This window comes from Propioniciclava sp. MC1683 (genome assembly GCF_014164675.1).
Classification (GTDB): Bacteria; Actinomycetota; Actinomycetes; order Propionibacteriales; family Propionibacteriaceae; genus Propioniciclava.
Window position 1 is genome coordinate 1 of the sequence record NZ_JACJFX010000006.1, and the last position, 115,343, is coordinate 115,343.

Consider the following 115,343-nt stretch of genomic DNA (forward strand, 5'->3'; position numbering starts at 1 on the left):
ACAGGCGCAACCAAGGACCCCGAAGTGGAAGGGCCGGGCAGACCGGCGGACCCGACACGCCCACCCCCGAGTGAAGCGTCAAAACGGAGGAAAGTCACCACCAAGAATCACGGCCGGTGGATCAGGGATCAGGTGATGGACTGGGCGACCGACGGGGGAACCATCCGCAGGCTTTATAACGACAACCTCAAGCGAGCCCAGATTCCGGTGCCTGACCTGGATGAACAGGAGCGAGTTGTCTCGGTGCTCGATGCCTTCGACGCACTGGTGAACGGCCTATCTGTTGGGTTACCTGCGGAGTTGACGGCACGGCGACAGCAGTATGAGTTCTACCGTGATCGTTTGCTCACGTTCGACGAGGTGGCGTCGTGACGCCGATCGATGGGTCGACCGTCGCCTATGAGGCGATCGCGTTGAGTGCCGAGTCGACGGTGGTGGCGGAGTTCATCCCGGAACCTGCCAAGCAAGACGGCTACCAGTCCGAGGGCGACCTGGAGCGGGCGTTCATCGCCTTGTTGGAGTAGCAGGCGTACGACTACCTGCTGTTGCGCTCGGAGGCAGAGCTGGTGGCGAACCTGCGGACGCAACTGGAGGCGTTGAACAAGCTCACGTTCTCGGATGGGGAGTGGCAGCGGTTCTTCACCCAGCAGGTCGCCTCGGCGAATGAGGGGATCGTCGAGAAGACCGCCAAGATCCAGACCGATCACGTCCAGGTGTTGAAGCGCGACGACGGGTCGTTCAAGAACATCTACCTTCTCGACAAGACCCACATCCACAACAACCGCCTGCAGGTCATCAACCAGTACGAGGTCCCAGCCGCGACTGCCGGCGCCGACGGCGTCCAGACAGGTGGTGTGCACGCGAACCGCTATGACGTGACGATCCTGGTGAACGGCCTGCCGTTGGTGCACGTGGAGTTGAAGCGGCGGGGGGTGGACATCCGGGAGGCGTTCAATCAGATCAACCGGTACGCCCGGGACAGCTTCTGGGCCGACTCTGGCCTGTTTGAGTACGTGCAGTTGTTCGTGATCAGCAACGGCACGTTGACGAAGTACTACTCCAACACGGTCCGCGACCAGCACCTGGCCGAGGCGTCCGGGAAGAGGAGCCGGCGGAAGACGTCGAACAGCTTCGAGTTCACCAGTTGGTGGGCGGACGCGAGCAACAAGCCGATCACCGACCTGGTCGGGTTCACGAAGACGTTCTTCGCCAAGCACACCTTGTTGAACATCCTGACCCGTTACTGCGTTTTCGACGCCGACCGCAAGCTGCTGGTGATGCGCCCGTACCAGATCGCGGCCACCGAGCAGATCCTGCGGCGCATCGAGACCGCCACCAACACCAAACGCCTGGGAACGATCGCCGCGGGCGGGTATGTGTGGCACACGACCGGGTCAGGTAAGACGCTGACCAGCTTCAAGACCGCCCAGCTGGCGACGAAGCTGCCCAGCATCGACAAGGTGCTGTTCGTCGTGGACCGCAAGGATCTCGACTACCAGACGATGCGCGAGTACGAACGCTTCGAGAAGGGCGCCGCCAACTCGAACACGTCGACACGGGTGCTGAAACGGCAACTGGAGGACCCGAACTCGCGAATCATCATCACCACGATCCAGAAGCTGGCCCGCTTCGTCGACCAGAACGCCAAGCACCAGATCTTCGCTGGGCACGTGGTCATCATCTTCGATGAGTGCCACCGCAGCCAGTTCGGTGACATGCACACCAAGATCACGAAGGCGTTCAAGAACTACCACCTGTTCGGGTTCACCGGGACGCCGATCTTCGCCGTGAACGCCGGGAGCAGTGGCACCCCTGGGTTGCGGACCACCGAGCAGGCGTTCGGCGACCGGCTGCACACCTACACGATCGTGGACGCCATCCGCGACGCCAACGTGCTGCCCTTCCGGATCGACTACATCAACACGATCAAGACCTCCGACGCGATCGCCGACAAGCAGGTATCCGCCATCGACACCGAGAAGGCCCTGCTGGCGCCCGAGCGCATCAGCCAAGTGGTGGCCTATGTGCGCGAGCACTTCGACCAGAAGACCAAGCGCAACAGCACCTACACCCTCGCCGGGAAGCGGCTGGCCGGGTTCAACTCGCTGTTCGCGACGGCATCCATCGAGGCCGCGAAGCGCTACTACAACGCCTTCACCTACCGCCAGGACGAACTGCCATCCGACCAGCAGCTGAAGGTGGGGTTGATCTACAGCTACGCCGCGAACGAGGCCGAACCCGACGGCCTGCTGGGCGAGGAGGAGTTCGAAACCTACGACTTGGACCAGAGCTCGCGGGAGTTCCTGGAGGACGCGATCCAGGACTACAACGACCTGTTCGGCACCAGCTATGACACGTCAGCCGACAAGTTCCAGAACTACTACAAGGACCTGTCGATGCGGTTGAAGAACCGCGAGCTCGACCTGGTGATCGTGGTCAACATGTTCCTCACCGGGTTCGACGCCACCACCCTGAACACGCTGTGGGTGGACAAGAACCTGCGCGCCCACGGGCTCATCCAGGCGTTCTCGCGAACGAACCGGATCCTGAACTCGGTTAAGACGTACGGCAACATCGTCAGCTTCCGGAACCTCGAGGACGAGACCAACGAAGCCCTGGCCTTGTTCGGCAACGCGGACGCCAAGGGCGTCGCGCTGCTGCGGCCGTACGGGGAGTACTTCGACGAGTACGCCGCCAAGGTCACCGAACTCCTGGACGGCTACCCGCCGGGGCAGGTGATCGTGGGCGAGGAGAACCAGAAGCAGTTCATCGCCCTGTTCGGGGCGATCCTCCGGCTGCGGAACATCCTGACCAGCTTCGACGACTTCGCCGGCAACGAGATCCTGACGCCGCGGCAGCTACAGGACTATCAGAGCGTCTACCTGAATCTCTATGCCGAGCGGCGCAAGGTCACCGTCGCGGACAAGGAGATGATCAACGACGACGTCGTCTTCGAGATCGAGCTGATCAAGCAGGTCGAGGTCAACGTCGACTACATCCTGATGCTCGTGCGCCAGTACCTGGAGCAGCATGGCGAGCCTGGCGACGTCGAGGTCCGCGCCACCATCGCTCGAGCCATCGACGCCAGCCCCAGCCTGCGCAACAAGAAGGACCTCATCGAGGCGTTCGTCGCCTCCCTGACCGTGGACGCCGACGTCGATCGTGAGTGGAAGGCCTTCGTCGCCGCCAGGCGCGCCCAAGACCTGGAACGCATCATCGCCGAGGAGAACCTCCGCCCTGACGAGACCCACGAGTTCGTTGCTCGCGCCTTCCGCGATGGCGCCGTCCCCACCGCTGGCACCGCTGTCACGGGAATCCTCCCCCCCGTGTCTCGGTTCGCCAAGGCCAACCACCACAGCCTCAAGAAGCAGAACGTCCTGGAAAAGCTGTCCGCGTTCCTCAGCCGGTACCTCGGCCTGTGAATCTCGCAGGCGGACTAATGGGGACGGCCGGCTAGGGTTGCCCTACTGGCGAGCCGCCCTCATCGCACGGGCTTCGGCCAGACGCCTCGACCGGGCGGGAGCTTGCCAGACCTCATTCAGGACTTCAGCCATCAGATTGAGGACCTCTTCCGCATCCTCTTGGGTCACGCGGTCCTCGAGGTCACCGTGGGCCGTACCGTTACCCACGTGCCTGATTTCGTGGGCCTGCTCTGCGACGGCCTTACGGATCAGACCCCCGTTCGCCATTCCCTCGATCTTGGCGGCCAGCGTCCCTGACGTGACTCCTTTCGCCTTCGCAGTGCTCTCGACCACCGCTCGCGCGAGCATGACCGCACCCCGGGGCGCGCCAGCGATTTGGCACGTCCAAGCCTCGGTGGCGGTCTGAGCGATCTCATTAGGCACATCTGGGTAGCTCACCTGATGGCCGACAGGAGGAGACCAACGTGCTTGCTCGTAGTCCGACGGCCCGTCGTCGCGGCCGGAGGTTCGCCATCGAGGATTGTTCGGGTCATACGACGTGTACCACGTCGCCACACTCACTCGGCCGCAGCCGTCGCACTCGAATGCAGCGTCGGCCACGTAGTTGTCGTCTCCGCCGAAGTACGGGAGGTCTGTGACCTTCACTTGCCCGAACAATGTCATGTGGCAGCGGTTCTTGCACCATCCACACGTGATCGCCGCCATCGTCTCCCTCGCCCTCCTACATCATGGTCTGGCCGTTGGTCGCCTCCGCGACATGCTCTACGCCCTTGGCTGACAGTCCACTGGCACGAGCACTGGCGAATCTACCTCTACGGGATCAAGGCGCCGGCTCCGCCGGCGCGCCGCTGCGGTCCGCTCCTCGCTGCGCTGCGGTGCGGTCCTCGCGGGGCCGCGGTGGTGCTGTCCTCGCGGGGCCGCGGTCGCGTCTAGGCCACGAGCCATGGACCGCGCCGAAAGGACCCGAGCAATGGTTTCCAAGGGCTTCGTCTACTGGGCCTGCCCAGAACCGCGCTCCCTCGGCACCCATGCGCCCCGAGTGTCGCCAGGGGGCCACCGCAGTCGATTCGTGTTCAGCTTGGCTAGAGTCGAGGCGGCTAGGTCAATACCGAGTGCATCGCTCAACGAAAGCAGAAACAGAAGAACGTCGGCCATCTCGTCGCCAATTTCTTGCATCTTCCCTACAGGAAGCTCGCTTGGGTCATCGGCCGTCACCCACTTGAAGTGCTCGAGCAACTCGGCCGCTTCTACAGTCAACGCAACTGCGAGATTCCGGGCGGAGTGAAATCGAACCCAATTCCGTTCAGCAACGAACTCTCGCTGGAGTGCCATCAGTTCATTGACGGTCACTCCTGCGGAGTGGGGAGCCTGGCGAGGATCGGACCTGCTCACTGAATCTCCCAAAGCGTGACCTCCTGGCGTCGCAAGTCTGACAGTTTGTGAATGGTGCTGCCAATTAGATCTACTGAGCAGTCTTCTGAAGCTGAGGGCATGTCTAGGCATGAGTGACCAACTACACGATCAGGAGCCACCTCCCGAATGCCTACAAACTTGAACCAAGCGGGGGCGCTTCTGGCGTTGTAGTAGGCGGGCGTCGCCCTAGGCTCAGGAGATGCCTCCAAGTAGTCCTGAAAGGCCAGGTCCGTGCACATGGCTGAGTAGATGCAGCCTTGGCCTGTGTCGTACAACAGAACTTCAAGAGGCCCGGCCGATATGGAGCTCCTTAAAGCTCCGAAGCGTTCCACTGGAACCGTCTCGTACGACCTGTATAGCCACCCCCACCATGTGAATTTGTGTTGGGCGATTGATTGTTGGTGAAGTCGAATCGTCTCGCCCAGTGGTCGTTCAATGTCGCGAAAGCGTAACACCAGCGTCCCAGTGGTACTCATGAGCGCGTCCTCATTCTGTAGATTGCGATTTCATGGAAGGCTTGGTTGTCAAATTCCAGCCCCCGAGATTCGATGAGCCACTGCAAATGGTCCGGATCCAAGTCCTCAATGTCAAACGGGACCCGGCGTGAAGTCTCCTGAACGACTTCCAAGTTCGCGTCGCCGGCAGCGGCAATCAACTCCGACTCCGCCAAGCGTGAGGTGACGACCACCAGCGATCCCCCAGGGCGCAAAAGGGCAGGGGCACTGCAGACCAGCTCGCGTATGAGTTCGGTGCCATGAGTCGCCAAGCGGGACGGAACGCCAGTGGCGGTGTGGCTCGTCGGTACGGGGATGTATGGGGGATTACAGAGGATAAGGTCGTACTGACGGGTCAGGCGCGCCGGTTGAAATGGAGCTGCGGTGAGGCAGACTCGGTCGGCCAATTCGGGTCCCGAGCAGCGCGCGTTACGCCTTACGTTCTGGGCTGTGCAAAGCACGGCTCTGGCGTCCATGTCGATGGCATCCAGTGCGACGAGAGGCGCAGCATCGCGAAACCCCGCGGCGCTCAGAAGTCCGTTCCCGCACCCGACTTCCAGGAGGTTGAACTCAGTTGCCGCTTGCGCCCCCTGGGCGACCCATTGATCGCGTACGAAGAGCCGCGAGTATATCCAGTCGCAGAGAAAGAGGGTGTCGATCGTGGGGCCGAAGACTCCTTGGTGCTCTCGACGGTCGACTAACACGACGACATTCCGGTGAGCCACGAGGCGGGCCGGACCGGAGAGGGCCAGCTTCACGAGATCGACCTGAGCCCGAGTGGTGGCGTAGCTCAATGCCTGAACAGGGTCCAGATATGCGTGCGGTTTCGGAATGGCAAGCCCGGATTTGAGTTCGATCCGCTCGCCCACGAATTCGAATCCGACAAGAACTGCCGACATCAAGAGGTCCGTATAGTACATCATGCAACCTCGTGGATGCCCTACGTGTGCTGGGGCTACGCGTGAGATCAAGTGCCTCAGGCGGTCGGCGAGCGCCAGGAATGTGGCTAGAGTCAAGCGTTCCCGTATGGGGACGGAGGGATCATGCGCCCGTGCGCGCACAAATCGTTCACCATGTTGAAACTGCTCGGTCAGCCACTTGGACATCGGAAGCTGGGCGCCATTGCGGTCAACCATTGAACCGAAGTCTTCTACAAAGGGGAGAAGGTCGCACACTTCAAGATCGGTCAGGTAGGAAACCCAACGCTGTGTATCCTGCGTGCTGCGGCAAGCGTCCCAAACCTGTCGGCGTGCTTCGAATCGAGGCTCCTGGTTCATGCGAGGCCGGCCATAATTGTCCCCGCCGCATTGGGGCCTGAATCTACACGGGTTTTGAAGAGCCCGCCGTATGCGGTGAACTCTCGTTCGTCAGCCTCAAGCCGCGCGCGGGCGGAGTCATCTAGGTCCCGCAGCGCCGAGCGATTGGCGCGGCGCCTTTCCAACTCATCTGAATCCGCGGTTAGAAGGATGACGCGGCAGTGATTTAGAACGGATCCCAGCAGCAGCGCAGTATAGGGTCGGGCAGTAACGCTGGCATTTGATTCGCGACCCCCAGCCGCTGCTAGGAACGGGTCGCGCGGCCACCCGTACCATTGCCCGCCGAACGCCATCGGAGCGCACAGGGTACCAGAGGTAACCTCATCCATGAACTGATTTGCAGGCAAGTGAGACATGCCTACCTCCTCGGCGGACACAAGGCGCGTCGTGTAAGTCACGATTATCGGGAGGCCGCACTCTAGGAGGCTCTGTTGAATCGTGGATTTGCCAACGCCGATTCGTCCCGTAAGCACGACAAGAGTCACGCTTCCTCCATGTTGTCGAACAAGGTTGGCTGAGATTCTGGAAGGATTCGCTGCAAGTCGGAGAATGTGTCGATGGAGTACTCTGGCGTGACGGTCGGCGCTTTTCGCAAGGCTCTAATTTGTGAGTCAGTCCAGTCTGTGACCCGCAGTAGTGTCTCAAGATCCTTGGCGCGCGTGTTAGACCCATATTTCGCCCAGACCGAGTGAAGTCCTAGCTGGGTCGCGGGTGCGATATCGTTTGAAAGAGAGTCCCCGACCACCCATGCAGGCTCCCCGAGCTTCGGATAGCGCTCGAGCACCAACTCGTAGGGAATGGTACTCGGCTTCAAATCGGCGTGCGAGACTGCCGCGTGCCACGGGAAGTCGATCGCAGATGATTCGGGCATTCGATGCCCCACCAAAGGGTCGTCCCTTCCCTTGGCACCCCATCCCTCCCAGCTGACGAGTCCGTCAAAGTAGGAGCGCAGTCCCATCCGCTCAATTCTGCGGTACGCCTGATAGGTGGGAGAGTTCGTGACAGCGACAACGCTGTACTGCTGCATGCGGATCCAGGCCAGCGTCGGTCGGACATCTTCGAATGGCCGCAGGCGTTTTCTCTTTACCGAGTTGAAAGCGCCGATCGCGGCATCGAGCACCTTCCTAAGAGCGTCAATCTCGAGGGCCCCGGTGGAGGGCAGTTCCTGAAGCGAGAATGAATACTCAATAGAGCGGTGTTTCTGGTGCACGACCTTCAACTCGCTGTACAGACGTTCCTCGGGGATCGCCAACTCCCTGGCCGCTACGTGAACCAGCGCCCTGAACGCAGACGCGTAATAACCGCTCCAGTCGAACAAAGTGTTGTCGACATCGCAGATCAGCAGCTTCACCGCGCGGACCCATGGTCTGACGCCGGCAGGCATGACAGGAGTTCGCGCCCTTCGCGAAACCTTAAGTGGCACGGCAGGAATGGCATGGCTGGAGGCACCTATCTTACGACCGAGGGTGACTGGAAGCTATCTGCCGCGCAGCCCCGACTCGTGTGGCGAGCAGAGCGGCGAGCTCAGCCTTGGTCCCCACCTGATACGCGGCTCGTTGTCCCTCTGCGCTGTGGACAGTGTAGTCCGCGGTTCTGAGTTGAGACTCTCTCTTGCTGGTGTCAGGCATCGTTGTCCTTCTTCCTCATCTGCGGTTCGTGATGACTCGGCACCGTACGTACCACTGTGTGAGTCGAGTACAGCACGCCACACTGACAATCGACGATGCAACCAGGACCCAGATCAGCGGTTCGCCCGTGAGCCCGACGGCCAAAGCTAGGGCGACCACGAGAGTGGTGATCGAGCTGGCAAGCAGTGTTGCACGAGCGCCACTCAGCATGCTGCTAAGAAGCCCGAGCTCGCCTTGATGGGCAAGGAACCCAGCCGCGAGTGCGGGGAGAGCAATGAACAGAGCCTGCCAAGCCGAGACTTGATCTCCATCGTCCGGCATGCAGCTCCGGGACGCCGCGACTGCCCAGGCGGCAAACGCACAAACGATCAGGGCATTCAGCGCTGAACTGACGAGTGCCGAGACGATGGGCCCATGCTGCGCTGGCGAGACGGTGATGCTCCCTACCGCCGCTGTGCCGGGAGACGATACGTTCGCCTGAAGGTGTCCAGTGCCCCCCACGACATTGCCGGCCCTTACCCCGACTCCCTCGAAGGGGTCTCTAACCTCCAGGGAGCACTCAGCGACTACAACCGTACTCGGAGGAGAGAATTGAAAATGATAGCTTTGCGCATCTCCTATCGAAGGCAGGTCGAAGCTGATGGTTCTCTCGTTTGGGGCGAACAGCCATGTGCTTATGCGACGTCTATATAGGCGTGCAGGCGTGGTTACGTAAGAGAACTTGGCGATTCTGCGTTGTGAGCCACAGCTCTTTTTGAACTGCATTTCAGCAAGAAGCACGAAGTTGGCTGCGAGGTCCGCGGCTAGCTTGACAAACACGGCATCGTCAGACAGTGCCACCAACGCAGGCGTTTTTGAGCGTCGAATATGATCAAGCACGGCCTCAGCCGCAGGCGCGGGGTCTAGGGCAATGTGGTAGAGTAGCTCGCGAATCTCAAATGGAATGCCATCCTCAGTCGATATGCCTAGAATGCCATGGGCAAGCACCAGGAGGGCTGAGTACGACAGAAATCCGTTCTCCTCGGTGCCTAATATAGGCAGGGCCGCGTTGTTCTCGTCGCGAACATCAAGGAGCGCGAGCGGCTCCTTCTTCAGCACAGCGAGGGGCACAATTATGCTGTCTTCAACGTTAGCTGTTGAGGGCAGTGGCTCGATTTCTGATTGAGGGGCCATTGGGGAGAAGTCGAGGCTGACTGATCGCCTCACCAAGCCGTCAACCGTGTAGGCAACCGACTCGACGCGACGGTGGATCCAAGCGTTCGGTTGAGTTAGAAGTAGCAGGAGCCGAGCCCCGCGGGTGAAGTCCGCCGAAGGAATCGCGGTCTTGCTTGCATCGCTCGCTGCCCCGTCCGAATCTACCATCACTTTCTCGATCGCCTCCTTCATGGCGCAGGCACGGGTTGTGACACTAAACACAGACTAGGCCACTCGATGCAACGCAGGCAGTTCATCTGGCCTTCACGCGCGTGCGCTGAGGGGGGTGTGCGCTCGGGCGCTCCGGCCCAGCAGGCCAGAGCCTGCAGCCCGGCTGCGACGCAATGAGCAGTCAGGACAAGCCGGGGACCCCTCCTTCGCCGTTGCCCCCTCATTGCCCCCGGGGTGCAACACATGCACGAGCATGGACAGCTCCACGGTTCAGGCCGCCTCCGTCTCCGGCCGCCACAAGGGCAGATGCCATTCGCAATGAGAAGGTCAGGGGTTCGAATCCCCTTAGCTCCACCACGAACCCTCGGCCATCAGACCGGGGGTTTCGTCGTTCCCGGCAGCCCCTACCCTTGGGCGCATGAACCTGTACTGGCGGATGCTCCTGCTGCGGCTGCGCTGGCTCCGAGCCCGGCGGTTGAGCATCTGGGACACCGCGCGCACCCCGTTCCGCGTGGTGCCCACCGACCTCGACCTGCTCCTGCACATGAACAACGGCAAGTACCTGACGCTCATGGACCTCGGGCGCATGGACCTCATGGTGCGCTCGGGCATGTGGGCGAAGCTGTCGGCGCGGGGCTGGTTCCCGGTGGTGGCCGGGCAGACGATCACCTACCGCAAGTCGCTGCGCCTGGGCCAGCGCTTCGACCTGTACACCCGCGTGCTCGGGTTCGACGACAAGTGGGGCTACGTGGAGCAGACGTTCTGCGTCGGCGAGACCGTGTACGCGCACGCGATCATCCGCAGCCGGTTCCTGAAGAAGACCGGCGGCTCGGTCGAGCACGACGAACTCGAGGAGCTGGTGGGCGAGTTCCCCGGCCACCTCGACGTGCCCGACTGGCTGCACGACTGGACGGCCTCGACCAAGATCGACACGACCACCTTCGACACGGCCGGGGCCGCCTGACTCCGGCGTGCCGCCTCAGTGGCGGTGCTGCTTCTTGAGCAGCTTCACGACCGTCTTGGCCACGCCGGCGGCGCTCATCGGGTTCTGGCCGGTCACGAGGCGGCCGTCCTCGACGACCTTCTCGGTCATGGGCAACAGCGCCTTGGTGTAGGTGGCGCCCTCGTCCTTCAGCGCCTTGTCCAGCCGGAACGGCACCACCTTGTCGCGCCCGGCCAGCTTCTCCTCGGCCCAGGAGAACCCGGTCACGCGGCAGCCCTCGAGCAGGGGCGAGCCGTCGGAAAGCCGAGCGCCGACGAAGGCGGCCGGCCCGTGGCACACCGCCGCGACGATGCCGCCGTCCTCGAGCGTGCTCACGAGCAGATCGCCGAGCGCCGGGTGGTGGGGGAAGTCGAACATGGTGCCGTGGCCGCCGGCCAGGTAGACGGCGTCCCAGTGCTCGTCGGCGACGTCCTCGACGCTGGGGGTGTCCTCCAGCAGGCCCATGAAGGCCGGGTCCTCGTAGCGCTTGTCGGTGCGGCCGAGCTTCAGGACCGGAGCGGCCAGACTCTCGGGGTCGAGGGGTACCAGCCCGCCGGAGACGCTGGCGATCGTGAGGTCGTGGCCGGCGTCGGCGAGCACGTCGTAGAAGTGGGTGAGCTCTCCCAGCCAGAGGCCCGTGCGGTAGCCGGCGAGCTCGTACGCCGGCGTGTTCGTGGCGATGATCAGGACGCGGGCGGGATGCTTCGTGCGGCCCATGGTGGCCCTCCTCGTGGTCGGTCGGGACCACTCTGCCACGGGGGCGGTGCCGGCGAAAGGCCTTGTCGCAGCGGTGAGGGGAGCCCTCGGGGTCCAGAACCCAAGCCCTCGGCGCGTCCCGGGTCCCCCCGGGTACCAGACGGCAACGACCGGGGGTGTGGGTGGCCACGGTTCGGCGTCCGCGCGCGGAAGTGGCAGAGTTGGCCCGTGGTCGAGACGAACGAGAAGAACGAGACGCCCTTCCGGTACACCGCCGCCATGGCTGCCGACATCGAGCAGCGCTGGCAGGACCGCTGGGAGTCCGAGCAGACCTTCCGTGCCCCGAACCCGGCCGGCCCACTGGCCGAGGCCGCGGCGTCCGGGGACCGCGAGAAGCTCTTCGTGCTCGACATGTTCCCCTACCCGTCGGGCGCGGGGCTGCACGTCGGCCACCCGCTGGGCTACATCGCCACCGACGTCTTCAGCCGCTACCAGCGGATGACGGGCAAGAACGTCCTGCACGCGCTGGGCTACGACGCGTTCGGCCTGCCCGCCGAGCAGTACGCGGTACAGACCGGCCAGCACCCGCGCGTGACCACCGAGGCCAACATCGCCACGTACCGCGCCCAGCTGCGCCGCCTGGGCCTGGCCCACGACGACCGTCGCTCGGTCGCGACCACCGACGTCGAGTTCTACCGCTGGACGCAGTGGATCTTCCTGCAGGTCTTCAACAGCTGGTACGACCCGGACGCCCCCGCCCGCGACGGCATCGGCACCGGCCGCGCCCGCCCGATCAGCGAGCTGGTCGAGGAGTTCGAGTCCGGACGCCGCGCCGTGCCGGGCGGTCGGGCCTGGGCGGACCTCGACGCGGTCGAGCAGCGCAGGCTGGTCGACGACCACCGGTTGGCGTACCTGTCCGAGGCGCCGGTCAACTGGTGCCCCGGCCTGGGCACCGTGCTGGCCAACGAGGAGGTCACGGCCGACGGCCGCTCCGACATCGGCAACTTCCCGGTGTTCAAGCGCCGCATGCGCCAGTGGATGATGCGGATCACCTCCTACGCAGACCGGCTGACCGACGACCTGGTGCGCCTGGACTGGCCCGAGCCGGTCAAGCTGATGCAGCGCAACTGGATCGGCCGCTCCTCGGGCGCTTCGGTGGTGTTCCCGGCCACGACCGTCGCCGGCGGCGAGGTGGGCATCGAGGTGTTCACGACCCGCCCCGACACCCTGTTCGGCGCGACCTTCATGGTCCTGGCGCCCGAGCACGACCTGGTCGACTCGTTCGTCCCGGACGCGTGGCCCGCGGGCACCCGCGAGGCCTGGACGGGCGGGTTCGCGACCCCGGCCGAGGCCGTGGCGTCCTACCGCGAGGCCGCGTCGCGCAAGACCGACGTCGAGCGCCAGGCCGAGGAGGGCAAGGAGAAGACCGGTGTGTTCACCGGCACCTTCGCGACCAACCCGGTCAACGGGCAGCCGATCCCGGTGTTCATCGCCGACTACGTGCTGATGGGCTACGGGACGGGCGCGATCATGGCCGTCCCCGCGCAGGACGAGCGCGACTGGGCCTTCGCCGAGCGCTTCGACATCGACATCGTGCGCACGGTGCAGCCGCCGGCCGACCACGACATGGACACCGCCTTCACCGGCGACGGCCCGGCCATGAACTCGGCCAACGACTCGGTGTCGCTGGACGGCCTGGGCGTCGCCGACGCCAAGGCGCGCATGATCGCCTGGCTCGAGGAGCAGGGCATCGGCAAGGGCGCCATCACCTACAAGCTGCGCGACTGGCTGTTCAGCCGGCAGCGCTACTGGGGCGAGCCGTTCCCGATCGTGTACGACGAGACCGGCCTGCCGATCGCGTTGCCCGAGTCGATGCTGCCGATCGAGCTGCCCGAGGTGAGCGACTACTCCCCGGTGAAGCTCGACCCGAACGACAACACCTCCGACCCGGTCCCGCCGCTGGCCAAGGCCACCGAGTGGGCGACCGTCGAGCTCGACCTGGGCGACGGCGTCCGGCCGTACCGGCGCGAGCTGAACGTCATGCCGCAGTGGGCCGGCTCGTGCTGGTACGAGCTGCGCTACCTCGACCCGACCAACGACGAGGCGTTCGTCGACCCCGAGGTCGAGGCCTACTGGATGGGCCCGCGCGCCGAGCCGGTGCTGGGGCGTCCGGCGTCGCTGCCGGCGGACGTGCCCGACCCGGGTGGCGTCGACCTGTACGTCGGCGGCGTGGAGCACGCGGTGCTGCACCTGCTGTACGCCCGCTTCTGGCACAAGGTGCTGTTCGACCTGGGCCACGTCAGCTCCTCCGAGCCGTTCCGCCGCCTGTTCAACCAGGGCTACATCCAGGCGTACGCGTTCCGCGACGACCGGGGCCAGCCGGTGCCGGCGGCCGAGGTGGTCGAGGTGCCGGCGTCCGACGGCTCGGGCGAGGTGCGCTACGAGTGGAAGGGCCAGCCGGTCACCCGCGAGTACGGGAAGATGGGCAAGTCGCTGAAGAACGTGACCACGCCCGACGAGATGTACGCGGCGTTCGGGGCGGACACGTTCCGGGTGTACGAGATGTCGATGGGTCCGCTGGACGTGTCGCGTCCGTGGGAGACCCGCGCGGCCGTCGGCTCGCAGCGGTTCCTGCAGCGGCTGTGGCGCCTGGTCGTCTCGGAATCGACCGGCGAGGTGACCGTGGTCGACGAGCCGGTCTCGGCCGAGGTCGCCACCGCGATCGCCCAGACGGTCGAGGGCGTGCGTGACGACTACGAGCACCTGCGCTTCAACACCGCGGTTTCGAAGCTGATCGCGCTGACCAACACCCTGACGCGCCTGGACGCCGTGCCGCGCGAGGCCGCCGAGGCCGTCGTGCTGATGACCGCGCCGGTCGCGCCGCACATCGCCGAGGAGCTGTGGGGCCGCCTGGGCCACGAGGGTTCGTTGGCGTTCGAGGCGTTCCCGGTGGCCGACGAGTCCCTGCTGGTGCAGGCGACCGTCACCTGCGTCGTGCAGGTGCAGGGCAAGGTGCGTGACCGCCTCGAGGTTCCCGCCGACATCAGCGACGCCGACCTGGAGGCGCTGGCCCTGGGTTCGGACCGCATCAAGGCGCTGCTGGAGGGCAAGACGGTGCGCAAGGTGATCGTCCGCGCGCCGAACCTGGTGAACATCGTCGCGGGCTGACCTCACCCCTCGGGAGGGTTCGCGCGGACCGGTTGCTGACTAGGGTGGATGGTTCCCACCTGATCGGAGGAACCATGCCCGTCCCCAGTTCGATCGACCGCCGGGTGCTGCGCACCTACCTCGCCGACCACCTCACCGGTGCGACGGCGTGGGGAGGCCCTGCGCCCCGGAGACGGCATCCACGAGGGCTGACCCGCGTGGCCTGGCTCACGCCAGGTCGACGTCCAGCCCGCTGCGCCCGCGGATGGGGGCCGCGAGCGCGTGCGGCAGGTCGTCCACGCCGACCCGCGACGCCGTTGCGCCGACCCCCTGCACCGCGGCCACCACGTCGAGCACCTGCGGCGTGCTGAAGTAGCGCGTGAACATCGCCGGTTCGGCCGCCGCGTGCTCCAGGGAGCCGAAGATGCCGCCGCCGTGGTCGTTGAGCACGACCACCTGGAGGTCGACCTCGGGTTCGTGGTCGCCACGGGCCAGCCCGCCGACGTCGTGCGCGAAGCTGAGGTCGCCGAGTACCACGCGGACCGGTTCGCCCAACCCGGTGGCCAGGCCGTGCGCGGTCGAGACCAGCCCGTCGATGCCGGCCAGCCCGCGGTTGGCGACCACCTTCGCGCCGCGCCGGCGCCCCGGGGCGATGGTGTCGAACGCCCGCACGGTGTTGGACGAGCCCAACAGGAGCCAGTCGTCGGTGTCCCACAGGGCCAGGGCGGCGCGCTGCATGGGGGTCGGGTCGAGGGTGACCGCGGCGTCGGCGTCCCGCCAGCGCTGGAGCCACGCGGTGTCGGACGCCATGGGCGGCTCGACCGCGATCGCCCCGGTGACGAGGGTGGCGGCGCCGGCGACGTCGGTCCAGCGGGCGGTGGGGGAGACCACGACCACCTCGACCTCGGCGCGCCCCAGCAGCCGCGAGATCGGCCGGCTCAGCGTGGGGTGCCCGAAGACGACCACGCGCTCGACGTCGTCGGCCAGGCCGTCGGCGAGCAGGCGCAGGTAGTGCACGATGGCGCCCTCGGTGCGGGCGCCCGAGGAGGGCTCGGCCAGCAGCGGCCAGTCGGCGTCGGCGGCCAGGCGGGCGGCGTTCGGTCCTGCCCCGTCACCGGCGACGGCGAGGGTGCGGCGTCCGGAGGGTAGGCGGTCGGCGTCCGGGCCGCCGGAAGGCAGGCTGTCGACGGCCGGAACACGGGCTGTCGGCGCTCCGCCGCCTCCCGATCGGGGGGTGACCCGCACGGGGGCGGGGAGGTCGCCCGGCGTCCACGGGCCGTCGGGGACCAGGGGCTCGGCGAACGACACGTTGAGGTGGACCGGACCCGGGTCGGTGGTCAGCGTGCCCAGCGCCGCGGCCACCAGCCGGGCGACGTGCCCGCGGGCGGCCGCCGGGTTGGCGCGGGCGGGCAGCTCGGCGACCGCGCGGGGGGCGTCGGCGTAGATGCCCGTCTGGACCGTCGTCTGGTTGGCGCCCGTGCGGTGCCACTCGTGCGGCCGGTCGGCGGTGATGACCACCAGGGGCAGCCCCGCGTGGGACGCCTCGAGCACGGCCGGGTGCAGGTTCGCCACCGCGGTGCCGGACGTGGTCACGACCGCGACGACCCGGGGCTCGCCCCGCAGCGCCCACGCGCGGGCGAGGCCGAGGGCGAAGAAGCCGGCGGTCCGCTCGTCGATGCGCACGTGCGTGCGCAGCCAGCCCGCCGCCTCGGCGTCGGCCAGGGCGTAGGCCAGCGGCGCCGAGCGCGACCCCGGCGCCACGACGACGTCGCGGACCCCGTGGGCGGCCAGCTGGGTGACCAGCGCGCGGGCCATCGCGGTGGAGCTCATGCCAGGACCTCCTGCAGGTCGATGCCGGCCAGGGCGGCCACCCGGTCGAGGCGGTCGCGCCAGGCGCGGTCGAGGTCGGGGGCGGCGGGGGTGAGGGCGTCCGGCACCGCCCGCCCCACGGGGAGCTCGCCGTCCACGGGGAGCAGCGGGGTGGCGGCCACGTCGGCGCGCAGCATCGCGACGGTGGCCAGCCCGGCGGCGTTGGTGCGGGGCAGGGCCGCGGCGAGGGCGACCCCGGCGGCGATCCCGACCGAGGACTCCAGGGCCGAGGACACGGTGACGGGCAGGCCGAGCTCCTCGGCGAGGGCCAGGCAGGCGCGGACGCCGCCGAGCGGCTGCACCTTCACCACGATCACGTCGGCAGCCTCGGCGCGCACGACGGCGTGGGGGTCGGAGGCGCGGCGGATCGACTCGTCGGCCGCGATCGGCACCGCCACCGCCCGGCGCACGCGGGCCAGGTCGTCGACGGCCGCGCAGGGCTGTTCGGCGTACTGCAGCCCACCGGCCGCGCGGTCGATCCGGGGGAGCGCGGCGACGGCCTCGTCGACCGACCAGGCCGCGTTGGCGTCCACGCGGATCGCCCCGGCCGGGCCGAGGGCGTCCCGCACGGCGGCGACCCGGTCGAGGTCGTCGGCCAGCGACTGGCCGGCCTGCGCGACCTTCACCTTCACGGTCGCGCAGCCGGACGCCCGCACGATCTCGGCGGCACGTTCGGGTCCCACGGCGGGCACGGTGGCGTTGACGGGCACGGAGGTGCGCACGGCGTCCGGGAAGGGCAGCGTGGCTGCCTCGACCGCGGCGCGCAGCCAGGGCACGCACTCGGCGTCGTCGTAGTCCCAGAAGGGGGAGAACTCGGCCCACCCGGCCGGACCACGCAGCAGGACGCCGTCGCGCACGTCCAGGTTGCGGAAGCGGTCGGCCAGCGGCGAGGACCAGGTGAGGATCACGGCCGGTCCACGGGGGAGAGGGCCTCGTACATGGGCAGGAACTTGCGCGCGGTCTCGGCGAGCTCGTCGTTGGGCACCGACCCGGCCACGATCCCGCCACCCGCGAACAGGCGGATGGTCGTGCCCTCCTCGTCCAGCTGGCCGCAGCGCAGGGCGATGACGAACTCGCCGTCGCCCGCGGCGTCCACCCAGCCGACCGGGCCGGCGTAGCGGCCGCGGTCGAAGCCCTCGAGCTCGGCGATGACGCCGAACGCCACGTCGGTCGGGGTGCCGCAGACCGCGGCGCTGGGATGCACGACCCCGGCGACCGCGAGGGCCGAGCGGGGCTCGCGCAGGGTGCCGGCGATGTCGGTGGCCAGATGCATGATGCGGGGCAGGCGCTTGACCTGCGAGTCGCGGGTGGCCACCTCGCCCACGGACGCCAACCGCTCGGCCACCGACCGGGCGGCGTAGGCGTGCTCGGCGTGGTCCTTGGCGGAGGCGGCCAGCCGCGTCGCGGTGACGTCGTCGGCGTGCACGTCGCCGGTCACCGGCGCCGACCCGGCCAGCACCTGCGAACGCACCCGGTTGCCGCGGACCGCGACCAGCATCTCGGGGGATGACCCGACCAGCCCGTCCACGTGGAAGGTCCAGCTGGCTGTGTTCGCGCGCTGCAGGCGGTCCAGCAGCGCGGGCAGGTCGAGGGGCTGGGGGGCCGTCGCGACGAGGTCGCGGGCCACAACGACCTTCTCGACCTCGCCGGCGCGGATCCGCTCGACGGCCGTGGCGACCGCGTTCCGGTAGCGCTGGCGGGTGAGGCGTCCGGGCAGGAGCTCGAGCTCCTCGAACTCGGGCGGGTCGGTGGGCTCGGGCAGGGCCTCGGGGGTGTCGCCCTGCCGGGTCACCTCGAGGGTGCCGTGCGACCAGCGGCCGAGCAGGGCGGGCACGACGAGCACCGAGGTCGCGGCGGAGTCGTCGGCGAACGCCACGGTGGTGAAGGCGACGGGGTTGCTCCCGGGGGGCCGGGTGGCGGCCCAGCGGTCGAACGCGGCGTCCAGCTCGGCGAAGCGGTCGGGGCCGGTGCTGACGGCCCGGAAGGCCTCGCCCCACCCGAGCGTCGCGGCCAGCCCGTCGCCGGCACCGGTCGCCCACACCAGCGGCGTCCCACGCCGGAGCGAGGTGGCGAACGGCTCGATGACGCGCACGGCGTCCGGTCCTGCTGTCACGAGGGTTCAGCCTACCGCCGTCGGTAGAGTGACCCACCATGGGCAACCCGTTCGACCCGACCCGCTGGCGCGCCGTCGAGGGCTTCGACTTCACCGACATCACCTACCACCGGGGCATCGACGCCGCAGGCACCGACCTGCCCGTCGTGCGGGTCGCGTTCGACCGCCCGGAGGTGCGCAACGCGTTCCGGCCGCACACGGTGGACGAGCTGTACCGCGCGCTCGACCACGCCCGGATGACCTCCGACGTGGGCACGGTGATCCTGACCGGCAACGGGCCCTCGCCCAAGGACGGCGGCTGGGCGTTCTGCTCCGGCGGCGACCAGCGGATCCGCGGGCGCGACGGCTACCGTTACGAGGTCGACGGGGCCGACGACGAGGCCGCCCCTGAGCAGCGGCGCGAGCAGATCGACCCTGCGCGCGCGGGGCGGCTGCACATCCTCGAGGTGCAGCGGCTGATCCGCACGATGCCGAAGGTCGTCATCTGCGTGGTGTCGGGCTGGGCCGCGGGCGGCGGTCACTCGCTCAACGTGGTGTGCGACCTGAGCATCGCCTCCCGGCAGGAGGCCCGGTTCATGCAGACCGACGCCAACGTCGGCTCGTTCGACGCCGGCTACGGCTCGGGCCTGCTGGCCCGGCAGATCGGGCAGAAGCGCGCCCGCGAGATCTTCTTCCTGGCCCGGGAGTACTCCGCCGAGGACGCCGAGCGCTGGGGCGTGGTCAACGAGGTCGCCGACCACGACCGGGTCGAGGAGCTCGCCCTGGAGTACGCCCGGATCATCGCGACCAAGAGCCCCCAGGCGATCCGGATGCTGAAATTCGCGTTCAACCTCGTCGACGACGGGCTGGCCGGCCAGCAGGTCTTCGCGGGCGAGGCCACCCGGCTGGCCTACATGACCGCCGAGGCCCAGGAGGGCCGCGACGCCTTCGTCGAGCGCCGCGACCCCGACTGGACCGGCTACCCGCACTACTTCTGACCGGCACCCACCGCAGATGACGGTTTCTCTCCACAGGATGCCGGGCGGCACGTCGGCCGCAGCGGTGGCGGCGCTCTACGACGCCATCCTCTGGAGGGAAACCGTCACGTCCGGCCCGGTCCTCCTGCCGGCGGCCACCGCGGGGGCGGCCGACGAGGCGCGGGCCCGCATCACCCAGCCCCTGGACGGCGTCGACGTCGTGATCGCCACCTCCGGGTCGACCGACGGCCGCGGCCACCTCGTGGGGTTGTCGATGGCGGCGCTGGTCGCCTCGGCCCGGGCCACGCTCGACCGCATCGGGGGGCCGGGCCAGTGGGTCACCTCGCTCCCGGTGCACGGGGTGGCCGGCCTGCAGGTGGTCACCCGCAGCGTGCTGGCCGGGGTGCGCCCGGTGGTCTACGCCCCCCGCCGCGGCTTCGACCCCGGCCTGTTCGCGGGTGCCGTCGCCTCCCTCGAGCCGGGCCGACGCCGCTACCTCTCCCTCGTGCCCACCCAGCTGCGCCGCGCCGTCGAGCTTGCCCCTGACGAGCTGGCGGCCTTCGACGCGATCCTCGTCGGCGGGGCCGCCCTGCCGCCCGACCTGGCCCGCCGGGCCGCGGCCGCCGGGGCCCGGATCATCACCACCTACGGCTCCACCGAGACCTCGGGGGGCTGCGTCTACGACGGCGTCCCGCTCGACGGGGTCGAGGTGCGCCTGGTCGACGGGCTGGTCCACGTGGCGGGCCCCCACTTGGCCACCCGCTACCTCGACGCCGATGTCCAACCCTTCGTCGAGCACGACGGACGCCGCTGGCTGACCACCCACGACCTGGGCGAGCTGGTGGGCGGGCGCCTCCGGATCCGGGGGCGGGCCGACGACGTGATCATCTCCGGCGGGGTCAACGTGAACCCCCACGACGTCGAGGACGCCCTCGCTGCGCTCCCCGGGGAGTGGGTCGTCGTCGGGGTCCCGGACCCCGAGTGGGGCCACCGGGTCATCGCCGTCACCACCGGTCACGCCGACGCCGAGGCCGTGCGCGCGTCCACCGCCCACCTGGTCGCGGCCGCCCGCCCCAAGGACGTCGTCCACGTCGATGCGCTGCCGCTGCGCCCCACCGGCAAGGTCGACCGGCGCGGCCTGCAAGCAGGGCTGGTGGCCCGGGGCATCCCCACCCCGGCTGACAGGCGCTAACGTAGGCACGTTCTGCTAGCCAGGGGGTCACCATCAGCAAGCGCGCCCACAGCGACGCCGACCGACGCAGGTCGCTGGTCGCCGGCACCGTCGGCAACCTCGTCGAGTGGTTCGACTGGTCCGTGTACGGCTTCTTCGTCCCCTACTTCGCGGCCAGCTTCTTCCCCGTCGAGGACCGCGCGGCCCGCATCCTGGCCGCCTTCGCGGTCTTCGCCGTCGGCTTCTTCTTCCGGCCCCTGGGCGGCGCGATCCTCGGTTCGTACGCCGACCGCCGCGGGCGCCGGGCCGGCATGACCCTCACCATCCTCCTGATGGCCGGCGCCAGCGCCCTCATCGCCGTGCTGCCCACCTACGCCCAGATCGGCGTCGCCGCACCCCTGCTGCTCAGCCTCGCGCGCTGCGTGCAGGGCTTCTCGGCCGGCGGCGAGTTCGGCACCTCCTCGGCGTTCCTGGTCGAGAACGCGCCCCCCGGACGCCGCGCCTGGGCGGGCTCGTGGCAGCAGGTCTCGGTCGGCGCGGGCACCTTGCTGGCCTCGCTGCTGGCCTCGGTCATGTTCTCGGTCGGCACCGAGGAGTTCCTCACGAACTGGGGCTGGCGCATCGCGTTCGGCATCGGCGCCGTGCTCGGCCTGCTGGGCCTGTGGCTGCGTATGGCGGTGCCCGACACCGAGGCCTTCACCCGCGTCAAGGACGCCGGCCGCGTCGCCCGTCGACCGCTCACCGAGGTGCTCCGCGAGCACCCGCGGGCCGCGCTCCGCGTCATCGGCCTCGTGGCCGCCGGCACCGCCCTGGTGCAGTTCTGGTTCGTCTCGCTGCCGTCGGTGCTGAACCTCAAGACCGGCGTCGAGATCAAGGACGCCCAGGTCGCGGCCATGCTCGGCCTGGCCCTGTTCACGATCCTGCAGCCCGTCTCGGGCCGCCTGTCCGACCGGTTCGGACGCCGTCCGCTGCTGCTGTTCTTCGCCATCGGCTCGGCGCTGACGTTCATCCCGCTCATGTCCACCGTGGGCCAGACCATGTCGAGCGTGCTCGTCGCGGTGTCGGTCAGCGCGGTCCTGCTGGCCGCCTACGCGGGCTCGCTGGCCGCGGTGATGGCCGAGCAGTTCCCGCCCGAGGTGCGCACCGCCGGCATCTCGCTCCCGTACGGGATCGCGGTCGCGGTCTTCGGCGGACTCGCCCCGGTGCTCGCCACGGCGACGGTGCAGGCGGGCCGGTTCTGGGTGTTCGAGTGCGTCATGGTGGCCCTGTGCATCGCCTCGGCGCTGGTCTACTGGCGCATGCGCGAGACCCGCGACGACCGGTGGCACAAGGCGCCCCGGCCGGCGGACGAGAGGGTCAGCGACCGGGCTTGAACCGGCGCAGGCGCGTGGAGTTCGTGACGACGAACACGCTGGACAGCGACATCGCGAAGCCGGCGATCAGCGGGTTGAGCAGGCCCAGTGCCGCCAGCGGGATCGCGGCGATGTTGTAGCCGAACGCCCAGACCAGGTTGCCCTTGATCGTGCGCAGCGTGCGCCGGGCCAGGGCGATCGCGTCGGGGATGACGCCGAGGTTGCGGCGGACGAGGATGATGTCGGCCGACTTCATCGCCACGTCGGTGCCCGACACCACGGCCAAGCCCAGGTTCGCCGAGGCGAGCGCCGCGGCGTCGTTGATGCCGTCGCCGACCATCGCCACGCGGCGGCCCTCGGCCTGCAGGCGTTCGATGACGGCCGACTTGTCGGTCGGCAGGACCTCGGCGATCACCTCGTCGACACCCACGGCCGCGCCGATGGCCTCGCCGGCCGCCCTGCGGTCGCCGGTGAGCAGCACGGTGCGCAGGCCCATCTCCTTCAGGCGGGCGACGGCCTCGGCCGCGGAGTCCTTGACCGTGTCGGCGACCTCGATCCGCCCGGCGACCTCGTCGCCCAGGGCGACCAGCACCGTGGTGCGCCCCCCCGCGGCGGCCGCGGCCACGGCGTCCGACAGGGCGGTGGGCACGGCGAGGCCCTCGTCGGCCATGAGCTCGGGGGTGCCGACCAGCACGCGCCGGCCGGCGACCGTGCCGACGATGCCGCGGCCGGGGATGGCGCGCACGTCGGTGGCGCGGGCGACGGGCACCTCGCGGGCGGCGGCGTGGTCGGTGACCGCGCGGGCGAGGGGGTGCTCCGACTGCTCCTCCACGGACGCCGCGGCCGACAGCACCGCGTCGGCCGGGTGGGCGTCCGAGCCGTGCACCGCCTCGACGGACATCTCGCCGGAGGTCAGGGTGCCGGTCTTGTCGAGCACGACGGTGTCGATGATGCCGGAGGCCTCGAGGGCGTCGGGGCCCTTGATCAGGATGCCGAGCTGGCCGCCGCGGCCGACGCCGACCATGAGGGCCGTCGGGGTGGCCAGGCCGAGGGCGCAGGGACACGCGATGATCAGCACCGACAACGCCGCCGAGAACGCGGCGCGGGGGCCACCGCCGGCCAGCAGCCAGGCGACCAGCGTGATCGCCGAGATGGCCAGCACGATCGGCACGAACCACGACACGACCTTGTCGACCATGGTCTGCACCGATGCCTTGCGGGCCTGGGCCTGCTCGGCGGTGGCCGCCATCTGGGCGAGCTGGGTGTGCGCGCCGACGCGGTCCGCGCGCACGATGAGCGCCCCGTTGGTGTTGATGGTGCCGCCCAGGACGGCGTCCCCCTCGGTGACCTCGCGGGGCACCGGCTCGCCGGTCATCATCGAGGTGTCGATCGCGGAGGAGCCCATCTCGACGGTGCCGTCGGTGGCGATCCGCTCGCCGGGGCGGACGCCGAAGCGGTCGCCGACCTTGAGCTCGCCGATGGGGATCACGACCTCGGCGCCGTCGCGGATGACGCGGACGGTGCTGGGCGCGAGGCGCCCGAGCGCCGAGAGCACCGACCGGGCCGAACGCTTCGAGCGGGCCTCCATGTAGCGGCCGCCCAGCAGGAAGGTCGTCACCGCGGCGGCGACCTCGAGGTAGAGCGTGTCGGCGCCGGCCGGGGCGATGCCGTAGCCGAGCCAGTAGCCGGTGGTGTCCTCGGCGCCGATGATGGTGGCCACCAGCGACCACGTGAACGCGGCGAGGATGCCGAGGCTGACGAGGGTGTCCATCGACGTGGTGCCGTGGCGCAGGTTGCGCCAGGCGGCCTTGTGGAAGGGCCAGGCACTCCAGAACACGACGGGCAGGGCGGTGACGAGCAGCACCCACTGCCAGCCCGGGAACCGCATCTGCGGCGCGAGGGCGAGCACGATCGCGACGTCGCCCAGCGGCACGGTGAGCAGGGCTGCGACGATCAGCCGGTTGCGCAGCATCTTCACGCGGTCGGCGTAGCCCTGGCCCTCCTCGCCCTCGACGACGGGGGCGGCGCCGTAGCCGGCCTTCTCGACGACATCGACGGCGTCGGGGGCGCGGTCGGGGGACAGCCCGAGGATCACCGCGCGCTCGGTGGCGTAGTTCACCGTCGCCCGCACGCCGGGCATCTTGTTGAGCTTCTTCTCGATGCGCGAGGCGCAGGCCGCGCAGGTCATGCCCGAGACGTCGAGCTCGACCCGCTGGTCCAGGCCGCTGGTGACCTCGGCCTCGGGGGAGGTGGTCATGATTCGAACCGCTTCAGGGTGGCCTCGCGGGCCCGCTTCTCGTCGCGGCGGGCGAGCTCGGCGAGCATGTCGTTGTAGGCGTCGAAGGAGTCGTCGGCGCCGGAGTCGACGGCCTCGTCGATCTCGTGGGCCTCCTTGTCGTCCTGGCGGAACCACTGGGCGGCCAGGGCGGCGATCACGACGAACAGCGGGATCTCGCCGAGGAACCATGACGCCTGCCCGGCGATGCTCTGGTCGGCCATCAGGGCCGCGTGGTCGGGCAGCCATGGCACCGAGATGGTCTCGTAGAACTCGGCGCCGATCAGGGTCTGCGCCTGCAGGATGCCGACCGCGAACACCGCGTGGAACGGCATGATCGAGATCACGAGGGCGAGCTTGAGCAGGTGCGGGAGCTGCTTGCCGGTGCGGTCGGCGCCGATGATGATCGTGAAGAAGAAGTAGCCGACCATCATGAACGCGATCAGCATCAGCTGGTGCGCCCAGTGGTACTTCATGAGCCACGAGAACGCGGGGGTGAAGTAGACCGCGAACAGGCTGCCGACGTAGGCCAGCCACGCGACGGGGGCGCTGGTGAGGAACTGCCAGAGGCGGTGGTCCTCGAGCGAGTCGAGCGCGTCACCGAGCGACACGTGGTGCTCACCGGGTGCGGACGCCTCGCGGATCAGGGCCAGCGGTGCCCCCAGCACGCCGAGCACGGGGACCAGCATGTTGACGGTCATGTGCACGACCATGTGCCAGCTGTAGGTGACCGTGGAGTACTCCCACAGGCCGGTGACGGCCAGGAACAGGGTGAGCAGCCAGGTGGCGATCCACGCGACCGTGCGCAGCACGGGCCAGTGGCGGCCGAGCTTGCGGGCGCGCAGCACCCCGACGAGGTAGGCGCCGATGGCGAACACGACGACCGCGACCCAGAGGGTGTTCGGACGCCCCGGCGTGACGAGGCGTTCGATCGTGGGACCGACGGTCACCTCGTAGCCGAGGTAGTTGACCATGATGCTCTGGGGCTCGAGGAAGCGCGGCGTCGGGATGTGGTTCTCGGCGGTCAGGCAGGTCAGGTAGGCGATGGCGAGCACGACGTCGCGACCGATGCTGCCGGCGGTGCGCCCGCCGACGAACTGGCGCACGACCCAGCTCACGGCGAACAGGCCGAGGATGACGAAGATCGCGATCGTCCACAGGCCGTACGGGGTGCTGGTCAGCGGCTGGCCGGACATCTGCTGCCACGCGACCACGGCGTGGCCGCCGGCGGTGACCAGGAGCAGGGGGAGGACCAGGCGCTGGTAGCGCATGGCGGAGGCCGGCGTCCCGACGAGCCAGGCGCCCAGCGCGGCCGTCATCAGCGGGATGGCGGTGAACGCGATGGCGACCATCGCGTCGGTGGCCCAGTCGTGGTTGTAGCCGACCGTGACGTTGCCGGTGACGCCGACGAACGCCAGCGCGATCACCCCGGCCACGAGGCCGATCAGGAAGCTCGCCCAGTGGCGGCTGGTATAGACCGCGGCCACCACGGCCGCGGCGACGAGGGCGGAGGCCAGCCACGCCAGCCCGGAGGGGGAGGCCCAGATGAACGTCCACCACGCCTGGGGCCGCATCGTCGTGCCGATCGGCACGCCGTTGACGTAGGCCGGGTTGGCGAATGTGTTGAGCAGCGAGGCCGCGAACCAGACCTGCCCGAGCCGGCCGGCCCACGGCAGCAGGTGCCGTGCCCGGTCGCTGATGGTGTGGTCGGTGCCGCGGGGCGTGAACCCGACGACGCCCGACAGGACGCCCAGGGTGCCCAGCGCGGCCAGGCGCGCGGTGAGGTCGCTGACCAGTGAGATCATGCCGGTGACGTCGTCGGCCTGGATGCGCGCCGGGAGCGGCGGGCGCACGGCGAGGTCGAGCCCGACCAGCCAGATCGCGACGTACGCGGCGACGGCGGCACCGATGATCGACAGGAGCACGACGGTGCTGCGCCGGCTCGGCGCGAGGGACGACGGGGACGTGGTGGTCACGAACTACCTCGGTGGTCTGGGTGACCCGGTGGTCGACCGGGGACTTCCCCGCGAGTCTAGTCCTCGGCACTCGAAGCGTCCGGGTCGATCCGCCCCTGCGATGCCCCGGCCCCGGCTACGCTCGGTGCCAACGACCGCAGGGAGGCTTCGCATGCAACTGGGACTGATCGGGCTGGGCAAGATGGGCGGCAACATGCGGGAGCGCCTGCGCCGCGGCGGCCACACCGTGATCGGGTACGACACCAACCCCGAGATCTCCGACGCCAAGGACCAGGCCGACCTGGTCGCGCAGCTGACCGACAGCCCGCGCGTGGTCTGGGTGATGGTCCCCGCCGGCAAGGTGACCGACGCCGTGATCGGTGAGCTCGGTGACCGCCTGTCCGAGGGCGACATCATCATCGACGGCGGCAACAGCAAGTGGACCCACGACCAGAAGCATGCCGACCAGCTGGCCGAGAAGGGCATCCGCTTCATCGACTGCGGTGTCTCGGGCGGCGTGTGGGGCCTGGAGAACGGCTACGCGCTCATGTGCGGCGGCTCCGAGGACGCCGTGGCCGATGTGATGCCGATCTTCGAGACCCTCAAGCCCGAGGGCGAGTTCGGCTTCGTGCACGCGGGCGAGGTCGGCGCCGGCCACTTCGCCAAGATGGTCCACAACGGCATCGAGTACGGCCTCATGCAGGCCTACGCCGAGGGCTGGGAGCTGCTCGAGGCGTCCGACATCGTCACCCACGTGCCCGACGTGTTCGAGAGCTGGCGCGAGGGCACCGTCATCCGCTCGTGGCTGCTCGACCTCATGGTCCGGGCGATGGACGCCGACCCGCACCTCGAGAAGATCGAGGGCTATGCCGCCGACTCGGGCGAGGGCCGCTGGACGGTGAACGCGGCCGTCGACCTGGGCGTCCCGGTGCCGACGATCTCGGCGGCCCTGTTCGCGCGCTTCGTCAGCCAGCAGGAGGACAGCCCGAGCATGCGGATGGTCGCGGCCATGCGCAACCAGTTCGGCGGCCACGCGGTGAAGTCGGGCGACGACGTGGACGCCGTGCCCCCGGCCCCGACGCAGGGTTCCACGCCCGGACAGGCCCAGGTCCAGCCGGGCGCCTGAGGCGAACGCCCGCCAGGATGTCGGCATGGCTCCCTGGTGGAGCCATGCCGTCGTCACGAGAAGGCCTGGCGGTGCTCGAGGATGCCGATCGCCTGCATCAGGGCGAACATCGTCACCGGCCCGACGAAGACGAAGCCGTGCTTCTTCAGCGCCTTCGACAGGGCGAGCGACTCGGGTGACTCCGTGGCGTCCGCCCCCGCGGTGGGGTCGTCGGGGCGGAAGGACCAGACGAGGTCGCCCAGGTCGACCCCGGCGTCCGTCATCGCGGTCGTCGCCCGCGCGTTGGTGATGGCCGCCTCGATCTTGCGGCGGTTGCGGACGATGCCCGGATCGGCCAGCAGGCGCTCGACGTCGGCCGCGGTGTAGCGCGCGACGACCTCGGGGTCGAACCCGTCGAACGCCGCCCGGAACCCCGGTCGCTTGCGCAGCACCACGGCCCACGACAGGCCCGACTGGAAGCCCTCGAGCACGATGCGCTCGTAGACGCCCGGGGTGTCGCGCACCGGGAACCCCCACTCGGTGTCGAAGTAGTCGCTCATCAGGGCCGACGCCTCGGCCCACGCGGGTCTGTTCATACCCGGATGTTAGGCAGCCCGTGTCACGCCGCGCGGGGGAGGCGTGCTCCTGCTGCGGGCGCCCCCGCGGTGGGAGACTGGGGGTCGAGCCAAGGAGGGGCCATGAAAGCGGTGTCGCTGCTGCAGGTCATCTACTCGTTCTTCCTGGGGCTGGTGGTCGTCGGGCTGGTCGCCATCGGCATCAACACGTTCCACCCGCAGCCCCGCTGGCCCGAGATGGCGTGGGACAAGTACCCGGGCGCCGAGCCCACCGCCGAGCAGATCGCCCAGCAGGAGGCGGCGACCCGCGCCGCCCAGGCGGCCCAGGAAGCGTGGTCGCTGAACACCAGCATCATCCTGCTCGTCTGCGCGACCCTGATCCTGCTGGTGTCGCTGTGGCGCCCGGCACGGATGGCCGTGATCTCGAACGGCCTGCTGCTCGGTGGCATCTTCACGATGATCTACGCCGTGGGCCAGTCGCTGGCGAGCAGTTCGGGCCAGGTGACGCGCTTCTTCGTCGCGCTGGCGGCCCTGGTGGTCACGGTGGGCGTGGGATACCTCACGTTCATCCGCCGCTCGGCGGAGGCCGAGTCGCTCCCGACCGGCAGCGTGCCGGTGGAAGGGGCCGAGGCCGGTGAGCTGGGCGAGCGCGTGGCCGTGCTCGAACGGCGTCTCGAGGCGCTGGGGCGGGCGCTGCGCGAGTGACGTCACCCTCCGTTCACCCGGGCGTTGTTGGGTTGCGCGGGTGAACCAGCTCGCCCGCCGCCTGACCCTCGTCGACGCCGTCGTGATCGGCCTCGGCTCGATGGTCGGGGCCGGCGTCTTCGCCGTCTGGGCGCCCGCCGCGGCCGCGGCCGGGGGCGGCCTCTTCATCGGCCTGGCCCTCGCGGCCCTCGTGGCCTACTGCAACGCGACCTCCTCGGCCCAGCTCGCCGCCGCCTACCCCACCTCGGGGGGCACCTACGTGTACGGACGCGAGGTGCTCGGCGACTGGTGGGGCTTCCTCGCCGGGTGGGGGTTCGTGATCGGCAAGACCGCCTCGGCGGCGGCGATGGCGCTGACGTTCGCGGCCTACCTGGTGCCGTCGGGCTGGTGGCAGCGCCCCCTCGCGGCGCTCGCCATGCTGGTGCTGGTCGCGGTCAACTACCACGGGGTCACGCGCACGGCCGCGCTCACCCGCCTCATCGTCTCGGTCGTGCTGGTCGTGCTCGTCTGGGCGGTCGTCACGACCTGGCTGGCGTGGACGCCCGGGGTCTGGGACGGCGTGGTGCTGTTCGAGGCCGGTCCGTACGGCGTCCTGCAGTCGGCGGGCCTGCTGTTCTTCGCGTTCGCCGGGTACGCGCGCATCGCCACGATGGGCGAGGAGGTCGTCGACCCCCGCCGGACCATCCCGCGCGCGATCCTGGTCGCGCTCGCCCTGGCCGTCGTCGTGTACGTGCTGGTCGGGGTCGGGGTGATCGGCGCGCTGGGGACCGGGGCGCTGGCGTCCAGCACCGCCCCGCTGGTGGACGCCGTCGGTGCCGGGGACGGCTCGTGGCAGACCTGGCTGGTGCGGGTGGGCGGCGCGGTCGCCTCGCTGGGGGCGCTGCTGGCGCTGGTCGCCGGCATCGGGCGCACCTCCCTGGCCATGGCCCGCAACGGCGACCTGCCGCGGCCGCTGGCGTCCGTGCACCCGCGCTACCAGGTGCCCCACGTGGCCGAGATCACGCTGGCCGTGGTCGTGTCCGTGCTGGTTCTCCTCGCCGACCTGCGCGGGGTGATCGGCTTCTCGAGCTTCGGCGTCCTGCTCTACTACTTCGTCGCGAACCTGGCGGCGTTCCGGCAGGACGACGGCCGGACGTTCCCGCGCTGGCTGCAGGCGCTCGGCATGGCCCTGTGCCTGCTGCTGGTGGTGACCCTGCCGTGTCAGTCGGTCGCCGTCGGCGTCGCGGTCTACGCGGTGGGCGTCGTGGGCCGGCTCGTCGCGCGGCGGTCGGCGGCGCGCAGCTGACCCCTGTACGCGAAATGTGCTCCTTGCGACTGGGGCACGTGGCGCCAGGTACAGGGAGCACATGTGGGGGACGGGGCGTCAGCCCCGGTGCGTGTGCGTCGGGCCCTCGTCGGGGTCGGCCTCGTAGGCGCCCGGGCGGTCGACGATCAGGACCGCGCCCTCGGCGTCGCGGCGCATCTCGGCCGGGGCCAGCCGGCGGGCCAGATGGTAGACGACGATGGTGACGATGGTGCCCAGGGCGATGCCGCCGAGGGAGAAGTCCTCGGACAGGACCAGCGACACGTTGCCGACGCCGATGATGATGCCGGCGGCGACCGGGACCAGGTTGAGCGGGTTGCCGAAGTCGACCCCGTTCTCCTTCCAGATCTTCGCGCCGAGCAGGCCGATCATGCCGTAGAGCACGACCGTGATGCCGCCGAGCACGCCACCGGGGGTGGCGGAGATGATCGCGCCGACTTTCGGCGAGAAGCCGAAGCCGATGGCGACCAGGGCGGCGACCACGTACGCGGCGGTCGAGTAGACGCGGGTGGCGGCCATGACGCCGATGTTCTCGGCGTAGGTGGTCGTCGGGCCGGCGCCCACGGCGGTGGCCAGCATCGAGGTGACGCCGTCGGCGCCGATCGCGCGCCCCATGTCCTGGTCGAGGTTGCCGCCGGTCATCTCGGCGACGGCCTTCACGTGGCCGGTGTTCTCGGCGATCAGCGCGATGGCGACGGGCAGGGCGACCAGGGCGAACGCCAGGTTGAAGGTGGGCAGGTGGAAGCCGACGACGTTGGTCGCGGTGGCGCCGAACTGCCAGTTGGCGAGGTCGGAGACCGGGGGCAGGCCGATCCACGGCGCCTTCTCGACCAGGGACCAGTCGACGCGCAGGTGGGGGCCGACGGTCCCGTCGGCCATCTGGGAGTTGATCGGGCCGAGCACGACGTCGAACACCCAGCTCACGATGTAGCCGATGATCAGCGAGAGGAAGATCGCGATGCGGCCGATGAACCCGCGGACGCCGACGCTCAGCACCACGACGACCAGCATGGTGATCAGGGCGACGCCCTGGTCCTGCGGCCAGTAGACGCCGGCCACGACGGGGGCGAGGTTGAACCCGATGAGCATGACGACGGCGCCGGTGACCACGGGCGGCAGCGCGCGGTGGATGACGCCGGCGCCCGCGAAGTGGATGATCACGCCCGCGATGAGCAGGGCCACACCGACCCAGAACATCGCGCCCGACACGTGGCTCGGGTTGCCGCCCGCGGCGTAGATCGCCGTCGCGACACCCACGAAGGACGCCGACGAGCCGAGGTAGGAGGGCACCCGGCCCTTCACGACCGCGAGGAAGATCAGCGTCGCGATGCCGGACATCATCACGGCGAGCTGGGGGTTGAGCCCCATCAGGATCGGGAACACGAACGTCGCGCCGAACATCGCGACCACGTGCTGGGCGCCGAGGCCGACGGTCTTGCCCCACGAGAGACGTTCGTCGGGGGCCACCACCGCCCCGGGCTTCAATGTGCCGTCACCGTGCAGCTTCCACAGGGCCATGGGCGGGAACCTCTCGCTGGGGGCCCGGACCGGCGTCCGGGCAAACGGCTGCACTGTACTGCGTGGTGCCCCCCTCGCGTCAGGAGGTCCAGCCGACGTCCTCCCAGTCGGTGGTCGCGTAGCCGGGTGCCCCGAGGTTCGCCAGGCCGTTGCGGACGGCGACGAACTGCGGCTCCTGGTACAGCGGGATCTCGACGACCTCCTGCCACGCCAGCCGGGCGAGCTGGCTGGCCTGGTCGGCGCGGCGCACCGGGTCGACCTCGCTGGCCACCCGGGCGACCAGCTCGGCGGCGGCGGGCACGGACGCCACGTCCTCGGGCAGCCGGGCCAGCGGGAACGCGTCGACCGGCACGGAGACGGGGGTGAGGTCCGCCTCCCCGGTGACGGCGCGCAGCCGGACGCCCACGGCGGCGAGCTGCCCCGCCAGCACCTCGAACTCGCCCTGGGCGAGGTCGTCGCCGATCGGCGTCCGGAATGTGAGAAGGAGGCGCTGCCCGTCCTTGGACCGGCTGCCCGGGCCCTCCACCCAGCCGGCCGCGTCCAGCGCCTCGGCGGCCCGGACGGGGTCGTTCGCGAGCCCGGTCGCCCGGGCCTGGTCGACGTACCCCGGCTGCGTCGGCAGCAGGAGGTTGCTCGACCACGTGCGGGGCGGCTCGTGCAGGTCGGCGAGGTCGCTCGCCCCCACCTCGGCGCGGTCGATCGCCATCAGGACCGCACGCCGCAGGGCCGCGTCGGCGAGCAGCCCCGCGCGGGAGACGTGGAGGCTGCGCCCGTGGGTGCCCGGCGCGGTGCGCAGGGTGGTGTCGGCGGCGGCGCGCGACTGCTGGAGGCGGTCGAGGGAGGTGCCCGTCTCCCACACGTCGAGCTCGTTGTGCTGGAACGCCGCCGCGACGGCCTCGGCCTGGACGGTGCGGAACATGATGGTGTCGAGCTTGGGCCGGTCCCCCCACCAGAGCGGGTTCCGCTCCAGGGTGACGAGGCCCTGCGCCTGGTCGACGTGGGCGACCAGGAAGGGGGCGGCGTAGTGGGCGTCGCGGTGGGACGCCCAGGCGAACGCGTCGGCGGAGGCCACCGTCGACGCGCGCAGGGGCCCGGGGACCAGCGGCTGGGCCCAGTCGGGGTCGACCCCGGCGTAGGTGACCACGACCTCGTACGCGGACGCCCCGGCCCGGACGTCGGTCACGCGGTCCCACCCGAGCGGGCCGACGGGGGCGACGCCCTCGACCTGGCCCGTGGACGCCCGCCAGGTCGCCACCCAGTCCTCGGCCGTGAGGGGGGCGGCGTCGCCCCAGACCGCCTCGGGGTTGAGGGTCAGGGTCACGACGGTGTGCCCCTCGTGGGAGACGGCCACGTCGGTGACGAAGTCGGGGTTCGGGGTGGCCCGGCCCGCGGCGTCCAGCGCCAGGTGCTCGGGCGTCAACGGGTCGAGGACGCGGCGGGCGTCGGCGTCCGCGTCGGGGTGGCGCGGGTTCCACTGGGTCGGTAGCGCGGCCAGCGGGAAGCGGAGCAGGCCGCCGTCGCGGAGGCGCTCGCGCGGCTGGGGGTTGGTGTCCTGGACCGCGTCGGCGGCCACGGGTGCCGGCGTGCTGGGGCTGGGGAGCGGCTGCGAGCCGGTGCAGCCGACGAGGAGGGCGGCCGCGAGCACGGCGAGGCGCGCTCTCGGGCGCGGCCTGCTCACGGATGGTCCTCCTGCGGCTCGGGGGTGTCGATCAGGTTCGATCACCCTAGCCCCGGGGTGGTCGCGGCCCGGCGCCGATCAGGTCACGATTCAGTGCAGGAGGATCACGATTGCGTCACCGCGCGTCGCGCTCAGATCCACGAGCGCAGCGCCATGCGCGCGAGCCACTCGCCGTTGGTGATCAACTGGTAGCTCAGCACCGGGTAGAGCCAGGCGAAGCAGGCCACGACCATGCCCACGGCGAGGCCCGCGATGATGGCGCCGACGCGACGCCCGGGCCCGCGGGCCTGCCCGATCACCAGGCCGAGGGCCAGGGCGAGCCCGATCGTGGTGAACGGGATGATCGTGATGGCGTAGAAGAAGAACACCGGGCGGTCGGCCGAGGCGAACCAGGGCAGGTAGGTGGCCAGCGCGGCGAGCACCGGGACGCCGAAGCGCCAGTCGCGCCCGGCCAGCCACCAGATCAGGCCGAGCAGGAGCGCGGCGGCGGCCAGCCACCACAGCACCGGGTTGCCCATGCCCGTGACCACGCGGACGCAGGTGTCGGCCGAGACGCACCCGTCGGTGCCGTTCTCGATGCCGCTGGTCGCGTCGAGGCTGATGGGCCGCAGCATGAGCAGCCAGCCGGCGGGGTGGGCGTCGTAGGGGTGCGTCTGCTCCTTGATGTAGTCGCCGGTGTGGAAGTTGAAGATGTCCTGGTGGTACTTCAGCAGCGAGGCGAGGCCCTCGCCGAAGGCGCCCACCAACGGGTGGTCAGGGTTTCTCGACCCCCAGTCGCGACCCCAGCCCCCCGATGTCGACAGCCACCCCGTCCACGAGGCGACGTAGACGACGAACGCCGTGACGACGATCGACACGAACGCCGGGATCCCCTCGCGCAGCAGCGCGGTCCAGGACCGGAACCCGGCCCCCGCGAGCCGGCGCGCGCCGACGTCCCACAGCACCGTGAGGATGCCGAACACGGCGACCACGTAGAGCGAGTTCCACTTCGTCGCGACGGCCAGGCCGAACAGGACGCCCGCCGTCCAGCGCCAGGGCCGCCACCAGAGCAGGGGACCGAAGCTGCCGCCCAGCGAGGTCAGCCCGCGCGCCTCCATCGCATCGGCGAGCCGGTGGCGGTGGTGGTCCCGGTCGGCGACGAGGGCGGCCACCCCGGCCACCAGGAAGGTGGCCTGGAAGATGTCGAGCAGCGCGATGCGACTCATCGTGAAGGCGAGGCCGTCGAAGGTGAGCATGATGCCGGCCATGGCGCCGACCATGAGCGAGCGCGACAGCCGGTGCGCCAGGCGGATCGTGGCGACCACCAGGAGGGCGCCGAACACCACCGCGGCGATGCGCCAGCCGAAGGGGTTCATGCCGAACGCCCACTCACCGGTCGCGATCAGCCACTTGCCGACCGGGGGATGGGCGATGAACGACCCCTTCGCCGTCAGGGCGGAGACGTCGCCGGCGGCCACCTGCGGGTTGACGACGTCGCCGCCGCCGACCCACTCGCCCTCGTAGCCGTGCTGCAGGAGCGACCACGCGTCCTTGGCGTAGTAGGTCTCGTCGAACATGATCCTGTCGGGCTGGTCGACCCCGACCAGGCGCACGGCGAAGGCCAGCAGCCCGATCACGAGCGTGACCGCCCAGCTCAGCGCCCAGTGCTCGCGGACGCCGTCGCGCAGCCGGTCGAGGGTGATGGGCACGGCGGTCGTCACCCGGCCATGGTAGCCACGCCATACTGGGCGGGTGACAGGAGTGCTCGTGCTGGCCGCCACGCCCATCGGCGACGTCGCCGACGCCAGCCCGGCCATGGTGGCGGCGCTGGTGGAGGCCGACGTCATCGCCGCCGAGGACACCCGTCGCCTCCGCGACCTCTGCCGCCGGCTCGGCGTCGAGACCACGGCGCGGGTCGTGTCCTACTTCGACGGCAACGAGGCCTCCCGCGTCGGGGTGCTCATGGACGCCCTCCGCGCGGGTGAGCGGGTGGTCGTGGCCACCGACGCCGGGATGCCGTCGGTCTCCGACCCCGGCTTCCGCGTCGTGCAGGCCGCCATCGCCGAGGGGATCCGCGTCACCGCCGTCCCGGGGCCCTCGGCCGTGTTGACCGCCCTGGCCGTCTCAGGGCTGCCCACCGACCGGTTCTGCTTCGAGGGCTTCGCCTCCCGCAAGGCGGGTGAGCGCTCCCGGGCGCTGGCCGCGCTGGCCCGGGAGGAGCGCACGATGGTGTTCTTCGAGGCCCCCCACCGCCTGGCTGACTTCCTCGCCGACGCGCGCGACGCGCTGGGCGCCGACCGCCCGGCCGCCGTGTGCCGCGAGCTCACCAAGACCTACGAGGAGGTCGTGCGCGGCACCCTCGCCGAGCTCGCCGAGTGGGCCACCGGCGAGGTGCGCGGTGAGATCACCGTCGTGGTGGCCGGCGCCACCGGCCCGGCAGGCAGCGTCGAGGACGCCGTCGCCGAGGTCCTCGCCCGGGTTGAGGCGGGGGAGCGGTTCAAGAGCGCGGTCGCCGAGGTGGCCGCGGCGTCCGGGCTGGCCAAGAACGAGCTGTACGAGGCGGCCCTGGCCGCCCGGAAGGAGCCCCGATGAGCGAGCCGGCCCCGGCCCCCGAGCCGCTGGGCACGCCCACCACCGACGCCCACACCCACCTCCGCACCACCGAGCGCAAGACCGGCCTGGCTGCCGCCGACGCGGTGGCGCGGGCCGCAGCCGTCGGCGTCCGGCGCCTGGTGGACGTCGGCTACGACGTGGCGAGCTCACAGGCGGCCGTGGCCGCGGCGGAGGCGTTCGCGGGGGTGGTCGCGACCGTGGCGATCCACCCGACGGACGCCGCCCAACTGGGCGACGACCTCGACGAGGCCCTGCGCGGCATCGAGGCCCTGCTCGGCACCACCGACCGGATCCGTGGGGTGGGGGAGACGGGCCTGGACTTCCACTGGATCGAGGACGAGGCGGGCCGCGCCCGGCAGCGCGACGCCTTCGCCGCGCACATCGGCTGGGCCAAGGAGCACGACCTGGCCCTGGTCATCCACGACCGGGACGCCCACTTCGAGGTCCTCGACGTGCTGGCCGCCGAGGGCTGGCCCGAGCGCGTCCAGATGCACTGCTTCTCCGGCGATGCCGACCACGCGCGGGCCTGCCTCGACCACGGGGCGTGGCTGTCGTTCCCCGGCACGGTGACGTTCAAGGCCAACGAGGCCCTGCGGGAGGCGGCCCGGATCACTCCGGCCGAGCGCCTGCTGGTCGAGACCGATGCGCCCTACCTCACGCCGGTGCCGGTGCGGGGGCGTCCGAACGCCAGCTACCTGCTGCCGCACACCGTGCGGTTCCTCGCCGACCTGCGGGGCGAGGACGTCGACGACCTGGCCGCCGTCCTCGACGCCAACGCGACCGCCCTGTTCGGCGACTGGGGAGGGACCCATGGCTGACGCGCTCCTCGACCCCCGCACGATCCGCGAGCTGGCGGCCGAGCTGGACCTGCGGCCCACCAAGCAGCGCGGGCAGAACTTCGTGCACGACGCCAACACGGTGCGCCGCATCGTGGCGGCGTCCGGGATCACGCCCGACGACGTCGTGCTCGAGATCGGGCCGGGGCTCGGCTCGCTGACCCTCGGGCTGCTCGAGCAGGCCGCGCACGTCCACGTCGTCGAGATCGAGTCGAGCCTGGCCCGGCGGCTGCCCCGCACGGTCGCCGAGCGGCTGCCGGCGGCGTCCGAACGGCTGACGGTCACCGAGGCCGATGCGCTCGACGTCACGGACCTGCCCGGCCCGCAGCCGACCGCGGTGGTGGCGAACCTGCCCTACAACGTGAGCGTGCCGGTGCTGCTGCACGTGCTCGCGCGGTGGGACTCGATCCGCACCGGGCTGGTCATGGTGCAGCTCGAGGTCGCCGACCGGCTCGTCGCGCCGCCGGGCAGCAAGGTCTACGGCGTGCCGAGCGTGAAGCTCGCCTGGTACGCGGACGCCGCGCGCGTCGGGACCGTGCCCCCCAAGGTCTTCTGGCCGGTGCCCAACGTGGACTCCGGGCTGGTGCGGATGACCCGGCGCGAACCGCCGGCGACCACCGCCACGCGGCAGCAGGTGTTCGCCGTCGTCGACGCGGCCTTCGCCCAGCGGCGCAAGATGCTCCGGGGTGCGCTGGCCGGGTTGTTCGGGTCGTCCGCGGCGGCGTCCGAGGCCCTCGAGGCGGCCGGCGTCGACCCGCAGGCGCGCGGCGAGGTCATCGACGTGGCGGCCTTCGCCCGGATCGCCGAACGGCTCCCCGGGGCCCCCGCCTGAGGGTTCGCGAAAGCCTTTCGCGGGCAGCGTCCGGCTGGTAGACAGGGGCGCATGAGCGCGAGCCAGGCGATGACGGACCAGGTCCGGGTGCGGGCACCCGGGAAGGTCAACCTCGCCCTGCGCGTGGGCGCTGTGCGGGAGGACGGCTACCACCCCCTCGCGACCGTGTTCCAGGCCCTGTCGATCTTCGACGAGCTCGGTGCCCACCCGGCCGCGCCGGGGCGGTACGGCATCCGGATCGCCGGCGACCAGGCCCACCTCGTGCCGGCCGACGACTCCAACCTCGCGGTGCGGGCGGCCCGGCTGCTGGCCGACCGGCACGGCGGCGAGGCGCGCTACGGCGTCGACCTGCAGATCCGCAAGACGATCCCCGTCACGGGCGGCATGGCCGGCGGGTCGGCGAACGCGGCGGCGGCGCTGGTCGCCTGCGCGGCGCTGTGGGGCATCGACATCAACCCCGACGAGATGCGCGAGCTCGGCGCCGAACTGGGCGCCGACGTGCCGTTCTGCCTGCTCGGCTCGACCGCGCTGGGCCACGGCCGCGGCGACGACCTCGTGCCGGTGCTGAGCCGCGGGGGCTACCACTGGGTGCTCGCGCTTCCCGATGTCGAGCTGTCGACCCCGGCGGTGTTCCGGCGCTTCGACGAGATGAACCCCGACGCCGACCCGACCCCGCCGCCGGTCCCGCCCGGCCTGCTCGAGGGGCTCGCCTCCGGGGACGTCCGCCGCGTGGCGGAGAACCTCGCCAACGACTTGGAACCGGCCGCCCTCTCCCTGCGGCCGCACCTGGCCGAGCTGCTGGACGCCGGCCGTGACGCCGGTGCTCTGGCCGGGATCGTGTCGGGCTCGGGCCCCACGTGCGCGTTCCTGACCGCCAACGAGGACGCCGCCGTGCGGCTGTCCGGGGTGCTGTCCGGCCTCGGGCTGTGCCGTCAGGTGCGCCGGGCGTGCGGCCCGGTGCCGGGGGCGCGCCAGGTCGCCTGAGCGGGCTCAGATCTCGAAGCCGCCCGCCTCGGGGGGCGCCTCGACCACGCGGAGGCTCGGCTGCGGGTGGAGCCGCTGCATGCCGTGCCAGGTCAGGTTCACCAGGTGGGCGGCGACCTGCGGCTTGGTCAGCGTCGTCTCCTCGCGGGACTCCACCCACCACTGGCCGGCCAGCGCGACCAGCCCGACCAGCATCTGCGAGTACAGGGGGGCGGTGCCCGGGTCGAAGCCGCGGCGCTGGAACTGCGCGGCCAGCAGGCCCTCGACCCGGCTGGCGATGCTGGACAGGATCGTCTGGAAGGTGCCGCCCTGCGAGTAGGGCGAGGAGTCGCGGCTGATGATGCGGAACCCGTCCGGCTCCTCCTCGATGTAGTCGAGCAGGGCCAGCGTGCCGAGCTCGATCAGCGAGCGCGGGTCGGTGTGGGGCCGGCTGATCGCGGCGTAGATCGCGTCGTGCAGACGGCGCACCTCGCGGTCGACGACGACGTCGTAGAGGCCCTCCTTGCCGCCGAAGTGCTCGTACACGACGGGCTTGCTGACCTCGGCGCGGGCGGCGATCTCCTCCACGCTCGTGCCGTCGAGCCCCTTGTCGGCGAAGAGCCCGCGGGCGACCTCGATCAGCTGCTCGCGGCGCTCGGCGCGCGTCATCCGCACGCGCCCGCGGCGGGCACGCGCGGTGGAGGTGTTGGCGGAGGTCACCGACCCAGTCTGTCGCGTGCGGGCGAAACGCGCCAATGGGCCGGCCGGCGCCGCGTGGCCTAGACTGGGCAGCCGGACGCCCACGGCGTCCGAACCCCGGTTGGTCTGTCGGCAGGGCCCGCCTGACTTTGAATCAGGACTAGCGACGAAGGTTCGACTCCTTCCCGGGGTGCTCACTCGGCCGCGTCGAGCCACGTCAGGGCGACCTTCTTGGTGGCCTCGAGGTCGGCGCCCTCGGCCGGCCGCACCTGGACCCGGGTACGCCACCGCTCCTGTGCGTGTGCGGATGCCCCATTCAACGGTTCGCGTTGCGGCTGGTGGCGCCCTCGTCGCCCGCGACACACGCGCTCAGGTCGGTGCCGGTCTCGGGCACGAGCAGGGCCTGGGCCGGCTTGTAGCGGGTCAGGTAGGCGTTGGTGACCGCCTGCCGGCTGGTCGTGTCGATGCCGGCCGCCTGGGCGGTGGGTGGCGTGCCCACCGGGGCCAAGGTCGCCAGCAGCCCCAGCGCGAGGGACGCCGCGAACAGCCTGACCGGACCGGCCTCGCGTCCCGGGGTGGTGATGGGCATGCGGGATCCTCCTTCATGGGTCGTGGCTCCATTCCTAGGGCCTCGGCGTAAACGCTGCGCAAACGGGGACGGCGGCGTCGGGCGGACCGGCCCGCGGCGCTGCGGTGCACTTAGGATGGCACCGAGTGCCGCCGAGAACGAGGAGTGGAGATGGCCGAGCAGGGCAGGGGCGTGGCGGGGGTGGTCGTGCTCGCGGCCGGCGCCGGCACACGGATGAAGTCGAAGACGTCCAAGCTCCTCCACCAGGTCGCCGGGCGCTCGATGCTGAGCCACGCGATCAGCGCAGCCGACGCGCTCACCCCGCAGAACCTGGTCGTGGTCGTCGGCCACCAGCGGGAACAGGTCGAGGAACACCTCACCGAGATCGCACCCCACGTCGTCACGGCGGTGCAGGAGAGCCAGAACGGCACGGGGGACGCCGTGCGCTGCGGCCTGGCCCCGCTCGCCGACGTCCGGGGCGAGGTCGTCGTGACCTACGGCGACGTCCCCCTGCTGACGGGGGAGACCCTCCTCGAACTCGTCGAGACCCACCGCCGCCACGGCGACGCCGTCACGCTCCTGACGGCCGTGCTCGACGACCCCACCGGCTACGGCCGCATCGTCCGCGACGACGACGGCGACCAGGTCGCCGCGATCGTCGAGCAGAAGGACTGCACCCCCGAGCAGGCCGGGATCGCCGAGATCAACGCGGGCATCTACGTCTTCGACGCCGACGTCCTGCGCGAGGGGCTGGCGTCCCTCACCACCGACAACGCGCAGGGCGAGCTCTACCTGACCGACGTCGTGAGGTTCGCCCGCGGTCGCGGCCTCAGCGTGCACTCCATGGTGCTGGCCGACCGCTGGCAGACCGAGGGCGTCAACGACCGCGTCCAGCTGGCCACCTTGAACAAGGAGTACAACCGCCGCCTCGTCGAGAAGTGGCAGCGGGCCGGCGTCACGATCGTCGACCCCGACACCACCTGGCTGCACGACACCGTCGACCTCGGGTCCGACGTGACCATCCTGCCCGGCACCAGCCTCGAGGGGGCGACCTCGGTGGCCAGCGGTGCCACCATCGGCCCCGACACCACCCTGCTCGACGTGGAGGTCGGCGCCGACGCCACGGTCGTCCGCAGCCACGTCGTGCTCGCCACGATCGGGGCCGGGGCGTCCGTCGGCCCGTACGCCTACCTGCGCCCCGGCACCGAGCTGGGCGCCGGCGGCAAGATCGGCACCTTCGTCGAGACCAAGAACGCCCGGTTCGGGCCGGGGGCCAAGGCGTCCCACCTCTCCTACGTCGGGGACGCCGAGGTGGGCGAGGGCACCAACATCGGGGCCGGCGTCATCGTCGCCAACTACGACGGGGTCGCCAAGCACCGCACGGTGGTCGGCCGGGAGAGCTTCGTCGGGTCGAACTCGGTGCTCGTGGCCCCGGTCACGGTCGGCGACGGCGCGTATGTTGCCGCCGGTTCCGCGCTCACGGACGCGGTGGGGCCGGGTGAACTGGCCATCGCCCGGGGACGGCAGCGTAATATTCCCGGCTGGGTGGCGTCGCGACGAGCCGGGACGAAGACTCACCAGGCCGCGACCGACGCGAGCGAGAACAACGAAGGGACGCACCTGCTGTGACGGGGATCAAGCGCCAGTCGGAGAAGCACCTCATCCTCGCCTCGGGGCGCGCGTTCCCCGAGCTCGCCGAAGAGGTGGCGTCGCTCATCGGGGTCGAACTGGTGCCCACGCGAGCCCTCACGTACGCGAACTCCGAGATCTACGTGCGCTTCGAGGAGTCGGTGCGCGGCGCGGACGCCTTCGTGCTGCAGTCCCACTGCGCGCCCGTCAACGAGTGGCTGATGGAGCAGCTGATCATGGTGGACGCCCTCAAGCGCGCCTCCGCCAAGCGGATCACCGTCGTCTCGCCGTTCTACCCCTACGGTCGCCAGGACAAGAAGCACGCCGGCCGCGAGCCGATCTCGGCCCGCCTGATCGCCGACCTGTACAAGACCGCCGGCGCCGACCGCCTGATGTCGATCGACCTGCACGCCTCGCAGATCCAGGGCTTCTTCGACGGCCCCGTCGACCACCTCATCGGCCTGCCCGTGCTGCTGGAGTACATCCAGGAGAAGTACCCGCTCGAGAACCTCACGGTCGTGTCGCCCGACGCCGGCCGCGTGCGCCTCGCCGACGCGTGGACCGACAAGCTCGGCGCCCCGCTGGCGATCATCCACAAGCGCCGCGACCCGAACAAGGCCAACGAGGTGGCCGTCGGCGAGGTCGTCGGTGACGTCGAGGGCCGGGTCTGCCTCCTGGTCGACGACATGATCGACACCGCGGGCACGATCTGCGCCGCCGCCCAGACGCTGAAGGACCACGGCGCCGCCAAGGTCATCGCCGCCGCCACCCACCCGATCCTGTCGGGGCCGGCCGCCAAGCGCCTCAACGAGTCGGCGTTCGAGGAGATCATCGTCACCAACACCCTGCCGATCAGCGACGACCTCAACATCCCGAAGCTGACCGTGCTGTCGATCGCCCCGCTGATCGCCGAGGCGATCCGGCAGATCTTCGAGGACGGCTCGGTCACCAGCCTCTTCGACGGCGCGCACCTGTAGCCGGCCCGGGCGGAAGCCTGCGACGAGGTACGCGTGTCCGGTCGATTCGGCCGGACGCCGAGGCGTCCGGTAAGGTGGTCGGGTTGCTTGGCGAGGGGCCGTGAGCCCGTGATCGACGAGTGTGAGTGTGACTCCCTTGCCCAGCCCGACACCAAATGCAAGGTTGAGGAGAACCACATGTCGTCCAACGAGATCAAGCTCGCCGCCGACTCGCGCACCGAGTTCGGCAAGGGTGCCTCACGCCGCCTGCGCCGCGAGGGCAAGGTCCCCGCGGTCATCTACGGCCACGGCACCGACCCCGTCCACATCGCCCTCCCGGGCCACGAGTCGCTGCTCGCGCTGCGCACCGCCAACGCCCTGCTGTCGATCACGATCGACGGCGGCAAGGCCCAGCTCGCCCTGCCCAAGCAGGTGCAGCGCGACCCGCTCAAGGGCTTCCTCGAGCACGTCGACCTGCTCATCGTGAGGAAGGGCGAGAAGGTCACCGTCGAGGTGCCGCTCGTCATCCTCGGTGAGGTCAAGGAGGGCATCGTGACGATGGACCAGCAGACCATCACCCTCGAGGCCGAGGCCACCAACATCCCCGCGCAGATCGAGATCGAGGTCTCGGCGCTCGAGGTCGGCCAGCAGATCACCGCCGGCGACCTGAACCTGCCCGAGGGTGCGGTCTTCCCGGGCGAGCCCGAGGACCTGATTCTCTCCGTCGCCGCCCCGATCTCGGAGGAGGCCCTGGAGGCGTCCCTCGACGCCGGCGAGGCCCCGGCCGAGGAGGCCGCCGACGAGGCTGCCGAGGACGAGGCGGAGTAATCCACCTTGGCTGCATGGCTCGTGGTCGGGCTCGGGAACCCGGGCCCGACCTACGCGTCCACGCGGCACAACGTCGGCTTCATGGTCGCCGACGAGCTGGCCGCGCGGGCGCGCACCCCGTTCACGGCACCGCGCGGCATGCGCGGTGACGTGTGCGAGACGCGCGTGACGGCGTCCGGCTTCGGCGGCGTGGGCGCCGACGCCCGGCGCGTCGTGCTGCTCAAGCCGCGCACCTTCATGAACGAGTCGGGCGCCGCCGTCGCCAAGGCGTGCGCGTTCTTCAAGATCGACCCCGACCACGTCGTGGCGATCCACGACGAGCTCGACCTCGACTTCGGCCAGCTGCGGCTGAAGTTCGGCGGCGGCGACAACGGCCACAACGGGCTGCGTTCGATGCGCTCTGACCTGGGTACCGGTGACTTCTTCCGGGCCCGCTTCGGAATCGGCCGCCCGCCCGGCCGCCAGGACGCCGCCGACTACGTGCTGCGCCCCATCCCGGCGTCCCTCCGCGAGGACTACGCCGTCGAGACCTCCCGCGTCGCCGACGCGGTCGAGGCGCTGCTGGTCGAGGGACTCACCTCGGCGCAGAACCGCTTCAACTCCTGAGGCTCGCGGCCGCTCCGCCGGCTCGCCGGGTGGGCGTCCGCGCGGTCGGCGTCCGGACAGCGCCGCGCCGGAGGGGGCCGACGGGTTAGGGTGGTCGACGGTCGCCTGCAGCACGGATGGAGTACGGATGCCCAAGCGCGAAGACATCAACAAGGTCCTCATCATTGGCTCCGGCCCCATCGTCATCGGGCAGGCGTGTGAGTTCGACTACTCCGGCACCCAGGCGTGCAAGGCCCTGCGGAACCTCGGCTACGAGGTGGCCCTGGTCAACAGCAACCCGGCCACGATCATGACCGACCCGGTCATGGCCGACGAGACCTACATCGAGCCGCTCAACGTGCCCACGCTCGAGGCGATCATCAAGCAGAGCAAGCCCGACGCGCTGCTGCCCAACCTGGGCGGCCAGACGGGCCTCAACCTCTCCACCGCGCTCGACCGCGCGGGCATCCTGGAGGCCAACGACGTCCAGATGATCGGCATCACCCAGGACGTCATCGAGCGCGGCGAGGACCGCGAGACGTTCAAGCGCACCATGGCCGAGATCGGCGTCGACATGCCGCGCTCCCAGACCGTCGGCACGGTCGAGGACGCCCTCGCCTTCGCCGCCGAGGTCGGCTACCCGATGGTCGTCCGCCCCGCCTACACGATGGGCGGCACGGGCGGCGGGTTCGTGCACTCCGACGACGAGATGCGCACCATCGCGCACCGCGGCCTGCAGGCCTCGCCGATCACGCAGGTCCTGGTCGAGGAGTCGATCCTCGGCTGGGAGGAGCTCGAGGTCGAGGTCATCCGCGACGCCAAGAACCAGATGATCAGCGTCTGCTTCATCGAGAACGTGGACGCCGTGGGCGTCCACACCGGCGACTCCTACTGCAACGCCCCGATGATCACGATCGCCCAGGAGCTGCAGGACGAGCTGCAGCGCATCGCGCACAAGATCGTCTCCGAGATCGGGGTCATCGGCGGCACGAACGTGCAGCTGGCCCACAACCCGAAGACGGGGCGCGTGGTCGTCATCGAGATCAACCCGCGCACGTCGCGCAGCTCGGCGCTGGCGTCCAAGGCCACCGGCCTGCCGATCGCCATGGTGTCTACCCTGCTGGCCGCCGGGCTCACCCTCGACGAGATCCCGTACTGGCGCGACGGCACCCTCGACCAGTACACCCCCGACGGCGACTACGTCGTGGCCAAGTTCGCGCGCTGGGCGTTCGAGAAGTTCCCCGGCGCGGTCGACAAGCTGGGCACGCAGATGCGCGCCGTCGGCGAGGTCATGAGCATCGGCAAGGACTACAAGGAGGCCTTCGGCAAGGCCATCCGCGGCCTCGAGAACGGACGCCTCGGGCTCGGCAACGCCTCCGACTTCCGGACCCTCGGTCGCGACGAGCTGCTGCGCCGCCTCGCCCAGCCGTCGAGCGACCGCCAGTACCTGATGTACGAGGCCCTGCGGGCCGGGGTGTCGGTCGACGAGCTGGTCGAGCTCACCCACATCAAGGCCTGGTTCGTCGAGCAGATGGCCGAGATCCTGGCCGTCGAGACCGAGATCGAGGGCTACGCGGGCGACCTCGCCGGGCTGCCCGCCGACCTGCTCCGGCGCGCCAAGGAGGCCGGCCACGGCGACGCCTACCTCGCGCAGATCCTCGGCGTGCCCGAGGCCGACCTGCGCGCCCGCCGCCTCGCCGAGGGCATCGTGCACCGCTACGAAGCCGTGCCGGTGTCGGGCGTCGAGGGGGCGGAGTACTACTTCTCGACCTACGCCCCCGAGCGCGCCAACCCGCTGCCCGACCCCAAGCCGGTCAGCGACAAGCGCAAGGTCATGGTGCTCGGCGGCGGCCCCAACCGCATCGGCCAGGGCATCGAGTTCGACTACTGCTGCGTCCACGCCGCCTACACGCTGCGCGACGCGGGCTTCGAGACGATCATGGTCAACTGCAACCCCGAGACCGTCTCCACCGACTACGACACCTCCGACAAGCTCTACTTCGAGCCGCTCACCGTCGAGGACGTCCTGGCCATCGTCGAGCGCGAGAAGCCCGAGGGTGTCGTGTGCCAGTTCGGCGGCCAGACCCCGCTGAACATCGCCCGCGCGCTGCAGGAGGCCGGCGTCCCGATCATCGGCACCTCGCCCGACACGATCGACCTGGCCGAGGACCGCGACGAGTTCCGCGCCATGATGGACCGCCTCGGCATCCCGATGCCCGCCGCCGGCATGGCCGTCACCACCGACGAGGCCGTGGCCGTGGCGTCCGAGATCGGCTACCCGGTCATCGTGCGCCCGAGCTACGTGCTGGGCGGGCGCGGCATGGAGATCATCCACGACGTCGAGAACCTGCGCCGCTACATGGACGCCGCCGAGGGCGTCACGCCGGAGCGTCCGATCCTCGTCGACCGGTTCCTCGAGAACGCGCTCGAGTGCGAGGCGGACGCCGTGTGCGACGGCACCGACGCCTTCGTGCCCGCGGTGATGGAGCACATCGAGTACGCGGGCATCCACTCCGGCGACTCGGCCTGCCTGGTGCCGAGCGTGACGATCCCCGACGACCAGCTCGCCACCATCGAGGACTACACCCGCCGCATCGCCATCGAGCTCGGCGTGGTCGGCCTGATGAACATCCAGTACGCCATCCTCGACGGGGTCGTGTACGTGCTCGAGGCCAACCCGCGCGCCTCTCGCACCGTGCCGTTGGTGTCGAAGGTCTGCGACGTCAACATGGCCTCGCTCGCCACCCGGCTCATGCTGGGGGAGTCGCTGGCCTCCCTGAACCTCGAGAAGCGACACGTGCCGTACTTCGGGGCCAAGGAGTCGGTGTTCCCGTTCAACATGTTCCCCGAGGTCGACCCGCTGCTCGGCCCCGAGATGCGCTCCACCGGCGAGGTGTTGGGGCTGGCGTCCAACCCCGGGCTGGCGTTCTTCAAGAGCCAGGAGGCCACCCAGACCGTCCTGCCGACCGAGGGCACCGTGCTGCTGTCGATCGCCGAGCGCGACCGCATCGACTCGGGCCAGGGCTCGCCGGGCGCCAACGTCCTCACCGCCGCGCGCACCTTCGTCGCCAACGGGTTCTCGCTGATGGGCACCACGGGAACGGTCGCATTCCTGGCCGAGCACGGGATCGAGGCGACGCTGGTGAACAAGCTGCACGAGGGTTCGCCGCACATGGCCGACGCCATCCGTGACGGCCAGGTGCAGCTCGTCATCAACACCCCCGCCGGCCGCGCGTCGGAGTACGACGACTCCTACATCCGCAAGGCGGCCATCCGCGCGCGGGTGCCGTACGTCACCACCACCTCCGAGGCCTACGCGGCGGCCATCGGCATCGCCGCCCACCGACGGGGGGCCGAGGGCGTGAAGTCGCTGCAGGAGTGGCACGCCTCCATCGGCTGACGCCCGGGGTTGCCCACCCCCGGGAGGACCGGGTTGTGGTGAGGTGCTGATCGGAACGGCCCCCGACCCGATCGGCTGCATGACGATGTGAGCGTGTGCGGCGTCGGTGCCGGCTCGGTCGGGGGCCATTTCGATCACGACGCCGTCGTCACCCGGCTGTTGAGGGGGCGGAGCGTCCGGGAGTGCTCTCCTTACCGACCGGTTGGTAAGTGGAGGACGACGTGGACGACAAGCAGCGCAATCGGGTGCTCGGGGTGCTCTTCGTGGGCGTGCTCATGGGGGCGCTCGACATCGCCATCATCGGGCCGGCGATGCCGGCGATCCAGGCCGAGTTCGGGCTGACCCCGCGCCAACTGCCGTGGCTGTTCAGCATCTACGTGCTCATGCAGATGATCAGCACGCCGCTGTGGGCCAAGCTGTCGGACTTCTACGGGCGTCGCGCGATCTATGTCCTCGACGTCGCGCTGGCCGCCCCGCACCCAGCTGGCGTTCCCGCACGGAGCCGGCGGTGCAACGCCAGTGGCGTGCACGGAAGCCGGCGGCGTCGCGGCCGGTCAGAGCCAGCCGAACCCGGCCATGGCGAGCAGCCACCCGGTCATCGTGAGGAACGACACCGCGGTGGAGAGCATCATCGACGCCGCGCCGAACTCGCCGTCGCCGTGCTGCTCGGCCACCGCGGCCACGATCGACATCGAGGGCAGGGCGCCGGTGAGCACCGCCGCCACCTTGAGCTCGGGCGGGAGGTCGGGCAGGCCGAGCAGGGGCAGTGCGAGCACGAGCCCGAGCATCACCGCGGGCATCACCAGGAGCTTGCCGCCGACGGCCACCGCGAGGTCGGCCAGCTGGCCGCGCAGGCGCAGGCCGACCAGCATGCCGCCGATCGAGAACAGCGCCACCGCCGAGGACGACTGGGCCACGAGGTTCACCGAGCGGTCGATCATGGGCGGCAGGGTGATGCCGAGGGGGTCCATGAGCAGGGCCAGGATGATCGCGATCACCATCGGGTGGGTGACCACGCGCACGACGATGCCGCGCAGGCGGCGCGCCCAGCTGGTCGCGGCGCCGGAGACTGCCTCGAACAGGGCCAGCGCCACCGGGATGATCAGGGTGTTGTCGACGAGCATGTCCATGCCGACGGCGAGCCCCGCGAACGCCGGGATCACGATCAGGAACGTCGGGAACCCCACGAAGCCGTTGTTGGTGCCGCTCATCGCGAACGCGATCGTCGCCGCCCGCACGCTGCCCCGGACGCCGCGGGCCGCGGCCCATGCGAGCCCGAGCGCGACCATCACCATCGCCGCGACGGCGTAGGCGAGCAGGTACGTCGGGTTGAGGATCTCGCCAAGGGACCGCCCGGCGACGTTGACGAAGATCAGCACCGGCAGCGCGAGCTTCACCACGTAGCGGGCGAGCACCGACATGTCGGAGCGCTCGAACATCCCGAGCCGGGTCGTCACGAAGCCCAGGCCCACCACGAGGAAGATCGGCACGGTCGCCGACAGGATGTCGAGCACCCCTCGACGCTATCCCCGCCCGCCCCGGTCGCGCCCGGGGTGGCCGGATGTTGCCCCTGTCAGCCCACGTGCGCGCGGGCATTGCGGAACATCCGCAGCCAAGGGCTGGCCTCGTCGGCGGAGCCGCTGGTCCAGCTCATCTGGATGTTGCGGAGCACCCGCTCGGGGTGGGGCATCATCGCGGTGAACCGGCCGTCGGGCGTGGTGACGGCGGTGAGGCCGCCGGCCGAGCCGTTCGGGTTGGCCGGGTACGCCTCGGTCGGGTTGCCGTGGTGGTCGACGAACCGCATCGCCCGCTGGACGGCACCCTCGTCACCGCGCGCGGTGAAGTCCGCGCGGCCCTCGCCGTGCGACACCGCGATCGGGATGCGCGAGCCCGCCATGCCGCCGGTGAAGATCGACGGCGACTCCAGCACCTCGACCAGCGACAGGCGCGCCTCGAACTGCTCGGAGGAGTTGCGGCGGAACAGCGGCCACGCCTCGGCGCCCGGGATCAGGTCGGCCAGCGCCCCGAACATCTGGCAGCCGTTGCAGATGCCCAGCCCGAAGGTGTCCTCGCGGGCGAAGAACGCGCCGAACGCCTCGGTCAGCGCCGGGTTGAACAGGATCGAGCGCGCCCAGCCCTCACCGGCCCCCAGCGTGTCGCCGTAGGAGAAGCCGCCCACCGCGACGAGCCCGACGGCGTCGCCCAGGTCGAAGCGGCCGCTCTGCAGGTCGGTCATGTGGACGTCCCACGCGTCGAAACCGGCGCGGTCGAACGCGAACGCGGTCTCGACGTGGCTGTTCACGCCCTGCTCGCGCAGGATCGCCACCTTCGGCCGGGCGCCGGTGTTCACGAACGGGGCGGCGACGTCCTCGCGCACGTCGAACGTCGTCTCCACGTGCAGGCCGGGGTCGTCGTCGGACGCGAAGCCCGCGTGCTCGGCGTCCGCGCACTCCGGGTTGTCGCGCAGGGCGGCGATCCGCCACGAGACCTCGTCCCAGGCCTGGCCCAGGTCGCGCAGCGACTCGTCCAGCACGTCGGCGCCGCCGATCGCGACGCGCACGCGCCGACCCTCGGCGGTCGAGCCGACCGGCACGGTGACGTCGGCCAGCCCGTGCTCGGCGAGCACGAGCAGCGCGTCGTCCAGGGACGCCGTGGGCACGGCCAGCACCGCACCCAGCTCCTCGGCGAAGAGCTCGGCCACCGAGGAGACGTCCAGCGACAGGCCGGTTGCGCCGGCCAGACCCATCTCGACGGCCGCGGCCCACAGGCCACCGTCGGAGCGGTCGTGGTAGGCCGCAACCAGCCCGGCCGAACGCAGCGCGTTCACCGCGTCCACCAGCGCCACGAGGCGGGACGGGTCGTCGAGGTCGGGCACCTCGCCGCCGAACTCGCCCGAGACCTGGGCGAGCATCGAGCCGCCGAGGCGGTCGGCGCCGGCGCCGAGGTCGACCAGCAGCAGCGCCTGGTCGGCGCCCACCTGCGGGGTGAGGGTGCCGCGGACGTCGGCCAGCGACGCGAACGCCGAGACCACCAGCGACACCGGGGAGGTGACCTGCTTGTCCTCTCCGTCGGCCGACCACTTGGTGCGCATCGACAGCGAGTCCTTGCCGACCGGGATGCTGACGCCCAGCGCCGGACACAGCTCGAGGCCGACCGCGCGCACGGTGTCGTAGAGGGCGGCGTCCTCGCCGGGTTCGCCGCAGGCGGCCATCCAGTTCGCCGACAGCTTGACCCGGTTGAGCGTGATCGGGGCGGCGAGCAGGTTGGTGATCGCCTCGCCGACGGCCATGCGGCCCGAGGCGGGGGCGTCCACGGACGCGAGCGGCATGCGCTCGCCCGAACTCATCGCCTGCCCGGCGAAGCCGATGTGGTCGGTGAGTGTGACCGCGACGTCGGCCACCGGCACCTGCCACGGGCCGACCATCTGGTCGCGGTGGGACAGGCCGCCGACCGTACGGTCGCCGATCGTGATCAGGAAGCGCTTGGACGCCACGCTCGGGTGCCGCAGCACGGCGTAGGCGGCCTCGCGCACGGCGTCGGCGTCGTCGAACCGGGCGAGGTCCAGCGCGGGCGCCGACCGCTCGACCCGCGTCACGTCGCGCGTCATCCTCGGCGGCTTGCCGAGCAGGGTGAACAGCGGCATGTCGACGGCCGGGTCGTCACCGGGGCCCGCGTCGATCGCGTCGTCGGCCACCACGAGCTCACCGTCGTCGAACGCCCGCCCGACCACGACGAACGGGGCGCGCTCGCGCGCGCAGATGGCGCGGAACCGCTCCAGCGACTCGGGCGCGATCGCCAGCACGTAGCGCTCCTGGCTCTCGTTGCACCAGACCTCCTTGGGCGCCAGCCCGGACTCCTCCAGTGGCACCGCGTCCAGGTCGAAGCGGGCACCCATGCCGGCGTCGTTGACCAGCTCGGGGAACGCGTTCGACAGGCCGCCCGCGCCCACGTCGTGGATCGCCAGGATCGGGTTGTCGGCCCCGAGCGCCCAGCACGCGTTGATGACCTCCTGCGCGCGCCGCTCCATCTCGGGGTTGCCGCGCTGCACCGAGTCGAAGTCGAGCTCGGCCGCGTTGGTGCCGGCCGCCATCGAGCTGGCGGCGCCGCCACCCATGCCGATGCGCATGCCCGGCCCGCCCAGCTGGATCAGCAGCGAGCCCTCCCCGAACACGACCTTCTCGGTCTGCTCGGCGCTGATCGCGCCCAGGCCACCGGCGCTCATGATCGGCTTGTGGTATCCGCGGCGGACGCCGTCCACCGTCTGCTCGTAGACGCGGAAGAACCCGCCGAGCCCGGGGCGTCCGAACTCGTTGTTGAAGGCCGCAGCGCCCAGGGGGGCGTCGGTCATGATCTCGAGCGGGGACGCGATGTGCGCGGGGGCGCCGTACTGCTCGGCCTCCCACGGCTCGTCGGTGCCGGGCAGGTTGAGGTTGGACACGACGAAGCCGGTCAGGCCCGCCTTGGGCTGCGAACCGCGGCCGGTCGCGCCCTCGTCGCGGATCTCGCCGCCGGAGCCGGTCGCCGCCCCCGGGAACGGCGAGATCGCCGTCGGGTGGTTGTGGGTCTCGACCTTCATCAGCACGTGCACCTCGCCCGGGCGCTCGGCATACGGCGCGGGGGCCGCGTAGGCGGCGTCCGGCTCGGGCACGAACCGTGTGGCCTGGCCGCCGGCCATGATCGAGGAGTTGTCCTTGTAGGCGACGATCGTGCCGTTCGCCAGCCCGCCCGCGACGCGCTCGGTGTGCCGGATCATGCCGAACAGCGAGGAGTCCTGCGGGACGCCGTCGATGACGAAGTCGGCGTTGAAGATCTTGTGGCGGCAGTGCTCGGAGTTCGCCTGCGCGAACATCATCAGCTCGACGTCGGTGGGGTTGCGGTCCAGGCCGGTGAAGGCGTCGACGAGGTAGTCGATCTCGTCCTCGGACAGGGCCAGGCCGAAGGCCGAGTTGGCCTCGACGAGGGCCTCGCGGCCGTGGCCGAGCACGTCGACGTGGGCCATCGGCTCGGCGTCCTTCTCGGCGAAGACCTCGGTGGCGGCCTCGCGGCTGTCCAGGACCGACTCGGTCATCCGGTCGTGCAGGATCGCGGCGCAGGCCTCGGCCTGCTCGCCGGTGAGCGGGGCGTCCAGCGTGAGGGTGTACTCGATGACCCGCTCGACGCGGTGGACGTCGATGCCGCAGTTGTGCACGATGTCGGTCGCCTTGGACGCCCACGGCGAGATCGTGCCCAGGCGCGGGGCGACGACCATGGACGCCGTGGCGGCCCCGGCGTCCGGCGCGGGGTCGGCGGAGGGCCCGTACTCGAGGATGCGGGCGAGCGTCTCGACGTCGGCGTCGGAGAGCGCCTCGTCGGAGGCGACCAGGTGCACGTACCGGGCGCTGATGCCGGTCACCTGCGGGGCGACGGCCTGCAGTCGCGCGACCAAGGAGGTGGCGCGGAAGGCCGGGAGCGCCGATCCTCCGGGGACCACCATCAGGTCGTAGTGGTGCGACGCGGCGGTGGTGTCGACCTGGTCGGGAGCGGGCGCCATGGAAAGCCTCCGGTGTGACGGTGCGGGGACGGGGAACAGGCTACCGGTGGGGCGTCCGCCCGCGGGTCGGGGCCCAGTTCCGAGGACCTACACTGTTCGCCGTGGATCGTGCGGGTTTGTTGGAGCTCGTCGCCTCGGAACCCGTGGTCAGCAAGCTCATCGAGGCTGCCCGTGCGGACTCGGAGCCGACGCTGGACGTGACGTGCCCGGGCGCCCTGCGACCCCTGGTCGCTGCGGCGCTGACCGAGCAGTCCGACACCCCGTTGCTGGTGGTCACCTCCACCTACCGCGAGGCCGAGTCCGCCCGCGACACCCTGCGCTCGCTGCTCGGCACCGACGCGGTGGCCTACTACCCGGCCTGGGAGACCCTGCCCCACGAGCGGCTATCGCCGCGCTCCGACACCGTCGGCCGACGCTTGGCCGTGCTGCGCCGGCTGGCCGGGAACAGCGAGCTGGCCCCGCCGCGCATCATCGTCGCCCCCGTGCGCGCCGTGCTGCAGCCGCAGGTCGCTGGCCTCGGCGCGCTCACGCCGGTGACGGTCACGGTGGGGGAGGACCGCGACGTCGACGACCTCGCCGTCGCCCTCGTCGACGCCGCCTACGTGCGCGTCGACCTCGTCGAGCGTCGAGGCGAGTTCGCCGTGCGCGGCGGCATCATCGACGTGTTCCCGCCCACGCTGGAGCACCCGGTGCGCATCGACTTCTTCGGCGACACCGTCGAGGAGATCCGCCCGTTCAGCGTGGCCGACCAGCGCTCGCACGACGAGACCCTCGACCAGGTCACCGCCGACCCCTGCCGCGAGATGCTGCTCACCGACGCGGTGCGCGAGCGGGCCGCGGCCCACGCCGCCCGCCAGGGCGTGCCCGACCAGATGCGCGAGCTGTTCACCCGCATCGCCGAGGGCCACGCCGTCGACGGGATGGAGGCGCTCGCCCCCGCGCTGGTCGACCGGCTCGAGCTGCTCGTCGACGTGCTGCCCGAGGACACCACCGTCGTCGTCAGCGACCCCGAGAAGGTGCGCGCCCGCGCCCTGGAGCTGCACGCCACCTCGCAGGAGTTCCTCGCCGCGTCGTGGTCGGCGGCCGCCGAGGGGGGCAAGGCGCCGATCGACCTCGCGGCGTCCGCGTACCGGCAGCTCGCCGACGTGCGCGCGGCCGCCCTGGGCCGCGGCCTGGCGTGGTGGACGTTCTCGGCGTTCGCCGAGGACCCCGAGTCCCGGCACATCGTGGCCGAGGAGAACGAGCCGTTCCGCGGCGACCTCGAGGCCGCGATCGCGGCGATCGGCGAGGCGGTGGCGTCCGGGTTCGAGGTCGTGCTGGTCGCCGACGCGACCGGTCGCGCGCAGCGGCTGGGGGAGGTCCTGGCCGAGCACGACCTGGCCGGGAGGGCGTCCATCATCGTCGCCGACCTGCCGCGCGGGTTCCGGCTCGACGGGGTCAACCTGCGGGTGTTCACCTCCGGCGACCTCGCCGGGGTCAAGGGCGGAGCCGACAAGGCCGAGCGCAAGATGCCGGCCCGGCGCAAGAACGCCATCGACCCGCTCGAGCTCAAGGCTGGCGACTTCGTCGTGCACGACGCGCACGGGGTTGGCAAGTACATCGAGATGGTCACGCGCGAGGTGCACGGCGCCACCCGCGAGTACCTGGTCATCGAGTACGCGCCGAGCAAGCGCGGGCACCCCGGCGACCGGCTGTTCGTGCCCATGGACGCCCTCGACCAGGTCACCCGCTACGTCGGCGGCGAGGCCCCCTCGCTCGACCGCATGGGCGGCGCGGACTGGACCAAGCGGAAGGCGCGCGCCCGCAAGGCCGTGCGCGAGATCGCGGCCGAGCTGATCAAGCTGTACGCCGCCCGCCAGGCCTCGCAGGGGCACGCGTTCGGCCCCGACTCGCCGTGGCAGCGCGAGCTGGAGGACAACTTCGCCTACGTCGAGACCCCCGACCAGATGGCCGCCGTCATCGAGGTCAAGCGCGACATGGAGCAGGTCGTGCCGATGGACCGCCTGGTCTGCGGCGACGTCGGCTACGGCAAGACCGAGATCGCCGTGCGCGCCGCGTTCAAGGCCGTCATGGACGGCAAGCAGGTCGCGATCCTCGTGCCGACCACCCTGCTGGTGCAGCAGCACTACGCGACGTTCGCCTCGCGGTACGCCGGGTTCCCGGTGACGGTGGCGGCGCTGTCGCGGTTCCAGTCGCCGGCCGAGTCGCGCAAGGCGATCGAGGGCATCGCCGACGGCACGGTCGACATCGTCGTGGGCACGCACCGGCTGTTCTCGAACGAGGTTCAGTTCAAGGACCTCGGCCTGGTGATCATCGACGAGGAGCAGCGCTTCGGCGTCGACCACAAGGAGGCGCTGAAGAAGCTGCGGCTCAACGTCGACGTGCTGGCGATGTCGGCCACGCCGATCCCGCGCACGCTGGAGATGGCGATCACGGGCATCAGGGAGATGTCAGTGATCGCCACCCCGCCCGAGGAGCGGCACCCGGTGCTGACGTTCGCCGGGCCGTCGGACGACAACCAGGTGCGCGCGGCGATCCGGCGCGAGCTCGCCCGCGAGGGCCAGGTGTTCTACATCCACAACCGGGTGGGCACGATCGAGAAGGCGGCCGCGCACATCCGCGACCTGGTGCCCGAGGCGCGGGTCGCCGTGGCCCACGGGCAGATGAACGAGACCACCCTCGAGAAGGTGATGGTCGACTTCTGGGAGCGCGAGGCCGACGTGCTGGTCTGCACCACGATCGTCGAGGCCGGCCTGGACATCTCCTCGGCCAACACCCTGATCATCGAGCGGGCCGACCTGCTCGGCCTCTCGCAGCTGCACCAGCTGCGCGGCCGCGTCGGCCGCGGCCGCGAGCGCGGGTACGCCTACTTCCTCTACCCGCCCGACAAGCCGCTCACCGACACCGCGCACGACCGGCTGGCCACCATGGCCGCCCACACCGACCTCGGCGCCGGTATGGCGATCGCGATGAAGGACCTCGAGATCCGCGGCGCCGGCAACCTGCTCGGCGAGGAGCAGTCGGGCCACATCGCCGACGTCGGCTTCGACCTCTACATCCGACTGGTGGGCGAGGCCGTGGCGGACTTCCGCGGCGAGGCGTCCGAACCCGAACCCGAGATGAAGATCGAGCTCTCGGTCGATGCGCACCTGCCCACCGACTACGTCGAGTCCGAGCGCCTGCGCCTGGAGATGTACAAGCGGCTAGCGTCGGTGCGCGAGGAGTCCGAGCTGGACGCCGTGCGCGCCGAGCTGCTCGACCGCTACGGCCCGCTGCCCGAGCCGGTGGAGAACCTGTTCAAGGTCACCCGGTTCCGGATGCTGTGCCGCTCGGTCGGGATCACCGAGGTGCTCTCGGCCGGGACGATGATCCGGTTCGCGCCCGCCGTGCTGCCCGACTCGCGCGACATGCGTCGGGCCCGCATGTACCCGGGCTCGCGGGTGAACAAGCAGACCGCCCAGCTGTTCCTGCCGCGGCCGATGACCCGCCCGGTCGCCGGCCAGCCGGTCAAGGACGGCGAGCTGCTCGAGTGGGCCACCCAGGCGGTCACGGCGCTGTTCGTCCCCTGACACCTGCATGGTGGCCCCGCGCGGGTGGCTAGGATCGGGGCGGATCCGATCGTCCTCGAGGAGCAGAACCCATGAACAAGGCCGCACGCACCCTGGCTGCCGGCGTCGCCGTGGCGGCGCTGGCCCTGACCGGCTGCGCCAACTCGCCCGCCGACGCCGCCACCGTGAACGGCGTCCGGATCGCCGACAGCACCGTGCGCGAGGTCGCGCGCGTCCTTGGCCAGGCCACCGGCAGCGAGACCGGGCTCGCCCTCAAGCAGGCCACCTACGACCTGGTGCTGGGCGAGGCCGCCCGCCAGATCGCGGCGTCCACCGGCACGACGATCACCGCCGCCGACCAGCAGGAGGTCATCGGCCAGTACCCGGCCGTGGCCGCCGTCAGCCAGGTCCCGGGCGGGGCCGAGTGGGCCGACGCCGCGACGCGCGCGTTCCTGCTGCAGGAGGAGCTGGGCGCCGACAAGTTCGTCGAGGAGGTCGGCAAGCTCGACATCACGATCAACCCGCGCTACGGCCAGTGGGACGCCTCCCGCGCCTCGTTCGGGGACGCCTCCCTGGCGCGGGCCGCGGACTCCGCCACGCTGCGCCGCTGAGCCGCGACCCGTGGCGCACCCCGAGGTCGAGCGCCTCATCGACGTGATGACGGCGCTCCGCGCGGGCTGCCCGTGGGACGCCGAGCAGACGCACCGCTCGCTGGTCACCTACCTCGTCGAGGAGGCGGCCGAGGTCGTCGAGGCGATCGAGACCGGCTCCGACGACCACCTGGTCGAGGAGCTGGGCGACCTGCTGCTGCAGGTGGTCTTCCACGCCGAGATCGCCCGCCAGGACGGCCGGTTCTCGATCGAGGACGTGGCGCGCGGCATCGCCGACAAGTTGGTGGCCCGGCACCCGTACGTCTTCGGCGACGGTGACGTGCCCGACGACCTGATGGGCTCGTGGGAGGCGCGCAAGCGCGCCGAGAAGGGCCGCACCTCGGCCCTCGACGGGATCCCGCCGCTCAACGCGCTCGCGCGCACCATGAAGGTCGTCTCCCGCGCCCGCTCGCACGGCGTGGACCCGGGCCTGCCCGCCGAGCCGGTCACGGCGTCCGAGGTCGGCGGCGGCATCGTCGCCCTGGTCGCCCGCGCCCAGGCCAGCGGGGTGGACGCCGACCAGGCCGTCCGCGACGCGGTCCGGGCCCTGGAGGCCGCGATCCGCGCTGCGGAGGATTCGCCGAGGGCTTGAGTTTTCTGCGCCGAGGGCCTGGGTTCTGGGCGCCCAGGGCTTGAGTTTCCCCAGCCCGACCTGCGCTCTGGAGCTGGTTCTCCACAGGTCGCGAAACCTGGTGCGCTGCTGGGAGAGAAGCCGCCCAACCTCCCGGCATGCACAACCTCATTCCTCCTGGTGGAGCCGACATCCCGGTTCCCATCCTGAAACTGCGTCCGGGCGTCCGTCTCGAACAGGTCCCGGACACCGACATCGCGCTGCACCGCGAACGCATCAGCGCAGCCTTGCCCTACATCGGACTGCAGTCGTGGTTCGCCCGTGAATCCGCTGCTGTGCTCCATGGACTACCCCTCTTCCGCGCCGATCTCGACCTCGTTCACCTGCTCTACTCAGGTGGCGGGCACGGCCAGATCCGGACCATCGCGCACGTGTACAAGACGCCCAAGGTGCCGCCCAGCACGACCTTCAGCGGCGACATCCCCGTGACCACGCTGGCCAGGACGGCCGCCGACCTCATGCGCCGCAATCTCTTCGGGCCGGCCCTCGCGTGGGCCGATGCTGCCCTGCGTCTGGGTGCTCCACGGGGTGAACTCCTCCGTGAGGTCACCGGTGGACGCGGATGCCGACACTCCACCGAGGCGGTCCGACGTGGCGATCCGCGCAGCGAATCCCCTTACGAATCGTTGGTTCGGGCGCAACTGCTCCAAGGTGGGGTGCCGCTTCCCGAACTGCAGGTCAGCCTCTTCGACGCCGACGGCTTCGTCGGTCGCCCCGACTTCCTCTGGCGGCGACAGGGAGTGGTGGGGGAGTTCGACGGGGAGACGAAGTACACGACCCTCCTCGCGCCCGGCCAGACCCGCGAGGACGTGATGCGTCTGCAGGAACTCCGCCAGCGTCGTCTCGAAGGCATGGGGTTGCGCGTGGTTCGGTGGGGGGAGGATGCCGTCCACGACCCCGGCGCCGTGACGGCGTCGATCAGGGCCCTGATCGGGGACGTCCTCGTCGACCACGGTCTGTGCCCCGAGGCGCACGACCTCCGACGACCGCGCCACCGACGGTGACGACCGGACGCCGCGGGCTCGGCTTGGCCGAACCCAAGCCCTCGTTGTCCAGGCCCCAAGCCCTCGGCGTCGATAACTCAAGCCCTCGGCGTACAGAACCCAAGCCCTCGGCGCAGGAAACCCAAGCCCTCGGCGTGGTGGCAACCGGGGGCATCCGAGGGCGCGACGAAGAGCGGACGGCGATAGGCTGGCGACCGAAGTCACACAACGACGAAAGGCAAGTCACCGTGGCACTCATCGACATCGTCAACGCCCGCGAGATCCTCGACTCCCGAGGCAACCCCACCGTTGAGGTCGAGGTCCTCCTCGACGACGACGCCCAGGGCCGCGCTGCGGTCCCGTCCGGCGCCTCCACCGGCCAGTTCGAGGCCGTCGAGCTGCGTGACGGCGACAAGTCCCGTTACCTGGGCAAGGGTGTCCTGAAGGCCGTCGAGAACGTCAACGAGGCCATCGCCGAGGAGATCATCGGCTTCGACGCCACCGACCAGCGCGAGATCGACAACGCGATGATGGAGCTGGACGGCTCCTCCAACAAGGGCAAGCTCGGCGCCAACGCCATGCTGGGCGTCTCCCTGGCCGTCGCGCACGCCGCCGCCGAGTCGGCCGGCCTGCCGCTGTTCCGCTACGTGGGTGGCCCGAACGCGCACGTCCTTCCCGTCCCGATGATGAACATCCTGAACGGTGGCGCGCACGCCGACTCCAACGTCGACATCCAGGAGTTCATGATCGCCCCGATCGGCGCCGAGACCTTCGCCGACGCCCTCGCCATGGGCGCCGAGGTGTACCACAACCTCAAGACGGTGCTGAAGGAGAAGGGCCTGTCGACCGGCCTGGGCGACGAGGGTGGCTTCGCACCGAACCTCGAGAGCAACCGCGCCGCGCTCGACCTGATCATCGAGGCCATCAAGAAGGCTGGCTACGAGCCCGGTACCGATGTGGCGCTCGCGCTCGACGTCGCGGCCTCCGAGTTCGAGGAGAACGGCGTCTACACCTTCGAGGGTGCGCAGAAGTCGGCCGACGACATGATCGCCATCTACGCCGAGTGGGTCGACGCCTACCCGCTGGTCTCGATCGAGGACCCGCTGAACGAGGAGGACTGGGACGGCTGGAAGGCCATCACCGAGAAGCTCGGCGACAAGGTCCAGCTCGTCGGTGACGACCTGTTCGTGACCAACCCCGAGCGCCTGCAGCGCGGCATCGACACCAACACCGCGAACGCGCTGCTGGTGAAGGTGAACCAGATCGGCACCCTGACCGAGACCCTGGACGCCGTCGAGCTCGCCCACCGCAACGGCTACCGCTGCATGATGTCGCACCGCTCCGGTGAGACCGAGGACACCACCATCGCCGACCTCGCCGTCGCCACCAACTGTGGCCAGATCAAGACCGGTGCCCCGGCCCGCTCCGACCGCGTCGCGAAGTACAACCAGCTCCTGCGCATCGAGGAGACCCTCGAGGACGCCGCCGTCTACGCCGGCCGCTCCGCCTTCCCGCGCTTCAAGGGCTGATCCACACCCGACACCCGCACGGCCGGTCCCTCCTCGTGAGGGGCCGGCCGTGCGGCGTCCGGGGTGTCGTGCCCCGCCCACGGGCCGGCCGCGCCTACGCTGGAGCGCAACCTCCCTTCCCCGACGAGAGGCCCCGAAGGATCGTGCGCGAGAACAGGCTCAACCGCCAGCCGTCCGGCCGCGGCCGGTCGAGCAAGCGCACCCGTTCGCCCGAGGCCCCGGCGAAGAAGACCACCCCCCGCCTGAATCCGGCCGCCGCCGTCCGCAACTCTGCGATCGGGCGGGCCGCGGCGAAGCTGCCCAAGACGAATGCGCGGCTGGTCTTCACCCGCCGCGCGCTGATCCTGTTCGGCGTGCTCATCGTGCTCGCGGCCTCGTTCGCCGGCTCGCTGCGCGTGTGGGTCGTTCAGAGCCAGGACCTCGCGGCCGCCCAGGCCCAGATCGAGCAGCGCACCGCCCGCGTCGCCGAGCTCGAGAACGAGCTCGCCCGCTGGGAGGACCCGGCCTACGTCCGCGCCCAGGCCCGCAACCGCCTCGGCTGGGTCATGCCCGGCGAGATCGGCTACCGCGTGATCGGGGCCGACGGGCAGGTGATGTCGGGCACCACCGAGATCGAGGGCGTCGGCGAGGCGCAGACCAGCGACCTGGCCTCCCGGTGGTGGGACAAGCTGGCCGTCTCGATGCGGCAGGCCGACGAGCCGGACCCGCTGCCCCGCTAGGGTGGCGGGCGTGCCAGCACTCGAACCGGCCTCTGCGGCCGACGTCGCCGTCCTCGAACAGCAACTCGGACGCCCCCCGCGCGGCATCGCGGGCATCGCGTGGCGCTGCCCCTGCGGCAAGCCCGGCGTGGTCGCCACCGATCCCCGCCTGCCGGACGGCACGCCGTTCCCGACCACGTACTACCTGACCTGCCCGCGCGCGACGGCCGGCTGCTCGACGCTGGAGTCGCAGGGCGTGATGGCCGAGATGACCGACCGCCTCGCCGAGGACCCCGAGCTCGCCGCCGCCTACACCGCCGCCCACGAGGCCTACCTGGCCGACCGCGCCGCCCTCGGCGACGTCCCCGAGATCGCCGGCATCTCGGCGGGCGGCATGCCGACCCGCGTGAAGTGCCTGCACGTCCTCGTCGGGCACGCGCTCGCGGCCGGGCGGGGCGTCAACCCGCTCGGCGACGAGGCCGTGGACGCCCTCGGCGAGTTCTGGGCGCGCCCCTGCCTGGAGGGGGAGTGACCCCCGGAGCCGGCGCCCCCGTCGCCGCCATCGACTGCGGCACCAACTCGGTGCGCCTCCTGGTGGCCGCCGGCCCCGCGCAGGCACCGGTCGAGCTGGAGCGCACCCTGCGCATCACCCGCCTGGGCCAGGGCGTCGACGCGACCGGTGAGTTCCACCCCGACGCGCTCGCCCGCACCTTCGCGGCGTGCGACGAGTACGCGGCGGTCCTCGCTGCCCACGGGGTCGGCCGGTTGCGGTTCGTGGCCACCTCCGCCGCCCGGGACGCCGGCAACCGCGAGGAGTTCTTCGCCGGCGTGCGCGCCCGGCTGGGCGTCGACCCCGAGGTGATCTCGGGGGCCGAGGAGGCGCAGCTGTCGTTCGACGGCGCGCTGGGCGCCTCCCCCGAGGCCGCGCCGCCCGCCCTGGTCGTCGACATCGGCGGGGGATCGACCGAACTGGTGCTCGGGGCGTCCGGGCAGCCGGTGCGGGGCACCTCGCTCGACATCGGGTCGGTGCGCCTGCGCGAGCGCTTCCTGGCCTCCGACCCGCCGACCGCCGAGCAGGTGGCGGCGGCCACCGCGCACGTCGACGCCCTGCTGGACGCCTCGGGCATCGACCTCGCCGCCGCCCGCACGTGGATCGGAGTGGGCGGGACCGCCACCTCGCTGTCGGCCATCGTGCAGGGGTTGGAGACCTATGACCGGGCCCGCGTGCACGGCTCGACGCTGACGCGCGCCGATCTCACCGCGCTGGCGGACCGGCTGCTCGGCAGCACGGTGGCCGAGGTGCTCATCATCCCGACGATGGTTCCCGGGCGCGCCGACGTGATCTGCGCCGGCGCCCTCATCTGCGCGCGCGTGGCCGCACGCGTCGGGGTGGACCTCACGGTGAGCGAGTCCGACATCCTCGACGGGGTCGTCGCGCAGCTGCTCGCGGCAGCGCCGTAGACTCGGGCGCACGGCGTCCGGTCGCCGCCCCCGTGGCCCAACCGGCAGAGGCAGGCGGCTTAAACCCGCCCAAGTGCGGGTTCGAATCCCGCCGGGGGCACCCAGCGGCGGAGTACAGGGCCTGCTTGGTGGCGTGTCGTAGAATGATGTCGAGTCCACCAGAAAGGCGCGCACTCTGATGCAGAGCACCAACCCCATCTTCACGCGCAGCGAGCAGTTCTCGCACGCGGCACCCCAGTACGGCCAGCAGCAGCAGTACGGGCAGCAGCCGTACGGCGCGCCCCAGTACGGTGCCCCGGCGCCCTACGAGGCCCCCGGGCAGCCCACCCCGGGCGTCATGACCATCGACGACGTCATCACCAAGACGGCGATCACCCTCGGCGCGCTCATCGTGGCGGCCGCCATCACCTTCATGTTCCTGCCGCCGCAGTTCATGATGCCGGCCCTCATCGGCTCGGGCATCGTGGGCTTCGTCACGGTCCTCCTGGTCGGCTTCCGACGCCAGATCAACCCGGGCATGGTGCTCGTGTACGCCGCCATCGAGGGCGTCTTCATCGGTGCGTTCAGCCTGATGTTCGAGATCCTCTACCCCGGCATCGTGGTGCAGGCCGTGATCGGCACGTTCATCGCCGCGGGCGCGACGCTGGCCGCGTACAAGTTCCTGCGGATCAAGGTGACCAGCCAGTTCCGCAAGATCGTCACCATCGCGACCTTCGCCCTCGCCGGCACCCTGCTGGTGAACTTCGTCCTGGCGCTGTTCGGCACCAACCTGGGCCTGCGCTCGTTCGAGTTCACGCCGCTCGCCGGCATCATCTCGGCCATCGCGGTCGTCCTGGCCGTGGCCAACCTGATCATGGACTTCGACTTCGTCGAGCAGGGCATCCGCAACCGCCTGCCCGCCTCGGAGTCGTGGCGCGCGGCCTTCGGCCTCACCATCACCATGGTCTGGCTGTACACCGAGATCCTGCGGATCCTGTCGTACTTCCGCTCCAACTGACGCACGTCACACGAAGCCCCCTTCCGGTCATCCGGGCGGGGGCTTCGGCGTTCGGTGTCAGGCCGAGCGGCGCCGGCGGTAGCTGCGGACCAGGTCGTGGCCGTGCTTGCCCAGCAGGCTGCGGGCCCCGTTGATCCAGGCCACGTCGCGGAACGAGTGCACCGGCACCCACTGTGAGCTCGCGGTGGTGCCGCCGACGTCGTGGACGACGGGGTCGCGCGGGTTGTCGCACCGCGCGGCATAGATGAGCCGCACGGCGTGGAAGTCCTCGACGACGCCGCTGGGGGAGTGCCCGATCCAGTGGTCGGACTGCATGTCGAGGAACTGGGTGATCTCGATGTCCTGCCCGGTCTCCTCGAACACCTCGCGGGCCACGGCGGTCGCGGGGTTCTCGCCCGGGTCGATGCCCCCGCCGGGCAGGCCCCACATGCCGGGGACGGCCGTCCGGTCGGAGAACTCGGTCGCGAGCACGCCCCGGTCCGACACCACGAGGCCGTAGGCGGCCAGCCGCTGGCGCACGACGGGGCGTCCGGACATCTCACCGGGGCGCAGGGTCGTGCGCACGCGCTGGGGGCCGCGGGGCGTCACCGGACGCCCGTGCTCGGCGAGCTGCAGGGTGACGGTCAGGTCCTCGACCGTGCCGGCCGCCGAGAGCGGACGCAGCACGCGGTACCCGCCCTCCCACGCGACCTGGTACGGGTCCTCCCCGTGGCCGAGCGTGAAGGCGAGCACGGGCGTCCCGCCCGGTACCTCCACGCCGATGATCTGCACCTGCCCATCTTGGCGTGACCCGGAGAGGAACCCAAGCCGCCTCTCCGGGGCGGGCCCCGGTCGCACCCATCGTGCGCGGGGCGATGGGGCCGCTATGCTCAAACCCAGTTCCAGCAGCGACGATGGGGGCACGACGTGCAGTACAACCCGGGGGCACAGCTCGACCCCTCCTAGATGGGCGGTGGCGGCCGAGGCCGTGGCGGCACGATCGCCGTCGGCGGCGGGGCCAGCATCCTGATCATGATCCTTGCGCTGTTGTTCGGCTTCAACCCGGGCGACCTGCTCGGCGGCGGGGCTGCCCCGGCGCCCGGCCAGACCGACAACAGCCAGTACGCCCACTGCCAGACCGGTGCCGACATCGAGAGGGACCCGGAGTGCCGGTACGTGGCGTACACCAACTCGATCCAGAACTTCTGGTCGCAGACGCTGTCGGGCTACCAGGCCACCAAGACCGTGACCTTCGAGGGCGCCGTCAACACGGCGTGCGGCCAGGCCAGCGCGCAGGTCGGCCCGTTCTACTGCCCGGCCGACGCGACGGTCTACCTCGACAAGAGCTTCTTCCAGACCATGCTGCCCCAGCTGGGCGCGCAGGGCGGTGACGCCGCCGAGGCGTACGTGATCGCGCACGAGTACGGCCACCACATCCAGAACCTGACCGGCATCATGGGCAAGGTCCAGCAGCAGGGCCAGACCGCCGGCCCGAACTCGCCGGCCGTCCGCCTCGAGCTGCAGGCCGACTGCTACGCCGGTGCGTGGCTGCGCTACGCGTCCGGTTCGGCCGACAGCATCATCAGCGAGGTCACCCAGGACGACCTGGACCGCGCCGTGAACGCCGCCGAGGTCGTCGGTGACGACCACATCCAGCACATGCAGGCCGGCCGCGTCGACCCGAGCCAGTGGACCCACGGCTCCTCGCAGATGCGCAAGGAGTGGCTCGCCCAGGGCTTCAACTCCGGCGACCCGAACACCTGCAACACCTTCGCCGCGGGGGCGCTGGACTGATCGTCCGGACGCCGGCCCCGGCCGGGTGCCGACACTCACCAAGCTGACAACCGCGACACCGATGTCGGTGTCGCGGTTGTGCGTTCGGTGAGTGTCGCGTCGGTCGGGGGAGCCGGGGCTCAGTCGGGGAGCACCCGACCGGCGAGGTCGGTCACGAACGAGCGCTCGCCGACGGTGAAGTGCATGCGGGGGGTGGGTGCGTCGCCGCGGTCGTCGACGATGCAGCTCCACGGGGTGTCGAGGGTGAACTCCTCCTCGTCCTGGAGTGACTCCAGGACGCCCCACACGACGTCGGGGTCGACGAGCTGCGGGTCGAAGGTGTCGAGGTCCGATGCCTCGGTGCGAGGCGTCACGAGCACCGGCGTCCGGGCCGTGCGCTGGCGGCGCTCGAGGCCGTTGCCGGGCAGCTGGGGGGCGTCCAGGTAGACCCCGGTGCTGGACCCGAACCCCACCGCCGAGGCCACGTGGCGGTCGCCCACGGCGTCGGCGTAGCCCTCGCGCAGGCCCCACCGGCTGGTGAAGTCCAGGGTGGGCAGCAGCGTGCCGTCGGGGTGGAAGAACACCGCCCGCGACTCGGGGTTGGTCGAGACCGACATCGACACCAGCCCGCCGGAGTAGTCGACGATCTGCAGCGACTGTCCCTGCCGCGAGCCCGACACCGACTCGGCGGCCCGGAACAGCGCGCCGAGGTCGTCGAGGGCGAAGTCGTCGGGGTCGAAGGTGCGCTGGGCCACGTAGGTGATGTCGGTGGGCACCTCCTGCACGCGCCCGTCGCGCCACGCCCAGGTGCGCGGCTGGCCGGCCTTCAGCACGGCCACGGACGCGTCGTCGGCCGTCACGGTGACCATGACGGCCCGGTTCGCACCGGCCGTGGCGAGGATCTCGTCGACCAGGTCGCGGGCCGCGCCGGGGCGGGTCAGGTCGAGCAGCGGGGCCGGCGACGCGGACGCCGTGGGCGTGGGTTCGGCGGTGGGCCCGGCCGTGGGCCCGGGGCTCGCCGGGCCGCCCGGGGCGGGGGTCGTGAGCTCGGCCGGGGGCTGCAGTGCGCAGCCCGTCCCGACGACGGCCGCGAGCGCGAGGGCGGCGGCGCGGCGGGGCAGGGTCACCCTCGTGAGACTACCCCGCCGCGGTCGTCTCAGCGCACCAGGACGGCGGTGATCTCCTGCGCGACGCGGCCGGGCAGGGCCAGAGGGATCCCGTGGTCCGCGCCCTGCAGGGCGACCTCGGTGACGGCCCCGCCGTTGGCGCGGTAGGCGTCCAGCACGGCGCGGGTCTGCCGCACCATCGGCTGCGGCGGGAGGACGTCCTCGCCGGGCCAGCCCGGCACCGCGCCCATCTGGCCGAGCGTGGCCAGGTCGAACAGCGAGCCGTCGGCGACGACCTTGTCCTCGCTGCCGTGGATCCACACGACGGCGGGCTTGCGCTCGAGGTCGACGATGCCCGAGGCGTTGTAGTACTTCGGGCTCATGGTGTTCAGGACGCCCTTCTCACCGGTTGCGAGGCCGGGCCAGGTCTCGGACGGGACCGCGGTGCCGGGGTAGAAGTCGTCGCCGGTGCGGGTCTTGAGCAACTCGTCGGTGAGGAAGTCCTCGTCGATGTTGGCCGCGTTCTCGCCGCCGCCGTAGAACGTGCGCATCATGATGCGCGGGCTGGTCTGCGGGTCCTCGTCGCTGGCGTCCTTGGCGGCGAGGCGCTGGATGAACGCCGCGTTGGCCCCCGCCGCACCGCAGGCCGCGGCGTCCGGGGTGCAGGGCTCGCCGTTCGCGCCGCGCGTGCCGCCGAAACCGTACGGGGAGAGGGGCGCGATCAGCGTGACCGAGGCGAGGTCGTCGGGGTACTCGAGCATCATCTGCTGCAGGACGCCCGCGCCCATCGACCAGCCGGCGGAGTTGACCCGCTGCTGGCCGGCGAGGCCGAGCGCCTCGAGGAGGGCGTGGAGGTCGTCGGCCATGGCGCCCAGGCCGCGGGTGGCGTCGATGGGCTCGGCGTCGGTGTCGCCGTAGCCGCGCAGGTCGGGAGCGATGACGCGGACGTCGTCGCCGAACTCGGCCGCGGTGTACTTCCAGAACCCGCCCGAGCTGAGGTTGCCGTGGACGAGCAGCAGGGGGGTGCCGTCCTCGGGTCCGGAGGTCCAGACGTTCTGGGTCAGGCGGGCGGTCTCGATGCGCTGGGGCGTGAAGGTCATGGGACTCCTCGGGTCAGTGGGTGCCCCAATACTGAATGGTCATTCAGGTTTTGCGCAAGACCCCGTCACGACTCGACGAGTTCGCCCCGCTCGCGGAGGTCGGCGACGATCCGTGCGTGGAACTCCTCGTCGATCTTGTAGAAGCGCAGGTAGACGAGGTAGCTGGCCAGCATGAGCAGCATCGGGAAGCCCATCATCATCAGCCGCATGCCGAGCAGGCCGGCCTCGGTGACGTCGTCGGGGGTCCGGGCGGCGTTGATGCCGGTCATGATCAGGGTGGCGCCGACGATGGCCGTGCCGACCGCCCCGCCGATCTTGTTGATGAAGGGCTGCAGGGCGAACGTGACCGCGCCGTTGCGGTGGCCGAGCTTCCACTGGCCGTACTCGATGCAGTCGGTCAGGAACACGATCATCAGCACGATCACGAAGGACGCCCCGACGAACAGCAGCAGCCCCGCGATGCCGATGGGGATGATGTTCATCGGCGAGAAGAAGAAGACCACGTAGCCGAGGGCGACCAGGCCCATGGCGACGGAGAACAGCCGGCGCCGGCTGAAACGCTTGCGCAACAGCGGGAACAGCGCGAAGCCGAGCAGCTGCGCCACCCCCAGGATCGCCGCGAACGGGCTGAACATGTTCTCGTCGCGGTAGGCGTACTTGAAGAAGTAGACGCCGAACGAGGTCGTGGTGTTGTAGCCGACGAGGAACAGCACCATGGCCAGGGCGGTCCACAGCAGCTGGTCGTTGCGGCCGATCGCCCGCACCACGTCGCGGACGGTGGTGTGCGGCACCGGGCCCGACCGGGCGGGCTCGCGCACCCCGACCAGCGTGACCAGCTGGCCCAGGATCATGATCGCGACCGCGCCGATGGTGAAGGTCTGCCAGGCCCGGGCATCGCCGCCGAGGGCGTTGGTGACCGGGATGATCGCCACCACGATCGTGAACAGCCCGATCGTGGCGAACACCTTGGCCAGGGCGCCGAGCCGCTCGCGCTCGCGCTGGTCGAGGGTGAGGGAGGGCAGCATCGACCAGTAGCCGATGTCGTTCATCGTCCAGGCCAGGCCCCACGCCACGTAGACGACCGTGAACAGCACCACGTACCCGGGCCCGCGCAGGCCGAGGTCGGTGAACAGCAGGATCGTCACGAGGGCGACCGACATCATGCCCGCGACGATCCAGGGCTTGAACTGCCCCCAGCGGGTGTTGGTGTTGTCGATGATGCCGCCCATGACGATGTCGGTGAAGGCGTCGAAGATGCGGGCGGCGAGCAGGATCCCGTTGACCCACCACAGGGTGGCGTCGTCCAGGTCGAGCACCTCGGTGAGGTAGACGATCAGGAACAGCGCCATCAGCGAGTAGACCATGTCGCGGCCGACGGTGCCGATCGCGAAGCTCCACCGGTTGCGGCGGGTGGTGGTGGCGTCCATGGCGAGCAACCTACCGCCGGGGCGCGGCGCGGGACAGGAGCCCGCTCAGACCCCCGGCCAGATCGCGAAGCACACCAGCAGCAGGGTGCTCATGCCGACCTCGAGGAAGCCGATGTGCTTGGCCGACCAGTGCCGTCCGGGGATGAGCCAGGCACGCACGGTGCACAGCAGGAAGAACAGCGGCCACCACCACGCCGCGAGACCCGCGAACGCGAGCGGAACGGTCAGGATCGCCCACGCCCCGTGGTAGGCGACCGAGGCAACCATCCACTCCGGGCGCCCGCGCTCGCGGATGTTCGTCTTCACGTACAGCACGGTGCCGAAGAAGTAGGCGAAGACCAGCAGGGTCAGCAGCCAGGTGGGGCCGGCCTCGGGGCGGAGGGCGTCCAGCGCGTTGGGGTGGCGCGCGATCGGCACCATGAGGGACGCCGCGGCGATCGTCAGGCCGCCGCCCACCGTGGCCCGCTCGTTGCGCTGCGCGGCCAGCCACAGGGCCGGGAGCAGGAGGGGCACGAACGCCGGCGCCCAGGTCAGCAGGGGCCAGCCCGCCAGGAGCAGGGCGATCAGGCCGGACACGACGGAGGTCGCCCCGTAGACCGCGAGCGGCTTCACCCACTGGTGCTTGCGCTTCTGGGGCGCCTTGAGCCACCCCGAGGCGGCGTTGAAGGCGAAGTAGCCCAGCATCCAGCAGGCGAACAGTGGGATGAGGAACCACCCGGGCTCGCCGTCGCGCAGGCGCAGGTAGGTGCCCAGCAGGAACGGCACGACCAGCATCGCCCACGCGCCGTGCTGGTTCGGGACCCAGCCGGGGTCGCGCTTCTTCGTGCGGGGACGGGGGCGTGCGGCGGCGCGTGAGGTCACGACGCGTGCTCCTTCAGGACTCGGGCCACGATGTAGTGGCGGTCCTGGGCCTCGACGGTCGTCACGCCGATGTGGCGACGCAGTTCGGGCAGGTAGGGCAGGTGGGAGTTGAACACCATCCACATCTCGCCGCCGGGGCGCAGCACGGACGCCGCGGCCCGGATCATCGCCAGCGTGGGTCGGGAGTCCTTGGCCGCGCCGATGTGGAAGGGCGGGTTGGTGACCAGGAGGTCCACCGACTGCGAGCGGGTGCCGGCCAGCATGTCGGCGCGGCGCACGGCGACGCGGACGCGGTTGGTCCGGGCCGTGAGCCGGGTGGAGACCAGGGCCGAGAGCGAGGCGTCCACGCCCGTGGTGGCCCACCCGCGCTGGGCGAGCCACGTCGCGATGATGCCCGAGCCGCAGCCCAGGTCGAGCGCGACCCCGCGCGGCGGCCCGCCGTTGGTGACCGGCTCCCCGGCGGCCCGGGACAGCGTGCGCAGCAGCAGGTGGGTGCCGTCGTCGAGCCGGTTGGTGTTGAAGACGTTGCCGTGGGCCACCGCCGTGACCCCGACCTCGGGCAGGTACCGGCGCATCGGCCAGCGGGGCGGTGCCGGACGGGCGCCCGACGCGTGCAGCACCCGGCTCTTCTGGCGGCCCAGGCTGGCCGACACCGTGGTGAACTGGCGCGCCAGCGCCGTGTTGAACGCGACCGTCATGTGCTTGGTCCGGCCGCCCGCGACCACCCGGGCCGATGGGTCGAGCCGGGCGGCGAGGTACTCGGCGTAGTCCTCGACGGCCGCGACCGACTGCGGCAGCCGCCACAGCACGAGCTCGGGTGACTCCTCCGTGGTGAGGAACCCGGCCACCCGCAGGTGGGGCGGCACGGCCTCCAGGTCGCGCACGTCGTCGCACCAGGTCCGCACCAGAGCCCCTGCCTCGGTGGCCGCTTGGGTGAGCTCCCCGCCGACGTCGTCCAGCACGAGGACCCGGGCCGGGAGCGGGCCCGCCTCGTCCAGCATCAGGGAGGCGACCGGATCGAGGGGCATGGGGGCCATCGTATCGGCGTTCCAGCACGTGGACCGGGCGTCCGTGGTCCTGCGCACCGGCCCCGACCCACTACGGTGGGGGGTGGACAATCCGGGCGGACCGCTCCGCCGTCCGGGGCCCGACGGCCTGCACGTCGACGTGTTCGGAGCACATGAAGGAGAATCCAGTTCATGACTGACCAGACGAAGTACGTCTACGACCTCAACGAGGGCGACGCGTCGCTGAAGAGCCTGCTCGGTGGCAAGGGTGCCAACCTCGCCGAGATGAACCGCATCGGCGTCCCCGTTCCCGACGCCTTCACCGTGACGACGCAGGCCTGCGTGGCCGCGATGAACAACAACGGCGAGTGGCCGGCCGGCCTGCGCGAGCAGGTCGAGGCCGCCCTCGACCGCCTCGAGGAGCGCACGGGCAAGGTCCTCGGCTCGACCGAGAACCCCCTGCTGGTCTCCATCCGCTCCGGCGCCGTCTTCTCGATGCCCGGCATGATGGACACCGTCCTCAACCTCGGCATCTCCGACGACACCGTCGGCGCCGTCGCGGCCCTGGCCGACGGCAACGAGCGCTTCGCGTGGGACTGCTACCGCCGCTTCATCCAGATGTACGGCGAGGTCGTCGAGGGCGTCGACCAGTACGTGTTCGAGGACGCGCTGACCGAGGCCAAGGAGGCCAAGGGCGTCGCCAACGACACCGACCTGAACGCCGAGGACCTGAAGGCCCTCACGAAGAAGTTCAAGGAGCTCGCCGACGAGGCGCTCGGTGGCCACTGGACCACCGACCCCCGCGAGCAGCTGATGCGCGCCATCAACGCGGTGTTCCTGTCCTGGAACAACCCGCGCGCCGAGGTCTACCGCAAGGCCAACGGCATCTCCCGCGACCTGGGCACGGCCGTCAACGTCCAGCAGATGGTGTTCGGCAACCGCGGCGAGACCTCCGCCACCGGCGTGTGCTTCTCCCGCAACCCCTCCACCGGCGCCAAGGAGCTCTACGGCGAGTTCCTGACCAACGCCCAGGGCGAGGACGTCGTCGCCGGCATCCGCACCCCGCGCAACCTGGCCGAGATGGAGGACGTGCTCCCCGAGGCCTTCCACGAGCTGCTCGCCACCATGGACAAGCTCGAGCTGCACAACAAGGACCTCCAGGACATGGAGTTCACGATCGAGGACCGCAAGCTCTACATGCTGCAGACCCGCAACGGCAAGCGCACCGCCGCCGCCGCGGTGAAGTCGGCCGTCGACATGGTCGACGAGGGCCTCATCACCAAGGAGGAGGCGCTGCTGCGCATCAACCCCTCCGACCTGGACGCCCTCCTGCACCCCGCCATCGACCCCAACTTCAAGGCGACGGCGATCGTCAAGGGCCTGCCGGCCTCCCCGGGTGCCGCGGTGGGCGCGCTCTCCTTCAACGCCGACGACGCCGCCGAGCGCGGTGGCAAGGGTGAGAGCGTCATCCTGGTCCGCTACGAGACGACCCCCGACGACATCCACGGCGTCATGGTCTCCCAGGGCGTCCTGACCGCCCACGGCGGCATGACCTCCCACGCGGCCGTCGTCGCGCGCGGCATGGGCATCACCTGCGTCGCGGGTGCCCCCGGCATCAAGATCGACCCCAAGGGCGAGACCGTCACCATCGGCGACAAGACCTACGGCACCGGCGACACGCTGACGCTGAACGGCACCACCGGTGAGGTCTTCGAGGGCGCGGCCCCGCTCGTCCCGCCGTCGATCAACGAGGACTTCGAGCAGGTCGGCGCCTGGGCCGACGAGTACCGCCGCCTCGGCGTCCGCGCCAACGCGGAGAACTTCGAGGACGCCTCCAAGGCCCGCGAACTGGGCGCCGAGGGCATCGGCCTGGCCCGCACCGAGCACATGTTCATGGCGGCGGACCGCCTCCCCAGCGTGCGCAAGATGATTCTCGCCACCAACGAGGAGGAGCGCGCCGCGGCGCTGGAGGAGATCCTCCCGCTGCAGCAGGCCGACTTCGAGGAGATCTTCTCGGCGATGAAGGGCCTGCCGGTCACGGTGCGCCTGCTCGACCCGCCGCTGCACGAGTTCCTCCCGAACATCGTCGACCAGTCGCTGCTGGTGCAGAAGCTCGAGCTGACCGGTGGCTCGGAGGAGGACCTGGCCAGGGAGCGCACGCTGCTGGCCCAGGTGAAGAGCCTCCACGAGCAGAACCCGATGCTCGGCACCCGTGGCTGCCGCCTCGCGATGCTCTACCCGTCGATCCCCGAGATGCAGGCCCGCGCCATCATCCGTGCGGCCCTGGCCGTCCAGGAGCGCGAGGGCGAGACCGCGGGCATCGAGATCATGGTCCCGCTCGTGGTGATCAAGAAGGAGCTCGAGGTCCAGCGCGACATCGTCGTGAAGGCCGTCGAGGACGAGTTCGAGAAGGCCGGCAAGCGCCTCGACTACACGGTCGGCACGATGATCGAGATCCCGCGCGCGGCCCTGACCGCGAACGAGATCGCCGAGGCCGCGGACTTCTTCTCCTTCGGCACCAACGACCTCACCCAGACCGGCATCGGCATCAGCCGTGACGACGCCGAGGCGGGCTTCCTGGGCCACTACGTGGACGCCGAGGTCATGAGCAAGAACCCGTTCGAGTCCCTGGACCAGTCCGGCGTCGGCCAGCTGGTCGAGATGGGCGTCGAGAAGGGCCGTTCCACCAAGCCGGGCCTGAAGACCGGCGTGTGCGGTGAGCACGGTGGCGACCCCGAATCCGTGGAGTTCTTCCACCGCGCGGGCCTCGACTACGTCTCCTGCTCCCCGTTCCGTGTGCCGATCGCCCGCCTCGCGGCGGCGCGCGCGGCGCTGCGCGAGCAGTGACCAGCTGACACGAGCACCACAGCGACGGCCCCGGGTTCCGACCCGGGGCCGTCGGCCGTTCCCGGACGCCGTGGGCACCGGATGGCAGCCACCCGGCCCGGGCGCTACCCTGCGATCGAGGGGGGAGTGCAGTGCCGGACTACCGCATCGAGCCGCCGCGCCACACGCGGGGTGAGCAGCTCGCCTCGGCGTGGGACGCCGTGAGCGGGCACGTGATCAGCTTGAAGGGGCTGTGGCCGACGCCGGCCGACTACGCGCAGCTGCCGCGCACGTGGCGCCGCGACCTCATGGCCGGGCTCACCGTGGGCATCGTCGCGCTGCCGCTGGCGCTCGGCTTCGGCGTGGCCTCCGGCATGGGCGCGACTGCCGGGCTGGTCACCGCGATCATCGCGGGCATCGTCGCCGCGGTGTTCGGCGGGAGCCACCTGCAGGTGTCGGGCCCGACCGGGGCGATGACGGTCGTCCTGCTCCCGGTGATCGCGGCCTACGGGGTCGAGAGCGTCCCGGCGCTGGCGATCCTGGCCGGGATCATGGTGATCCTGATGGGCATGACGGCCCTCGGGCGGTCGGTCGACCTCATCCCGCTACCCGTGGTGGAGGGGTTCACCGCCGGCATCGGGGTGATCATCTTCCTGCAGCAGCTGCCCCTCGTGCTGGGCTCGGAGAAGGGCGAGGGTGAGTCCTCGCTGGTGTCGGCGTGGAACACCATCGCCGGCACCGACTGGGCCGCGGCGGTCGCGCCGCTGGCGATCATGGCGCTGGTCGTCGCCCTCCACCTGGTGGGCGAGAGGGTGGCCCGCGGCGTCCCGTTGTCGCTGGTGGCGATCATCGTGGCGACGGTCGTGGCCGAGCTGATGTCCCTCGACGTGGCGCGGATCGGCGCGCTCCCGACCTCCCTGCCCGCGCCCAGCCTGCCCAGCTTCGACTGGCGCACGATCCAGGGCCTGGCCGCCCCCGCCCTGGCCGTGGCCGCGCTCGCGGCGCTGGAGTCGCTCCTGTCGGCGCGCGTCGCCGACGGGATGGTCCCCGACGTCACCCGCACAAACCCTGACCGCGAGCTGGTCGGCCAGGGGCTGGCCAACGTGGCCTCGGGCCTGTTCGGCGGCCTGCCCGCGACGGGCGCGATCGCCCGCACCGCGGTCAACGCCCGAACCGGCGGACGCACCCGGCTCGCGGTGGTGTTCCACGCGGTCGTGCTGCTGGGCGTCATGGTGTTCGCCTCCCCGATCGTGGCCCGCATCCCGATGGCGGCCCTCGGCGGGGTGCTCGTGATGACCGCGCTGCGCATGGTCAGCCTCAAGGCGCTGCGCCCGGTCATGGCCGCGACGCGCGCCGACCGCAACACCCTGCTGCTCACCTTCGCCGCGACCGTCGTGCTCGACCTGGTCATGGCGGTGCTGCTCGGCTTCGCGATGGCCGCCGTCATGAGCCTGCGGCACATGGCGTCGTACTCGGCGGTGTTCCGCCAGCACCTGCCCGCCGACACCCGCGAGGGCTGGATCGACCTGCTGCCCGAGCAGGAGTCGATGCGGCACCGCATCGCCATCTACCGCGTCGACGGGGCCCTGTTCTACGGTGACGCCCGCCGCTTCGTCGAGGAGATCGAGGCGGTCGAGGACGGTGTGGACGCCGTGATCGTGCGTTGCCACCGGATGAACGTGTTCGACGCCTCGGGCGCCGAGGCGCTGGCTGACGTGGCCCGGGCCCTCGCACGCCGTGGCGTCGGCCTGGTCGTGCAGGGCATGACGCCCAGCCAGGTGCAGACCGCGCTCCTCATGGTGGGCCTCCCGGCCGACCGGTACGTCCGCGAGCTGTCCCGGGCCCTCGACATCGCGGTGGGCGACGTCCGCGCGCGGGACGCCGACCCGGCCGGCGGCCGGGGTCAGTAGCCCTCGGACGTCCCCCCGTCGAGCACCGCGCGGGTGCCGGAGAGGCCCAGGCGGGTGGCGCCGGCGGCAACCATGGCCTGCGCGGCGTCCCAGTCGCGGATGCCACCGGACGCCTTGACGCCGAGGCGCCCGCCGACGGTTTGCGCCATGAGCGCGACCGCGTGCTCGGAGGCGCCACCGGAGGGGTGGAAGCCGGTGGAGGTCTTCACGAAGTCGGCGCCGGCGGCCTCGGCGGCCGTGCAGGCGGCCACGATCTCGTCGTCGGTCAGGGCCGCCGACTCGATGATGACCTTGAGGATGCCCGGGGCAGGGACGGCGTCGCGCACGGCGCGGATCTCGTCCTCCGTGTGGGTGGCGTCGCCGGACTTCAGCGCCCCGATGTCGATGACCATGTCGACCTCGTCGGCGCCGTTGCGGACGGCCTCGGCGGCCTCGAACGCCTTCGTCTCGGGGGTGTGCTTGCCCGAGGGGAAGCCGACCACCGTGGCGACCTTCACGCGCGGCGAGAACGGCAGCGGCAGCATGGAGGGGGAGACGCAGATGGAGTAGGTGCCCAGGTCTGCGGCCTCGGCGGCGAGGGCCTCCACGTCGGCGGCCGTGGCCGTCGGGGACAGCAGGGTGTGGTCGACGAGGCGGGCGAGTTCGGTCCGTTCGAGCATGGGCGCCAGCCTAACGCTACGCCCAGCCGTGCTCGCGGGCGACGCGGGCCGCCTCGTGCCGGGTGGCCGCGTGCAGCTTGCCCATGGCCGAGCTGAGGTAGTTGCGCACGGTGCCCGGGGACAGGTGGAGGCGCGCGGCGATCTCCTCGACGGGCGCCCCGTCACCGGCGGCCGCCAGCACGTCGGCCTCGCGCGCGGTGAGCGGGGAGTCGCCGGCCGCGATGGCGTCGGCGGCCAGTTCGGGGTCGACGTGGCGCCCGCCCGCGTGCACGGTGCGGATCACGGCGGCCAGGCCCGACCCCGAGATCGTCTTCGGCACGAATCCGCGCACGCCGACCGCGAGCGCCTGCTTCAGGTGCCCGGGCAGCCCGTGCGAGGTGACGATCACGCAGGCGCACCCCGGCAGCTCGGACGCCAGCGCCGCGGCCACCTCGGTCCCCGAGAGCCCCGGCATCTGCAGGTCGAGCACGGCGACGTCGGGGGCGTGCTTGCGGGCGACGGCCAGCGCCTCGTCGCCCGAGGCGGCCTGCGCGACGACCTCGAGGTCGTCCTCGAGGCCCAACAGCGAGACGAGCGCCTCGCGGATGAGGTGCTCGTCGTCGGCAACGACGATACGGATCACGCGCCCTCCTCGGCGACCTCCAGACGGGCCAGGGTGGCGGCGTCCACGGTCGCGGTGAGCACGAAGCTACCGTCCCGCTGCTCGGCGTGCAGCGACCCACCGACCTCGGCGAGGCGTTCGGCCAGGCCCGCCAGGCCCGAGCCCGCGGCGTCCGGACGCCCCGGGCGGGGGCGGTCGTTGGTGACGGTGAGCGTCGCCGCTGCCCCGTCGCGGTGGACCGCGATGCCGGCGTCGGTGGCGTCCGAGTGCCGCAGGACGTTGGTGGCCGCCTCGCGGACGACCCAGCCGAACGCGCGGCTGACCGGTGCGGGCAGGGTCGCGGCGGTGGTGGTGGAGACCCGGACCCCCGCGGACTCCAGCAGCGCCCGCGCGCCGGCCACCTCGGCGGCCAGGTCGGCCGCGCGGTAGCCGCGCACCACGTCGCGGACCTCGGCGAGGGCGTCCGTCGCGATGGCCTGCACCTCGCGCATGGTGGCGGCGGCCTCGGGACGCCCCGCGTCGGCCTGGCGTGCCCCGAGTTCGGCCTTGAGCGCGACCGCGGAGAGGGTGCGGCCGAAGACGTCGTGCAGGTCGCGGCTGAAGCGCAGGCGCTCCTCGGTGACGGCCAGGCGGGCGCCGTCGACGCGGGCGCGTTCGAGCTCACGGGTGGTGGCCAGCACGTTGAGGAACATCTGGGCGAAGCCCACGACCACGGCCGCGACAAACCCCACCCAGTAGGCGGCGGTGATCTGGGGGACCCGCTGCTCGGGGTCCGAGGAGGTGAGGGTGCCCCAGAGGGCGGCCTCGGCCAGCACGATCGCGACCAGGCCGACCAGCACGGGGCGGACCGGACGTCCCGAGGCGCGTGGCAGGGCCAGCAGGGGCAGGGCGAGGGCGCCGCCCAGGTAGCCGGGGACCGTGATCGCGCTGAACAGGTCCCGCCAGCCCGGCGTCCCGGCCAGCAGGACGGTGGCTACCGACGCCACCGCCCAGACCGCCACCACCGGGGTCAGGCGGCCGACGCGTACGGCGTCCCAGCCGCTGGGTGGGAGCAGGTCGGCGTCGCGCAGTGCCGTGTGCAGCACCGACAGCCCCGCGAGAGAGGCCACCACCGTGGCGGCGATGAACGCGATGCGGATCGCCACCGGCCAGGGCCCGAAGGCCGTGGACAGGGCGAGGATCGGCGCGAGCGGGAAGGCCCAGTGCAGGCTGTTGTAGACATAGCTCTCGGTGCGCTTCACGCCCTGACTGACGGTGCTCATGGTCACTCCTCTCCTCGCGGCTGCGAGCCTAGCCGCGCGGGTCCCAGCGGAAGCCGCGCAGGCCGGCGTAGAGGGCCAGGGCGGTCCACAGCAGCATCGGCAAGATCATGCCGGTCGTCGCGCCCACCAGGGCGCCCCCGGCCAGCGCCTCCCCCGAGGTGCCGGTGCCGAGGTGGGCCAGGTTGATGAGGTCGATCACCGGCGTCATGGGCAGCCAGTGGGCGAAGCGCTGCACCACGTCCGGCAGGATCGTGAGCGGCAGCGAGAAGCCCGACAGCAGCATCGCGACGAGGATCAGCGGCATCGTCGTCAGCTGGGCCGACTCGACGGTCCGCGTCCAGGTGGCGCTCCAGATGGCCAGGGCCGTCCAGGTGGCGGCGCCGCCGACGACGGCGAGGACCAGCGCCCACGGGTGGGCGAACGGGGTGCCGAGGGCGACGGCGCCCCCGATGGCGAGCCCGGACTGGACGAGGAACAACGCCAGCAGGGGGACGGCGGGGGCCAGCAGGATCTCCAGCGGCGTGGGCTCGCCGGCCACCAGGCGCTTCAGCACGAGCTGCTCGCGGCGCGCCACCAGCGAGGTGACCATCGTGAAGTACAGGACGAACATCAGTGCGCTGCCGACCATCATCATGGTCAGGACGACGCCGAGGGCGGCGCGGTCCATCGACAGCCCCGAGAACGCGAAGGCAATCAGCGGCGGCATGGCGACCGCGGTGAACAGGGCCGTCCGGTTGCGGACGAGGATGCGGCTCTCGGCGGCGACCAGCGCGCCGAAGCGGCGCCAGAAGCTGCCGCGGGCGGCCGGGGCGGAAGTCGCGGCGTCAGGTCGGGTGGTGGCGGTGGTGATGGTCATCGTGGGTCTCCTTGTCGGGGTGGGGTCAGGCGTTGGTGAGCGGCCGGTCGGCGACGGCGAGGAACACCTGCTCCAGCGAGGCGACACGGGCGTTCAGCGAGCCCAGCGGCTCGTCGCCGGCCCAGGCCAGGACGCGGGCGAGGGTGTCCTGCAGGGTGGGGGTCTCGATCACGACCTCGTCGGTGACGTGGACGCGGCCGCCGGGGGTCTCGAGGCGGGCCAGGTCGAGGTGCTCTGGCCGGGTGAACGTGATGCGCGAGGGCGTGTCGGCGACGATCTCGGCGAGCGTGCCCTCGCGGGCGATGACGCCGGCGTGCATGATCGCGATCCGGTCGGCGAGCTGCTCGGCCTCCTCGAGGTAGTGCGTGGTGAGCAGGACGGCGCTGCCGCGCTCGACCAGGCCGGTGACCAGCCCCCAGATGGTGCGGCGGCTCTCGGGGTCCAGGCCGGTGGTGGGTTCGTCGAGGATGAGCACCTCAGGGTCGGCCATCAGCGCCAGCGCGACGTCGAGGCGACGGCGCTCGCCGCCCGAGAGCTTGTTGGTCTCCACGTCGGCGCGGCCCGCGAGGTCGACCGCTTCGAGCATGGCGTCGACCGGCAGCGGGCGGGTCAGGGTGCCGTGCCACAGGCGCGCCATCTCGGCGACGGTCAGGGCGGAGGGGAAGCCCGAGCTCTGCAGGACGACGCCCGTGCGGAACCGGACGCGCCCGCGCTCGGCCACCGGGTCGTGGCCCAGCACCCGGATCACACCGGCGGACGGCCTCGCCAGCCCCTCGATGAGCTCGACCGTCGAGGTCTTGCCCGCCCCGTTCGTGCCGAGCAGCGCGAACAGCTCGCCGCGGCGCACGGTCAGGTCGACGCCGCGGACCGCCTCGAACTCCGCGGTCGGGACCCGGCGCCCCGTGAGGAGGTTGCGGCGGGATGCCGTGGTGTAGCTGCGGCGCACGCCGGACAGGACGATCGCCTCGTCGGTGCGGGCGGCGCCGGGGGCGGTGGGCATGTGGGCTGTCGTGGTCATGCATCCAGACTCGCCCCGGATCGCGCCGGCCCCCAGTGCTGCGCTTCACCACTTCACCATGACAAACCTCACACCACACCGCCGAGGGCCTGGGTCGCCCTCGGGAATCACGGCGTGTGCCTGTGGACAACCGCAGGACCGACACTCGACCCCGCCACGAGGGGGTCTGGGAGGCGTCGAGTGTCGGTCCTGCAGGTGGCCAGCACGATGCCCATCGGAGCCGTGGTGGCCCGGGATCGTGCCTAGGCTGATGGCATGACCGCGACCCGCTCCGACGCCGCACTCCTGCTCCCGGACGCCACGGTGCGCCGCCTGCTGCCCCTGGCCCGAGCGACCTCGGGCGAGACGGACGCCACGGCGTCCCCGCTCGACGGCAGCCACCTGGCCGACGTCCCCCAGTCGACGCTGGACGACGTGGATGCCGCGTTCGCGTCCGCCCGCGCCGCGCAACCCGCCTGGGCCGAGCTGGGGGCGTCCGAACGCGGACGCCGCCTGCTGGCGTTCCACGACTTGCTGCTCGCTGCGCAGGCCGAGCTGGCCGACGTGATCGTCGCCGAGTCCGGCAAGGCGCGCAAGGACGCCGTCGAGGAGGTCTTCCACCTCGCGATGACGGCCCGCTACTACGGGCAGTACGCGGCCGGCTTCCTGCGGCCGCAGCGCCGTCGGGGCGTGTTTCCGGGGCTGACGCGCATCGACGTGCACCACCACCCCAAGGGCGTGGTGTCGGTCATCTCGCCGTGGAACTACCCGCTCACCATGGCGATGGCCGACGGACTCGCCGCGCTGGCGGCGGGCAACGCGGTGGTGGCCAAGCCGGACGCCCAGACCGTCCTGACCGCGCTGGCCGGGTTGGAGCTGCTGCGGCGCGCGGGCGTCCCGGACGACGTGTGGCAGGTGGTGACCGGGCCCGGCGGCGAGATCGGCACGGCGCTGGTCGAGCGCGGCGACCACGTCTGCTTCACCGGCTCCACGGCCACGGGCCGCAAGGTCGGGGTCGGGGCGGCCGAGCGGCTGGTCGCCTCCAGCCTGGAACTGGGCGGCAAGAACCCCATGGTCGTGTGCGCGGACGCCGACCTGGACGCGGCGGTCGACGGGGCGCTCCGCGGCTGCTTCTCCAACGCGGGCCAGCTGTGCGTCAGCTTCGAGCGGTTGTACGTCGCCCGAGCGGTGTACGTGGACTTCCGCGACCGGTTCGTCGCGGCCGTGGCTGCCCTCGAACTGCGCCCCGGCCTGGACTGGACCGGCGAGGTCGGCACGCTCACCTCGGCGGCCCAACTCGACAAGGTGCAGGCGCACGTCGAGGACGCCCGCGCGAAGGCCGCGACCGTGCTCGTCGGCGGACGCCACCGCCCCGACCTCGCGCCGTGGAGTTTCGAGCCGACGGTGCTGGAGGGCGTCAGCGAGGACATGGAGTGCTTCCGCGACGAGACGTTCGGCCCCGTGGTCTCCCTGTACCCGTTCGACACCGAGGAGGAGGCCCTCGTACTGGCCAACGACTCCACCTACGGACTGAACGCGGCCGTCTGGAGCCGCGACCACGCGCGAGCCCGGGCGCTGGCGTCCCGGATCAGGTGCGGCACGGTCAACGTGAACGAGGCCATCGCGGCCAGCTTCGGGTCGCTGTCGGCCCCGATGGGCGGCATGGGGCAGTCGGGCCTGGGGCGACGCCAGGGGCCCGAGGGCCTGCTGCGCTTCACGCAGGTGCAGGCCGTCGCGACCCAGCGCGGGATGGGCCTGGGTGCGCCCACGGGTGCGTCGCGGGAGAAGTTCGCCGAGGTGATGACGGGAGCGCTCAAGGTGATGCGGGCGCTGCGCCTGTGATCAGGCCAGCTTGCGCACGGTGAGGGGGATCGCGTCGGCGTCCGCCGGGGTCGGCACCTCGGAGCTCGGCTTGAGCACGGTCGCCGTCCCGTAGGCGACGGCGCGGTCGAGGCACAGCGCCGGGTCCTGTGTTCGCGTGCTGATGAGCAGGCAGCCGGCCAACGCGGCGTCCCCCGCCCCCATCACCGACACCGGCTGGACCGGGTCGGGCTCGGCGTGCCACAGGCCGTCCTCGCACGAGAGCAGGGCGCCCTGGGGGCCCAGCGTGGCCAGCACGCGCGGGACCCCCCGGCTGTGCAGTTCCTGCACGGCATCGATCGCGGGCTGGAGGTCGCCCGCCTTGACCGCCTTCCGGATGGAGCGTCCGGTCGCCTTCTGCAGCTCGGCCACGTTGGGGGAGAGGAGGTCGGGCGGGGTTGCGTGCGCGTGACTGATCACGGCGTCCAGGGCGGGACCGTCGGCGTCAACGGCCACCCGGACGCCGACGGAGTGGGCCATCTCGGTGAGCTTCACGTACCAGTCGACGGGGGCGCCCGGCGGCAGGCTGCCGCACAGCGCCAGCCACGAGGCCCCCGGCAGGGAGGCGAGCAGGGCGCTCACCAGTGCCGTCTGGTTCTCCGGCGTCAGCGGCTCGCCGGGCTCGATGAAGCGGGTGGTGCTGCCGTCGGGGTGGGTGATCGAGAGGTTGGTGCGCGCACGGCGTCCGACCGGGACCATGCGGCTCGGGACGCCACGGCTGCGCAGCGCCTCGGCCAGCGGGTCGCTGGTGTCCACCGGGACGATGGCGAGGGTGGGGTGGCCGGCGGCGTGCACGGCCGCGCTCACGTTGACCCCTTTGCCGGAGGCGAGTCGGTAGACCTGCCCGAGCCGGTTCAGCCGGGCGACGCGCAGGTCGCGGGCCAGCGGTGCGCTGCGATCGAGGCTCGGGTTCGCCGTAAAGGTGATGATCACCATACGAGGTTATCCCGGGGGACGCGTCCCCCGGGCGCTGCGCCACGCTACGGTCGGTTCGCGTACGGGGGCCCGTCGGCGTCCGCGCGGGGGAGGCGCACCGTGAACGCGGTGAGGCCCGGCCGCGAGGCCACCTCGACACGCCCGTGGTGGGCGCCCACCACGGCGGCGACGATGGCCAGCCCGAGCCCGGTCGACTGGCCACCGGCGCCCGACCGGACGCGGCTGGCGTCCGCGCGGGTGAACCGCTCAAAGACCCGGTCGAGCAGCTCGCGCGGGATGCCCGGGCCGTCGTCGGTGACCGTGACCACGGCGTCCGGCCCGTCGGCGGCCACCGAGGCGTGGACGCGGGTGCCGGCCGGCGTGTGCGTCCGGGCATTGGCGAGCAGGTTGGCCACGACCTGGGTGAGCCGGTAGGGGTCGCCCTGGGCGAGGACGTCGGCGTCCGGCAGGTCGAGGGTCCAGATGTGGTCGGGGCCCGCCGCGCGGGCGTCCGACACGGCGTTGGCGACTACCTGGTTCAGCGAAGTGGGTAGCAGGGCCAGCTCGGGGCCGGAGTCGAGGCGGGCGAGCAGGAGGAGGTCCTCGACGAGGCGCGACATGCGCTCGGACTCGGACTCGATGCGTCCCAACGCGTGCGCGGTGGTGTCGGGCAGGTGGGCGCGCTCGCGGCGAGTGAGCTCCGCGTAGCCGCGGATGGACGCCAGTGGGTTGCGGAGCTCGTGGCTGGCGTCCGCGACGAACTGGCGCACCTTGGTCTCCGAGCGCTGGCGCGCGGCCAGGGCTCCTTCGACGTTGTCGAGCATGTGGTTGAACGCCAGCCCTACCTGCCCGACCTCGCTGCGGGGGTCGACGTCGGCGTCCGGGACGCGGACGGGCACGGCGACCTCACCGGAGTGCAGCGGCATGCGGGAGACGTGGTTCGCCGTCGCTGTGAGCCGGGCCAGGGGGCGCAGACTGCGCTCGACGACGGTCCGGGCGGCGATGAAGGCGATCGCGATGGCCAGCAGGGTGAGCACGGTGGCCGCCACCAGCAGGGACGTCATCGACGTCTTCAAGAAATCAGTGGACTGGCCGGTGATCAGCACGAACGTGCCCCGGACGCCGTTGGCGGTGCCCGTGACGGTCGACGCGTACAGGCGGTAGTCGCCCAACTCGGGCAGGTTGAGGGTGACGAGCTGGTCGGATGGCGTGAGGGTGTCGAGCTTGGCCGTCACGTCGGCCGAGAGCCGTTCGCGCTCGCGTCCGACCTGGACGATGCCGTCGAAGCCCTGCAGGTAGTACAGCAGCCCCTGCTGCTGCCCGGCCCCGCCCGGCTGGCCGAACGCGCCGCCGCGGTCGCCTGTGTCCCCGCGGAAGCGGCTGGCGGAGTTGATGATCTGCGCGTCGATCTGTCCCTCGAGGATGCGGTGCATCGACAGCGCGGTCAGCCCCGACAGCAGGATCGCGATCACCGCGACCAGCGCCGTGGTGGACAGGATCAGCTGGCGGCTGAGCGTCCCCTTGCCCAACACCCCCGCTCCGCCGAGGGCTTGGGTTGGATCCGCCGAGGTCTTGGGTTCCGCCATCAGCCGGCCGGCTTCAGGACGTACCCCGCACCCCGCAGCGTGTGGATCATCGGCTCGCGCCCCGCGTCGATCTTCTTGCGGAGGTAGGAGATGTAGAGCTCGACGACGTTGGCTTGGCCGCCGAAGTCGTAGTTCCACACGCGGTCGAGGATCTGCGCCTTGCTCAGCACGCGGCGCGGGTTGCGCATCAGGTAGCGCAGCAGCTCGAACTCGGTCGCGGTCAGCTGGATCTCCTCGCCCGCGCGGGTCACCTCGTGAGAGTCCTCGTCGAGGGCGAGGTCGCCGACCACGAGCTGCGAGCCCGGCTTGACCAACGTCGCGCCCGAGCGGCGCAGCAGGCCGCGCAGGCGGGCGACGAGTTCCTCGAGAGAGAAGGGCTTGGTGACGTAGTCGTCCCCGCCGGCCGTCAGCCCGTGGATTCGGTCGTCCACGGCGTCCCGGGCGGTGAGAAAGATGACAGGGACGTCCGGCTGCTCGGCGCGCACGCGGCGCATCACCTCGAGCCCGTCGAAGTCGGGAAGCATCATGTCGAGCACGAGCACGTCCGGCCGCGTGTCGCGCGCGGCCTGCACGGCGGTCGTGCCGGAGTGGGCGGTGGTGACATCCCACCCCTCGTAGCGCAGGGCCATGCTGAGCAGTTCGGTGATCGCCGGCTCGTCGTCCACGGTGAGCACGCGGATGGGCGTCCCATCCGCCCGGGTGAGCTGCTCGCGTTCTGTCATGGGTCCACTCTCCCAGCCCGGCATGGCCGGACGCCATGAGTTGGCTGTGCGTTCCCTGTGAGAGCCCTCGGCGGATCGGACCCAAGCTCTCGGCGGATCGGACCCAAGCCCTCGGCGGTCAGCGCATGTCGAAACCGCTGATGGACGCCTCGGGCGGGCGCCGGTCGACCAGGAAGCCGGTGACGCGGCCCGGGCGTCCGGACGCCTTGGGCGACGTGAGCAGTTCGACCATGGCGTCCACATCCTCGGGGAGGCCCTGGACGTCCACCTCCACCTGACCGTCCCACAGGTTCTCGGTGTACCCGGACAGCCCGAGGCGTCCGGCCTGCCGGGAGACCCACCACCGGAAGCCGACGCCCTGAACGTGCCCGTCGACCCGGACGAGCGCGCGGGCCAGGCCCGCGGCGTCCGAGCTCACGTGTGGAGGTAGCCGAGCAGGTGGTTGCGCTCGTCGGTGAGCTGGTCGATGCGGTACTTGACCACGTCGCCGATGGAGACGATCGCGGCGAGTTCGCCGTCGACCTCGATCGGCACGTGGCGCACGCGCTTGTGGGTCATGGTGTGGGCGGTGTCCTCGATGCGGTCCTCGAGGTGGCCGACGACGACGTCGCCGGTCATGAGGTCGGCCACGGTCGCCTCGAGGAGGCCGGCGCCCGAGCCGGCGAGGCCGCGCACGATGTCGCGCTCGCTGATGATGCCGGCGATGTGGCGACCGTCGGCGGAGACGACCACGGCGCCGATGTTGTTGTCGGCCATGACGGAGACGAGCTCGGCCACGGAGGCGGACGGGGCGATCGTGACGACGGAGTTGCCCTTGCTGCGGATGACGTCTTCGAGCTTCATGGCGGGACGGTACCCGGAACCCGCACCGCCACGCCAGAGGCGCACCCTATGATCGGTCCGTCCACCACCTCGACAGACAGGAGCGGCCCGTGGAGCGATCCTGGCGCACCGCCGCCGTCCGCGCGGGCATCGACGCGGACACCGCCGAGGGCGCGGTCGTCCCCCCGATCTACCTGTCGACGAACTACCGCTTCGACGGCCTGCGCAGCCCGCGCAGCTTCGACTACTCCCGCTCGGGCAACCCGACGCGCAGCCACCTGGCCGACGCGCTGGCCGAGCTCGACGGGGCGGCCGGGGCGGTGGTGACGGCCTCGGGGATGGGCGCGATCACGACCGCGCTGATGGCGCTGGTGGCGGCGGGGGACACCGTGGTCGCCCCGCACGACGCCTACGGCGGCACGTGGCGGCTGCTGGACGCGCTGTCGCGGCGGGTGGGCTTCGACCTGCGGCTGGTCGACCTGGCGGCATCGGACGCCGCGGCCACCGTCCGCGCGCTGTCGCCCGCGCTGACCTGGGTGGAGACCCCCTCGAACCCCTTGCTGGCCATCAGCGACCTCGCGGCGCTGGCCGAGGCCACGCACGCCGGGGGCGGGCTCATGGTGGCCGACAACACGTTCTGCTCGCCGGTGCTGCAGCGCCCCATCGGGTTCGGGGCGGACGCCGTCGTGCAGTCCTCGACCAAGTACCTCAACGGGCACTCCGACGTGATCGGGGGCGTCGTGTGCTCGGCGACCGCCGAGATGGCCGAGCAGATGGCGTGGTGGGCGAACTGCCTCGGCGTCACCGGGGGAGCGTTCGACAGCTACCTGACGCTGCGCGGCCTGCGGACGCTGGGCGTCCGGATGGCCGCCCACCAGGAGAACGCGGCGGCCGTGGTGGAGGCCCTGTCGCTGCACCCCGCCGTCGAGCGGGTGCACTACCCGGGCCTGTCCACCCACCCGGGCCACGAGCTCGCCCAGCGCCAGATGGACGGCTTCGGCGCGATCGTGTCCTTCGAGGTGCGTGGCGGCGAGGCCGCCGTGGCGGCCCTGGTGTCGGGGCTGGAGCACTTCTCGCTCGCCGAGTCCCTCGGCGGCGTCGAGTCGCTGGTCTGCCACCCGGGCTCCATGACCCACGCGGCGATGCCGCCGGAGGTGCAGGAGGCGGCCGGCCTGCGCCCCGGCCTCGTGCGCCTTTCGGTGGGCATCGAAGACCCCGCCGACCTGGTCGCGGACCTGGTGGCGGGGCTCGATCGGGTCGCCGAGGCGGTCTGAACTCAGACGGTGCCCAGCGTGCGCGGGAACTCGGCCCGCGCCTGCTCGGAGATGCGCTTCATCATGGCGAGGTCGATGCCGGCGCCGAAGAGGCCACCGACGAGGGGGACCAGCTTGCCGACGCGGGCGAACACGCGCTCGCCGACCGACCGCAGGATGCGGAAGCCGACGGCCTTCTGGATCACCATGAGCGCCGACTTCGGCAGGTTCTTGCCGGCCACGTTCAGCGCGGCGCTCGTGCCGACGGAGACGCCCGCCTTGGCGAGCACGTCGGCGGAGTTGGAGCCGACCAGGGTTAGCAGCACCGCGGTGCGGATGCGGTCGTCGGTCACGTCGTAGCCGCGCAGGTGCGCGACGGCCGCGGTCATGCGGGTGGCCTGCACGTAGAACTCGAAGACGTTGGCCGGGATGGCCACGACCATGGTCAGGAAGCCACCCAGGAAGGTCACGAAGCCGCCGGCGGCACCGCCGACGAGGTGCTGGCGCACGACGTCGTCCACGGCCGCCTCGACGTCACCGTTGGCCTTGGCGAGGGCCTTGTCGGCGATCTCCTTGGCGCCCGAGAACTTGCTGACGCCCTCGATGCCCACGCCGGTCAGCTGCTTGATCAGGCCGGTGATGGCGTCGTCGTTGCCGGAGGGGTCGTTCGCCTCGTCCAACGCGGAGCGCGTGATCTCGATCTCCTCGTCGCGGCGGAACATGTCGAACAGGCCCATGGTGCCCCTTTCATCGGACGCCGCGCGCTCGCGCGGCCACCCCTCGACTTTTCCGTACCCGGGACCGTGGTTCAAGCGGCGGCTAGGAGATTCAGGGTCACCTCCGGGAAATCAGGGCCCTTCCCAGTAGGGCGAGGTTCGCCGGCTTCTCGGCCAGGCGGCGCATGTAGTAGCCGTACCAGTCGACGCCGTAGGGCACGTACACCCGGACGCGGTGGCCCTCGCGCGCCAGCCGCAGCTGCTCCTCGGGGCGCACGCCGTAGAGCATCTGGAACTCGTACGACCCGGGGGCCCGCCCGGCGACCAGCAGCTGCCCCAGGGCCGCGGTGATCATCTTGGGATCGTGGGTGGCGATCATGGGGTAGCCCTCGCCCGCGATCAGGATCCCCAGGCAGCGCTGGAAGGCCTCGCCGATCGCGGCCGGGGTCGTGTGGGCGACGGTGGCCGGCTCGGCGTAGGCGCCCTTGCACAACCGCACGCGCGACCCCGCCCCGGAGTAGTGCCGGGCGTCGTCCTCGGTGCGGAACAGCATGGCCTGCAGCACCAGCCCGGTGCCGGGGAACTCCGCGCGCAGCCCGTCCACGAGGGCGTGCATGCCGTCGAGCGTGGTGTGGTCCTCGGCGTCGAAGGTGACGGTCGTGCCGGCCTCGGTCGCGGCGGCGACGATGCGGCCCGCGTTCTCGGCGGCCAGGTCGACCCCGCCGGACAGCGCCTGACCGATCGCGCTGGCCTTGACCGAGATCTCGGCGACGTCGGTCAGCCCCTCGTTGGAGAGCCGGCGGATCAGCGCGATGTTGGCCTCGGTGGCCGCCAGCGCCTCGGCCTGGCTGGTCGTGTCCTCGCCCAGGTGGTCGATGGTGGCGAGGCGCCCGGTGGCGCTGATCTCGCGGATCGCACGGACGGCGTCCTCGACCCCGTCGCCCGGCACGAAGCGGTCGACGGTACGACGGACGACGGGCAGACGCGTGGCCAGGTCCCGCACGTGGGTGTTGCGCGAGGCGGCCAGCAGCAGGTTCTTCATCGACCCCTCCTGACACGGTGTGTGAGTGGCGCGGGATCGCCGCGCCCACCCAATCTATCCCCGAACGGACGAGCCGCGCACCCGGGGGGTGCGCGGCTCGTCACGGGTTGTCAGGAGGAGGTTCTCACTCCTCGGGGTTGGCCCCCTCGAGGGCGTCCGGGTCCTCCAGCGCGCGCCGGTAGGCGGCCGTGTCGAGCTTCGGCTGGCCCTGCAGCGGGTCGTGGGACGCGAACCGCTCGGGGTTGGCGTCCACGTAGCGGTCGTGCGTGGCGTGCGCCTCGTCGAGCAGGTCGAGCAACTCCTGCTCGCGGAAGATCTCGTCCTTGTACTTGGGGTTCATGGCCAGCAGCGCGGCCTCCTCCTTCAGCAGCGAGCGGTAGAGCTTCTCGCGCTGTGCGGGGTCGGCCTCGAACGACGCGTCGAGGTACTGCTTGGCGTGGCGGCGGGTGTTCTTGATCGTGGTGAGCGCCTTGCCCTTGGGGGACAGCAGCGAGAAGAAGATGACCACGACCAGGGTGCCGACGATGACGCCGAGGCTGAGCTCGGTGCTGACCTCGAAGACCGGCACGCGCTGGCCGCCGTTGATGAACGGCAGGTTGTTCTCGTGCAGGGCGTGCAGGATCAGCTTGACGCCGATGAAGGCCAGGATGATCGCGAGGCCGTACTTGAGGTAGATCAGGCGGTCGAGCAGGCCGTCGATGAGGAAGTAGAGCTGGCGCAGGCCGAGCAGCGAGAACGCGACGGCGGTGAACACGATGTAGGTGTTCTGCGTCAGGCCGAAGATGGCCGGGATCGAGTCGAGCGCGAACATGACGTCGGTGCCACCGATGGCGATCATGACCAGCATCAGCGGGGTCATGGCCTTCTTGCCGTTCTCCATCGTGAACAGCTTGTCGCCGTCGTAGTGGTCGGTGGTGTGCATGAAGCGCTTGGCGAGGCGGATGATGAAGTTGTTCGCCTCGGAGGACTCCTCGTCCTCCTCGTCCTTCTCGGGCTTGATCAGGTTGCCGGCGGTGACCAGCAGGATGAGGCCGAAGATGTAGAAGACCCACGCGAAGCTGTTGATCAGCGCGGCGCCCAGGAAGATGAACCCGGTGCGGAAGATCAGCGAGACCACGATGCCGAACATCAGCACCAACTGCTGGTTCTGCCGCGGCACCTTGAAGCTCGCCATGATGATGAGGAAGACGAACAGGTTGTCGACCGAGAGACTCAACTCGGTGATGTAACCCGCGTAGTACTCGACGCCCGACTTCTGGCCCATCGAGATCCACACCCACACGCCGAACAGGATCGCGACGGAGACGTAGATCGCCGTCCACTTGGCTGCCTCACCGATCGTGGGGATGTGCGCCTTGCGGACGTGGAAGATGAAGTCGAACGCGAGCAGCGCGATGATGAAGATGGCGGTGAGGATCCACACCGTGGTGGAGACAACAGGCATCTGGTGCCCTTTCCGGTTCGTACGAGCAGGAGACGGGTCCCGTCAGGCTCTCAGGAGCGCTGGCGGCCAACTCGTGCAGCGCCGACCCCGGGGGCCGGCTTCGCAGCAGTGTAACGAGGGGTGACGCAGGCACGTGCGGGGTTGCCAAACGTGCCTGCGCCCTGGGGCGTCACTTGACGCGCGGCATCGGGACGGTCTTGGTGCCCGAGATGGTCTCCCACGGCACGACGTCGGGCAGGTAGCTGTTGAACTCGGCGATCAGCGATTCCTGGTACTCGCCGGCGAAGGTACCGTCGAGGAACTTGCCCAGCGCCTCGTCGCGGAAGCGCGCCCAGCTGTACTTCTCGTTGCCCGGCAGGATCGGGTAGTAGAGGCACTCCGCCTTGGCGGCCGCGTCACGGTCGCCCGGGGCGTCCCCGATGAGCATGATCCTGTCAGCGTCGTACTTGCCCTTCGCCGCGTACTGGACGTGCTCGGCCTTCGAGCCCATCTCCTGGCCGGCGATGACCTTCATGTACTGGGCGATGCCGTGGGCGTTCCACTCGTACTCCAGCGCGTGCAGCGGGGTGGCCGACACGGTCATCTGGTCGACCCCGGCGTCCTGCATGGCCTGCATCGACTCGCGCACGCCCGGGAACGGGCCACAGCCGTGCACCATGTCGGCGATGCGGGCGTTGACCTCGTCGCCCCAGCGGATCGCGCGGTCGATGGTCTCGGACGGGTGGTCGGCGGCGTAGGCGGCGATGCCCTTGTCGGACAGCGGGTAGCCCTCAGCCTCGATGAAGGCGGTCAGCTCGGGGTACTCGGGGATGGTGACGACGCGCTCGGCGACCTCGGTGCGGTCGCGCAGCAGGTCGAGCAGCTGCTTGAGGGCCAGCCAGCGGTTGAGGCCGCGGGTGATCGAGCCCAGGTTCACGAACAGGGCCGTCTGGCGGGCGAGGGTCGAGACCGGCTGCAGGTCCCAGGCCTTGATGTAGGCGGGGGTGAAGCACTCCTGGTGCTTGATGTCCATGGCGTCCATCGCGCACCCGTCGGAGTCGATCCCCACGAAGAACTCTCCGGTGGGGACGAAGTCGACGAGGACCTGGGCGGCTTCCGGGTGCTGGCTCACAGCGGCTCTCCTTCGGGCTCGGGTTGGTCCATTCTCGCCCGGGGCCCGTGCCCCCACTGGAGGTTGCGGGATATTGCCTAACCCGGGAAGAGGCCCCGCACCAGGTCGACCGTGAGGGCGTCCAGGTCGTCGATGACGGCGTGGGCGCGGTCGAGCACCTCCGCGGCCGGAGGGTGAAACCGCGGCGGGACGACCACCGTGCGCATGCCCGCGGCCAGGGCCGAACGGACGCCGTTGGTCGAGTCCTCGACCGCCACGCAGGCGGCCGGGTCGACCCCGAGGCGGGACGCCGCGGCGAGGAAGCCGTCCGGGTGCGGCTTGCCGCGCTCCACCTCCTCGGTGGAGACGACCACCCCCACGAGGTCGCGGACGCCCAGCAGTTCCAGCCCCGCCTCGATCAGCGTGCGCGGGGAACTGGACGCCACGGCCAGCGGGGCGAGGGCGGCCATGCGGCGCACGGCGTCCACGGCCCCGTGCAAAACGGGGATGCGGCCGGCGCGGTAGGCCGCGGCCATGCCGTCGATGGTGCGCTGGGCGGCCTCCTCGGGGGTGCCCCGCAGGTCGACCGCCTCGACGAGGTACGTCGACCACTCCCGGGTGCTCATGCCCATCATCGCCTGCGTGGCCCCCTCGGGCCACGGGACGCCGTCGGCGGCGGCGAGCCCGCGGCGCACGACGTCCCACTCCTCCTCGGAGTCGGTGAGCGTGCCGTCCATGTCGAAGACGATTGCGTGGGGGAGAGCTTCCATGCCCGTCAGCCTAGGACAGCCGCCAGTCGATCGGGTCGGCCCCCTGGGCGGTAAGCGCCGCGTTGGCGCGCGAGAACGGGCGCGACCCGAAGAAGCCCGACCGGGCCGACAGCGGTGAGGGGTGCGCGGAGGCGATCACCGGCACCTGCCCCAGGCGCGGGGTGAGGCCCTGGGCGTCCCGGCCCCACAGGATCGCGACCAGCGGCCCGCCCCGCTCGACGAGCGCCTCGATCGCGCGGTCGGTGACCTCCTCCCACCCCTTGCCGCGGTGTGACGCCGGCGCCCCCGGCCGCACCGTCAGACACCGGTTCAGCAGCAGGACGCCCCGCTCGAACCAGGCGCTGAGGTCGCCGTGCTCGGCGGGCGGGATGCCGAGGTCGGCGGACAGCTCGGCGTAGATGTTCTGCAGGCTGCGCGGGATCGGGCGCACGTCGCGCGCGACCGAGAAGGACAGCCCGACGGCGTGCCCCGGCGTGGGGTAGGGGTCCTGTCCGACGACCAGCACGCGGACGTCGGCGAGCGGGCGGGTGAAGGCGCGCAGCACGTTCTCCCCGGCGGGCAAGTAGGAGCGCCCGGCGGCCATCTCCTGGCGGAGGAAGGCGCCCATCGCGGTCACGCGGTCGGCCACGGGGGCGAGGGCGTCGGCCCAGTCGGGGGCCACGAGGTCGGCGAGCGGGCGTGCGGTCACGGGGCTCAGGCTAGCCCGGCGCGGGCTCGGTCCGGCCCGGCGCGCGCGGCGTCCGGGCGGCGGGGGCGGGTCTAGGCTGACGGTGCTGGAAGGAGCCCACCCGTGACGCTGATCCCCACCCTGCGCCGCCTGCTCGGCACCGAGCCCACCCCGCCGGCCGAGCCCGTCGTCGTCCAAGTGCCGGTCCCCGCCCCGGACCGCCGGGTCGACCTCGAGCCCGACGTGCCCCGCGGGCTCACCGTCGCCGCCGGCTACGCGTGGCGGCTGCTGCTGCTCGGTGTCGCCGTGGTGGCGCTGTTCCAGGTGCTGGCCTACTTCTCGCAGATCACCGTGCCGGTCGGCATGGCCATCCTGCTCGCCGCCATGCTCTACCCGCTCGTCACGCTGCTGCGCCGCTGGGGCTGGCCGGCCGCGCTGTCCGCGATCGTCTCCCTCCTGCTCCTCGTCGTGGTGGTCAGCGGCCTGCTGACCTTCGTCGGAACTCAGGTGGCCGCCGAGTGGCCCGAGCTGCTCGAGCAGTCGCGCGAGGGCTTCCAGGCGCTGGTCGCCTGGCTGGGCACCCTGCCGTTCGGCATCGACGACGCCCCCGTCAACGACTGGATCGCCCAGGGCACCGCCTGGCTCCAGACCCAGGCCTCCTCGTTGGCCGGGGCCGCGGCGTCCGTGGGCGCGGCCTTCGGCAACTTCTTCGCCGGGCTGGCCACCGCGCTCGTGGCCGCCTTCTTCTTCGCCTACCAGGGCCGCCGCATCTTCGCCGGATCGGTCGAGACGCTCGTGCCCCGCCAGTACCGGGCCTCGGTCGACCACGCCGCCCTGCGCGGCTGGACGTCCCTGGTGGCCTACATGCGCTCGGCCGTCATCGTCGCGGCGGTGGACGCCGCCGGCGTCGCCCTCGCCGCGCTCCTCCTGCAGGTGCCCCTGGTGGCGGCCCTGTTCGCGCTGACGTTCTTCCTGTCCTTCATCCCGATCGTGGGCGCCACCGTGGCCGGCGCGGTCGCGGTCGTGCTCGCCCTCGTCACGCACGGCTGGGTGCAGGCGCTGATCATGCTGGGCGCGGTGATCCTGGTCATGCAGTTGGAGAGCACGTTCCTCCAGCCGCTCGTGATGGGCAAGGCCGTCGACCTGCACCCGCTGGCGGTGCTGCTCGGCATCACCGCGGGCGCCATCGTCTCGGGCATCCTCGGCGCCCTGCTGGCGATCCCCGTCCTGGCGTTCGGCGTCGCCTTCCTGCGCGCGCTGCGCAACCCGGAGTCGCCGGGTGCCGACGTGCTCGAGTCCGACGAGCCCGACCCTCTCCCGCCGGCCCCGGCGACCGCCTGAGCCTCAGGGTCGCCTCAGGGGCCCGGCGCCTTTCGCAAATGGAAAACCGGGCTTAGCATTTTGGTATGAGCGACCCCGATCTCAGCCAGATCCTCGCCGACCTCGCGGCCGGCACCATCGACGCCGCCGAGGCGGCCCGCCGCATCGAGGCGGCCCAGAAGAAGCAGGCCCCCGCCGACGCCGAGCCCGAGGTCGACGAGCCGGCCGGCCCGACCGGCGTGAAGGGCACCGAGCGCGTCACCATCCGCGCCGTCGGGCGCCGCGTCACCGTGGTCGGCGACGCCTCCGTCGCCACCGCGTCGGTCACCGGCGAGCACGTGCTGCGCCGCCAGGGCGACGTGCTCGAGATCTCCGCCGACGGCGAGGTCGGCCCCAAGCTCGAGGGCTTCAGCGTGCTCAACCCGCCCAAGAGCCTCGAGGACCTGCGTGGCCTCACCTTCGCCCGTGGTCTGACCGTGCGGGTCAACCCGGCGATCGAGGTCGACGTCGAGCTCACCGCCGGCAGCCTCAACGTGAGCGGCGTGCCGTTCCTGGGCCGTGTGCGCGTGACGGCGGGCGGCGCCGCGATCAAGGGCGTGCGCCGGCTCACCGACGTCCTCATCCAGGCCGGCTCGGGCAGCATCGAGGGACCGATCAACGCGGGCCGCTCGCGGGTGAAGATCGAGTCCGGCTCGCTCACGGTCACGCTCGAGAAGCGCTCCTCGGTGACCGTGCGCTCGCAGACCCAGCTCGGCCGCGTCGTGTGGCCCGACGACGGCGGCGCCCCCGACGAGGTCGTCTTCGGCAACGGCACCGCCCGCCTCGACCTCGAGGTCGTCATGGGGAGCGCGACCGTGCGGCGGTCCGAGTCGTGACCGCCCCCCACACGCACCGCGCCCTGGCCGACTGCCCGGTCTGCGGCGACGCGCTGGTGACCACGCGGCTGGGTTGCTCGGGCTGCGGCACCGAGCTCGTCGGCCAGTTCGCCCCCTGCCCGTTCTGCGCGCTCGACGACGCCGACCTCGAGGCCCTCAAGGTGTTCCTCGTCTCGCGCGGCAACCTCAAGGAGCTGCAGTCCCACCTGGGCGTCAGCTACCCCACGGCGCGGGCGCGGTTCAACGACCTGCTCGAGCGGCTGGGCTGGCTCGCCGAGGCGGGCCTCGAGACGATCCCGGACGCCGACGTCGCGGCCGGCCACGACCCGGCCCCGACGCACGAGGACGCCCCCGCGGAGGAGGGCGTCCGGGATGGGGAGCCGGGGGAGGACGGACCGCAGCCAGCGGCGTCCGAGACCCCCGACGGGGTGCGCGACCAGGTGCTCGCGCAGGTCGCGGCGGGCACGCTGTCGCCGGCGGTGGCCGCCGACCTGCTCAGCAAGCTGCGCTGATCAGCCGGTGTAGACCTTGAAGTCGAGGACGGTGACCTCGATGGTCTTGCCGGTGGGCGCCTCGTAGGAGACGGTCTGGCCCTTGGTGGCGCCGACGACGGCCGCGCCCAGCGGGGACTGCGGGCTGAACACCTCGACCTCGGTGTCGGTCACGCCCATGAGCTCGCGGGAGCCGAGCAGGAACGTGTCGGTGTCGTCCTCGTCGCCGTCATAGCAGATCGTCACGGTCATGCCCGGCGTCACCTCGTTGGCGGCCTCGGGCTCGCCGATGTGGGCGTCCCTCAGCATGGCCTCGAGCTGGCGGATGCGCGCCTCCTGCTGGCCCTGCTCCTCGCGCGCGGCGTGGTAGCCGCCGTTCTCGGAGAGGTCGCCCTCGTCGCGTGCCTGGGCGATCTTGGCCGACACCGTGCGGCGGCCTTCACCCTTGAGGAACTCGAGCTCACCCGCGAGCTTGTCGTACGCCTCCTGGGTGAGCCACACGGTGGACTGTGCTGCTTCAGACATTCGACCAGCCTAGCTCAGCGGGGTGTGCAGGCGAGGATCTTGACCGAGGTGGCGCGCTTGAAGGTCTTGAGCTCGATGTCGTGGTGCTCGAGCTCCTCGGTGCCGGGGCCGAGCTCGATGTCGTACTGGCCCACGGTCTCGTAGGACTCGGCCTGCGCGGTGACCGTGCACACGGCCGGGCGCGAGGGGTCGGGGCGCTGGGTGGTGACGCGGACGTCCATGGTGGAGTCGGAGGTGACCTCCCAGGTGACGATCTTCGCGCTGATCGGCGGGTTCGCGCCGTAGGCCGCCGACCACAGCAGCCACGTGCCGCCGACGCCGGCGATCACGGCGGCCACGACGACCCACAGCCACTTCGGCGCCCTGCTCGGCGGGTAGCGGCGCGCGATGCGCTGGGCGTCGGACTCGGTCGCGGTCATGGGTCCATTGTGCCGGGGGCGCCGCGGGGTGGGCCAACCGGGGTGGTTGAATGGCTGACATGGCTGTGAGGGTGGACAAGGCGGGCGAGCCGCTGCGGTTGATGGCGGTGCACGCGCACCCCGACGACGAGTCGAGCAAGGGTGCGGCGACGATGGCCAAGTACGTCGCCGAGGGCGTCGAGGTCATGGTCGTCACCTGCACCGGCGGCGAGCGCGGCGACATCCTCAACCCGGCCGTCGACACCCCCGAGAACTGGGCCAACATCACCGCCATGCGCGTGGACGAGATGGCGCGCGCCGCCGAGATCCTCGGCGTGCAGCACCGCTGGCTGGGCTACGTCGACTCGGGCCTGCCCCAGGGCGACCCGCTGCCCCCGCTGCCCGACGGCTGCTTCGCGCTGGCCGACCTCGACGAGGCGGGGGCCGCGCTGGCCGCGGTGATGCGCGAGTTCCGCCCGCACGTGGTGCTGACCTACGACGAGAACGGCGGCTACCCGCACCCCGACCACATCATGACCCACCAGGTCACGCTGCGGGCCGTCGACCTGGCTGCCGAGGCGGACGCCGACGTCGAGGGGGCGCCCTGGCCGGTGGCCAAGGTGTACTACCACATGACGTTCCACCGGCAGCGGGCCGTCGCGCTGGATGCCGCCATGCACGAGCACGGCCTGGAGTCGCCCTACCGCGAGCGCCTGGCCAACTGGCCCGAGGACCCGACCCAGGCCGAGCGCCTCACGACGTTCATCGCGTGCGCGGAGCAGTACCCGGTCCGCGACGACGCCCTGCGGGCCCACGCCACGCAGGTCGACCCCGACGGGTTCTGGTTCGCGATCCCGCTCACGGTCCAGCAGATGGCGTGGCCCACCGAGGACTTCCAGCTCGCCCGCTCGCGGGTCGCCACGACCCTGCCCGAGGAGGACCTGTTCGCCGGCGTCGAGTGCTGCCACGAGACGGATAGGGTGGAAGCGTGGTTCTACTCGATCTAGGTCTCGGGCGCGACCTCGCGCCGAGCTGGGCGCCGCTGGGCGCCGCCGTGCTGCTGCTGCTGGTCCTCCTGCTGCTGTTCCTGAGCATGCGCCGCCACCTCAAGCGCGCCGCCCGCTTCGCGGCCGAGGACGGCCTGATGGGCGACTCCACCGACACCGACGCCCCGGGCGACCCCAAGCTCTGATGGTGAACCGGCTCGCCACCCAGACCAGCCCGTACCTCCTGCAACACGCCACCAACCCGGTCGACTGGTGGCCGTGGGGGCCCGAGGCGTTCGAGGAGGCGCGCCGGCGCAACGTGCCGCTGCTGATCTCGGTCGGCTACTCGGCGTGCCACTGGTGCCACGTCATGGCCCATGAGTCGTTCGAGGACGCCGGGGCGGCCGCGCTCGTCAACGAGTTCTTCGTGCCGGTCAAGGTCGACCGCGAGGAGCGCCCCGACGTGGACGCGGTCTACATGCGCGCCACCCAGGCCCTGACCGGGCACGGCGGCTGGCCCATGACGGTGTTCGCGACCCCCGACGGCCAGCCCTTCTTCGCCGGCACCTACTACCCGCCCGAGCCCGCGCAGGGCCTGCCGTCGTTCACGCAGGTTGTCACCGCGCTCGGCGAGGCCTGGCGCGACCGGCAGGGCGAGGTGCTCGAGTCCGCCTCCGCGATCGTCGCCCAGCTGGCCCAGATCAACGCGCTGCCCGCGGCGTCCGCCTCGCCGGGGGTGTGGGAACTGCTGGACGCCGTGAGCGCCGAGTTCGACCTCCTCCACGGCGGGTTCGGCGGGGCGCCGAAGTTCCCCGCGCCGATGCTGGTGGACGCGCTGCTCGTCAAGGGCGAGGCAGGTTCGCTCGACCTGGCCCAGCGCACGCTCGAGGCGATGGCGCGCGGCGGCATCCACGACCAGGTGGGCGGCGGGTTCCACCGCTACGCCGTCGACGCCGGCTGGGTCGTGCCCCACTTCGAGAAGATGCTCTACGACAACGCCCTGCTGCTCGGCTCGTACGTGCGCGGGTGGCGCCGGACGCCGCAGCACGAGACCGGCCTGCGCTGGCTCTTCGAGCGCGTGGTCCGCGGGATCGTGGGCTGGCTCGAGCGCGAGATGGTCGTCGAGGGCGGCGGCTTCGCCGCGTCGCTGGACGCCGACTCCGCCGACATCCGCGGCATGGCCCACGAGGGCATCTACTACGTGTGGAACCCCTCGCTGCTCGTCGACGCGCTCGGCGAGGAGGACGCCGACTGGGCGGGCAAGGTCTTCCACGTCACCAACGACGGCACCTTCGAGCACGGGCTATCGACGCTGCAGTTGCGCGGCGCGCCTGACGTCGCCCGGCTGGAGTCGGTCTCGGCGCGCCTGCTCGAGGTGCGCGCCAACCGGTTCGAACCGCCGCGCGACGGCAAGGTCGTCGCGTCCTGGAACGGCTGGGCGATCGAGTCGCTGCTCTGGGCCGGGCTGGTCTTCGGCGAGCGCTCGTGGATCGACCTGGCCGAGCGGGCCGCGACCTACCTGTGGGAGACCCACTGGGTCGACGGCGCCCTGCGCCGAACGTCGCTCGACGGCGTCGCCGGCGAGGCCGCAGGCGTGGCCGAGGACCACGGGGCCGTGGCGTCCGCGTTCGCGCGCCTGGCCGGGGTGCTCGGCGAGTCGGTGTGGCTCGACCGCGCCGTCGAGGTGCTGGACGCCGCCGTGGCGCTCTTCGGCGCCGAGGACGGCGGCTTCTTCGACGCGGCCGCCGGCGACCTGTTCGCGCGCCCGCGCGACGTGCAGGACAACCCGACCCCTTCGGGGACCATGGCGCTGGTCTCCGCGCTGCGCGTGGTGGGCCTGCTCGCCGAGCGGCGCGACCTGCTCGACCGGGCCGACACCGCCGCCCGCACCACGTGGGGCACCGTCGAGGCCGCCCCGCGGCACGCCTCGGCCGCGCTGACCGACCTGCTCATGGCCGACGAAGCCCGGAAGGGGCTGCGCCCCGCCGTGGCCGTCGTGGTCGACGAGGCCGGCGACCCCCTCAACGACGCCGCGCGTGCCGTGTGGCGGATGGCGCCGCTGGGCACGGTCGCGGTCTCGGGACGTCCGGGCACCGAGGGCTTCGGGTCGTGGTTCGAGGGCCGTGAGCCGGTGGCGGGAGAGGTATCTGCCGGTGGCGCCGCACCTGCGCCGCAGGTGGGGCAGGCCGGGACCGTCGCGGAGGAGTCCCCGCTGGCCAAGCTCACGCACGCGCGCATCGGCGGGTCGGGCGGGGTCACCGAGGTCGAGACCGAGGCGTCCCACGGGCACGACGACGAGGACGAGTACGACGAGCACGAGGTGGTCGGTCTCGACCAGACCGTCTACGTCTGCCGCGGCGAGGTCTGCTTCGCGCCGGCACGCACCGTTCAGGACGCCCGCGCGGCCCTGTGGAGCCGCGCGTAGGGCGTCAGCTCAGCGCAGCACCACCAGCGCGATCGCGGCGAAGTGGCACAGGGCCGCCACCACGGTGGCCACGTGGAACACCTCGTGGTAGCCGAACCACGCCGGGGCGGGGTCGGGCTTCTTGAGCGCGTAGACGACCGCGCCCGCGGAGTAGATGAGGCCGCCGAGCACGATGAGGGCGACGATGACGGGGCCGCCGGCGTTCCAGAACGGGATCAGCCAGCCGACCGCCACCCAGCCCATGGCGATGTAGAGGCCGGTGTAGAGCCAGCGGGGCGCGCCCATCCAGCCGAGCTTGAACGCGATCCCGAAGGCGGCGATGGCCCAGATCAGCGTCAGCAGCACGGTGGCGTGGCCGGCGTCGAGGAGCAGCAGCGCCAGGGGCGTGTAGGTGCCGGCGATGAAGATGAAGATGTTGGCGTGGTCGAGGCGGCGCAGGAAACCGCCCATGCGCGGCGACCAGGTTCCCCGGTGGTAGATGGCCGAGGTGGCGAACAGCAGGGTGGCGCCGACGAGGTAGATCGCGATGCCGATGCGGGCGATGAGGGCGGGGGCGGCCACGATCAGGATGAGGCCCGCCAGCTGCACGAACGGGGCCATGCCGAGGTGGAACCACCCGCGGAGGCGCGGCTTGGGGAGCAGCTCCTCCACGGTCGCCTCCTTACTTGACGAAGCGTAAGTTACGGTCACGTAGGTAAGGGTAACCCACGCTGTCGTGCGGCACAACGCACGCTGTCAGCCTACGGTCTGGGGCGGCGCCACGGGGTAGTTTGGGGCCCGTGAAGATCCTCGCCACCACGAACGCCCCCTTCGAGTTCGAGCCCCCGGCCGGGGTCGAGGTCGTCCCCGTCGACGAGCGCGAGCCCGTCCCCGCCGAGCACCTGGACGCCGACGCGGCGATCCTCGTCGGCGGCCGGACCCGGGTGGCCGACCAGCTGGCCGCGGAGGCGTCCGGGCTGCGGTGGGTGCAGACGCTGGCCGCGGGGCCGGACGGGGTGCTGGCCGCCGGGTTCGGGCCCGGCGTCACCATCACCAACGGGCGCGGCCTGCACACGTACACGGTCGCCGAGACGGCGCTGGCCCTCACGCTCGCCGGCATCCTCCGGCTGCCCGGCATGCTCGCGGCCCAGCGGGAGCACCGCTGGGCCTACGAGGAGTACGGCACGTGGCGTGCGCTCCACCCGACCGGACGCCTCGGCTCGCTCATCGACACCGACGTCCTCGTGTGGGGCTTCGGCGCCATCGGTGAGCAGGTCGCCCGCCTGTTCACCGCCGTCGGCGCCCGGGTGCGCGGCATCGCGACCACGGCAGGGGAGCGCGGCGGCTTCGAGGTGTTCACCGACGCCGACCTGCCGCGCCTCCTGCCGGCGACGGACGTCCTGGTCATGGTCCTGCCCCACGACGACAGCACCCGCCACGCGCTGGACGCCGACCGCATGGCCCTGCTCCCGGACCACGCCTGGGTGGTCAACGTGGGCCGCGGAACCACGATCGACAACGACGCCCTGGCCGCGGCGCTCAACGCCGGCGAGCTCGGCGGCGCGGCCCTCGACGTGGCCGACCCCGAGCCCTACCCGGCCGACGGACCCCTGTGGGACGCCCGCAACTGCATCCTCGTCCCGCACGTCGCCGGGGGCGTCGCGCACGGCAGCGACGAGCTGATCAACGACAACCTGGCCCGGCTGGGGTCAGGCGAACCGCTGCGCAACGTCGTCCCCCGGTAAGCTCGCACCCATGTCCTGGGTCGAACGAGCCCGCGAGGTGGCCGACCGGCTGCACCCCGCCGGGCTGCTCTACTCCACCTACGAGCAGCGGCTGCTCGCCGAGCTGGACCGGGACCGCCTGCCCCGCCACGTCGCCGTCCTCGCCGACGGCAACCGCCGCTGGGCCCGGCTGAATGCCCCGGGCCAGCCCTACGAGGTCGGCTACCAGGCCGGCGCCGACAAGCTGAAGCAGTTCGTCGAGTGGTGCGACGAGGTCGGGCTCGGCGTGGTCACCCTCTGGGTGCTGTCCACCGAGAACCTGGCCCGCAACTCCGACGACGTGAAGCCGCTGCTGGGCGTCATCGAGCGCCTGTTCGTCGAGCTGGCCTCCACCGGCCGCTGGCGGCTGAAGCTGGTGGGCGACCCCTCCCTGCTGCCCGAGGACATGACCGACGCGCTGCGGGCCGCCGAGTTCGACACGGCGTCCCTCGACGGGCTGAAGGTCAACGTGGCCATCGCCTACGGCGGCCGCCACGAGCTGCGCGACGCCGTCCGCAAGCTGCTGGCCGAGGAGGCCTCGCACGGCGCATCGCTCGCCGACGTGGCCGAGCGCCTCGAGATCGACGACATCGCCGAGCACCTCTACACCGCCGGCGACCCCGACCCCGACCTGATCATCCGTACCTCGGGCGAGCAGCGGCTGTCGGGCTTCCTGATGTGGCAGTCGGCGCACAGCGAGTTTTACTTCTGCGAGGCGCTGTGGCCCGACTTCCGCCGCGTCGACTTCCTGCGCGCGCTGCGGTCCTACGCGACGCGCGAGCGCCGCTACGGCCGCTGACCCCCTTCGAGGCGGACGCCGAGGCCCCGCAGCAGGACCCGGATGTGTGCTTGCAGGCTGGCCGCCGTGTCGGGCGCACCGCGTCCAACCACCGCGCGGAGCACCTCGCTGCTCAGCGTCGAGAACACCCAGCGGGCTGCTTCGGGCAGGTCGAGGCCCGGGGGCAGGTCGCCGACGGCGACGTGGGGCCGGAGGAGGTCGGCGATGGTGTGGACGAGGTCGTCGAACAGGGTCAGGGCCTCGGTGCGGTGCGGCCCGGCCGTGCCGAACATCACCTCCCGCAGGTAGGGGCCCACGGTGTCGGGCTCGGCGTCTGCGAGCGCAGCCAGCGGGCCGACGAGGTCGAGGATCGCCGCCACGACCTCGGCTGGCCGGCGCGCCTCCGCGGCTTGGCGCCCCGCGTCCAGGAGCGGGGCCAGGCGCTCGTTCGTGACCATCAGCAACAGCTCGACCTTGGTGGGGGCGTAGCGGAACAGGGTGCCGTCGGCGACGTCCGCGTCGGCGGCGACCTGCTGGGTGGTGGTGGCGGCGAAACCGTGCTGGGCGAACAGCCGGGAGGCGGCCGACACGATGCGGTCGCGCTTCTCCGCCTTGTTGCGCTCGCGGCGTCCGAGGGTCTGCATGGCTCCACGCTACCCATTTTGTGAACAGACTCATAAATGAGTACGCTCACTAATGTGATGGAGGACACACCCCGCCCGATCGTGCTCGCCCGGGCGCTGCGCCTGACGGCCGGCCGCACCACCGTCTTCGCCGGCCTGGACGTCGACCTGCCCGTCTCCGGGTACGGCGCGGTCGTGGGCCCCAGCGGCGCGGGGAAGTCCACCCTGTTGCTGTCCCTCACGGGGCGCATGCGAGGCGTCACCGGAACGCTGCTGGTGTCAGGCCTCGACGCTGTCCGGCACCCCGGGCCTGTCCGGCAGGTTACGTCGGTGGCCCGGGTCGCCGACCTGATCGGCCCGGAGCCGACCCTGACCGTCGCGGAGTGCATCACCGAACGCAGCCTCCTGGACGCCGGGGCACCCCGTCAGCGCCACGCCGCTTTCGCGTCGGCCGCCAAACTGTTGGGCCTCGACGTCGACCCGGACGCCCTGTACGGCGACCTGCCCCCGGTCGACCAGACGCGGGCCGCCGTGGCGCTGGCCTGCGTCCGGCCGGCCGGTCTCGTCGTCCTGGACGACCTCGACCATGACGCCACCCTCGATGAGCAGGCCGCCCTCTGGCGCGGGATCGCCGCGCTGGCGGCGTCCGGCACGAGCGTCATCGCGGCCACCACCGAGCGCGCCGCCGTCCCGGCAGGCGCGACCATCATCGACCTCAGCTGAGGAGCCCCGTGTTCGACTCCGCCCGCAACCCCCTCACCCTGGCGCGCTACGAGCTCAAGCGGCTGCGTGGGCCGCTGCCCCGCCTCGCCATCGTGTTCATCCTGCTGATCCCGCTGCTCTACGGCTGCATCTACCTCTCGGGCAACTGGGATCCGTACGGCCGGCTCAACCACGTGCCCGTCGCGGTGGTCAACGAGGACATCCCCACCACCGTGGGCGACAGGCGCGTCGCCGCGGGCGAGGACTTCGTCACCAGCCTGCACCGGGCCGGCACCTTCGACTTCCGCGACACCGACGCCCGGGACGCCGAGGAGGGCCTCTCCCGGGGCCGGTACTACCTCGTCATCACCGTTCCTGAGTCCTTCTCGGCCGATCTGGTCAGCGGCCAGGGCGCCGATCCGCGCCGGGCCGCGATCATGCTGCGCCGCAACGACGCCAACGGCTTCGTGATCGGCACGATCACCAACAGCGCCCAGAACAGCATCGCGCGGGCCATCGACGAGACGGCCGTGCGCAGCTACTTCGAGGCCGTCTTCGCCAACCTCGCCACGATCCGGGAGGGCATGGCCAGCGCGTCCGACGGTGCCGCGCAACTCGAGGCCGGGCTCACCCAGGCGCGTGAGGGCAGCAGCCGGCTCCGCGACGGCGCCAGCCAGGCGGCGACGGGCGCCGACGAGCTCGCGACCGGGGCGTCCCGCCTCGCCACCGGGGCCCGTACCGCGGAGGGCAGCGCGGACGACCTGGCCGCCGGTCTGGAGCGCCTCGACGACGGCGCGGGACGCCTCGCCTCCGGGTCGGCCCAGGTCGCCGCAGGCACCCAGCAGCTCGCGGACGCCGTCGACCCCGTCCTCGCGCTGGCCGCGGTCAAGCTGCCGGACGCCCAGGCGCGGCTCACCGAGGCCGATGCGGCGCTCCTCCCCGAGCTGGACGCCCTCGCCGCGGCCCATCCGGAGCTCGCCGACGACCCGGCGTTCCAGCGGTTGCGCGGACGCGTCGGTGACTTCTCTGAGGCGGTGGCGGACGTCGGCCAGCGCATTGGCGACCTCGGGGCGAAGGCACGCACGGCTCAGGACAAGGTGGACGCCCTCAACGACGGCGCCCAGCAGGTCGCTGCCGGGGCGGCCGACCTGCACCGCGGCAGCACCGCGGCCGCCGGAGGCGCACGCAAGCTCGCGCAGGGCCTCGGCGACCTGCGCACCGGCGTCGACCAGCTCACGGGCGGGGCGTCCACCCTGGCCACCGGGCTGCACGCGCTCGCCGAAGGCGCAGCGTCCCTGGACGACGGGCTCGGGAGGCTGGCGTCCGGCGCGCACGAGCTGTCGGCCGGGCTGGCGGACGGCGTGGCCCGCCTGCCGGTGCTGACCGCCGACGAGCAGGCCGATGCCGCCCAGGTGCTCGCCGCGCCCGTCGACGTCACGATGACCGTCGACAACCCGGCGCATGTCTACGGCCGCGGTCTGGCTCCGCTGTTCTTCTCCATCGCATTGTGGGTGCTGGGCATCTCGGCGTTCATGGTGGTCCGGCCGACGACCGGCCGCGTCATCGCGGGCCGCGCCAGCGACCTGCGGACCGCCTTCACGGCCTGGCTGCCGATCGGCGGCCTGAGCGTCGTGGCAGGCTGGCTGATGCTGGCCGCGTCGTGGCTCGGCCTGGGGCTCGACCCCGTCCACCCTGTGTGGATGGTGGTCGCGGTCGCGGCCGTCGCGCTGGCGTTCTCGGCCGTGGCCCACCTGCTGCGGACCGCGCTCGGCTTCGTGGCCACGGCGGCCCTCCTGGTGGTGCTCATCATCCAGCTCACGTCGACCGGGGGGACTTATCCGCCCGAGCTGTTGCCGCCGTTCTTCGCGTGGATCGGCCACCTCATGCCGATGACCTACACCATCGACGCGTTCCGGATCGCCATCTCCGGCGGACCGCTCGACCGGTTGGTGGCCGACCTGGCCCTCATGGGCGTGTTGTTCGCCTCAAGTCTCGGCCTGCTCGTGGCCGTGATCCACCGCCGCCGCCGCTTCCGTCCGAGCGACCTACGGCCCGGGCTCGGCTGACGTCGACGACGCCTCGGCGGCGAGGTCGGCCAACAGCAGTTCGCCCACGACGTCCTTGATGTCGTCTGCGATCGGGAGGCTCGCCAGCCCCGCCACGCGGGCCACCCGGCCGGGGTTGGCCTCGAGGAACCCCCACAGCGCGTGCTTGTCGATGTAGCTGACCTGCAGGTCGTTGACGGCGGCGAACAGCCGCTCGTCCAGCCGCTGGTCGGACGCCGTGGGCAGCAGCGCGAAGTCGAAGGACGCCCCGCGGGCCGGGTCCACGACGCCCAGGTCGACGGTCAGGGTGCCCGTCGCGTGGTCGTAGGTCGTGCTCGCCTCCGAGGCTGCGCCGGTGTCGCTGGGCGCCAGCCCGGTCACCGACACCCGCCAGCGGCGCACGGCCGGCAGCACGGAGGCGTCGCCCACCACCGGGTCGATGGTGAACAGCCCGTCGGCCTGGTTCCACGACAGCCGCGTGCGGCAGGTGGTGGGCTCGCCGGCGTCGTCGTCCTCGTAGAGCACGAACTCGCCGTCGGCGCCGGCGAACACCCGCACGTGCAGGGCCGCGGGGTTGGCCACCGACAGGTCGTCGCCGTCCACGAGGGGCACGATCGTGCCCGAGCGGGCGAGCACGGGGTAGGTCTCCAGAGGCCGGCGGAAGGTGACGAACCGGCCGCCGGTGTAGCGCAGCCCCGAGTACCAGTCGTGCCAGGTGCCCGCGGGCAGCCACGTGGTGACCGCTGCCCGGCGCGTGCGCCGGTCGGCGGGCGTGGTCAGCGGCGCGACCAGCAGGCCCGCGCCGAACAGGAACGCCCCCGACCCGTGCAGCACCGACTCCGGGCGCGGGTCGGCGTGGTAGACCGGCCGCACGAGCGGCTCCCCGGCGCGGTGGGCGCGCTCGTTCATCGTGTGCAGCCAGGGCACGAGGCGGTGCCGTAGCCGCAGGGCGTCCGTCATCGCCTCGCGGGCCTCGGCTCCGAACTTCCACGGCTCCTTGCCCTGGAACGGGCTGGAGGTGGAGTGCAGCCGGTTGATCGGCGACCACGTGCCCAACTGGAACCAGCGGGCGACCATCTCGTCGTCCCGCTCGCCGAACATGTGACCGCCGATGTCGTGGCTCCACCAGCCGTAGCCGATGTTGGCCGCTGTCGCGGTGAACCACGGCTGGAAGTGCAGCGACTCCCACGTGGTGACCGTGTCGCCGGAGAAGCCGATGGGGTAGCGGTGCGACCCCGGTCCGGCGTACCGGCTGAACGTGATCGGACGCCGCCCGTCGCGCCCACTGTCCAGGAAGTGCAGGTGGTTGAGCAGCCACAGGGGGTCCAGGCCGGGGATCGACGAGGCGCCGCCCTGCTGCCAGTCGACCCACCAGAAGTCGACGCCCTGGGCCTCCAGCGGGTGCAGGACCTCGTCGAAGTAGGCCTCCATGAAGTCGGGGTTCGCGACGTCGAACGGGATCGGGTCGCCGGCGCCGGGGTCGAGCCCGAGCCGCTCGGCGAGGCGCGGGTAGGCGTCCTCGAACGAGCGGACTCCGTCGGCTGGGTGGAGGTTGAGCGAGACCGTGAGGCCGCGGGCGTGCAGGGCGGCCAGGAACGCCTCCGGGTCGCCGATGAGGTCGGTGTTCCAGGAGAAGCCGGTCCAGCCCGAGCCGTGCCGCTCCTCGACGGCGACCCAGTGCCAGTCCATGTCGATGACCGCGACGGAGAACGGCAGGCCCTCGTCGGCGAACCGGTCCATGAGGGCGACGTACTCGCCGGAGGTGTAGGGGTGGTAGCGCGACCACCAGTTGCCCAGCGCCCAGCGGGGCAGCAGGGGCGTGGGGCCCGTGAGCGCGTAGAGGTCGCGCAGGGCGGCCGGGGCGTCGTGGCCGTGCACGAACAGGTACAGGTCGACGTCGCCGGTGCGCGGCGTGGGCCACCCGTCGTCGTCGAGGGCGAGCGAGCCGGAGTCGTCCAGGGTCGCGAACCCGAAGGCGCTGACCAACCCCTTCTCCAGCGGGACGGCGCCGTCGGCCTCGTCGAGGGTGCGGGCCGTGCCGCCGAGGTTGCCGACGTGCCAGCCGGCCTCGCGCTCCTGCACGGTCTCGGGGTCGCCGTAGTGCCACACGCTGCGCCAGTCGCGGACGCCGGGCTGGCGGACCTGCAGGCCGCCGGGGGAGAAGCGCCGGCCGTCCCAGGACAGCTGCAGGCCCCGCGTGGACAGCTGGAGCGCGTCGCCGTCGTGGGACACCTCGTACGGCACCGCGGGGAGGTCGCGGTTCCACACCACCTGGGTCGCCCGGTCCTCGAACTGGCCGTCATCGGACCACTCCAGCCGCAGCAGCCGTTCGGTGAGCACCGTGATGCGCCAGGTGGGGCCGACCAGCACCTGGGCCGGGTCGGTGAAGGGCGTGGTGGTCGGGCGGAAGCGCTCGGGCAGGGCCATGGCCCCACGGTAGCCGTCGTTCTTTGGTACGACGTCTCTTGGCCGGAGCGCCTCGACTTTCGACGGAACCTGCCCCGCGCCCGTTCCGCGCCGGGCGCCGCTGTCCCTAACCTGAGCTCGTCCCTACCCCCCCAACAACAGGAGACACCATGAAGGGAAGCACCATCCGCACAGGAGCGGCCATCGCCGCCGCGACCGCCATCCTCGCCGGCGGCGCGGCCGCCGGCGCCCAAGCAGCCACCGCCACCGTGGGTGGCGGCACGTGGAGCTACGGCTCCTACCTGCAGATCTGGCCGCCGAAGACCTGCTACTCCGACTACAAGCACAACTCGGCCTACCACTCCTCGACGGCCATGATCTCCCGCGCGTACGACACCGACTACGCGAATGCCGGGTACTGGTCGCGCGCCTCCTCGTGGGCAGGTGCCGCGTACACCTGCTACACGTACTGGAACAAGCCCTGATCCCGTCCGCGACCGCCCCCCGCTGCCCGGCACCCCCGTCGTGCCGGGCAGCGGGTCGCCCGGCGAGGGAGGATGACGTGGACGGAAGCAGCCGATGAGGGCGGCGCTCGCCCTCCTGTTGGTGTTCGTTTTCTGCGGTGTGCCGCTGTCGCAGGTGGCCGACGCGGTTCCCGCGCGGGTCCAGCGCGACATCGCCGCCGCACGGGCGCTCGGGGCCGCGTTCGAGTGGCCCTCCGACGAGCGGGCCGCCGATCCGACGTTCGCCGTGGAGGTGCTCGCCGAGGCTGCTCAAGCGGTCGGGGCGTCCGTGCTGCGCACGTCCGTGTCCACCGGCACCGACGGCCGCTCGCGCATCACGCACTATGTGCTGAGCACGGGCGGGACGTCCCTGTACCGGACCCTGCCGCTGGTGGAGGGCCGCTGGCCGACCGACGCGGAGAGCAGGCACCTCGGCGTCGTCGTCTCCACCGAGGACACCACCTCGGCTCGCATCGGACGGCTGCAGGTGCTGGCCGATGGGTACGCGCTGACGGTCGCACCGATGGCACAGGCGTACGAGTCGCTGCCGGTCGCCGGCACCTACGTCCTGGAGGGGGCCGATCGGGCCACCCTCGACGGGTTCCTCGCACGGGTCGGGGAGAGGCTCGCGTCCCGGGGGGCACCCCCGGCCGTGCCGACCGAGCGGGCGTCGTCGGGTGCCGCCGATGGGTCGGGGTCGTTGCTCCGCTTCCTGCCCGTGCCCCTGCTCCTCATCGCCGTGGTCGTGTCGGCCGCCGTCCTGCTCAGGGCGGGCAAGCGCATCGGCGTCCTGCGCCTGCTCGGATTCTCCGGTGCTCGGGTGTGGTTCCGCGTGGTCGGTGCCGTCCAGGCCGTCGCGACCCTCGTCGGGGTCGTTGCGGCCGCCGCCCTGATCGGCCTCACCCCCGGGGTCGACGCGGAGTTCGTCCGTGCCGTCGTCCAGGCCCTGCTCGTCACGGTCGCCGTCAGCCTGACCACCAGTCTCGCCGTGGGTGCGGTGGTCATCGACCGCGTCCGCATCACCGACCTCGTCAAGGGAGGACTCTCGTGACCACCTTCGCCCCGCCGCGCCCCGCGGCCGTCCGCCCCCCGCGCCAGCGACGCGGGCTCGCCCTGCTGTCCGTCCTGGCCAAGGGCCTGTGTGGGGCGGTTCTCGCACTCCTGCTGGTGGTGGCCTGGCACCAACTCGAGGAGGGGCGCGCCCGGGAGGCTCGGGCCGCTCGGTGGGCCGATGCCACCACCTACGCCGTGTTCTACCCGCAGCAGGTCGGCCTCGACGAGCAGGAGGTCTCGGGCGGCGGCCACGCCACGAAGATCGCTGAGGCGCGCGACCTGTACCCCGTTCTGGACGAGGCCGGTGCGCTCTTCGTCGACGCGCAGAACCACGAGCCGGGCATCCCGGACGACCCGCCGGTACCCGTGTGGCCCATGCGGGTGAACGACAACTACCTGGAGCGGTACCCGATCCTCGACGTGGCCGGGCAACCGGTCCGGGTCGGGGACGACGAGGCCGACTGGGTCGTCCTGGTCCCGGAGACCCATCGGGGGGACGAGGCGTCCATCACGGAGTTCTTCACCCGGTCGCGCGTGGGTGGCCCCGACTTCCAGGGGGCCGTCCAGGGCCAGGAGATGATGCTGCGCGAGCCCGTTCCCGACGGACTGCGCGCCCAGTCCGTCCGCATCGTCTGGACCCGGGCGGGTCAGGACGTCTTCACGTTCAACAGCCAGGTCAACGCGGACGGTGGCAACACGGTGCGGGACCCGATCATCGAGGTGCTCACGCCGGCCAACAGCTTGACCATCGACCGGATGAACGCCATCCGCGGCCACCTCAACTCGCCCCTGAAGGTGCGTGTCGACGGCGATCCTGCAGGCACGCTGGCCCGACTCCAGCCACTCCTGCGGCAGTTGCACCTCGATGACAACCTGCAGAACCTCGTGACGGGCAACGAGGCCATGCTCATGGAACTGGACGAGTTGCGGCGCATGACGACGACCACGCTGCTCGCTGCCGCGGCGGCCCTCGGTGTGATGCTGGCCTTCAGCGCGGCCCTCGTCCTTGTGCTGGGGGACGCACTGCGCCAGCGCATCACCGTGCGACGGCTGCACGGGTTCTCCTTCGTCCGCACGTATCGCGAACTCCTCGCGGCCATGGCGGCGACGTGGCTCGGCCAACTCGCCCTGGCGGGCCTGCTGATGGGAGCGGCCCTGGCCCTGCCCCGCGCCACCTTCGCCCCACCTCCCCCTCCCCTCCTCGAGGAGCTCGGACGCCTGGTGGCCATCATGGGAATTGTCGCAGCCGTGGAGGTCGCCTTCGTGGCGGCCGTGGTCATCCTCAACGAACGACGCAACACCGCCACCCGACTGAAGGAGCTCCAGGCATGACCGTCCACTGTGAACTGCGCGGGGTGTCGAAGTCGTTCGGCGCCAAGGAGGTCCTGCGGGACCTTGACCTGGCCGTGGCGGCAGGGGAGATGGTGGCCATCACCGGGCCCAGTGGGTCCGGCAAGACCACCATCCTCAATCTCCTGGGACTGCTCGAGGCCCCGGACGCCGGCGAGGTGCGCCTGCTGGGGGCACCGGCACCCCAGCCGCGGAGCCGGGGGGCGCAGCAGTACCTGCGCCACCACCTCGGCTACCTGTTCCAGAACTTCGCCCTGGTCGATGCCGACACGGTGCAGCAGAATCTCGACCTGGCGCTGACCTACGCCCCGCGCGCGGGGGACCGATCCGCGCAGGTGGACGCCGCCCTGCGCTTCGTGGGGCTGAACGGGGCCCAGGGACGCCGCGTGGCCACCCTGTCAGGAGGGGAGCAGCAGCGCGTGGCGATCGCCCGCCTGCTGCTCAAGCCGTGCGAGATCGTCCTGGCCGACGAGCCGACGGGTTCCCTGGACGCCGACAACCGTGACATCGTGCTCACCCTGCTGCGGGACATGAACAGGGCGGGCAAGACGATCGTGGTGGTCACCCACGACCCCGTCGTCGTCGCCGCGTGTGACCGGGCCGTGACCCTGTCGGCGCCCGCCACGCTCGCCGGGGTCTGATCGGCAGGCGTCAGCCGAGCGGGTGGACCTCCACGACGTGCAGGACGCCGCGAGCCACCCGGAACCGCACGTTCAGCCCGGCGAACTCCACCCCGTGGACGCGCTCGGGGTCACGCCCGACCGCCGGGCGGGGGTCCTGGGCCAGCACGCCGACCAGCGCGGCGAGCTTGTCGGCCGGCACCAGCACGGCCAGGGTGTCCGGCAGGTCGACCTCCACGCCGTAGTCGGCGTTGGTCGCCGTGAAGCCCAGCGTCGCGTCGGCGTGCACGTCGGCGGCGACGTAGGGCTTGATGTCGTAGATCGGCGTGCCGTCCATGAGGTCGGCGCCACCGACCAGCAGCTCGGGCGCACCCGCGGCGTCCGACTCGACCGCCAGCAACCGCACCGACGACAGGCCCAGCCCGTTCGGGCGGAACGGCGAGCGCGACGCGAACACGCCCACGCGGACGTCCCCGCCCAGCCGCGGCGGCCGGAGGACCGGCGACCAGCCGTCGCGCTCCACGCCCGAGAACCCCCACACCAGCCACAGGTGGGAGAAGCCGTCGATGCCGCGGACGGCGTCCGGGGTGCGGAACTCCGGCACGAACACGATCCGGGCGACGAGCTCGGGCACCAGCCCCGCCTGCCGCGGGATGCCGAACTTCGCGGGGAAGTCCGTGCGCGCGTGCGCGACGGGGCGGATCTCGGTCATGGGAGGCATTCTGCCAAGCCAGCCTGGTGCCGCCACCAGGAAACGCCCGACCGCGGGGGCCGGGGTGAACATTGCCTGAACTCTCGCGTGTCAGCGCCGATCCGCGCGGCGTCCGACCTAGATTCGGGCTCAGGACACCTCCGCAGGTGCCCTCGAGAGGACTCCAATGAGACTTCTTCCCCTTTCACGGGACGCCCTCGGCTGAACCACCACGGACAGGCCGGGTGAGCTTCATTCGGCCCTGACGCAAAGGACCGACGTGACCGACCTCGCCACCGACGCCCAGACCGGCACCCCGAGCAGCACCGCGACGAGCACGCCCACCCAGCTCCGGACCTACGTCATCGACACCTCGGTGCTCTTGTCCGACCCGAACGCCCTGTTGTTCTTCGCCGAACACGAGGTCGTCGTGCCGCTGGTGGTCGTCACCGAGCTGGAGGGCAAGCGCCACCACCCCGAGCTGGGCTTCTTCGCCCGCAAGGCGCTCCGGTTCCTGGACGACCTGCGCGTCACCTACGGGCGCCTCGACGCCCCGGTCCGCGTCAACGACGCCGGCGGGGTCGTGCACGTCGAGCTCAACCACACCGACGTCGAGCGCCTCCCGGCCGGGTTCCGGCTCGGCGACAACGACTCGCGCATCCTCGCCGTCGCGGTGAACTTCGCCCACGAGGGCCGCGACGTCGTGCTCGTCACCAAGGACCTGCCGCTGCGCGTCAAGGCCGCCGCCGTCGGGTTGGCCGCCGAGGAGTACCGCCACGAGCTGCCCCGGGAGTCGGGTTGGACCGGCATGGCGTCCCTGGAGCTCGCCCCCGAGCAGCTCGACGAGCTGTACGACCACGGCAGCACCGCCCCCGCCGAGGCGGCCGACCTGCCCGTCCACACCGGCGTCATCGTGCGCGGCGGCGGCTCGACCGCCCTGGCCCGCGTGCACCCCGACCACACGCTGCGCCTGATCAAGACCGACCGCGACGCCTTCGGCCTGCACGGCCGCTCCGCCGAGCAGCGCGTCGCCCTGGACCTGCTGCTCGACGAGTCGGTCGGCATCGTCTCCCTCGGCGGCAAGGCCGGCACCGGCAAGTCGGCCCTCGCGCTGGCGTCCGGTCTGGAGGCCGTCATGGAGCGGCGGCAGCACGACCGCGTCATCGTGTTCCGGCCGCTGTACGCCGTGGGCGGCCAGGAGCTCGGCTTCCTGCCCGGCACCGAGCACGAGAAGATGTCGCCCTGGGGCCAGGCGGTTTACGACACGCTCGGCTCGGTCGTCCACAAGAACGTGATGGACGAGATCGTGGCGCGGGACGTCATCGAGGTGCTGCCGTTGACCCACATCCGTGGCCGGTCGCTGCACAACGCGTTCGTGATCGTCGACGAGGCACAGTCCCTGGAGCGCAACGTGCTGCTCACCGTGCTCAGCCGCATCGGTCAGAACAGCCGGGTCGTGCTCACCCACGACGTGGCCCAGCGCGACAACCTGAGGGTCGGGCGCCACGACGGCGTGGCCGCGGTGGTGGAGAAGCTCAAGGGCAACCCGCTGTTCGGGCACGTGACGCTGACCCGCTCCGAGCGCTCGCCGATCGCCGCGCTGGTCACGGACATGTTGGAGGACATCTCGTTCTGACGTGGCAGGATTCCCCGCATGGCCACGACCAAGAAGAGGAACTCGTCCGTCGTCCACATGTTGGTGGCCATGCTGGTGCTGTTCGTGCCCGTCGTGCTGGTGACCCAGCTGTTCACCCGCAACCCCGAGCCGCCGATCACCCCGATCGACTGGCAGCCGGTGGCCCAGCGGGCCGCGGCCGAGGCGTCCTACGAGGTGCTGGCACCGACGAACCTGCCCGAGGGCTGGGTGGCGACCCGCGCCCGGTTCACGCCCGGCGGCCAGTCCACGACCGGTGGCGGCGACCCGGCGCCCGGTGACACCTTCCAGCTCGGCTTCCTCAGCCCCGAGCAGCGCTACTTCGCGCTCGACCAGCGCGACGTCGCGCCCGAGGCGTTCGTGACCGCGGTGACCCGCACCGGACGCCCCGACGGCGAGGGGGCCGCGGGCGGACGCACCTGGGCGCGCTACGTCTCCGAGGACGGACGGACGCGCTCACTGGTCGCGCGGGACGGGGACGCCGCGACGATCGTGTCCGGCGACCTGCCCTACGAGGCGCTCGAGGCCTTCGCGTCGACCCTGGCGCCCGTCGGCTGAGGGATCAGTCGCGCACCGAGATGTGCACGTGGTCGAGGTGGTTCGCCGTGGCGCCGCCCCGGTCCTCCATCCAGCGCCAGCCGCGCTCGGGGTAGGAGGCGTTCCAGATCTGCTGGCGCCAGATGATGTAGGTGATCTTGTACTCCGCGGCGTTGGCGGCGAAGTCGCGGGCGATCGTCCAGCCGTAGTCGATGCTCGACTGCTGCGACCAGTTCGACACCATCACGTCGACGGCGCGGCCGTTCGGGTGGTCGGAGGAGTAGCTGCTCGAGGCCCGGTAGCCGCCGATGGTGCGGATCAGCGGGTAGGTGTCGAGCACGTGCTGGACGACCTTCTTGGCGTTCGCGTTGAGCGGGTCGTACCCGGGCAGCGAGACCGACGAGGTCAGCGGCGTGGCCGGTGCGGTCGAGGCGGTGTAGGCCTTGAAGACCCAGCGCGCGGCACCGTTGTGGATGACCTGCAGGCGGTCGCCGACCACCGTGCCGGTCGTCGCGAGCTCGTTGCCGCGGTAGACGGTCGCCACCACCGTGCTGGACGGGTCGGAGGTGGCCCGCACGTAGAGGGATCCCACGTTGACGTAGACCGTGCCGGTCGCCGTGGGGGCAGGGGCCGGGGCGGGCGCGGTGGTCGTGACCGCCGTGGTGTACCGGGTCGCGATCCAGCGGGTCTCGCCGCCGTGGATGATCTCGGTGTAGTCGGCGGTCTTCTGGCCGGTCGTGTCGACGACCGAGTTGCCGGGCAGGACGCCGGTGTAGCCGTACGCCGTGCTGCCGCCGGTGCGCAGGTAGAGGTTGGCGGTGGTCCGGAGCTGGCCGGCGGCGACGGCCTTGGTGACGGTGCCGGTGGTCAGGTAGTTGGTGGAGATCCAGCGGGCCTGCCCGCCGTGGATGACCTGGGTCCACCCGCCCGACGTCTTCCCCGTCGTCGGGAGGGTGGAGCCCTTGGTGGCCACGGCCACGGCCGTGTGGCTGGTGCCCGGCCCGGTGCGCACGTTCACGTTGGCGGTGGTCGTCGCCTCGCCGGTCGCCGTGGGCACCGGGTCGGTGGGAGCCGGCTGTGAGGGCTGGGTGGGGGCGGACTCGCTCGCCTTGAGGTAGTTCTGGTAGACCCAGCCGGTCTGCCCCTTGTCGGTGGTGACCTGGTACCAGCCGCCGCTGACCTGACCGGACGCGGTGACGGCCTGCGAGGGGGCGAGCACGGTCACCACGGGGTTCGAGGTCGAGGGGCCGGAGCGCATGTTGACCCACGTCGTGGCGGTCATCGCCTGCGACGCGTCGGCCACCGACGCGATGACCAGGCTGCCCGCACCGAGCACCGTCAGGGCCATGCAGCCGCCCACCAGGGCGCTCGTCAACCTGCCAGCTCGCCTCACCGGATTCCCCCTCGTCACTGTG

General features: G+C 71.4%; 99 protein-coding genes, 2 tRNA genes and 1 pseudogene. 53 read left to right on the forward strand and 49 right to left on the reverse strand.

Annotated features, from left to right (window positions below):
- The 3 genes from H5397_RS05010 to H5397_RS05015 all read left to right on the forward strand — a co-directional run.
- A partial coding sequence (locus H5397_RS05010; RefSeq protein WP_182815295.1) for a restriction endonuclease subunit S occupies nucleotides 1–372 on the forward strand: 372 nt, incomplete at its 5' end.
- Nucleotides 369–524 carry a hypothetical protein gene (locus H5397_RS18025; protein ID WP_255438643.1) on the forward strand — a complete coding sequence of 52 codons (156 nt, stop codon included), beginning with the start codon at nucleotides 369–371 and terminating at the stop codon, nucleotides 522–524. The genes H5397_RS05010 and H5397_RS18025, both read left to right, overlap by 4 nt.
- Before the next feature lie 21 nt (nucleotides 525–545).
- Nucleotides 546–3,422, forward strand: a complete 2,877-nt coding sequence (locus H5397_RS05015; protein ID WP_255438644.1) for a type I restriction endonuclease subunit R — start codon at nucleotides 546–548, stop codon at nucleotides 3,420–3,422.
- A gap of 42 nt (nucleotides 3,423–3,464) precedes the next feature.
- Here H5397_RS05015 and H5397_RS05020 read toward each other — a convergent pair whose 3' ends face one another.
- From H5397_RS05020 to H5397_RS05040, 5 genes are all read right to left on the reverse strand, one after another.
- Nucleotides 3,465–4,127 carry a DUF4145 domain-containing protein gene (locus tag H5397_RS05020; protein ID WP_182815297.1) on the reverse strand — a complete coding sequence of 221 codons (663 nt, stop codon included), beginning with the start codon at nucleotides 4,125–4,127 and terminating at the stop codon, nucleotides 3,465–3,467.
- 285 nt (nucleotides 4,128–4,412) lie between these two features.
- A complete protein-coding gene (locus H5397_RS19070; protein ID WP_375539410.1) occupies nucleotides 4,413–4,925 on the reverse strand; it encodes a nucleotide pyrophosphohydrolase in 513 nt (170 codons plus the stop codon).
- A gap of 382 nt (nucleotides 4,926–5,307) precedes the next feature.
- A complete protein-coding gene (locus H5397_RS05030; protein ID WP_182815299.1) occupies nucleotides 5,308–6,252 on the reverse strand; it encodes a methyltransferase in 945 nt (314 codons plus the stop codon).
- 874 nt (nucleotides 6,253–7,126) lie between these two features.
- Nucleotides 7,127–7,996 (reverse strand): HAD family hydrolase, encoded by an 870-nt coding sequence (locus H5397_RS05035; RefSeq protein ID WP_182815301.1) that lies wholly within the window; start codon nucleotides 7,994–7,996, stop codon nucleotides 7,127–7,129.
- Nucleotides 7,997–8,288: 292 nt separating this feature from the next.
- Nucleotides 8,289–9,659 carry a hypothetical protein gene (locus H5397_RS05040; protein WP_182815302.1) on the reverse strand — a complete coding sequence of 457 codons (1,371 nt, stop codon included), beginning with the start codon at nucleotides 9,657–9,659 and terminating at the stop codon, nucleotides 8,289–8,291.
- A gap of 397 nt (nucleotides 9,660–10,056) precedes the next feature.
- Between H5397_RS05040 and H5397_RS05045 the strand changes: the two genes are divergently transcribed.
- Complete coding sequence (locus H5397_RS05045) at nucleotides 10,057–10,602, forward strand: thioesterase family protein (protein WP_182815304.1); 546 nt, start codon at nucleotides 10,057–10,059, stop codon at nucleotides 10,600–10,602.
- 15 nt (nucleotides 10,603–10,617) lie between these two features.
- Here the strand turns inward: H5397_RS05045 and H5397_RS05050 are convergent, their stop codons facing one another.
- A complete protein-coding gene (locus H5397_RS05050) occupies nucleotides 10,618–11,337 on the reverse strand; it encodes a type 1 glutamine amidotransferase domain-containing protein (protein ID WP_182815306.1) in 720 nt (239 codons plus the stop codon).
- Nucleotides 11,338–11,544: 207 nt separating this feature from the next.
- On the opposite strand from H5397_RS05050, the gene leuS reads away from it, so the two are divergent.
- Entirely contained in the window at nucleotides 11,545–14,484 is a 2,940-nt protein-coding gene (leuS, locus tag H5397_RS05055; protein WP_309224282.1) for a leucine--tRNA ligase, read from the forward strand.
- A 207-nt stretch (nucleotides 14,485–14,691) separates the two neighbouring features.
- Here the strand turns inward: leuS and menD are convergent, their stop codons facing one another.
- The 3 genes from menD to H5397_RS05070 are packed head-to-tail and all read right to left on the reverse strand — an operon-like array spanning nucleotide 14,692 to nucleotide 18,445.
- Nucleotides 14,692–16,293, reverse strand: coding sequence for a 2-succinyl-5-enolpyruvyl-6-hydroxy-3-cyclohexene-1-carboxylic-acid synthase (gene menD / locus H5397_RS05060; RefSeq protein WP_182815308.1), 1,602 nt, complete (start codon nucleotides 16,291–16,293; stop codon nucleotides 14,692–14,694).
- Nucleotides 16,290–17,237, reverse strand: a complete 948-nt coding sequence (locus tag H5397_RS05065) for an o-succinylbenzoate synthase (protein WP_182815558.1) — start codon at nucleotides 17,235–17,237, stop codon at nucleotides 16,290–16,292. The genes menD and H5397_RS05065 overlap by 4 nt, the downstream gene beginning before the upstream one ends.
- Entirely contained in the window at nucleotides 17,237–18,445 is a 1,209-nt protein-coding gene (locus H5397_RS05070) for an isochorismate synthase MenF (protein ID WP_182815309.1), read from the reverse strand. The genes H5397_RS05065 and H5397_RS05070 overlap by 1 nt, the downstream gene beginning before the upstream one ends.
- Nucleotides 18,446–18,483: 38 nt before the next feature.
- Here H5397_RS05070 and H5397_RS05075 point away from each other — a divergent pair, with 38 nt between their 5' ends.
- The 3 genes from H5397_RS05075 to H5397_RS05085 all read left to right on the forward strand — a co-directional run bounded on the left by H5397_RS05075 (nucleotide 18,484) and on the right by H5397_RS05085 (nucleotide 21,945).
- Nucleotides 18,484–19,422 carry a 1,4-dihydroxy-2-naphthoyl-CoA synthase gene (locus H5397_RS05075; protein ID WP_182815311.1) on the forward strand — a complete coding sequence of 313 codons (939 nt, stop codon included), beginning with the start codon at nucleotides 18,484–18,486 and terminating at the stop codon, nucleotides 19,420–19,422.
- 16 nt (nucleotides 19,423–19,438) lie between these two features.
- On the forward strand, nucleotides 19,439–20,593 hold the full coding sequence (locus H5397_RS05080) for an AMP-binding protein (protein ID WP_182815313.1): 1,155 nt from the start codon (nucleotides 19,439–19,441) through the stop codon (nucleotides 20,591–20,593).
- A 74-nt stretch (nucleotides 20,594–20,667) separates the two neighbouring features.
- Nucleotides 20,668–21,945 carry an MFS transporter gene (locus H5397_RS05085; protein WP_255438651.1) on the forward strand — a complete coding sequence of 426 codons (1,278 nt, stop codon included), beginning with the start codon at nucleotides 20,668–20,670 and terminating at the stop codon, nucleotides 21,943–21,945.
- On the opposite strand, the gene H5397_RS05090 is transcribed toward H5397_RS05085, so the two are convergent.
- Both H5397_RS05090 and H5397_RS18770 read right to left on the reverse strand, forming a co-directional pair.
- Entirely contained in the window at nucleotides 21,929–24,181 is a 2,253-nt protein-coding gene (locus H5397_RS05090; protein ID WP_182815315.1) for a cation-translocating P-type ATPase, read from the reverse strand. The two genes, H5397_RS05085 and H5397_RS05090, sit on opposite strands and share 17 nt — an antisense overlap.
- The gene (locus H5397_RS18770) at nucleotides 24,178–26,175 is read right to left on the reverse strand and encodes a cytochrome c oxidase assembly protein (protein ID WP_182815317.1); all 1,998 of its coding nucleotides are present in this window, start codon (nucleotides 26,173–26,175) and stop codon (nucleotides 24,178–24,180) included. Before H5397_RS18770 ends, H5397_RS05090 begins: the two co-directional genes overlap by 4 nt.
- Before the next feature lie 151 nt (nucleotides 26,176–26,326).
- On the opposite strand from H5397_RS18770, the gene gnd reads away from it, so the two are divergent.
- Nucleotides 26,327–27,280 carry a phosphogluconate dehydrogenase (NAD(+)-dependent, decarboxylating) gene (gene gnd, locus H5397_RS05100; RefSeq protein WP_182815319.1) on the forward strand — a complete coding sequence of 318 codons (954 nt, stop codon included), beginning with the start codon at nucleotides 26,327–26,329 and terminating at the stop codon, nucleotides 27,278–27,280.
- A 53-nt stretch (nucleotides 27,281–27,333) separates the two neighbouring features.
- Here the strand turns inward: gnd and H5397_RS05105 are convergent, their stop codons facing one another.
- A complete protein-coding gene (locus tag H5397_RS05105; protein WP_182815321.1) occupies nucleotides 27,334–27,855 on the reverse strand; it encodes a DNA-3-methyladenine glycosylase I in 522 nt (173 codons plus the stop codon).
- 102 nt (nucleotides 27,856–27,957) lie between these two features.
- On the opposite strand from H5397_RS05105, the gene H5397_RS05110 reads away from it, so the two are divergent.
- Together H5397_RS05110 and H5397_RS05115 are read left to right on the forward strand one after the other, a co-directional pair.
- On the forward strand, nucleotides 27,958–28,539 hold the full coding sequence (locus tag H5397_RS05110) for a hypothetical protein (protein WP_182815323.1): 582 nt from the start codon (nucleotides 27,958–27,960) through the stop codon (nucleotides 28,537–28,539).
- A 40-nt stretch (nucleotides 28,540–28,579) separates the two neighbouring features.
- Entirely contained in the window at nucleotides 28,580–29,824 is a 1,245-nt protein-coding gene (locus H5397_RS05115; protein ID WP_309224283.1) for an APC family permease, read from the forward strand.
- 78 nt (nucleotides 29,825–29,902) lie between these two features.
- Here the strand turns inward: H5397_RS05115 and H5397_RS05120 are convergent, their stop codons facing one another.
- The 3 genes from H5397_RS05120 to H5397_RS05130 form a co-directional block, all read right to left on the reverse strand.
- Nucleotides 29,903–31,360 (reverse strand): uracil-xanthine permease family protein, encoded by a 1,458-nt coding sequence (locus H5397_RS05120; RefSeq protein ID WP_182815325.1) that lies wholly within the window; start codon nucleotides 31,358–31,360, stop codon nucleotides 29,903–29,905.
- Nucleotides 31,361–31,439: 79 nt separating this feature from the next.
- Entirely contained in the window at nucleotides 31,440–33,038 is a 1,599-nt protein-coding gene (locus tag H5397_RS05125; protein WP_182815327.1) for an ABC transporter substrate-binding protein, read from the reverse strand.
- A gap of 131 nt (nucleotides 33,039–33,169) precedes the next feature.
- A complete protein-coding gene (locus H5397_RS05130) occupies nucleotides 33,170–34,804 on the reverse strand; it encodes a phospholipid carrier-dependent glycosyltransferase (RefSeq protein ID WP_182815564.1) in 1,635 nt (544 codons plus the stop codon).
- Here H5397_RS05130 and rsmI point away from each other — a divergent pair.
- From rsmI to H5397_RS05150, 4 genes are read left to right on the forward strand one after another with little or no spacing between them, the layout of a single operon-like run.
- Complete coding sequence (rsmI, locus tag H5397_RS05135; RefSeq protein ID WP_182815329.1) at nucleotides 34,770–35,609, forward strand: 16S rRNA (cytidine(1402)-2'-O)-methyltransferase; 840 nt, start codon at nucleotides 34,770–34,772, stop codon at nucleotides 35,607–35,609. The genes H5397_RS05130 and rsmI overlap by 35 nt on opposite strands.
- Complete coding sequence (locus H5397_RS05140; RefSeq protein ID WP_182815331.1) at nucleotides 35,606–36,448, forward strand: TatD family hydrolase; 843 nt, start codon at nucleotides 35,606–35,608, stop codon at nucleotides 36,446–36,448. Before rsmI ends, H5397_RS05140 begins: the two co-directional genes overlap by 4 nt.
- Nucleotides 36,441–37,298: a 16S rRNA (adenine(1518)-N(6)/adenine(1519)-N(6))-dimethyltransferase RsmA gene (rsmA, locus tag H5397_RS05145; RefSeq protein ID WP_182815333.1), complete on the forward strand. Its 858-nt coding sequence runs from the start codon at nucleotides 36,441–36,443 to the stop codon at nucleotides 37,296–37,298. Before H5397_RS05140 ends, rsmA begins: the two co-directional genes overlap by 8 nt.
- Nucleotides 37,299–37,349: 51 nt before the next feature.
- Nucleotides 37,350–38,282, forward strand: a complete 933-nt coding sequence (locus H5397_RS05150) for a 4-(cytidine 5'-diphospho)-2-C-methyl-D-erythritol kinase (protein ID WP_255438645.1) — start codon at nucleotides 37,350–37,352, stop codon at nucleotides 38,280–38,282.
- 6 nt (nucleotides 38,283–38,288) lie between these two features.
- Here the strand turns inward: H5397_RS05150 and H5397_RS05155 are convergent, their stop codons facing one another.
- Nucleotides 38,289–38,930 carry a TetR/AcrR family transcriptional regulator gene (locus H5397_RS05155; RefSeq protein WP_182815568.1) on the reverse strand — a complete coding sequence of 214 codons (642 nt, stop codon included), beginning with the start codon at nucleotides 38,928–38,930 and terminating at the stop codon, nucleotides 38,289–38,291.
- A 144-nt stretch (nucleotides 38,931–39,074) separates the two neighbouring features.
- On the opposite strand from H5397_RS05155, the gene H5397_RS05160 reads away from it, so the two are divergent.
- Nucleotides 39,075–39,153, forward strand: a tRNA-Gln gene (locus H5397_RS05160).
- A gap of 1 nt (nucleotide 39,154) precedes the next feature.
- Here H5397_RS05160 and H5397_RS18035 read toward each other — a convergent pair.
- Together H5397_RS18035 and H5397_RS05165 are read right to left on the reverse strand one after the other, a co-directional pair.
- Nucleotides 39,155–39,280 (reverse strand): hypothetical protein, encoded by a 126-nt coding sequence (locus H5397_RS18035; protein ID WP_255438646.1) that lies wholly within the window; start codon nucleotides 39,278–39,280, stop codon nucleotides 39,155–39,157.
- Complete coding sequence (locus H5397_RS05165; protein ID WP_182815335.1) at nucleotides 39,277–39,549, reverse strand: hypothetical protein; 273 nt, start codon at nucleotides 39,547–39,549, stop codon at nucleotides 39,277–39,279. The genes H5397_RS18035 and H5397_RS05165 overlap by 4 nt, the downstream gene beginning before the upstream one ends.
- Before the next feature lie 150 nt (nucleotides 39,550–39,699).
- Here H5397_RS05165 and glmU point away from each other — a divergent pair, with 150 nt between their 5' ends.
- The 6 genes and pseudogenes from glmU to H5397_RS19075 form a co-directional block, all read left to right on the forward strand.
- Nucleotides 39,700–41,157, forward strand: a complete 1,458-nt coding sequence (gene glmU, locus H5397_RS05170; RefSeq protein WP_182815337.1) for a bifunctional UDP-N-acetylglucosamine diphosphorylase/glucosamine-1-phosphate N-acetyltransferase GlmU — start codon at nucleotides 39,700–39,702, stop codon at nucleotides 41,155–41,157.
- Nucleotides 41,154–42,134, forward strand: coding sequence for a ribose-phosphate diphosphokinase (locus H5397_RS05175; RefSeq protein WP_182815339.1), 981 nt, complete (start codon nucleotides 41,154–41,156; stop codon nucleotides 42,132–42,134). The genes glmU and H5397_RS05175 overlap by 4 nt, the downstream gene beginning before the upstream one ends.
- Before the next feature lie 177 nt (nucleotides 42,135–42,311).
- Entirely contained in the window at nucleotides 42,312–42,941 is a 630-nt protein-coding gene (locus tag H5397_RS05180; RefSeq protein WP_182815341.1) for a 50S ribosomal protein L25/general stress protein Ctc, read from the forward strand.
- A gap of 6 nt (nucleotides 42,942–42,947) precedes the next feature.
- A complete protein-coding gene (gene pth, locus H5397_RS05185) occupies nucleotides 42,948–43,547 on the forward strand; it encodes an aminoacyl-tRNA hydrolase (RefSeq protein WP_182815343.1) in 600 nt (199 codons plus the stop codon).
- A gap of 127 nt (nucleotides 43,548–43,674) precedes the next feature.
- Complete coding sequence (carB, locus tag H5397_RS05190) at nucleotides 43,675–46,926, forward strand: carbamoyl-phosphate synthase large subunit (RefSeq protein ID WP_182815345.1); 3,252 nt, start codon at nucleotides 43,675–43,677, stop codon at nucleotides 46,924–46,926.
- A gap of 269 nt (nucleotides 46,927–47,195) precedes the next feature.
- Nucleotides 47,196–47,369 (forward strand): annotated as a pseudogene (locus H5397_RS19075) (MFS transporter); the annotation flags it as partial.
- Nucleotides 47,370–47,480: 111 nt separating this feature from the next.
- Here H5397_RS19075 and H5397_RS05200 read toward each other — a convergent pair.
- Both H5397_RS05200 and purL read right to left on the reverse strand, forming a co-directional pair.
- Entirely contained in the window at nucleotides 47,481–48,440 is a 960-nt protein-coding gene (locus H5397_RS05200) for an AEC family transporter (RefSeq protein WP_182815347.1), read from the reverse strand.
- A 59-nt stretch (nucleotides 48,441–48,499) separates the two neighbouring features.
- The gene (purL, locus tag H5397_RS05205) at nucleotides 48,500–52,456 is read right to left on the reverse strand and encodes a phosphoribosylformylglycinamidine synthase (RefSeq protein WP_182815349.1); all 3,957 of its coding nucleotides are present in this window, start codon (nucleotides 52,454–52,456) and stop codon (nucleotides 48,500–48,502) included.
- Between the two features lie 101 nt (nucleotides 52,457–52,557).
- Between purL and mfd the strand changes: the two genes are divergently transcribed.
- The 10 genes from mfd to H5397_RS05255 all read left to right on the forward strand — a co-directional run bounded on the left by mfd (nucleotide 52,558) and on the right by H5397_RS05255 (nucleotide 62,953).
- Nucleotides 52,558–56,025: a transcription-repair coupling factor gene (gene mfd, locus H5397_RS05210; protein ID WP_182815351.1), complete on the forward strand. Its 3,468-nt coding sequence runs from the start codon at nucleotides 52,558–52,560 to the stop codon at nucleotides 56,023–56,025.
- A 71-nt stretch (nucleotides 56,026–56,096) separates the two neighbouring features.
- Nucleotides 56,097–56,615, forward strand: a complete 519-nt coding sequence (locus H5397_RS05215) for a hypothetical protein (RefSeq protein ID WP_182815353.1) — start codon at nucleotides 56,097–56,099, stop codon at nucleotides 56,613–56,615.
- 46 nt (nucleotides 56,616–56,661) lie between these two features.
- Nucleotides 56,662–57,246 (forward strand): MazG family protein, encoded by a 585-nt coding sequence (locus H5397_RS05220; RefSeq protein ID WP_182815570.1) that lies wholly within the window; start codon nucleotides 56,662–56,664, stop codon nucleotides 57,244–57,246.
- Between the two features lie 137 nt (nucleotides 57,247–57,383).
- Complete coding sequence (locus H5397_RS18040; protein ID WP_182815355.1) at nucleotides 57,384–58,289, forward strand: hypothetical protein; 906 nt, start codon at nucleotides 57,384–57,386, stop codon at nucleotides 58,287–58,289.
- 227 nt (nucleotides 58,290–58,516) lie between these two features.
- Nucleotides 58,517–59,797 (forward strand): phosphopyruvate hydratase, encoded by a 1,281-nt coding sequence (eno, locus tag H5397_RS05230; RefSeq protein WP_182815357.1) that lies wholly within the window; start codon nucleotides 58,517–58,519, stop codon nucleotides 59,795–59,797.
- 143 nt (nucleotides 59,798–59,940) lie between these two features.
- Nucleotides 59,941–60,516 carry a septum formation initiator family protein gene (locus H5397_RS05235; RefSeq protein ID WP_182815359.1) on the forward strand — a complete coding sequence of 192 codons (576 nt, stop codon included), beginning with the start codon at nucleotides 59,941–59,943 and terminating at the stop codon, nucleotides 60,514–60,516.
- Nucleotides 60,517–60,526: 10 nt separating this feature from the next.
- Nucleotides 60,527–61,027: a DUF501 domain-containing protein gene (locus tag H5397_RS05240; protein ID WP_182815361.1), complete on the forward strand. Its 501-nt coding sequence runs from the start codon at nucleotides 60,527–60,529 to the stop codon at nucleotides 61,025–61,027.
- A complete protein-coding gene (locus H5397_RS05245; RefSeq protein WP_182815363.1) occupies nucleotides 61,024–61,956 on the forward strand; it encodes a Ppx/GppA phosphatase family protein in 933 nt (310 codons plus the stop codon). Before H5397_RS05240 ends, H5397_RS05245 begins: the two co-directional genes overlap by 4 nt.
- A gap of 26 nt (nucleotides 61,957–61,982) precedes the next feature.
- A tRNA-Leu gene (locus tag H5397_RS05250) sits at nucleotides 61,983–62,056 on the forward strand.
- A 78-nt stretch (nucleotides 62,057–62,134) separates the two neighbouring features.
- On the forward strand, nucleotides 62,135–62,953 hold the full coding sequence (locus H5397_RS05255; RefSeq protein ID WP_182815365.1) for a Bax inhibitor-1/YccA family protein: 819 nt from the start codon (nucleotides 62,135–62,137) through the stop codon (nucleotides 62,951–62,953).
- 57 nt (nucleotides 62,954–63,010) lie between these two features.
- Here H5397_RS05255 and H5397_RS05260 read toward each other — a convergent pair whose 3' ends face one another.
- Nucleotides 63,011–63,724 carry an NUDIX domain-containing protein gene (locus H5397_RS05260; protein ID WP_243760802.1) on the reverse strand — a complete coding sequence of 238 codons (714 nt, stop codon included), beginning with the start codon at nucleotides 63,722–63,724 and terminating at the stop codon, nucleotides 63,011–63,013.
- 174 nt (nucleotides 63,725–63,898) lie between these two features.
- Here H5397_RS05260 and H5397_RS05265 point away from each other — a divergent pair, with 174 nt between their 5' ends.
- A complete protein-coding gene (locus H5397_RS05265; protein ID WP_182815367.1) occupies nucleotides 63,899–64,726 on the forward strand; it encodes a neutral zinc metallopeptidase in 828 nt (275 codons plus the stop codon).
- A gap of 119 nt (nucleotides 64,727–64,845) precedes the next feature.
- On the opposite strand, the gene H5397_RS05270 is transcribed toward H5397_RS05265, so the two are convergent.
- The 5 genes from H5397_RS05270 to H5397_RS05290 form a co-directional block, all read right to left on the reverse strand.
- A complete protein-coding gene (locus tag H5397_RS05270) occupies nucleotides 64,846–65,832 on the reverse strand; it encodes a hypothetical protein (RefSeq protein ID WP_182815369.1) in 987 nt (328 codons plus the stop codon).
- A 29-nt stretch (nucleotides 65,833–65,861) separates the two neighbouring features.
- Entirely contained in the window at nucleotides 65,862–66,911 is a 1,050-nt protein-coding gene (locus H5397_RS05275) for an alpha/beta fold hydrolase (protein ID WP_182815370.1), read from the reverse strand.
- 65 nt (nucleotides 66,912–66,976) lie between these two features.
- Complete coding sequence (locus H5397_RS05280; RefSeq protein ID WP_182815372.1) at nucleotides 66,977–68,338, reverse strand: glycoside-pentoside-hexuronide (GPH):cation symporter; 1,362 nt, start codon at nucleotides 68,336–68,338, stop codon at nucleotides 66,977–66,979.
- Nucleotides 68,339–68,383: 45 nt separating this feature from the next.
- Nucleotides 68,384–69,199 (reverse strand): YwiC-like family protein, encoded by an 816-nt coding sequence (locus H5397_RS05285; protein WP_182815374.1) that lies wholly within the window; start codon nucleotides 69,197–69,199, stop codon nucleotides 68,384–68,386.
- Nucleotides 69,196–70,227: a class I SAM-dependent methyltransferase gene (locus H5397_RS05290; protein ID WP_182815376.1), complete on the reverse strand. Its 1,032-nt coding sequence runs from the start codon at nucleotides 70,225–70,227 to the stop codon at nucleotides 69,196–69,198. Before H5397_RS05290 ends, H5397_RS05285 begins: the two co-directional genes overlap by 4 nt.
- A 171-nt stretch (nucleotides 70,228–70,398) precedes the next feature.
- Here H5397_RS05290 and ppdK point away from each other — a divergent pair, with 171 nt between their 5' ends.
- Both ppdK and H5397_RS05300 read left to right on the forward strand, forming a co-directional pair.
- On the forward strand, nucleotides 70,399–73,053 hold the full coding sequence (gene ppdK / locus H5397_RS05295; protein WP_182815378.1) for a pyruvate, phosphate dikinase: 2,655 nt from the start codon (nucleotides 70,399–70,401) through the stop codon (nucleotides 73,051–73,053).
- A gap of 131 nt (nucleotides 73,054–73,184) precedes the next feature.
- Nucleotides 73,185–74,942 (forward strand): SulP family inorganic anion transporter, encoded by a 1,758-nt coding sequence (locus H5397_RS05300; RefSeq protein ID WP_182815380.1) that lies wholly within the window; start codon nucleotides 73,185–73,187, stop codon nucleotides 74,940–74,942.
- Here the strand turns inward: H5397_RS05300 and deoC are convergent.
- The 5 genes from deoC to H5397_RS05325 are packed head-to-tail and all read right to left on the reverse strand — an operon-like array spanning nucleotide 74,936 to nucleotide 79,338.
- Nucleotides 74,936–75,601, reverse strand: a complete 666-nt coding sequence (gene deoC / locus H5397_RS05305; protein ID WP_182815382.1) for a deoxyribose-phosphate aldolase — start codon at nucleotides 75,599–75,601, stop codon at nucleotides 74,936–74,938. The two genes, H5397_RS05300 and deoC, sit on opposite strands and share 7 nt — an antisense overlap.
- Nucleotides 75,602–75,617: 16 nt before the next feature.
- The gene (locus tag H5397_RS05310; RefSeq protein ID WP_182815384.1) at nucleotides 75,618–76,223 is read right to left on the reverse strand and encodes a DNA-binding response regulator; all 606 of its coding nucleotides are present in this window, start codon (nucleotides 76,221–76,223) and stop codon (nucleotides 75,618–75,620) included.
- A complete protein-coding gene (locus tag H5397_RS18775; RefSeq protein ID WP_182815386.1) occupies nucleotides 76,220–77,464 on the reverse strand; it encodes a histidine kinase in 1,245 nt (414 codons plus the stop codon). Before H5397_RS18775 ends, H5397_RS05310 begins: the two co-directional genes overlap by 4 nt.
- Nucleotides 77,465–77,492: 28 nt before the next feature.
- A complete protein-coding gene (locus H5397_RS05320) occupies nucleotides 77,493–78,320 on the reverse strand; it encodes an ABC transporter permease (RefSeq protein ID WP_182815387.1) in 828 nt (275 codons plus the stop codon).
- A gap of 25 nt (nucleotides 78,321–78,345) precedes the next feature.
- The gene (locus H5397_RS05325) at nucleotides 78,346–79,338 is read right to left on the reverse strand and encodes an ABC transporter ATP-binding protein (protein ID WP_220492025.1); all 993 of its coding nucleotides are present in this window, start codon (nucleotides 79,336–79,338) and stop codon (nucleotides 78,346–78,348) included.
- Nucleotides 79,339–79,593: 255 nt separating this feature from the next.
- On the opposite strand from H5397_RS05325, the gene H5397_RS05330 reads away from it, so the two are divergent.
- Nucleotides 79,594–81,159 carry a succinic semialdehyde dehydrogenase gene (locus H5397_RS05330; RefSeq protein WP_182815389.1) on the forward strand — a complete coding sequence of 522 codons (1,566 nt, stop codon included), beginning with the start codon at nucleotides 79,594–79,596 and terminating at the stop codon, nucleotides 81,157–81,159.
- Here H5397_RS05330 and H5397_RS05335 read toward each other — a convergent pair whose 3' ends face one another.
- The 5 genes from H5397_RS05335 to H5397_RS05355 form a co-directional block, all read right to left on the reverse strand.
- Entirely contained in the window at nucleotides 81,160–82,110 is a 951-nt protein-coding gene (locus H5397_RS05335; RefSeq protein WP_182815391.1) for a 1-phosphofructokinase family hexose kinase, read from the reverse strand.
- 47 nt (nucleotides 82,111–82,157) lie between these two features.
- The gene (locus H5397_RS05340; protein ID WP_182815393.1) at nucleotides 82,158–83,678 is read right to left on the reverse strand and encodes a cell wall metabolism sensor histidine kinase WalK; all 1,521 of its coding nucleotides are present in this window, start codon (nucleotides 83,676–83,678) and stop codon (nucleotides 82,158–82,160) included.
- Nucleotides 83,678–84,400: a response regulator transcription factor gene (locus H5397_RS05345; RefSeq protein WP_182815396.1), complete on the reverse strand. Its 723-nt coding sequence runs from the start codon at nucleotides 84,398–84,400 to the stop codon at nucleotides 83,678–83,680. Before H5397_RS05345 ends, H5397_RS05340 begins: the two co-directional genes overlap by 1 nt.
- Nucleotides 84,401–84,518: 118 nt before the next feature.
- Nucleotides 84,519–84,818, reverse strand: coding sequence for an acylphosphatase (locus tag H5397_RS05350; RefSeq protein WP_182815398.1), 300 nt, complete (start codon nucleotides 84,816–84,818; stop codon nucleotides 84,519–84,521).
- Nucleotides 84,815–85,243, reverse strand: coding sequence for a CBS domain-containing protein (locus H5397_RS05355; RefSeq protein ID WP_182815400.1), 429 nt, complete (start codon nucleotides 85,241–85,243; stop codon nucleotides 84,815–84,817). Before H5397_RS05355 ends, H5397_RS05350 begins: the two co-directional genes overlap by 4 nt.
- 89 nt (nucleotides 85,244–85,332) lie before the next feature.
- Between H5397_RS05355 and metB the strand changes: the two genes are divergently transcribed.
- Nucleotides 85,333–86,496 (forward strand): cystathionine gamma-synthase, encoded by a 1,164-nt coding sequence (metB, locus tag H5397_RS05360; RefSeq protein ID WP_182815402.1) that lies wholly within the window; start codon nucleotides 85,333–85,335, stop codon nucleotides 86,494–86,496.
- Between the two features lie 2 nt (nucleotides 86,497–86,498).
- Here metB and H5397_RS05365 read toward each other — a convergent pair whose 3' ends face one another.
- The 6 genes from H5397_RS05365 to H5397_RS05390 form a co-directional block, all read right to left on the reverse strand.
- Nucleotides 86,499–87,212, reverse strand: coding sequence for an EcsC family protein (locus H5397_RS05365; protein WP_220492026.1), 714 nt, complete (start codon nucleotides 87,210–87,212; stop codon nucleotides 86,499–86,501).
- A 97-nt stretch (nucleotides 87,213–87,309) separates the two neighbouring features.
- Nucleotides 87,310–88,233: a proline dehydrogenase family protein gene (locus H5397_RS05370; RefSeq protein ID WP_182815403.1), complete on the reverse strand. Its 924-nt coding sequence runs from the start codon at nucleotides 88,231–88,233 to the stop codon at nucleotides 87,310–87,312.
- Between the two features lie 124 nt (nucleotides 88,234–88,357).
- The gene (locus H5397_RS05375; RefSeq protein WP_182815405.1) at nucleotides 88,358–89,677 is read right to left on the reverse strand and encodes a TerC family protein; all 1,320 of its coding nucleotides are present in this window, start codon (nucleotides 89,675–89,677) and stop codon (nucleotides 88,358–88,360) included.
- A gap of 169 nt (nucleotides 89,678–89,846) precedes the next feature.
- On the reverse strand, nucleotides 89,847–90,788 hold the full coding sequence (locus H5397_RS05380) for an HAD family hydrolase (protein ID WP_182815407.1): 942 nt from the start codon (nucleotides 90,786–90,788) through the stop codon (nucleotides 89,847–89,849).
- Between the two features lie 77 nt (nucleotides 90,789–90,865).
- Complete coding sequence (locus H5397_RS05385; RefSeq protein WP_182815409.1) at nucleotides 90,866–91,537, reverse strand: HAD family phosphatase; 672 nt, start codon at nucleotides 91,535–91,537, stop codon at nucleotides 90,866–90,868.
- A 10-nt stretch (nucleotides 91,538–91,547) separates the two neighbouring features.
- Complete coding sequence (locus tag H5397_RS05390; protein WP_182815411.1) at nucleotides 91,548–92,225, reverse strand: uracil-DNA glycosylase; 678 nt, start codon at nucleotides 92,223–92,225, stop codon at nucleotides 91,548–91,550.
- A 102-nt stretch (nucleotides 92,226–92,327) separates the two neighbouring features.
- Between H5397_RS05390 and H5397_RS05395 the strand changes: the two genes are divergently transcribed.
- From H5397_RS05395 to H5397_RS05405, 3 genes are all read left to right on the forward strand, one after another.
- Complete coding sequence (locus H5397_RS05395) at nucleotides 92,328–93,545, forward strand: AI-2E family transporter (protein ID WP_182815413.1); 1,218 nt, start codon at nucleotides 92,328–92,330, stop codon at nucleotides 93,543–93,545.
- A gap of 65 nt (nucleotides 93,546–93,610) precedes the next feature.
- Nucleotides 93,611–94,399 carry a hypothetical protein gene (locus H5397_RS05400; RefSeq protein WP_182815415.1) on the forward strand — a complete coding sequence of 263 codons (789 nt, stop codon included), beginning with the start codon at nucleotides 93,611–93,613 and terminating at the stop codon, nucleotides 94,397–94,399.
- A complete protein-coding gene (locus tag H5397_RS05405; RefSeq protein ID WP_182815417.1) occupies nucleotides 94,396–94,911 on the forward strand; it encodes a DUF2089 domain-containing protein in 516 nt (171 codons plus the stop codon). Before H5397_RS05400 ends, H5397_RS05405 begins: the two co-directional genes overlap by 4 nt.
- Here H5397_RS05405 and greA read toward each other — a convergent pair whose 3' ends face one another.
- Nucleotides 94,912–95,415: a transcription elongation factor GreA gene (gene greA, locus H5397_RS05410; RefSeq protein ID WP_182815419.1), complete on the reverse strand. Its 504-nt coding sequence runs from the start codon at nucleotides 95,413–95,415 to the stop codon at nucleotides 94,912–94,914.
- A 14-nt stretch (nucleotides 95,416–95,429) separates the two neighbouring features.
- On the reverse strand, nucleotides 95,430–95,834 hold the full coding sequence (locus H5397_RS05415) for a DUF4307 domain-containing protein (protein ID WP_182815421.1): 405 nt from the start codon (nucleotides 95,832–95,834) through the stop codon (nucleotides 95,430–95,432).
- A gap of 59 nt (nucleotides 95,835–95,893) precedes the next feature.
- Between H5397_RS05415 and mca the strand changes: the two genes are divergently transcribed.
- The 3 genes from mca to H5397_RS05430 are packed head-to-tail and all read left to right on the forward strand — an operon-like array spanning nucleotide 95,894 to nucleotide 99,224.
- On the forward strand, nucleotides 95,894–96,820 hold the full coding sequence (gene mca, locus H5397_RS05420; protein ID WP_208090968.1) for a mycothiol conjugate amidase Mca: 927 nt from the start codon (nucleotides 95,894–95,896) through the stop codon (nucleotides 96,818–96,820).
- Nucleotides 96,802–97,005 carry a hypothetical protein gene (locus H5397_RS05425; protein ID WP_182815423.1) on the forward strand — a complete coding sequence of 68 codons (204 nt, stop codon included), beginning with the start codon at nucleotides 96,802–96,804 and terminating at the stop codon, nucleotides 97,003–97,005. Before mca ends, H5397_RS05425 begins: the two co-directional genes overlap by 19 nt.
- Nucleotides 97,005–99,224 carry a thioredoxin domain-containing protein gene (locus H5397_RS05430; protein WP_182815425.1) on the forward strand — a complete coding sequence of 740 codons (2,220 nt, stop codon included), beginning with the start codon at nucleotides 97,005–97,007 and terminating at the stop codon, nucleotides 99,222–99,224. The genes H5397_RS05425 and H5397_RS05430 overlap by 1 nt, the downstream gene beginning before the upstream one ends.
- A gap of 9 nt (nucleotides 99,225–99,233) precedes the next feature.
- Here H5397_RS05430 and H5397_RS05435 read toward each other — a convergent pair whose 3' ends face one another.
- The gene (locus tag H5397_RS05435) at nucleotides 99,234–99,875 is read right to left on the reverse strand and encodes a hemolysin III family protein (protein ID WP_260519433.1); all 642 of its coding nucleotides are present in this window, start codon (nucleotides 99,873–99,875) and stop codon (nucleotides 99,234–99,236) included.
- Nucleotides 99,876–100,003: 128 nt separating this feature from the next.
- On the opposite strand from H5397_RS05435, the gene H5397_RS05440 reads away from it, so the two are divergent.
- On the forward strand, nucleotides 100,004–100,948 hold the full coding sequence (locus tag H5397_RS05440) for an NAD(P)-dependent oxidoreductase (protein WP_182815429.1): 945 nt from the start codon (nucleotides 100,004–100,006) through the stop codon (nucleotides 100,946–100,948).
- 10 nt (nucleotides 100,949–100,958) lie between these two features.
- Entirely contained in the window at nucleotides 100,959–101,765 is an 807-nt protein-coding gene (locus H5397_RS05445; protein WP_182815431.1) for an isoprenyl transferase, read from the forward strand.
- Here H5397_RS05445 and H5397_RS05450 read toward each other — a convergent pair.
- Nucleotides 101,753–102,388, reverse strand: a complete 636-nt coding sequence (locus H5397_RS05450) for a TetR/AcrR family transcriptional regulator (protein WP_182815433.1) — start codon at nucleotides 102,386–102,388, stop codon at nucleotides 101,753–101,755. The genes H5397_RS05445 and H5397_RS05450 overlap by 13 nt on opposite strands.
- A gap of 57 nt (nucleotides 102,389–102,445) precedes the next feature.
- On the opposite strand from H5397_RS05450, the gene H5397_RS05455 reads away from it, so the two are divergent.
- Complete coding sequence (locus tag H5397_RS05455) at nucleotides 102,446–103,090, forward strand: ATP-binding cassette domain-containing protein (protein ID WP_182815435.1); 645 nt, start codon at nucleotides 102,446–102,448, stop codon at nucleotides 103,088–103,090.
- An 8-nt stretch (nucleotides 103,091–103,098) separates the two neighbouring features.
- Nucleotides 103,099–105,135 (forward strand): YhgE/Pip domain-containing protein, encoded by a 2,037-nt coding sequence (locus H5397_RS05460; RefSeq protein ID WP_220492027.1) that lies wholly within the window; start codon nucleotides 103,099–103,101, stop codon nucleotides 105,133–105,135.
- Here H5397_RS05460 and H5397_RS05465 read toward each other — a convergent pair.
- On the reverse strand, nucleotides 105,115–107,541 hold the full coding sequence (locus tag H5397_RS05465; RefSeq protein ID WP_182815437.1) for a TIM-barrel domain-containing protein: 2,427 nt from the start codon (nucleotides 107,539–107,541) through the stop codon (nucleotides 105,115–105,117). The two genes, H5397_RS05460 and H5397_RS05465, sit on opposite strands and share 21 nt — an antisense overlap.
- A 149-nt stretch (nucleotides 107,542–107,690) precedes the next feature.
- Here H5397_RS05465 and H5397_RS05470 point away from each other — a divergent pair, with 149 nt between their 5' ends.
- From H5397_RS05470 to H5397_RS05485, 4 genes are all read left to right on the forward strand, one after another.
- The gene (locus H5397_RS05470; protein WP_131168407.1) at nucleotides 107,691–108,005 is read left to right on the forward strand and encodes a lactococcin 972 family bacteriocin; all 315 of its coding nucleotides are present in this window, start codon (nucleotides 107,691–107,693) and stop codon (nucleotides 108,003–108,005) included.
- Nucleotides 108,006–108,099: 94 nt separating this feature from the next.
- A complete protein-coding gene (locus tag H5397_RS05475) occupies nucleotides 108,100–109,074 on the forward strand; it encodes a hypothetical protein (RefSeq protein ID WP_131168409.1) in 975 nt (324 codons plus the stop codon).
- The gene (locus H5397_RS05480) at nucleotides 109,071–110,408 is read left to right on the forward strand and encodes a hypothetical protein (RefSeq protein WP_131168411.1); all 1,338 of its coding nucleotides are present in this window, start codon (nucleotides 109,071–109,073) and stop codon (nucleotides 110,406–110,408) included. The genes H5397_RS05475 and H5397_RS05480 overlap by 4 nt, the downstream gene beginning before the upstream one ends.
- A complete protein-coding gene (locus H5397_RS05485; protein ID WP_131168413.1) occupies nucleotides 110,405–111,067 on the forward strand; it encodes an ATP-binding cassette domain-containing protein in 663 nt (220 codons plus the stop codon). Before H5397_RS05480 ends, H5397_RS05485 begins: the two co-directional genes overlap by 4 nt.
- A 10-nt stretch (nucleotides 111,068–111,077) precedes the next feature.
- Here H5397_RS05485 and tsaA read toward each other — a convergent pair whose 3' ends face one another.
- A complete protein-coding gene (tsaA, locus tag H5397_RS05490) occupies nucleotides 111,078–111,758 on the reverse strand; it encodes a tRNA (N6-threonylcarbamoyladenosine(37)-N6)-methyltransferase TrmO (protein WP_182815439.1) in 681 nt (226 codons plus the stop codon).
- A 259-nt stretch (nucleotides 111,759–112,017) separates the two neighbouring features.
- Here tsaA and H5397_RS05495 point away from each other — a divergent pair, with 259 nt between their 5' ends.
- On the forward strand, nucleotides 112,018–113,373 hold the full coding sequence (locus tag H5397_RS05495) for a PhoH family protein (protein ID WP_375539411.1): 1,356 nt from the start codon (nucleotides 112,018–112,020) through the stop codon (nucleotides 113,371–113,373).
- Between the two features lie 18 nt (nucleotides 113,374–113,391).
- Entirely contained in the window at nucleotides 113,392–113,949 is a 558-nt protein-coding gene (locus tag H5397_RS05500; RefSeq protein WP_182815441.1) for a DUF4245 domain-containing protein, read from the forward strand.
- Nucleotides 113,950–113,953: 4 nt separating this feature from the next.
- On the opposite strand, the gene H5397_RS05505 is transcribed toward H5397_RS05500, so the two are convergent.
- On the reverse strand, nucleotides 113,954–115,303 hold the full coding sequence (locus H5397_RS05505; RefSeq protein ID WP_182815442.1) for an SH3 domain-containing protein: 1,350 nt from the start codon (nucleotides 115,301–115,303) through the stop codon (nucleotides 113,954–113,956).
- Nucleotides 115,304–115,343: the final 40 nt, after the last annotated feature.

Bases quoted from the DNA above. Each gene is read 5' to 3' on its own strand.
- H5397_RS05020 (WP_182815297.1), bottom strand. From the start codon at position 4,127: ATGGCGGCGATCACGTGTGGATGGTGCAAGAACCGCTGCCACATGACA.
- H5397_RS19070 (WP_375539410.1), bottom strand. From the start codon at position 4,925: ATGCCTAGACATGCCCTCAGCTTCAGAAGACTGCTCAGTAGATCTAAT.
- H5397_RS05030 (WP_182815299.1), bottom strand. From the start codon at position 6,252: ATGATGTACTATACGGACCTCTTGATGTCGGCAGTTCTTGTCGGATTC.
- H5397_RS05040 (WP_182815302.1), bottom strand. From the start codon at position 9,659: ATGAAGGAGGCGATCGAGAAAGTGATGGTAGATTCGGACGGGGCAGCG.
- H5397_RS05045 (WP_182815304.1), top strand. From the start codon at position 10,057: ATGAACCTGTACTGGCGGATGCTCCTGCTGCGGCTGCGCTGGCTCCGA.
- H5397_RS05050 (WP_182815306.1), bottom strand. From the start codon at position 11,337: ATGGGCCGCACGAAGCATCCCGCCCGCGTCCTGATCATCGCCACGAAC.
- menD (WP_182815308.1), bottom strand. From the start codon at position 16,293: ATGAGCTCCACCGCGATGGCCCGCGCGCTGGTCACCCAGCTGGCCGCC.
- H5397_RS05075 (WP_182815311.1), top strand. From the start codon at position 18,484: ATGGGCAACCCGTTCGACCCGACCCGCTGGCGCGCCGTCGAGGGCTTC.
- H5397_RS05080 (WP_182815313.1), top strand. From the start codon at position 19,439: ATGACGGTTTCTCTCCACAGGATGCCGGGCGGCACGTCGGCCGCAGCG.
- H5397_RS05090 (WP_182815315.1), bottom strand. From the start codon at position 24,181: ATGACCACCTCCCCCGAGGCCGAGGTCACCAGCGGCCTGGACCAGCGG.
- gnd (WP_182815319.1), top strand. From the start codon at position 26,327: ATGCAACTGGGACTGATCGGGCTGGGCAAGATGGGCGGCAACATGCGG.
- H5397_RS05105 (WP_182815321.1), bottom strand. From the start codon at position 27,855: ATGAACAGACCCGCGTGGGCCGAGGCGTCGGCCCTGATGAGCGACTAC.
- H5397_RS05110 (WP_182815323.1), top strand. From the start codon at position 27,958: ATGAAAGCGGTGTCGCTGCTGCAGGTCATCTACTCGTTCTTCCTGGGG.
- H5397_RS05120 (WP_182815325.1), bottom strand. From the start codon at position 31,360: ATGGCCCTGTGGAAGCTGCACGGTGACGGCACATTGAAGCCCGGGGCG.
- H5397_RS05130 (WP_182815564.1), bottom strand. From the start codon at position 34,804: ATGGGCGTGGCGGCCAGCACGAGCACTCCTGTCACCCGCCCAGTATGG.
- H5397_RS05140 (WP_182815331.1), top strand. From the start codon at position 35,606: ATGAGCGAGCCGGCCCCGGCCCCCGAGCCGCTGGGCACGCCCACCACC.
- rsmA (WP_182815333.1), top strand. From the start codon at position 36,441: ATGGCTGACGCGCTCCTCGACCCCCGCACGATCCGCGAGCTGGCGGCC.
- H5397_RS05150 (WP_255438645.1), top strand. From the start codon at position 37,350: ATGAGCGCGAGCCAGGCGATGACGGACCAGGTCCGGGTGCGGGCACCC.
- H5397_RS05155 (WP_182815568.1), bottom strand. From the start codon at position 38,930: ATGACGCGCGCCGAGCGCCGCGAGCAGCTGATCGAGGTCGCCCGCGGG.
- H5397_RS05165 (WP_182815335.1), bottom strand. From the start codon at position 39,549: ATGCCCATCACCACCCCGGGACGCGAGGCCGGTCCGGTCAGGCTGTTC.
- glmU (WP_182815337.1), top strand. From the start codon at position 39,700: ATGGCCGAGCAGGGCAGGGGCGTGGCGGGGGTGGTCGTGCTCGCGGCC.
- H5397_RS05180 (WP_182815341.1), top strand. From the start codon at position 42,312: ATGTCGTCCAACGAGATCAAGCTCGCCGCCGACTCGCGCACCGAGTTC.
- carB (WP_182815345.1), top strand. From the start codon at position 43,675: ATGCCCAAGCGCGAAGACATCAACAAGGTCCTCATCATTGGCTCCGGC.
- purL (WP_182815349.1), bottom strand. From the start codon at position 52,456: ATGGCGCCCGCTCCCGACCAGGTCGACACCACCGCCGCGTCGCACCAC.
- H5397_RS05215 (WP_182815353.1), top strand. From the start codon at position 56,097: ATGAACAAGGCCGCACGCACCCTGGCTGCCGGCGTCGCCGTGGCGGCG.
- H5397_RS05220 (WP_182815570.1), top strand. From the start codon at position 56,662: ATGACGGCGCTCCGCGCGGGCTGCCCGTGGGACGCCGAGCAGACGCAC.
- H5397_RS18040 (WP_182815355.1), top strand. From the start codon at position 57,384: ATGCACAACCTCATTCCTCCTGGTGGAGCCGACATCCCGGTTCCCATC.
- H5397_RS05255 (WP_182815365.1), top strand. From the start codon at position 62,135: ATGCAGAGCACCAACCCCATCTTCACGCGCAGCGAGCAGTTCTCGCAC.
- H5397_RS05265 (WP_182815367.1), top strand. From the start codon at position 63,899: ATGGGCGGTGGCGGCCGAGGCCGTGGCGGCACGATCGCCGTCGGCGGC.
- H5397_RS05275 (WP_182815370.1), bottom strand. From the start codon at position 66,911: ATGACCTTCACGCCCCAGCGCATCGAGACCGCCCGCCTGACCCAGAAC.
- H5397_RS05280 (WP_182815372.1), bottom strand. From the start codon at position 68,338: ATGGACGCCACCACCACCCGCCGCAACCGGTGGAGCTTCGCGATCGGC.
- H5397_RS05290 (WP_182815376.1), bottom strand. From the start codon at position 70,227: ATGCCCCTCGATCCGGTCGCCTCCCTGATGCTGGACGAGGCGGGCCCG.
- ppdK (WP_182815378.1), top strand. From the start codon at position 70,399: ATGACTGACCAGACGAAGTACGTCTACGACCTCAACGAGGGCGACGCG.
- deoC (WP_182815382.1), bottom strand. From the start codon at position 75,601: ATGCTCGAACGGACCGAACTCGCCCGCCTCGTCGACCACACCCTGCTG.
- H5397_RS18775 (WP_182815386.1), bottom strand. From the start codon at position 77,464: ATGAGCACCGTCAGTCAGGGCGTGAAGCGCACCGAGAGCTATGTCTAC.
- H5397_RS05320 (WP_182815387.1), bottom strand. From the start codon at position 78,320: ATGACCATCACCACCGCCACCACCCGACCTGACGCCGCGACTTCCGCC.
- H5397_RS05325 (WP_220492025.1), bottom strand. From the start codon at position 79,338: ATGACCACGACAGCCCACATGCCCACCGCCCCCGGCGCCGCCCGCACC.
- H5397_RS05330 (WP_182815389.1), top strand. From the start codon at position 79,594: ATGACCGCGACCCGCTCCGACGCCGCACTCCTGCTCCCGGACGCCACG.
- H5397_RS05340 (WP_182815393.1), bottom strand. From the start codon at position 83,678: ATGGCGGAACCCAAGACCTCGGCGGATCCAACCCAAGCCCTCGGCGGA.
- H5397_RS05345 (WP_182815396.1), bottom strand. From the start codon at position 84,400: ATGACAGAACGCGAGCAGCTCACCCGGGCGGATGGGACGCCCATCCGC.
- H5397_RS05355 (WP_182815400.1), bottom strand. From the start codon at position 85,243: ATGAAGCTCGAAGACGTCATCCGCAGCAAGGGCAACTCCGTCGTCACG.
- H5397_RS05365 (WP_220492026.1), bottom strand. From the start codon at position 87,212: ATGGGCCTGTTCGACATGTTCCGCCGCGACGAGGAGATCGAGATCACG.
- H5397_RS05370 (WP_182815403.1), bottom strand. From the start codon at position 88,233: ATGAAGAACCTGCTGCTGGCCGCCTCGCGCAACACCCACGTGCGGGAC.
- H5397_RS05375 (WP_182815405.1), bottom strand. From the start codon at position 89,677: ATGCCTGTTGTCTCCACCACGGTGTGGATCCTCACCGCCATCTTCATC.
- H5397_RS05385 (WP_182815409.1), bottom strand. From the start codon at position 91,537: ATGGAAGCTCTCCCCCACGCAATCGTCTTCGACATGGACGGCACGCTC.
- H5397_RS05400 (WP_182815415.1), top strand. From the start codon at position 93,611: ATGAGCGACCCCGATCTCAGCCAGATCCTCGCCGACCTCGCGGCCGGC.
- greA (WP_182815419.1), bottom strand. From the start codon at position 95,415: ATGTCTGAAGCAGCACAGTCCACCGTGTGGCTCACCCAGGAGGCGTAC.
- H5397_RS05415 (WP_182815421.1), bottom strand. From the start codon at position 95,834: ATGACCGCGACCGAGTCCGACGCCCAGCGCATCGCGCGCCGCTACCCG.
- mca (WP_208090968.1), top strand. From the start codon at position 95,894: ATGGCTGTGAGGGTGGACAAGGCGGGCGAGCCGCTGCGGTTGATGGCG.
- H5397_RS05430 (WP_182815425.1), top strand. From the start codon at position 97,005: ATGGTGAACCGGCTCGCCACCCAGACCAGCCCGTACCTCCTGCAACAC.
- H5397_RS05445 (WP_182815431.1), top strand. From the start codon at position 100,959: ATGTCCTGGGTCGAACGAGCCCGCGAGGTGGCCGACCGGCTGCACCCC.
- H5397_RS05450 (WP_182815433.1), bottom strand. From the start codon at position 102,388: ATGCAGACCCTCGGACGCCGCGAGCGCAACAAGGCGGAGAAGCGCGAC.
- H5397_RS05455 (WP_182815435.1), top strand. From the start codon at position 102,446: ATGGAGGACACACCCCGCCCGATCGTGCTCGCCCGGGCGCTGCGCCTG.
- H5397_RS05465 (WP_182815437.1), bottom strand. From the start codon at position 107,541: ATGGCCCTGCCCGAGCGCTTCCGCCCGACCACCACGCCCTTCACCGAC.
- H5397_RS05470 (WP_131168407.1), top strand. From the start codon at position 107,691: ATGAAGGGAAGCACCATCCGCACAGGAGCGGCCATCGCCGCCGCGACC.
- H5397_RS05475 (WP_131168409.1), top strand. From the start codon at position 108,100: ATGAGGGCGGCGCTCGCCCTCCTGTTGGTGTTCGTTTTCTGCGGTGTG.
- H5397_RS05485 (WP_131168413.1), top strand. From the start codon at position 110,405: ATGACCGTCCACTGTGAACTGCGCGGGGTGTCGAAGTCGTTCGGCGCC.
- tsaA (WP_182815439.1), bottom strand. From the start codon at position 111,758: ATGACCGAGATCCGCCCCGTCGCGCACGCGCGCACGGACTTCCCCGCG.
- H5397_RS05500 (WP_182815441.1), top strand. From the start codon at position 113,392: ATGGCCACGACCAAGAAGAGGAACTCGTCCGTCGTCCACATGTTGGTG.